Consider the following 112,131-nt stretch of genomic DNA (forward strand, 5'->3'; position numbering starts at 1 on the left):
GTTGGGGTAGGCATCGGCGTTGGCCTCGATCTCGGTGATGCGGCGGTTCATCTCGTAGACGGCCCACTCCAGCATCTCGGTGGCCTCGGCGACGTGTTCGTCGGTGGGTCCGGCGATGTAGGTGCTGACCAGGGGCTTGAGCATGTTGTAGTCGCCGACGCCCTTGAGGTCGGCCAGGTGCACCTCGACCGAGGCATCCAGCAGTAGCCACAGCAGCAGCGACCGCAGGGAGGCGGTCTTGCCCTGGTTGGACAGGCCGGTGATCAGCAGGTGGCACTGCCAGAGCTTGAGCAGGAACGCGTCCCCGCGCAGGGTCACACCCCACGGGGCCTTGCCCGAGAAGATGTCGGCCTTGTCGAAACCGTCGTTGACCAGCGGAGATTCACCGATCGGCTCGTCGAGGGCGCCGGAGTCGGCGATCCAGAACCGCACCGTGCGGGCGGCTTCGGCCTTGGTGATGAACACCTCGTGCTCGTGACGCCCGAGGCCTTCGGCCAGCGCGCGGCGCTTGGCGCGGATCTGCTCGGTGGTCACCGTGGTGTCCCCGCTGGAAGGCAGGGTCACGTCGACCTCGACACCGCACCCCGCGAGCCGGATCGGGGAGAGCATTGCGGCACGCTGGTGCTCGTCCATGTGCTCGATCGCCCGCCGCAGCGCCGGAATCCCCGCCCTGCGCAGCGCCGACACCACGACGCTCGGGGTGACCTCGACCTCGCCGACGCCGCTGCCCGGGGCGGCCAGGAACGCCGGCACGGCCTGGCGGTGGCGGCGCTTGTTGTAACCCGAGCCCAGCACCCCGAGCAGCACGGCGAGTCCGGCCCACGGCGACCACTCCGCAGCCCAGGCAACGAACTCGAAACCGCTGTTCAGAGCCGAGAAGAACCCCGACCAGACGTCGGTGAAGCCCATCCCGCCCGGTGAGCAGGCGGCGATCAGGGAGGCCACCAGCACGATCCCGAACACCGCGCCCACGAGCCCGGCCAGGCCGATGGGCAGGTGCTTGAGGAACTGGCCCCAGACCTTCAGGCGCTCCAGGAACAGCTTCTTGCTGTCAGCGCGCTGACGCAGCAGGTCAGCGGCCACAGCGTGTTCACCAGCGGCCTGCGCCGCGGCGATCTGGGCGTCGATGTCGCGACCGGTCCAGCGCCCGTAGGTGGTCGAGAAGGTGTCCCACGCCCCGGCCACCAGGAAGTACGAGTGGCGAAGGGCGGTCAGGCCAGCGGTTTTCACCACCGGAGCCGCCTCGCGAGCCTTACCGGCCAGGGCCGGGGGCACCACGGGCTTGCGCGGGACAACCTCGGTCGACGGAGCGACAACCTCGGCGTCCACGACCTCATCGGCGCTGTTCACGTCGTCGGCGAGGCGTTCGGCGGTGGCGTGCACCGTGGCCGGTTCGGTGTCGGCCTGGTGGCGGTGCGGGAAGTTCAGGACCTCGCCCATGGGGGTCTCGATCTCCTCATGTGGTTGCATCGTCAATCACCTTTCGGCCGTAGCCGGGTCAGGAAGGAAGCTCTGGGGTGTGTGCAGGGGGTCAGGCGGTGGTGTGCTTGCGCCAGTCGTCGACGAACTCGCGGGCGTTCTCCCAGCGGGTGTTCAGGCGCTTGGCGATCGCGTTGACCTTCTCGGTGGCGGGGTCCAGTGCGCCGGTGTTGACCATCTGCCAGAACTGCTCCCGTGCCCGGGTCTTGGAGCCGTAGCGGGAAGGGTTCTCCGGCTTCACCGGAGAGGTCTCGCCGTCCTTCTCCCGATGCAGCTCAGGCACGGTGGAGAACCCGGTTTCCCCGGGTGTCTCGTCCCGGGTGGTGAGGCGGTTCTCGGCGGCGGCGACCTCTCCGGCGAACGCTGCCGTGAGGCGAGTGGAGACCGCCGGAACCAGGGCCATGGAGATCAGCAGCCCAAGCGGGACGAACAGCCACACCAGCGGGCCGATGTCGCCGGCCGGGTCGGGGCCGATGTAGTGGATGCCGATCTGGAGCACGAGGGTGGCCACGAACAGCAGCAGCTCCATCAGGAAGAACCCGTTGCCCGCGGCGGCCCGAAGTTTCGCGCCGAGGCCGTGGACCTGGCCGGCCTGCTTGAGCGAGTGCAGCGCGGAGGGCACCGCGCCGAACCACTGGGCCATCAGGATCACCAGCACGCCGACGCTGAACATCGGCTCGATCAGCCAGTTCACCAACCGGGTGTCCGGCGAGATCACGTTCAGGCGGCTGCCGGCGTTGACCGTGCCCAGCACGACCGAGGCCAGGCCGGGCAGCAGCGCGGCCAGCGGCAGCCAGGTCCGCAGCCGGTTGAGCAGCACCAGCCGGTAGGACGGGTCGGTCGCGCGGTGCTGGCGCTCCCGCGCTTCGGCGATGCGTTCCTGGGCCTGGCGGTGGCGCTGGCGCATGGCCTGTTCGTGCTTTGCAGCTTCCTGCTCTTCGGCGAGGTCGGCAGTGAGCATGTCGTGCTCGTGGCCGCGGCGGGCTTCCCGCCGCCGGCGGCCCAGGGCGCGGGCTTCGGCGAGCTCGTCCTCGGTCATGGCCTCGATGAGCACGTCGTCGTCCTGCATCGACACCACCCGGTCGGCCACCCGCCGGATCGCCGCCAGGCGGTCGGGGTCCGGGATCGCCGACCGCGTGCCGCGCCGGCCGGTGCCGGTGGCCCAGATGTCGCTGTCGGCGGCGGTGTCGTAGTCACCGGGGCTGACCTCGGCCACCGGGTCGATGCCGGCCGGGTCGGTCTCCAGCTGGTTCTCGGTGGTCCAGTGATACCCCTGCATTCCGCTGCCCTCGCTCGTGTCGTTGCTGGTCAGGTAGGCGTCGATCACGTCGCCGCCGCTGGGTCGCGTGCTCATGCCGCCACCGCCTTTCGCGCACGTCGTGCCGCCACGTCACGCAGGTGCTGCAGGACGTGGATCAGCAGGTACAGGCCGGAGATCAGCCGGGGCTCGGCCGCCGCGAGCACGCGAAGGAGTGCGCGGCCCAGGGTTTGCAGGCTGAACAGCACGGCAGGCAGAACGGCCCGCCTGGTCACCATCACGGACGCGAGCAGCAGCAGACCGGCCAGACCGACCAGCATCAGGACGCCGCGCGCACCGTGGTTGAGGAAGCTCTCTAGCATCGGAGTTCTCCATCCGGTTCTCGGATCGGTTCGGGAGACCCGGCCCAGCAGGTGTTCTTGGCGGAGTGACTGCTGGGCCGGGGCGGAGCTACTTGCCCTGCTTCTTCAGTGCCTCGCAGGCGTCGCAGTTTGGGCCGGTGCGGGGCAGGTACCAGGTGTCGGTCTCGCCGCGCCCGCTCGGGATCTTCTGCCCGCAGAGGGTGATCATCGAGCCGTCCCACCAGGACTTCTTGACGATCGTGTGCCAGGGGTTGCTCTTGCTCATCGCTGCTTCTCCTTCAGTCCTGGCCCAGCAGGCCGCAGGTGGTGCAGCCGCAGCACGCGCAGCCGCCCTGGTCGTCGCACTCCGGGCACGGGTCCTCGTCGATGACTTCGCCTTCGATGACCGGGCCCACCAACTCGCTGCTCATCGGCGCAACCAGGAGACGTTCTTGGCGGCCTCGGCCACGGCGTCGTTGGCGGCGAGGTAGTCGTCGGTCTCGGTGCGGTCCCGGCGGGAGACTCGCTCCAGCTCGGCCTTGGCTTTGTTGTAGGTGTCGTTGGCCTGCTGCCGGTCTCGCTTGCTCATCGCTGACCTCCGTTGTTCTCGTCGGTGACGTCGTCGGATCCGATCTCGACGGGGGTGTTCTCGGGCAGGACGGTGCGGGTCACGACCTGGCCCTTGTCGTTGACGTTCTCGATGACGAGGTGGCCGTTGCCGTCGTTGTAAGTGCGCGTCTGCATCGCGGTCGTCTCCCGGTTCAGCTGTGCAGCGAGGCCGCGTAGCCCTCGGTCAGGTCGGTGGCGTGCTGCACCATCTGCAGGGCCTGCTGCACCTGCTCGACGACCTGCTGGTAGGTGTTGGCGATCTCGGTTGCCGTCTGCGACTCCTGCGAGACCTGGCTCAGCAGAACGACGTTGGCTTCCGCGTCCAGCACCGCCTGGGCCAGCGCGCCCCGGATGTGGGTGGCCTTCTCGTCGGCCTGGCCCAAGCTCTCGCGCGCCTGGTCGATCAGCGACATTCCTGTTCCTCCTGTGTTCGGTGTGGTGGACGTGCCCGCCCCGGCCAGTGCCGGAGCTGCCTGTGGCGTGCCGGTGGTGGTGTCGTCACTGGTCTGGGGTTTGTTCGTGTTGCTGGGTGCCGGCGGGGTGCGTCGGTGTGCCAGATCCATTGCCGCGGTGATGGCCTCGGCACCGAGGTGCTGGTGGCGGATCAGCTCGTCTTGCACGGCGCTGATTTCCCGCTCGTGCTCCCGAACCAGCTCGTCGGCCTCCCGCTTCGCATCGAGGTAGACGTCCATGGGCGCGTTCTGCCCGAACAGCAAGTCCATGTCGATGCCGGAACTGGCGGCGGCAGCGAGCTCGGCGGCCCGATTGCCCTGAAGACCCTGGGCTTTCAACCACACGCGGTCAGCGGCCCAACCTGCGAAGGCCATCGCAGCGACGTCCGCCAACAGGTGCCCGGCGAACGGTTCGAAATCAACCCCGCCGCCTCGGGCCATTGACCTCCCGCCGAAGATCTCGACTACGTCGTCACCGACCCACGCCGAGTTGACAACGAGGCCTCGGTGCTTGCCGACGACCGCGTGCGCGGCCTCATGCCCTGCCTTCTGCTCAACCCCCAGCGCCTGCGGCACACCAACCCAGGGGAGGACCTTGATGTGACCGTCCGGGGAAGGGATGCGCCTCACCTTGGCGAGGCAGTCCTCGCAGTCCGGCTTGCTGTGAATCCACCGCTCATACAGCGGGGCCCAGCCCAGTTCCAGCACGTCGTCGCCGTGCCGCTGGCAGAGGATTTGATCCAGGTTGGCTACCGGACTGGCTTCCATCACGCACCCCCGACCACAGCCGTCAGCAGGGCCGCGACGAACAGCCACGCCCAGTGCCAGGACTGATCGAGCACGTAGGCCCCGGTGCCCAGGGAGGGGTTGTCGTCGTGGCCGGTGCGGGGTGCGCCGAGGCGGTAGAAGCCACCGTTACCGGTGATCTCGGCGAGTCGAGCGAGGGTGTGGCGACGGTCGGCCCAGTAGTGCGTGACCGCGCTGACCACTTGGCCGGCGGTGAACGCGGCGGGGTGGATGGGCAGGTCGAGCACGGCCCACACCAGGCCGACCGCGATGGCTGTGGTGGCGGTGTAGGTGGCCACGTGCTTGACGCACGCCCAACGCCCGGACCAGTCCGGCAGGCCCTTGGTGGCCGCCTGGTGGGAGGTCTGCACCCAGTGGTCGGCCACGTGGTGGGCCACCAGCAGCGTCGGGAGCACGACCGCGAACACCAGCGCGGCAACGAGAGTCGAAGGCATGTCCCCTCCTGTTCAGCTGTGCAGCGAGGCCGCGTAGGCCTCGGTGGACTCGGTGGCCTGCGAGACCAGACCCATGACCTGCTCGATCTGCTCCATCGCCTGCCGGTAGACCGCCCCGATCTCGAGTGGCGTCATCGCGTCGGCGCTGACCCCGGAGACCTCCGTCGCGTTGGCCTCGAGGTCGAGCTGGGCCTGGCGCAGCGCGCCCAAGATGTAGTTGGCTCGCTCGTTGGTGCCGGCCAGCGTGGTTCGCGCCTGATCGATCAGCGACATTCCTGTTCCTCCTGTGCTCGGTGTGCTGGTTGCACCCGCCGCGGCGGCGGGCATGTTCGTGGTGGTGCCGGCGCCCCCGGTGGGCGGCTCGGCGTCAGGGCGGGACTGCTGGGTCCGGCGTGGACGGTGAGCGAGGTCCATCGCGGCGTGGATCGCCTCGGGCCCGAGGTGGCGGTGGCGGAGCAATTCCTCGTGGACCGCACGAATCTCTGCCTCGTGCTCACCCACAAGCTCGTCGGTCGCGGCGATGGCCTGGGTGTGCAGTTGCGGGACGTCCCAGCCGTGCGGGGCTGCCATGTCGGTCAAGCCCTTCATGTCGCCGGCCGAGGCGCAGGCCGCATCGATCTGCAACGCGGGGTCCTCCGCGCGGCCGATCGCCCGCAGCCACATGCGGTCGGCGGCCCATCCGGCGTGGGACATGTTGGCCACCGCCTCCAGCGACGCGCTGTCGACGTGGAAATTGACCCGACCACCGCTAATGCCTTCGGACACGCCATAGGACAGCGATTCCGTGCCGATGTAGGCCTCGGTGACCCGAATCCCCTCGGCTCGAACCGCCGCCACCGCGTGCGCGGCCTCGTGCATCGCGATATCGGCGTCGGTGCGTTCCACCGGGCTGTAGTGCCATCCGCGGAGCTCCAGGCCCCCGGTCTCGCTCACCTGCCGGTTGATCAGTTCCGCGCAGTCCCAGCAGTCGATCTCGCTGCCGTTCTCGTCGCTCCCGCGAAACCGCACGTTGTACCGCGGGTGCCACCCATGCGCGATCACATCCCGAGCACAGGACTCGCAGAACACATCAACCCAGCCCCGCACCGCACTCATGCCGCGATCTCTCCAGGAACGTCCTGCGTGTTCAGCCAGTCGATCTCGGGCTGCACCAGGCGCATCACGGCGGCGGCCTGCTGGTCGGCTCCGTCGCCCCGCTGACGTGCCTGGTACAGCGCCTGCCTGACCTGCTTGCGCAGCAGCGGCAGCCGCTCGCCCCGCACCTGCTCCAGGTCGTCGAGCACCCGGCCAGCGCCGGCGGAAACCTCGCGGGCCGTCAGCGGCTCGACCTGTCGGCGACGCTTGCCGGACAGGCCACGCTCGCGGCGGATCTCGGCTCGCTCGGCGGTCGTGGTTGCGCCCCAGATGCCCTCGCTGCCGCGGTTGATCGCGTTCTCCCGGCAGGTCGCCATCAGCGGGCACTGCTCGCAGATCGCCTTCGCCCGCTCGACCTGCTCGCGGATCAGCGGCACGGACACGTCTTCCGAGACCGGGAAGTGCAGGTCCGGGTCCTCGTCCGCGCACAGCGGGTGCGCCCCGAAGTCCTCCCCCGGCACGTGCGTCATCAGCGTGTACAAGTCATCGCCCCGCGCGATGCGCTCCTGCGTGGTCATGCGATCGCCTCCTCGCTCGGAATCTGGGTGTTCAGCAGCCGGTTAGCGTCGGCGCGTCGAGCCCGCCGCGCTGCGCGCTTCAGCTGAACCTCGTCCAGGCCGGGACCGCCCAACACGCCGTTGGCGTGCGCATCCATCGCTTCCTGAAGCGCCTGGGCCAGCAGCTGCTTGTTCGACAGCTCGGACTCGTTGACCTGCTCCGACGTGGTTCGCATCGTTCAAAGTTCCCTTCTGAGTTACGTCAGTTCGTTCTGACTTAAGTCAGATTAAGGACACGTGTTCCCTCATGTCAAGCACTGGCTTAAGTCAGATGTAGGCTTGCTATACGACCGAAAGGGGTTTCATGGCTCTGGACCGGACCGAAATCGCAGATCAGCTACGGGAAGCCATCACGTCTGGCGACTACTCCCCCGGCGACAAACTCCGCCCACAACGGGAACTCGCCAAGCAACTGGGAGCCGCGCCGAACACCGTCGGAGCGGCGCTCAAGATCCTGGCCGGCGAAGGGCTCGTCACGTTGCGGGAAAAGGCTGCCGCCGTCGTGAGAGATCCAGCAGAGGCATCGGCGGCAGCCCCCATCGAAGCGGAGCTGGCCGAAGTCCGTACCGAGTTGCAGGATCTCCGAGGGCGACTTTCCGAGGTAGACCAGCGCGTCGCCGACCTCATCAACCGCGTCGCCACTGATCAGCCTCCGACCTGATTCGCGAAGGTCGTCAAGCTCTCCGCGCCCCCGCTGAACGCGGCCCCGACCACCTTCACCAGTTGGGCCGCCTCGGCGGGGGCCTTGAGGACCAGCGCCACGAACCCCACCAGGAGCAGTAACCCAACGAACTTCGCCGGGCCGCCCCCGGATTTCGGCAGAACCGGAAGTGACTGCTTCTTCGCCATCGCTTTCTCCCTCGCTCGCTGTCGTTTTCTGCGATGGCACTAGTTCACCTCCGCACCCCCCGGGGAGCGGCAGTGAGCGAAGGGGGAGCGCAAAGGCGTGCGGGGGGAGCGCGCGGAATGCGAAGATGCGCTCAGGAGGAGATCACGTGGACGAGTCGCACAAGAACCCGCAGCTCAAGGCCGTTATGGACGCGGCCAACATGAGCAGCAAGGGGCTCGCTTCACGGATCAAGGCACTCAGCGAACAACGTGGTGACGACCCTCCTGCACGCCCGGACCACAACCGAGTCCGTCGCTGGTTTCGCGACGGTGAGGTCCCCAAGCTCCAGACCCAGCGGTACATCGCAGAGGCTTTGCGTTCGAAGCTGGGCCGCGCGGTCACGCTGGCCGAGATCGGTTTCCCGTCGGACCCCACCGACGCCGAGGGCGAGGCCGTCGACATCGCCGAAGACGGGGCTCGCTACCCCGAAAGCACCGAAACCTCAATCCAGATTCTCACCAGGCTTGTCGAGGCCGATCAGCAGAACTCGCAGATCGGCCCCGATTGGAACTCCGACACGACGGCGACGACGATCACCGGCTACCTGTTCGCGCAGCCTCTGGTGGTCGCAGAACCCCTGGACAGCTACGGGAATGGCATCGCTGCGCCGATCCGCGCGACGACCGCCAGCTTCATGCAGCTCGACTTCCAGTACGGCGGCGGACATCTCCGGGACATGCTGCTCGCGTTCTTCCAGAGCAACGTGCTGCCGACGCTCAAGCAGTCACACCCGGACGCAACGAGAAAGGAGCTGTTCTCCGCTGCAGCGGAGGTGGCGCAGCTCCTCGGGTGGACCTCGTACGACGTCGGCAGGCACGCTGCAGCCAGCAGGTACTTCAAGCAAGGTCTGCGACTCGCTCGGGAAGCCGGCGACCACATGCTCGGCGGACGCCTCTTCGCGAACCTGAGCCACCAGGCGAACTACCTCGGGAAGTTCAAGGAAGCGACGGAGTACGCCCGGGCAGCGCAGCATGCCACGCGAGGCATCGCGACGCCCACCGTCGAAACGCTCTATCTCGCACACGAAGCCCGCGCTCTGGCGAGCGTCGGAGAGAGCTCCCTGTGCGCTTCAGTTATGGGCCGCGCCGAGAGCTTGCTCGACAAGGGCAATCCCGGTGCTGAACCCGCATGGGCTTCGTACGTCGATGCACCGGAAATCGCAGGTGAATGGGCACATGTCTTCCGTGACCTCGGGCAGCCCGATCGAGCCCTGTCATTCGTCGAGACTGCGGTGCAGGCAACCCCGACCCGTACGCAGGCCTTCTTGCGGATGGTCAGCGCCGCCTCGACGCTTCAGGCTGGCGACTCCGATGCGGCTGTGTCGATCGCGCACCAAGCGGTTGACCTCGCGGGACCCCTCAACTCAGCCCGATATCACCGCTACCTGACGGACTTCCGGGCCGATCTTGTGGAACGCCACGGGGAGGGGGACGCCCGCGTCAGGTCGTTCACCACGACCCTTCGCGAGCGTTACCCCCAGTTCGATGTGCCGAATCCACGCTCAGCGCGGTGACCAGGTCGAGGAGAGACCATCACGGATCGTCCGCATTCGGGCGTCGTACTCGTCCGCGATGTCCTGGCTTTCTTGCACGTTCTGCATGATCCAGGTGGTCATCTTGAGCTGATGGACGGCTTGAACGGTCTGGAACCCAGACCACTGGGTGACGTCGAACCCGTACGCATCAACGAACGTCTGGTACTGAGCGTCTGACCACCAGCCCGCGGTCCTGGTCTCGGTGGCGGTCATGCCGAGATCCCACTCCGGCTGCCCATACGCGAACCGTTCGAAGTCGATGAGCACCGGCGCACCGTCGTCCGCAATCATGACGTTCCCGATGTGAGCATCCCCGTGCACCGCACAAGCAGGCAAAACGTACTCAAGGGCCGCCACCTCATCGGACAGCTCATCAAGTCGACGAAGCAGGAACCGACGGTCAGACTCCGCAATCGGAGCCTTCTCGATCCGCGGCTGGACACGGTCGAGGATGTCTTCGTTGGGCAGCTGCAGCGCCGCTGGCGGCTCAAGGGCATGCAGCCGGCGAAGCAGGGACCCGAGGTCGCCGATGCGGGAGTACGGGGCGGGGTCGCCCGAGATGAAGTGCCAGAAGGTCACCGGGTGTCCATCGACTGCAAGCGGCTGCCGAACGGAATCTACTACTTGAGCTGCAGAAATACCGGCTTGGTGCAGCCACTTCGACACGGCGACTTCGCGAACGACATCGGCCCAGTAGTCCATCGTGCGGGCGATTCGCACAACGACGCTGCAAGACGGGATGTGAAAGAGGGCGTTCTCTCCAAGCCTCATCAGGCGCGCGTCGTCGGATGGAATCCCGGCTTCGGCGCACGCCGCCTCGGTGACGGCGCGCGTCGTATCGGCACTGAACGAAGCAGTCGTCATCAACAACCCTTCCGACGGAGTCGACTCCACAGGCTACGGGGTTGTGCATCGAAGACCAGCGGCTTTGAGATGCCGCGCGGCCTCGCGTGACCAGTCGGCCACCTGATGTTCAGCCACCCTCGCCGCTGGCCGCTAAGACCGTTTCATAGCGCCCTGACGTCGCCATACAGGGGCTAATGCTCTGACCTTGGGGCGCCGGACCCAGCCGATCCTTCTTCGCTCTGCAAGGTGAGCGCCTCCAGCGCGTACGCGAGCTCCCGCAAGCTGCAAACGAGCTGAGTTCGCTCTTCTTCGGTGATCTCACCACGAGGAAGCCCGAACGCGACGTGGTCCAGTTCCCACTGCGTCTGACGAAGCACGACGGCCAACCCAACCCGTCCCGTCATCGCACGCCCCTCTCGATAGACATGCAGGTCAGCATAGGACGCGGTAGGACGCGGTGGACAGCGGTAGGGCGCGCTCTCATCCGGCAGGGTGCGCCCGGCCGCTCTAGCGTCCGCTTCATGAGCGAGGGCTTCACACCCGACCCGGCCTCCGGCTACATCTACATGCAGCTGGCCGACTACCTCGAAGGTCAGGTCAAGAACGGCGCGCTCGAACCGGGAACGCGACTCCCCGCCGAGCGCGACCTCGCCGCGGAGTACGGCGTGTCGCTGGGCACGGCCCGACGGGCGACCGAAGTGCTGCGCGAACGTGGCATCGTCGTCACCTTCGCCAGCACAGGCACGTTTATCGCGCGCGAGCAAAAGAAGTAAGCGGGCCGCAGCGATAGCCTGCAGCGCCTAGAAGCCCCCAGAACGAAAGGCGTGGTCGCAGCTTGTCCATCCACGAGATCCACATCGGGATCCCCAGCCTTGACGACGTGAAGTACGAACCACCGGAACGCGTCGTCAACGTCGCAATCGCGGGGGAATACGCGTTCCTACAGGTTCAGCCCTGCGACGAAAAGGGCAGCCTCGGCGAGATCGAATCCGAGATCCGCGTTCCCGCCAAGTCGCTCGTACGCGCTCTCCAGACCCTCATCGAGGACCAAGAGGCCGAGGGCTGACAGCCCCAAGCTGCACGAGGGGCCGTCGGCACTCTATTCACCACCGGATGGCTCGGAGCGAGATTTCTGGGTCACAGCGTGCGCCGGCACCCACCACACATGCCTCATCCCTCCCGCACCTGGGTTAGCACCACGGTGCACGCGGAGGCGGACCTCACCCCACCAGCGACCAGCAGTGTCCCGCCGCCAAGCGAGCAATTCAGCGTCGGTGGTGGCAGTCATGTCCCACCCATCGGGGAGCTCCACACGCGGCGACGTCGGCTGGACCGCGAACACGGCGGAGAGGTCCACGCGCACCGGAACAGCCGGGCGCCGCTCCCGGTCGTCACCCGGCTGTGCAGGCGGATGCGCTTGAACGTTATCGAACACGTGGTCTAGTATTGCTGATGCGTGCCTCGACAGCACGCCCGTTCACCGAGGTAGGGGAAGTGCCGACGGTGGACACGACAGCGCCCCGCGCCGCCTGAGCAAGGCGGTGCGGGGCGCTTCGTCGTCCGAATCGACCATGCTGCTGTCATCCGGTTCCACGTTGCCCAGCGGTGCGAGCCTGGCGGGCTTGGTCGAGGCTGACTCGCAGCGCCTCTTCGAGGTCCGCGGTCTCCTGGGTGCGGGGCTCCGGAACGGCGATCTGGCGGTGGGTGAGCTTGGCATCGATCAGCGCCTGCAGGGCCTCGCGTGAGTGGTCGCGGTAGCCGGTGGGGTCGAAGGTCGTGCTCGACAGCGACAGCACCAGCTGTTCGGCCATCCGCTGTTCCTGCTCGCGGGGCTGCGGGGCCTGGTCGGTGAGCCATCCGAAGTCCGGTTCCCGCACCTCATCCGGCCACAACAGCGTGACCAGGCTGATCCCCGGCCCATAGGGCCGTAGCAACGCCAATCTCTCCCGGGTCCGGATCGCCACCCGCCCCAGCCCGACGCGGCCGGTGTCGGTCATGGCGTCGCGCAGCAGGCTGTAGGCACCAAGTGCGACCTGGTGCGGCTGCAGGAAGTACGAGCGGTCGAACAGGATCGGATCCACCGCGCCGGCCGGGACGAACTCGGCCACCTCGATGCTGTGCGCACTGGGCAGCGGCAACTCCGCCAACTCGTCCTCGGTCATCACGACCATCCGGCCGTCGGGCAGCTCGTAGCCCTTGACGATCTCCTCCCACGGCACCCGGCGGTCCTCTGCGGTGCAGACCCGCTCGTGCCGGACCCGGGCCCCATCAGACCGGTGAACCTGCCGAAAGCTGATCGACCTCGACTCCGTTGCCGCCACCAACCCGACCGGGATCGCCACCAGCCCGAAACTGATCACACCGTTCCACAGCGTCCTCACAGCGCCAGCCTGCGCCCAGCTGGCAGGCCCACCCAAGGCCCTTCGACCCTTCACCCCCGACGACATCCGCCGACCCTGGATCCCACCTGCCTGGGCGGGCGGAAGGACGACCAGGCCGCTGGCCGCCCGCCAGTCCACTGACATCGACGATGACCCGCCCCAGGCAGGCCCACAATGCGTCGGGCATCCGTTAGGAAGACACACGTGACGACCAGCGGAAACTCCACGCGCTGGCGACTTGTGGACCCAATTAATTGGCTTCATCGCGAACACAAGAAGATCATTCCCGTATATCGAAAGCGCATTCATCTTCAGGCTTGTCTGCTTCTTGTTCCATAACAGCCTCTTCATTCAGAGCATCAGCACACAACTTTCCAAAAGTTGTGGTTTTTAGCCCCGATTTATAGACGACCCCGTGCCAGCTTCGCGCACTGTCTGGGTCACTGATTAGACCCAATGTCTGCAAGCGTGCAACTACGGAATCAATCAGCGAATCCAGTCCTGGCTCGGCTTCAAGAAGTACACCAGTCCCCACACTGGGGCCACTCTGACTGGGGCGCTTTATCCAGCCATTCTTGTCGTCGTGCGCCATCATTACGAGGACTCGTGCGTCCACCGGCTCGAGGGCAGCAAGTGTCGACACAATTCGTCGTTGCTCATCGACACGGGCATCGTCCATCCCGCGTGCGATTGCACGGCCAAGTGTTTTAATCTTGCGAGCATCCTCTGCCATAGACGCAGCATGCAGAGCCTGAGTAAGGAGCTCCAGCTTACGATCGTCCCCAATGGCCTGCTCAATGAGGTCCTCGAATGGACACCCTGCAGCTCGGCTGGCAGCGTCACCAGCCTCTTGCACCTTCTCAAATCTCCGTCGAGCTATGCGCGCGAGCTCCTCCAGCCAAGGTGCCGTGCCTCCAGAAATAGCCGCCGCAGCGTCCGGCCCCAGGTAAGCTGCTGCCAAAAAACCAACGGCAGTGCCGCCGATATTCGCAAGCGTTTTGTCGAACGCGGCACCCACCCGCCGGTTATCGTTATCCATTCCTGCCCCCACTCAATCTGGAACCAGCGTTCTCACAGAGCAAGCCTGCGCCCGGCTGGCGGGCACGCCCAAGGTCCTTCGACCCTTCACGCACCCACGCCCAGTCCACTGACATCGACGATGACCCGCCCCAGGCCGGCCCATGCAGCGGGAACAGCCACGCGACCCGTATCGCGCCGTCGACGAGTCGTCCTCTCGCAGCAGCTTGGTAGCTCGTTCGGTAGAACGGCCCCTGCCGGAGGATGGCTGCATGAACGAGGTCGAACGGGGCCGCCTGCGAGCAGCAGCAGCGTCCGATGGATTGAGCGCACACCAGCGATCCGACGCAACAGACGAGTCGGAGACGGAGGCCGCCCGCCACAACCTGGCCGATGCTCTCGCTAGCTACCGCCGAGCCCTCAACGCCCGGCCGAAACCGCCACGGGACGCCACAGCCCCTGAGAGGACGTGATGGGCTTACCCTTCTCTCCGCATGGCCATTCAGAATGGGGTTGTTCATTTTGAACAACATGGGTCATAATGACCACATGAGCAACCGCATCAATGCCATCGCCCGGATCGCACACCCCCACCCGCGCCAAGGCGAAGTCACTCCCGACGAGTCCTACGACGACGCCGCCATCCAGGCGCAGGAGAACCGCGAGGACTACGCCGAGAACCTGCAGGTGCTGGTGGATGGCACCGACGAGGACGCGCTGCTGCTGGCACTGAGCACGGCGGCCGACCAACGCGACCAGGCCGAGCGGCTCATCCGCGAACTGCTCGCCTACGGCCGGCACTTCACCGGTGGGACCCAGCCCGGCTACAGCTGGCAGACCCTGGCCAACGCCGCCCGCTTGCCCTACGCCACCGCCCGGCGCCAGGTGAGCGACGGGGACATCGCCGCAGTGCGCGACGCGCTCGGGTCGACGAACCACGAACCGGCACGCGCATCCGGCGCGGATGAGGACCCCCAATAACGAGCACGGAGGTCGGCGTGGTGCCTTAAGCAGTGCCCGAGACGCCGCGAAACGGGCTGTGACAGCTGAGACGAATCGGGGCGCGACGTCACCGAACAACCAGGTCAGCGCGACGCAGTGAGAGCCCAGAGACGTACCCGGCTCCGTTCACACCGAAGAGGTCACTGGTTCGATCCCAGTATCGCCCACAGAACGAAGACCCTGGTCAGAACTCCAACCGGAGAAATGACCAGGGTCTTTTTCATTCACTCGTTAGGCCGGAAGTCAGCAGAAAGTCAGCATCGGATCAGCGGGCAATCAACGAGCCGATTCCGCCTTCTTCGTCGCCGTCATCTCGGAGGGCGTCCAGCATTCGATCTCCCCCATCGGTTCGCCGGGTGTAGAGATCCAGCGTGGTCGACGACCGCTCGTGCCCGAGCACGCGCTGAACCATGTTCACCGGAACCCCGTCGTCGACGAGCCAGGTGGCGTAGGAGTGACGGAGGTCGTGGAACTTCAGCCCACCGGAGGCCAGCCGCGCCACGGCCGTGACCGCCTGCGTCTCGGTCGCGAACTTCTGCCGCTGCCGCTCCCCCGTCAGGTCCTGCCAGCTGGCCCAGATCGAGCCATCAGACTCCTTGGTGATCCCACCGAGCAGGCCCGCGCGGACTAGCGCAGGCCGCCACACCCGCGCTCGGAAAAGCGTCCGGCGATGTGGGTTACCCGCCATGTTCGCGAAGACGGGCGACTGGTCGTCGAGCGTCGGCCACTCATCGAGGTGCTTCCTGATGATTCGGAGAACCCAGGGCGGCAACGGCACCGCACGCCGACCGGCAGCGCTCTTGAGGAACGCCTTGAACGAGGTATTTCCACTGACTTCTACCACTGTCCGGACGACCTTCGAAACGCTAGGCAACACTGTGCCGCACCTGCACACTCGCCTGTTGCCGCGCTTCGTCGAGGATCCAGCACCAGGACGGCCGTTCCCCCTCTTGCCACAGGACGGTTCCGAAACCCAGATCACCCAGGCCCAGCTAGCCGAGGATGCGGCTGCCCTTCGGAACCTCCTGAGCTGACCCAGCACGACGCCACGGCAAGAGGCCCGACTCGCTTTTGAGCCGCTGCGCGTGTGTTCAGAGTTTCTTTTCTTCATCAAGGGCGGCCCCTGCGGGGCCGCCTGCCCGCTGTTTCCCTGGCCGGGGCAGCGGGACCCCGGGCATGCGTCCTGGCGGCCGGTCCCGGCGCCCGCGCCCCGGCCACACGGGAAGGCAGGCGGCCCCGCACCGCCAGAAGGAGCCCACGCTCAGGCGCAAAGAGATGTCCTCGCCGGACGGGCAGGCCAACAGGATGAGGGGGAAAGCCACATCGGCTGCGGTTCGGTCGTGGCTGCTCTGTCCTCACCCCATCGACCTCCACAGGGGCTATCAGCCCGCGTCAAGGGGGCAAGCTTGAGTGCCGGCATGTCCCGCTGACATCGCCGGTTGCCCCCCTTGACACGAGCTGATGAGGGCTACGCCAGGTCGACGGGTGAGGACAGAGGCCCTCCCTTGCAGGAGACAGCGCCAGGCGTCTCGACGTTTCGGCCGTGGCCTCGCGCACAGGGCGTGGGTGACGCAGTTGCTAGCGATCAGGAAAATCGTTCACGATGCTCGCCATGTCCGGAACGGCGGTGTCTGATAAAAGCAGGGTGCGATGACTGGACTTTCCCCCGAGTGGGTTATCGTGGCGGGGATGCTCGGCGGAGCTGCATTTGTCGCATTTAGCAAGCCCCTTGCCAAGATCAGCGCTCGAAATGCGAAGAGCTACTACAAAAACATGTCGTACCAGCAGGCCGACCGCTGGATGCGCACACACCAGTACGGCTTCATCGTAGGGGGATCCCTATTTGTTGCCCTTGGAGTCCTGTACTTCTCCGGGCTCTTGCCCGAACCCGGGTAGGACTCAGGCAGTGGCGGTCCCAGGAAGCAGCAAAAAGTAAGCATCACGACCACCAGCGGCCGACATCCAGCGACACAGAACAGCAGGTAAGCCGCACCAGGCGACACGGGCTAACACAAGAAAACCCCAGGTCAGCGGCCGATCACGCCGTTCACACCGAAGAGGTCACTGGTTCGATCCCAGTATCGCCCACAGAACGAAGACCCTGGTCAGAACTCCAACCGGAGAAATGACCAGGGTCTTTTTCATTCACCGTCCCGGATCAGCGAATCCATTTCGCCTTCTCGGATGGGGGTTCGCGGAATCCGATCTCACCGCAGGAATTGCGAGGTCTAGCGCGTGGTGGTGGACGTTCTCACCGCGCGCAGCATCAGTCGGACCGCGGCGACGTGGCCGCCCGAGGCGAGCAGTGCGGCGCGGTAGGCGCGCCCGGTCAGTCCGTGGAAGTTCGCGTACGAGCGTGCGACGAGCACCGTTGATCCGTCCTGCTCCGGTGGGGCGGTGAGCTCGAAGCGGAGCAGATAGGTCGCGAACCGGTGCCGCCCCGCGAGATCCAGTCGCTGGTGCGGCTCTTCGGCCGTCACGGCGAAGCCGTTCGGCGGGTTCGCACCGAGGACCCACGCGATGGGCTTCCCCCGGCGGAGGATCTTCTCCGACTGGTCCAGCACGGCCTGCCACACCCGGTCCCGGGACGCAGGGATCAGGACGTGGTGGTCGTCGAGGTGCGCGGGCTCCTGCGTCATGCACCGAGTATCGCGCGAAGCCTCCCGCGGCCGTGGGCAGTCGTGGGTCTGAACCGACCGGGCACAACGAACATCGATCCTGAACGGTTCGGACCACAACCGTCCCGTGGGGCTCAACCGAGAATCGTGAACTTCTCGCGGGTTTCGCGTTCTGATGCCGCACGAAGCAGAACGCTTCCGTGTCGCACGCCGTAACACGGACTTGTGAACATGGAACTCTGCCCGCGCCGCCGCTGAGATCAGTGCGGATCATCGCGGGCATGGTCCAGGCGAGCGCTGAGCGGCAAGCAGGAACGACGACCCGCACCTGGTCGAAGCACGCGCGGTTGACCGCGGTCGTGCTCATGTCCGCGTTGGCCGGGGGGCTGCTGTTCCTGATCGCACGTCGCGGGCTCGGTGACGACGCGTACATCACCGTCGATTACGCCCGCAATCTCGCCTTCTTCGGGCACTGGGGGGTCATCCCGACCCAGACGGCGAACACCGCCACGTCACCGCTGCAGGTCTGGTCGCTCGCGCTGCTCACGGCCGTCTCCGGTGCGCCGGTCACGGCGGTGGGGTTGCTGCTGGTGATCACGACGGCCGCCTCGGGCTTCTGGCTCCACCGGATCGCGGAGCTGACCGGGCTGCCGCGACGGGTCCTGCCCCTGCTCGGCGTGGCGCTGCTGGTGTCGAACCCGCTGCTGGCCTCGACGGTCGGCATGGAGACCTATCTCGGGATCGCCCTGCTGATCGGGTTGGTGCGGCACGCCCTGGCGGGGAACTGGGTCGCCACGGGTGTCGTCGCCGGTGCGATGGTCTTGACCCGCCCCGATTTCGCGATCATCGACCTGGCCGTCGTGCTGACCATCCCCGCGTCTCGTCGTCGCGTCCTGCGCAGTGCACTGGTGGCTTCAGCGATCGCCCTGCCGTGGCACGTGGTGAGCTGGTTCGCCCTGGGGTCGGCGCTTCCGGACACGCTGCTGACCCGGATGGGCGAGTCCTGGGGAGCGACCTACGCCACCGGTCTCGCCTGGTACTTCCAGCACTGGAAAGCGGCGATCGGTGTGACCGTCCTGCTCCTGCTGTGCGGGCTCGCGGCTGCCTGCTGGGCGTGGTCGGCGAGGACGAACCCGCGCAGCACCGGTCCTGCCCAGGCGACGTTGGGCTTCGCCGCCGGCGGTGCCGCCCACGCGATGGCGTTCGCGCTGCTCGCACCGCCGCCTGCCCACTGGTACTACGGTCCGGTGATCGCCGGGTTCGGCCTCGCTTCAGCGGTCGCGGTGTCGGCTCTCGTGCGCCGACGCGGAAGCCTCGTGCTCGCCGCCGCGACGCTGCCCGTGCTGTTCGCGCTCAGCGTCGACATCGGGCACGGGCTCCCGTGGAGCACGGCGCCCATCAACGGCAACTGGGCCACCGCGACCCAGTACCAGCGCATGGCCGAATCCATTTCCGCTGAGAAACCCGGGGCGACGGTCGTGAGCCCCGCCGAGGTGGGAACGCTCGCCTACTTCTGCGAATGCCAGATCGTCGATGACCTGTCCGACCCCGGCCGCACCGCGAAGTACATCTCCGAGCAGCTCGACCGGGCCGGGCCGTTGACCCGGACCCTGCTGTCGCTCAACTACCTGCATCGAGCCCCGGCTGAACCGATTCCCGCCGAGTACCACATGGAGTGGGAGAACCAGCGCGCCGACGGGCCTGATCAGTGGCCGGCGCGGTTGCCCACCGACCCGGACGCGCAAGTGCGAATCCGGCTCGTGCCCTTCCACGTTCAGTGAGCGTCGGTCTTCGATCATTGGAGCACCACTGTCCTCAGGGGACGATGACTGCACCAGAAAACGTGAATGTGTCGGAGTTTTCGCGTTCTGCGGGTGAAGGCGATCACCTTTCGCGTGGTTGTTGATCGAAATGCCGCGGGCATACGAATGCCCGAGCGGTCGGTCGCCACCTGCGCTGCAACTCTGCGCTCATGATTGCCACGGATCTTTCAGTCGTACCGACCCAGCGGCGACCGGAACCGGCGCAGCGAGATCGTCTGGAGTGGTGGGCCGCCGGCTTCGGGGCCGCGGCCGGTGCGGTTCTGATCCTGCTCGCGCATCGGGCGCTGGCCGACGACGCCTGGATCACCCTCACCTACGTCCGCAACCTCGCCGAGCACGGGCACTGGGGTCTCCTGCTCGACCAGACCTCCAACACGCAGACCTCGCCGCTGAACGCCTGGCTGCTGACCGCGATCTTCTGGGCGGTCAGGAGTCCCGCGGTCGCGGTCGGGGTGCTGCTGGCGGTCACGCTCGCGATCACCGGCTGGTGGTCGGCGCGGCTGGCGCGGCGGATCGGGGCTTCCGCTGCCATGCCGTTCGCGGCGGTGGCGCTGCTCGTGACCACGCCGCTGGTGGTGTCCACGATCGGGCTGGAGACCTACCTCGGGATCGCGGTGCTGGTCGGGGTGGGGCACCACGCCCTCGCGGGCCGGTCGTGGGCGACCGGAGCGCTGTGGGGTCTGGCGGTGCTGTGCCGGCCCGATCTCGTGGTACCCGCGGGTGTGCTCGTCGCGGTGCTGCTCCGGCGGAATCGGTTTCGAGCGGCCGCGATCGGGGCGCTGCTCGCCCTGCTGTGGCACGTGTGGTCGTGGTTTCGCCTCGGCGGTTTCATCCCGGACACCACGTTCATCAAGGTGTCCGAACCCGGTTCGCCCACGATGCTCACCGCTCCCCTCGAACTCTTCGCGCGCTACTACCCGGTGAGCACCGCGCTCACCGCCGTCGCGGTCGGAGCCGGGCTCTGCGGCGGGATCTGGGCTTGGCACCACCGCCGATCGACCTGGGCGCGGGTGGCGCTGGCGTTCCTGCTCGCGGGGTGGGCGCACTGGGCGGCGCTGCTGAGCATCGGCGCGTATCCGCAAGCCTGGTACTTCGCACCGCTGGTGGCCTGTTCCGCGATGACCGCGTCGATCGTCATCGCCGAGGTCGGTGGCGTGCTCTGCTGCGCGGGAACCGCGCTGCTCGCGGCGTTCTCCCTCGTCTCCGCCGGTCCGGCGCCGTGGGCGGCGATGCCGCTGGTGTTCAACATGGCGCGCAGCGACCAGTACCTGGCGATCGGCGCTGAGATTCCCGCGCTCACGGGCGGGAACCGGGTTCGCGGGCCCGGCGAGATCGGGGCGCTCGCCTACGGTTCGGGCGGTCTCGTCGTCGACCACTTCGGAGACCGGGGACTGATCGAGATCCTGCTCGACCGGCGCCAAGAGCGGTCCGGCGCCGTGGGCGAGGGCCTGCTGCGGCTGAACTCGCTGCACCAGCAGGACGCGAGCCCGCCGCGCCTCGACTACGAACTCCACTTCGCGTCGATCCTCCCGGACCCGCCCGGCCGGCTCATCAAGACCTGGCCGATCGACCTGCCCGCCCGAGGCCAGGACCAGCTCGTACTGGTCGAGCGCTAGAGCGGTCCCTCTCGGAGAACTCGTCTCGCGGCGCCGTTCTCGAGGATCGTCCTCATTCCGCGGGAGCGATCTCTCTAGGATGCGGCGAGGAAAACGCCGCAGGCGGAGGAGATCCCCGGTGAGTGACGACGAGAACCAGACCAACCCCTGGCATTGGTACGAGTACGAAGTCGGACTGGCCGGTGAGATCGCGCGCGCGTGCGTTCGCGCCCTGACCTCGTTCCTGATCGGCCTGGGATGCGCCTTCGCGCTGATCATGGGCGTGGGCTTGCTCGCCGAGGAGGACCTGCTCGATGATCCCGGCCTCGAGGAGGCCATCGACCACCTCAGCCGCATGAGCATGGGAGTGCTGCTGGCGTTCGTGCTGGTCGCGTGCGCAGTCGGCGCGGTGGCGAGCTTCCTGCGGGAGTCGACCACGTCGAAGGCCATCGTCAACGCGGCCGCGCGAGGCGCGTCCCGCTACGCCGTTCCTTCGCCCGACCAGGTTCGGTCCATCACCGGAAAACCCGCCGAGGCGCTCGCCCTCTTCGGCTGGGCGAACGCAGTCCTGGCCGGCGGGCTGGGGGTGATCGGGCTGATCGTGGTGCTCGTGGACGGGGACGACGCCGAGAGCGCGCTGATCTTCTCGCTCATCACCGGCTACGCCTTGCTCATGGCCTTCGTCGGGTATGCCGGCACCCATCTGCTCACCCCGGCGCACGAACGCCGCCATGCCCTGATCGCCGCGCATTGGAGCTCGAACGACGAAGGGCACGCCTGGAAGCAGGTGGAGCACGCGCGTCGCGACGGTGCGAGCAAGAAGACTCCGCCCAGGCCGTCGATCGCGAAGCGGTGCCTCTACGGTGCCGGGGGTCTCTGGCTCGGGGGTGTCCTCGCGCTGCAGCTGTCGCTGTTGACGCGGTGCGCGGGCACTTCGGGGGGCGGGAAGTACGAGTGCGAGGGGGCCACCTACTCCTCGCCGGTGGAGACCCTGATCGCCGGGGGCATCTGGATCTTCGCGCTGCTGATCACCTCGGGCATGCTGCTCGCGGCCATCGGCGTGCTGTTCGACTGGAAGCAGCGCGGGTCCGAACGCGCCGAGCTGCGCACGAGGTTGGCCGACCCGAGCTCCGACCGCCCGGCCGAGGACCTGCTGGCCCACCACTCGCAGCGGCAGACGCATCCGCTGGCGCGCGTCGGCGCGACGATGTCCGGTGCGGGCCTGGTGTTCAGCACGTCCTCCTACCTGATCGGCAAGGGGCTGGGACTGGGCTCGGAGGACGTCTTCGCCGCCTACCGCACCGAATCGCTCGTCGCGATGGTCGTTTCGGCGGTCATGTTCGTCGCGGCCCTGCTCGGCACCGGCATCGTCAACGTGCGCGGTCGCGAACTCCGCAACGCCCTCATGGAGCGCTGGCCCTCTCCCACGGCCTGGGAGGCCGGTGGCGACGGGAAGGTGCAGCGCGCCAAGCGCGGTCCCGCGCTGCACGGCTCGCGGGAGGTCGGCACGAACAAGACCTCGGGCCCGCGGTGAGTCCTCTCCCCGGACGGCGCTGACTCAGCGCCCGCTGAGCAGGCAGAACTCGTTGCCCTCCGGGTCGGCGAGGACCACCCAGGTGACGTCGGGCGACTGGCCGACGTCCACGCGGCGGGCGCCGAGGGATTCCAGGCGCCGCAGTTCGTCGGCGGTGGAGCGGTCCTCGGCGCGGAGGTCGAGGTGCAGGCGGTTCTTGGTGGTCTTGGGCTCGGGCACCTCGAAGACGTCGATGCGCGGCCACGCACCGTCGGCGGGGCCGATCGTGACGCCGTCCTCCTCCCGGTCGACGACGTGCCAACCGAGCACGTCGCACCAGAAAGCGGCCACCTTCTCGGCGTCGTGGGCATCGATGGCGACAGCGGCCAGCCGACTGGACATGCGCCGAGTATGACCATCGGACCCCGGAACCGCACTCGAATTCCGTTGCGGCCGAAGCCCCCAGGGCCGAATGATGTCGGGCATGGACGAGATCGCGATCCGGCCCGCCGGGCCCGGTGATGTGGTGTTCCTCGAGGACATGCTGGTGGAGGCGGCGAACACGCCCAGCCATCCGGGCCGGAGCCGCGCTGAGGCGCTCGCCGAACCCGCCGTCGCGCACTACGTCGAAGGGTGGCCGCGCGCAACCGATCTGGGAGTCGTGGCGGAGCGCTCCGCCCGCCCGATCGGGGCCGCGTGGCTGCGGTACTTCGACGAGACCGCGCCCGCCTACGGATTCGTCGCCCCGGACGTCCCGGAGCTGGCGATCGGTGTCGATGCCGCGAGCCGCGGCATCGGAGTCGGCCGAAGGCTGCTGCGAGCGCTCGTCGACGCCGCGAGAGCGCAGGGCATCGCCCGGATCAGCCTCAGCGTCGAGCGCGCGAACCCGGCCGCGCGGCTCTACGCGACCGAGGGTTTCACCGTCGTGGACCGCCGCGAGCACGCAGACACCATGCTGCTGACCCTCTGATCGGACAGCAGAAGAGACGACGCGTGCGTCCTCTGGATCTGATCAACCGGTCGACCTGACGAGCTCAAGTGCGGAATGGCCTGCGCCTCCGGCGTTCGGTCAGGTCGCGTAGTGGTCCGTGGCGTTGATCAGGGCGTCGAGGATTCCCGGTTCGTCGTAGGCGTGGCCCGCGTCGGGGATGATCCGCAGGTCGGCCTCCGGCCAGGCTTCGGCGAGTTCGAAGGCCGTGAACGGCGGGGTGATGACGTCGTAGCGGCCTTGGGCGATGGTGCCCGGGATGCCGTGCAGGCGGTGGGCGTTGGCGAGGATCTGGCCTTCGGCGAGCCAGGCGCCGTGCACGAAGTAGTGGGTTTCGATGCGGGCGAAGGCCGCGGCGAACGCGGGGTCGCCGAAGTTCTCGACGAGTTCCGGGCGCGGCAGCAGGCCGATCAGGTGCGCCTCCCAGCGGCTCCAGGCGATGGCGGCGCGTTCGCGGACCTCGTCGTCGGGGTCGTGCAGCATCCGGTGGTAGGCGCGCAGCACGTCGTCCCGCTCGGATTCGGGCACCACCGCGAGCAGGTCCTCCCAGCGGTCGGGGAACAGGTTGGCGGCGCCGCCCGCGTAGAGCCAGTCGAGCTCGGACCGGCGGCAGGTGAACACGCCGCGGAGCACCAGTTCGGTGACGCGCTCGGGGTGGGTCTCGGCGTAGGTCAGCGCCAGGGTGCTGCCCCACGAACCGCCCAGGACCAGCCACGACTCGATGCCGAGGTGCTCGCGGAGGCGCTCGATGTCGGCGACCAGGTGCCAGGTGGTGTTGCTGCTCAAGTCGGCGCCGAGGGCTCCCGCGTCGGGGGTGCTGCGACCGCATCCGCGCTGGTCGAACAGCACGATCCGGTAGGCGTCGGGGTCGAAGAGGCCGCGGTGGGCCGGCGAGCAGCCGCCGCCCGGGCCGCCGTGCAGGAACACCGCGGGCTTCCCGTTCGGGTTGCCGCTCTCCTCCCAGTGGATGAGGTTGCCGTTGCCGACGTCGAGGTGGCCTGAGGCGTGAGGTTCCCGCTGCGGGTGGAGATCGCGCATGAACGCCATCGTGCCCCAGCGGTCGGCGGCGCGGGGATGATTTTCGCGGCTGCGGGGGCGGGCCGGCTGGAACTTCCTGGAGAACGGCCGATGATGCCGATGCCCTCACGCCGTGCCGCATCGCGCCCGCATCATCAGCACCGTTTCGTCGACTACGCGGCTCACCGGGGGTCGATCAGCAGCATCGCCGGCGGTGGACTGCTGCTGGGGCCGGCGTGGCGACCGGGCGCCGCTGCGGCGTGAGGGAGCGGGCCGGTCCTCGCGCCCGGAGTCCGTCAGAGGCGACGGACTCCTTCCAGGACCGCTTCCAGGAGTTGGCGATTGGGGCGCTGGGCTTGACGGGACGCCTTGTCCGTGACGAGGTCACCGCGGTCGATCAGGTCCGACACCAGGACCTTGGCGACCACGATGGGCGTGTCCAGATGCGCGGCGACCTCGGCGATGGACATCGGGCGCACGCACAGGCGCAGGATCTCCTCGTGCTCGACGGAAATTCCGCTGCGATCGGCACCGCTCCACGACGTCAGCAGCTGCGTGGCTACGTCGAGTTCCGGTCGTGCCGGGCGGGTGCGACCGTGCACCATGGCATACGGTCGCACCAGCGGCCCGGACTCCTCGTCCAGCCAGAGCTGGCCGTCTTCAGACATGGCCGCGCCTTCACTGCTGGCGCAGCTGCGACACGGCATCCACCCTCGGGGCCGAGCTCAGGTACTCGCCGACACGGATCACCATCAGGTTCATCTCGTAGGCGATCATGCCCACGTCCGCGTTCTCGTCGCCGAGCAGCGCCATGCACGCACCGGCACCCGCCGCGGTGACGAACAGGAACGCGGTGTCCAGTTCCACCACGGTCTGCCGGACGCCACCGCCGCCGAAGTGCCTGCCGGTCTCCTTGGCCAGGCTCTGCAACGCGGAGGCCATGGCCGCCAGGTGGTCGGCGTCTTGCGGGGTCAGTCCCTCGGACCTCGCCAGCAGCAGCCCGTCACCGGAGAGCACCACCCCGTCGCGGGCGCCCACGACCCGGTTGACCAGGTCGTCCAACAACCAGTTCAGGTCATCGTCAGAACCGATCTGTTCGCTCATTCCTGCGCTGCTCCTCGAATCGTCGGGTCAAGATCGGTCGCGGCCGCCGGCCCGGCGCGCATCCAGGGTTCCGCGTTGGAACGCCGACATGGTGCCACGGGTCCGCTCCGGCTGGAGCGCCGCAGTGTCCTGCGCAACTCCGCCGTCGGGTTCGTCGCGCAACTGCGGGGCCAGGTTCTGCTGGCGGTCGCGGCGCGGCAACTTCGGCCGTTCGGCGTCGGGATCGTCCGACGGGAAGCGCGGTTCGACATCGGCCACGGGCTCCTCGATCGCGGCCACCGGAGCGGTCCGCGCCTCGCGGACCACCGACTGCCCGGTGGCGCGCTCTCGGGCCTTCTCGGCCAGCTGCGACATGCTCTGCTTGTCGCCCTGCGCCGCCTCTTCGGCGACGATGTGCGGGGGCAGCAGCACGAACGCCACCGTGCCCTGCTCCTCGGCCTCGCGGAGGTCGACCTCGATGCCCCGGCGGGCCGCCAGGCGAGCGACCACGAACAACCCGAGCCGGGAGTCCCCGCGACGCGTGATGTCCTCGAAGCGCGGCGTGGTGGCCATCAGGACGTTGGCCTCGTCGCGGTCGGCGGGCCGCATGCCCAGCCCCTCGTCCTCGATCTGGATCAGCACGCCGCGCGGCGTGTCGCTGCTGTAGACCTGGACCTGCGAACGCGGCGGCGAGTAGGACGTGGCGTTGTCCATCAGCTCGGCGAGCAGGTGGATCACGTCGCCGACCGCGGCGCCGACCAGCGAGATCTCGGGCGCGGCGTGCACCCGGATCCGGTAGTAGTGCTCGGTTTCGGCGACCGCGGAGCGGATCACGTCGATCAGGCGCACCGGCTTGCGCCACTGCCTGCCCGGCTTCTCGCCCGCCAGGATGATCAGGTTCTCGGCGTTGCGCCGGGACCGGGTCGCGAGGTGGTCGAGCTGGAAGAGGCCTTCCAGCCGTTCCGGGTGCTCCTCGCTGCGCTCCATCTTGTCCAGGGTCTTGAGCTGGCGGTGCACCAAGCCCTGGTTGCGGTGCGCGATGCCGAGGAAGACCTTGTTGGCGCCTTCCTTGGCCTGGTTCTCCTTCACCGCGGCGACGACAGCGGTGTGGTGGGCGGTGTTGAACGCGTCGGCGACCTGGCCGATCTCGTCGGCGCCGTAGTTCAGCGGGGTCAGCTCGGCTTCGATGTCGAGCTCCTCGCCGTGCTCGAGCCGCTCCATCACGTTGGGCAGCCGCTCGGTGGCCAGCAGCAGGGTGTCGTCGCGCAGCCTCTCCAGGCGCCGGACGAGCACCCGGTTGACCAGCACTCGCGCGTTGCGAGCGGCCAGCAGGATGCCCAGCAGCATCGCGGCGAGCGCGACGAGGCTGCCGACGATCACGCCGATGAGGTGCCCGCTGGCGTTGCTGACGGCCATCAGCGCGCCGGAGCGGACCTGCTCGACGGCGACGGCCGCGAGGTCGCCGGCGACCTGAGCGGTGCTCTGCCGCCAGGCGGCCTCGTCGACGGCGAAGCGGCCGGGACGCTGCGGCGGGTGCTCGATGAGCTGGTCCTCCAGCTCGGCGACGCGCGCCCAGGCAGGACCTGACCGAAGCCGCTCGGCGATGTCTCCCGCGCGCGGCTCGGCGGCGGGGACCTCGGCTTCGAGGGTGTTGCGGTAGGAGCCGACGAGCTGGGCGAACTCGAGGTGGGCGGCGGTGCTGAACTCGCCGTCGGCGAGCGCGGTGGTGCCGAGCGAGGCCGCGCGGGACATCTGGTCGGCGGCGCGGAACAGCTCGGTGCCCACGTGCCCGGCGTGGCCGCTCTCGGTGTCGGCGACGGTCTCGGTGTAGGACTCGAACACGTCGAGCCCGGCGTCGAGGACCTCGTTGTAGTAGTTCAGGGCCTCGGTGCGGCCGGCCTGACCGGATTCGGCGCGCTGCCGCTGCTTGGGCAGCTGGGCGAGCAGTCCGTCCAACGACCTGATCTTGCCCGCGATCTCCGGGGAGGCGGATTCGGCGGCGACCCGCAGCGTGCGGCGCATCTCGGCGACGGTGCGGTCGGTCTTGGGCCGCTGGGCCGCCAGGGCGGTCGGATCGGCTCCTCGGCCGCTGAGCCGGTCGACGACCAGCCGCCGCTCCTCCTGCAGGGCCGCGAACGCGTCGGCCGTCGGGAGCGCCGCGTCGCGGATCTCGGTGGCGACCACGCGGGAGTGGAAGCCCTGGTAGATCGGCACCGCCGAGAACGCCAGCCAGATGGCCAGCAGGATGATGCTGGGCGCCAGCCCGACGCGGGTCAGGCGGGCCCGGATCGTCTTGTGCTCACTACCCGAACTGCTCCGCGTCACAGCGCCTCGTAACCGTCGAACCGGTCGCGGTTCGGCGCACGTTCGCCGGAATCGCGACTCAACTCAGCAGGGCTCCGCGACCGGGGATGCGGCGCGGAATTCGGCATCAGCATGAGGCATGCGAGTCTGAAACTCACTGCTCGTGACCAAGCCGATACCACTGTCAGCGTCGAACTTCGTTCGCCCGACAGGATGAATGAACCCTAGCACAGGGTGATCTTGAGTCCGATGAACGTCACCTCCCGTTCAATCCCGAGAAACGGGCGAGAAAGGACCATGTGGACATTTCGAAACATCGATCCTGGAATCCGCGCATCCGAGCGCGCAGGATGGCGGTATGACCAACGACGTGGCGATCATCGGCGGCGGGATCGTGGGTCTGGCCACGGCGCACGCGCTCATCGAGCAGCAGCCCGCCCGCCGGATCACGGTGCTGGACAAGGAACGTCACTGGGGCGCGCACCAGACCGGGCACAACTCCGGTGTCATCCACAGTGGACTCTACTACCCGCCGGGCAGCGAGAAGGCGCGGTTCGCGCGGGCCGGCGGTGAAGCGATGTACCGCTTCTGCACCGATCACGGAATCCCCGTGCGGCGCACCGGAAAAGTGGTGGTCGCCACCTCGATCGATCAACTGCCCCGACTCGCCGAACTGCAACGGCGCGGCACCGCCAACGGCGTGCAGGTCAGCGAGCTCGACCAGATCGGACTGCGCGAACGCGAACCCCACGTGCGCGGGGTGCGGGCGCTGCACGTCCCGGACGCGGGCATCACCGACTTCGCGGCGGTCAGCGAGAAGCTGGCCGAGCTCCTCGCCGAGCGCGGCGTCGACCTGCGACCCGCCACCGAGCTGCTCGGAGTCCGCCGCGACGGCTCCGACCTGGTCCTGCTCACCGACCGGGGCGAGATCCGCACCCGCCGGGCGGTCAACTGCGCGGGACTGCACAGCGACGCCGTCGCCGAGCTCGCCGGGACCACGCCGCCCGCCCGCGTCCTGCCGTTCCGCGGCGAGTACTACGAGACCACGTCCTTCAGCCGCGACCTGGTCAACTCGCTGGTCTACCCGGTTCCGGACCCCGCGTTCCCGTTCCTGGGCGTGCACCTGACCCGCATGATCGACGGCAGCCTGCACGTGGGCCCGAACGCGGTTCCGGCGCTCTCCCGCGAGGGCTACCGCTGGGGCGCGATCTCGCCGTCGCACCTGCAGCGCCTGGCCACCGACCCGGGACTGCGGGTGCTGGCCAAGAAGTACTGGCGCACCGGAGCGGCCGAGATCGCCCGCTCCGCCCTGAAACCCCTGTTCCTGCGGGCCGCCCGCACCCTGCTGCCCGACCTGCGCGGTCACCACCTGCTGCGCGCCGAGGCCGGCGTGCGCGCACAGGCCGTCACCCCCGACGGCACCCTCGTCGACGACTTCCTGGTGGTGGAGGACGAGAACTGGGTCCACGTCCTCAACGCCCCCTCCCCCGCCGCGACGGCCTCCCTGCTGATCGGCAAGGACATCGCCGCCCGGCTGCGATCCCGGGAGTGAGCGCGCTCAGTCCCGGGTCTGGGTGAGGTCTTCGAGGTATTCCTGCAGGGTCTTGCCGAGGAGGTAGGCGTCGGCGGGGGCGACCATGGTGAAGGTGTCGTCCGGCGATTCCGGGATGACCGCCGAGCGGCCGGTGGTCGAGTGCCGGATCTCGATGCCGTGGCGCCAGCGCTGGAACTCGCCGCCCCCGTCCCGGTAGGCGACCGACAGCCGGGCGTCGGTGTCGTCGGCGCGGGCCAGCAGGTCGGCCACGGCCCGGGCGTCGTCGGTGGGGACCTCGCGCTGCTTGAGCTCGTAGGCGAGCCAGTCCGCGGCCTGGTCCCGCTCCGCGGCCTCCGCCCTCGCTTCGGCGAGTTCGCGCGTGGGGACCGTGACCTCGCAGCCCTCTGCGGGTTCGCGCTTGGGCAGGCACGCGACGAGCGCGGGCCAGGGAGCGTCCGGGCGGACGACCTCGGCGGTCACGCCCTCGCCGCACACCCGGACCCGCACTCCCCCGCCGTCGCCGACCGCGACGACCGCGCGCAGCTCGGGTTCGTCGGGGACGCGCACCTCGGCCAGGCCGAAGACCGACGCGCGCGCCAGCGTGCTCGCCACCTCCCGCCACTGCTCGGACACGTCACCGGGTTCCGGTGCGACGCCCAGGAATTCGGCCACCTCGTCGGTCACGTCGCTCAGCAGCGCGGCTAACTCGCGCAGTCCGCACTGCACCGCCTCAGTCCTCCTCCGGCTGCGCGACGCGGCGGACGATGCCGGCCAGCGCGCTGCTGACGAGGGACACGATCAGCGCGCCCCAGAAGGCCGCCCAGAAGCCGTCGACGTGGAACGGCAGGTCGAGCTCGCCCGCGAGGTAGCTGGTCAGCCAGAACAGCAGGCCGTTGACGACCAGCCCGAACAGCCCCAGCGTCAGGACGTAGAGCAGGCAGCCGAGCGTTTTGGCGATCGGCTTGAGCACCAGGTTGACCAGGCCGAAGATCACCGAGACGGCCAGCAGCGTCAGGACCTTCGTGGTGGTGTCCTCGCCGGAGAGGTCGATCCCCGGCAGCGCGGTGGTGATCCAGACCGCGACCATCGTGATCAAGATGTGCAACAGCAGCCCCACGGCGCCTCCCTAGTCGATCTACCGGAAACGCTACCGCCGAACGCGCGCTCGGGTCAGTCGAACAGCGTCCCCACGAGGTCGAGGGCGTCGGCGCGGGTGCGGGTGCGCGCTTCGAGGAACCGGTAGACCAGGCCCTGCCGCAGGCCCCACGGGCAGATCTCCAGTTCCGGGAGCTCCAGCGATTCCATGATCACCTCGGCGACGATCGCGCCGGCCAGGATGCGCCTGCCCCTGCTGCGGGAGACCCCGGGCAGCTTCGCGCGCTGCTCGTGGTCGAGCTCGGCGAGCCGGGGGATCCACCGCGACAGGCGCTTGAGGCGCAGCCGGTGCGGTCGGCGGGCCAGCTCGTCCGGCGAGCTCTCGGTGAGCACCGCGAGCTGCCGCAGCACCTTCGACAGCGCCAGCGGGTGACCGCCCTCCACCCGGCGCAGGGCTTTCGGGATCGTGGCGTGCAGCTCGTGGCGCAGGTCGGCGAGCTGCGCGGGCGTCGGCGGGTCGTCGGGCAGGAACTGCCTGGTCAACCGAGCGGCGCCGTGCTGGAGCGAGACGACCAGGTCGGGGTCGGTGCCCGTTCCCGTCGCGACGTCGAGCGTGCCGCCGCCGATGTCCACCGTGGTCATCGCCCGCCCGCTGCGGCCGTGCCAGCGGCGGGCCGCGTGGTAGGCGACGGCGGCCTCGTCGCGCGGGGTGAGCACGCCGATGCGCACGCCTGCCGCCTCGCCGAGGCGCTTGCGCAGCCGAGCGCCGTTGCTCGCGTCGCGCACCGCCGAGGTCCCGTAGGCGATCAGCGCCTCGGTCGGCTTGTCGGACGCGGCGCTCACGCAGTGCCGCACCGCGCGTTCGGCGTCGGCGATGCCCTCCTCGGTGACCCGGCCGTCGAGCAGGGTGTGCTCGGCGAGCCGGGTGCGGGACTTGACGCTCCAGGTGGCGCGGGGCATCCGCGGGCTGGCGAGGTCGACGATGTCCAGACGGGCCGCGGCGGAACCGATGTCGAGCATGGCGAGTCTCATGACGAAGTCACAGCCTTGATGAACGACATGCCAACAGCATGGGCATGGCAGACGTCGCGCGACAAAATCGCCGCGTCTCTTTGCGAGGTGCATCACATGACGCGACGGTGCGGGCGGACTCCCCGCCGGGACGTACTCGGCGGTAACCTCGCCTGCAGACCTCGGCGGTGTCGCCGCGACCCGCCGCCGCCGGACCCGGAAGGAACGGCCGATGCGCATCGGGATGCCGCTGAACTACAGCGGAGGCTTCAAGGAAACCGTCGACGACCTGGCGACCTACGAGAAGGCCGGGCTGGACATCGTCTACGTCCCGGAGGCGTACTCCTTCGACGCGGTCAGCCAGATGGGCTTCATCGCCGCCAAGACCGAGCGGCTGGAGATCGCCTCCGGGATCCTCCAGATCTACACCCGCACGCCCACCCTGACGGCGATGACCGCGGCCGGCATGGACTTCGTCTCCGACGGGCGGTTCACCCTCGGCATCGGGGCCTCGGGACCGCAGGTCATCGAGGGCTTCCACGGCGTGCCGTACCACGCACCGCTGGGCCGGACCCGGGAGATCGTCGACATCTGCCGGCAGGTGTGGCGCCGGGAGAAGGTGGAGCACAGCGGCAAGCACTACAACATCCCGCTGCCCGCCGAGCAGGGCACGGGCCTGGGCAAGCCGCTGAAGCTGATCAACCACCCGGTGCGCGAGCGGATCCCGATCCTCATCGCCGCGATCGGCCCGAAGAACGTCGAGATGGTCGCCGAGATCGCCGAGGGCTGGGAGCCGATCTTCTTCCTGCCCGAGCGCGCCGGTGACGTCTGGGGCGAGCCGCTGGCCGCCGGCAAGGCCAAGCGCGACGCCTCGCTCCCGCCGCTGGACGTCGTCGCGCAGGCGCCGCTGGCCATCGGCGAAGGCCTGGAGGACCTGGTCGACTTCGTGCGCCCGATGGTCGCCCTCTACGTCGGCGGCATGGGGGCCAAGGGCAAGAACTTCTACAACAACCTCGCCCGCCGCTACGGCTACGAGGCCGAAGCCGAGGAGATCCAGAACCTCTACCTCGACGGCAAGAAGGACGAGGCCGCCGCGGCCGTGCCGCGCGACCTGCTGGAGAAGATCTCGCTCATCGGCACCGAGTCGCACGTCAAGGAGCGGCTGGCGGCGATGAAGGAAGCCGGCGTCACCACCCTCAACGTGACGCCCTTCGCCGGCGACGCCCCGGGCCGCGCCAAGCTCATCGAGCAGGTCAAGACCCTCGCCGAGGACATCTGACCCACGACGCGAACGGGGCCCGAGGTGACCAACGCGCCACCCCGGGCCCCGTCCCGTCTCACCCCCGACTTCCACTGAAAACCGGTCCCCGACTTCCACTGAAGTCCGGTTCCCGGTTTCAGCGGAAGTCCAGTCCTCGATCTTCGTGGGCGTCCGGTGCCTGATTTCCACTGAAATCGGGGTTCTGAGTTCCACTGAAATCGGGAACCCTTGCGGGGGTCAGGCTTCGGCCGGGGTGTGGGCCGGAGACGGTTGCTTGGTGTGGGTTTCGCGCAGGTAGAACGCTGCGGCGAAGGTGCACAGCGACATCGCCAGCAGGAACACCGAGACCGCCGCCGAGGTGCCGGTGGCGGCCAGCAGCGCGGTCATGATGAACGGCGTCCCGCCGCTGACCAGGATCGCCGCCAGCTGGTAGGCCAGCGACGCGCCGGAGTAGCGGACCCTGGGGTGGAACAGCTCGCTGAGGTAGGCGGCGAGCGGGCCGTAGGTCATGCTCTGCCCGACGCTGCCGATGCACCCGGCCAGCGCGATGAGCCAGATCGACGCGGTGTCGATCAGCCAGAAGAACGGGAACGACCACAGCGCGAGCATCCCGGCCCCGATCAGGATCATCGGGCGGCGGCCCAGCCGGTCGGACCACGAACCGGAGAAGAAGATCACGAAGATGCCGACCAGCGAGGTCAGCAGCGTGACGCCGAGCAGCTGCTGACGGGGCAGGCCGAGCTCACGGGTGCCGTAGTCGAGCAGGCCGGAGATCCCGATGTAGAAGAACGTGTTCGTGGCGAACAGGAGTCCGGCACCCAGGAGCACGCTGCGCTTGTGGTCGCGCAGGACCTCCATCAGCGGCGCCTTGATGACCTTCTTCTCCTGGCGCTCCTGCAGCTCCTGGAACACCGGGGTGTCCTCGATCTTGAGCTGGATGTAGAGCACGACCGGCGCGAGCACCGCGCTGAACAGGAACGGCAGCCGCCATCCCCACGACAGGAACGCCTCCTGGCTCATCATCGCGCCGACGCCGAGGAAGGCGAGGTTGCCGAAGATGACGCCGAACGGCACGCCCATCTGACCGAACGTGCCCGCCATGCCTCGCTTGCCGCTCGCGCTGTTCTCGGTGAGCAGCAGCACGATGCCGCCCCACTGCCCGCCGACCGCGATGCCCTGCAGGAATCGCAGCGTCACCAGCAGGATCGGGGCCGCGACTCCGATGGTGCCCGCGCCGGGCAGCACGCCGATGAGGAACGTCGCCGTGCCCATCATGATCAGGCAGGTCACGACCGCGGGTTTGCGGCCGATCTTGTCGCCGAGGTGACCGAAGACCAGGCCACCGATGGGGCGGGCGACGAACCCGGCCCAGAACGTCGCGAAGGACAGCAGCACGCCGATCAGTGGCGTGGCGTTCGGGAAGAACTGCGTGCCGAACACCAGCGCGGCCGCGGTGGCGTAGATGAAGAAGTCGTACCACTCGATGGAACTGGCGATCAGCGCCGCGCCGAGCAGCTTCTTCGGCGTTCTGGGTGGTTCTTGAGCAGTCATCGAAAGACTCCCTTGCCTTAGGACCAGACCGACCGGTTGGTATGACTGTGATGTCCGTCTCGTCCAGAGTCAAGGGGCAATCTTCGGCCGGTCAGCCCTCGTTGAGCACCCGGATCGGGGAACCCGCCGCGAAGGCCTTCACGTCCTCGACGGTCTCGACGAAGAACGCCTGGTAGGTGTCGTCGGTGACGTAGCCGATGTGCGGGGTCAGGACCGTGCGCGGCGTGTCGCGCCACGGGTCGTCGACGGGCAGCGGCTCGGTGCCGTAGACGTCGATTCCGGCGCCGGCGATCCGGCCCTCGCGCAGCGCGGTGCGCAGCGCGTCCTCGTCGACGATCGGGCCGCGCGAGGTGTTGATCAGGTACGCGGTGGGCTTCATCAGCGCCAGCTCGTCGGCTCCCACCAGACCCCGGGACCGCTTGCTCAGCACCAGGTGGACGCTGAGCACGTCGGACCGCTCGAACAGCTCGTCCTTGCCGACCAGCCGCGCACCGACCTCGGCCGCGCGCTGCTCGGTGAGGTTGCTGCTCCAGGCGATCACGTCCATGCCGAACGCACGACCGACGGTGGCCATGTGCGAGCCGAGCCGCCCGAGCCCGAGCACGCCGAGGGTCTTGCCGCCGAGCTCCACGCCCACGCCGGTCTGCCAGCCCCCGGTGCGGATCCGCCGGTCCTGCCCGGGGATGTCGCGCAGCAGCGCGAAGATCAGCCCCCACGCCAGTTCGGAGGTCGCCGCCCAACCGCGCCCGCTGCCGGTCCCGGACACCACCACGCCGTGCTCGCGCGCCGCGTCCAGGTCGATCGAGGCGTTGCGCATGCCGGTGGTGACCAGCAGCTTCAGGTTCGGCAGCCGGCTGATCACCTCGCGCGGGAAGCGGGTGCGCTCGCGCATCGCGGCGATCACGTCGAACGGCTCCAGCCGCGCCACGAGCTCGTCGACGTCGGCGATGTGCTCGGTGAACACCTCGACGTCGAGCCCGTCCCAGTCGGCGTAGCTGCGGGCGACGTCCTGGTAGTCGTCGAGCACTGCGATCCGCATGTCAACCCTCCGCTTTCGGCTCCGGCATCACGGGACGGCGAAAATCCTACGCAGGTGATCGCATTCGACGGGGGTGGCGCGAGACACTGGGCCACGTGACCGGATCGACCGTGCTGCACCTGCTGCCGTTGAGCACCTTCCACAACGACCGCGACCAGCCCATCACAGCCGCGAGCCTGACCTCGCAGGGCTTCGTGCACTGCTCCCCCGACGTGCCCACCACGCTGGCCGTGGCCAACAACCTCTACAGCGACGTCGAGGAACCGATGGTCGCCGTCGAGCTGGACCCGGAGCGGCTGTCCGCGCCGGTGCGCTGGGAGGCCGCCGACCCGGCGCCACCGCCCGGGGTGTCCGACGAGGCGCTGTTCCCGCACGTCTACGGCCCGCTGGACCGCGAGTCGGTGATCGGCATCCGCTACGCGCGCCGCGACGTCAAGGGCCGCTTCCTGTCGCTGGAGTCGCGCAGCCGCACCGCGGAGGAGTTCGACCTGCTGCCGCACCCCGAGGGAGGCTGGTACCGGCGGACGTGGGCCAGTCAGGTCGAGGTCGAGCGGCCCAACGGCACCCGGCCGACCGCGACCACGATCTACTTCCTGCTCCCGCCCGGCCAGCACTCGGCGTGGCACGTGGTGGCCTCCGACGAGGTGTGGCTGTGGCATCGCGGCGGCCCGCTGACGCTGCACCTGGGCGGCACGGGGGCGAGGCCCTCCGATCACCCCGAGCAGCTGGTGCTGGGCGCCGGTGCGGGTCAGACCCCGCAGGCGGTGATCCCGGCCGGGACCTGGCAGTGCGCTTCCGCCGCCGCCACGGTCGAATCGCTGGTCACGTGCGTGGTGTCGCCGGGGTTCGACTTCGCCGATTTCGAGGTGGTGTAGGCGGGTCGAAGGAGGAGTGCTGCGCCCCCGGCCGGCGCATCGCTCCCGGGCCTCCCGCGACGACGACCTCACCGCGCGGGCCGCGGACCGTGGCGACGACCGCGGCCGCCGCCGGGAGGAACGCTCCCCGGGCCAGCAGCGCCGCGCGATGCCTGCGGTAGGCGGCGACGAGACCGCGCTGGTGGTCGCGATGCCTGCCTCGGCGTGTCGTGCCGGAGCCGAGCATGCCTCGCTCCACCCACGACATCACGATCGAGAAGCCCAGAACCATCCCGATGCCGATGCCCGCCGCTCCGGCGAACCCGGTCAATGAATTCAGCACCGGCAACACCCCCGAAACCTAAGCCGGTTCGCGCCCATCGGTTGCCCGCGCGACGCCACCCGGTACCCCGGTCGGGTCGGCGGCCTCGCGTTCGAGTCGTCCGATGCACGCGCAGATCCACTGTGGCCTGTTGATTTCACGGTAGGTGCGGGGCGTCTTGAACGCTGCTCGCGTCCCGCCCCGATCGCCCCAACGGGTGAAAACGATTTCGCTGCGGATCGATCCGGTGCTCCGAACGATCGTTGATCGAGCAATCTGATGGTCACCGGGGATACCATCGGAGCCGTCGCCGCGTTCCGAGCCGGTCGGCGGGCAACCCACCATCCCCGGCGCGCGTGTTGACCCGAGAGGCCCGATTCCCACGCCTGGGGAGGTGTCGGCCGTGCGGGGTTATCCCGTTCATCTGCTCTTCCACCTGCTGGCGATCGTCGCCGGTATCGCCGTCGGCGTCGGCGGTGCGCTGTGGTGGCTGGGCGACGACCGCAACGCCCTGTACCTGGCCGCGACCGCGCTGATCGTCGGGATCATCGTGCTGCTGCTGCAGGGCTTCTACATCAGCGCCAGCCAGCCGCCGCGGCCCGCTCCGCGCAGGCCCATGCCGCCGGCTCCGCCGTCGCACCCGCGGTTCCAGCCGGTCGCCGAGCGGCGCGATCCGACGCGCCCGGACCTGGAGCCGGTCGCCCCGCCGGAGGCCGAGTCCGGCTCGGTCGACCAGGAGACCAAGACGTCGGCGATCGACGCCCTCAACGAGCACACCAAGGGCTGAGTCGTCGCAGTTCAGCGGCCCATTTGCCGCCGAATCCTTGCGATCTGTGATGCGAGTCACCATTCTGGGCTGAGTTTCGGGTTCACCCGGGAGGCCGTCATGTCGATCATGCGGGTCAAATCGGTCGAGCAGTCGATTCAGGACGCCGAGGCACCGGAATTCCGGTTGCGCCGCGTGCTCAGAGCGGTTGACCTGCTCGGCATCGGGATCGGCGCGATCATCGGCACCGGGATCTTCGTGCTCACGGGTGTCGCCGCGGCCACCGACGCCGGGCCGGGCATCTCGATCTCCTTCGTCATCTCCGGCATCGCCTGCGGACTCGCGGCCCTCTGCTACGCCGAGTTCGCCTCCGTCGTGCCCGTCGCCGGATCCGCCTACACGTTCTCCTACGCCTCGCTCGGGGAGTTCCTGGCCTGGATCATCGGCTGGGACCTGATGCTGGAGTTCGTCATCGGTGCTTCCACCGTCTCGGTGGGCTGGTCGCAGTACTTCGTCGAGGCGCTCAGCGCGATCGGACTCGGGCTGCCCGAATCGCTGACCGCCGCACCCGGCGCGGGCGGGGCGATGAACCTGCCCGCCGCGATCATCGCGCTGCTGCTGACCGTCGTGCTGGTGGTCGGCATCCGGCTCAGCGCTTCGGTGACCAACGTGGTCGTGGCGATCAAGCTGGCCGTGGTGCTGTTCTTCATCATCTTCGGCGCGTTCTTCGTCAAGACCGCCAACTGGGACCCGTTCATCCCGCCGCACCAGCCCCCGGACCCGTCCGAGACCGGCTCCGCTCTCAACGACCCGCTGATCAACGCGATCTTCGGCAGCACCGGCTCGTTCGGCGTCAGCGGCCTGGTGGCCGGAGCCGCACTGGTGTTCTTCGCCTACATCGGCTTCGACATCGTCGCCAGCGGCGCGGAGGAGACCCGCAGGCCGCAGCGCGACATGCCGATCGGCATCCTCGGCTCGCTGGCGGTCTGCTCGATCCTCTACGTGCTGGTCTCGCTGGTGATGACCGGCATCGTCAAGTACGACAAGCTCGACACCGCCGCTCCGATGGCCACCGCGTTCCAGGCGATCGGAGCGCCGTGGGCGGTCGGCCTGGTGTCGCTGGGCGCGATCGCCGGTCTGACCACGGTGATCCTGATCCTGATGCTCGGGCAGGCCCGCGTCGGCTTCGCGATGGCCCGCGACGGGCTGCTGCCGGTGTACTTCGCGAAGGTGCACTCCAAGTACCGCACGCCCTACCGGATCACGGTGACCACCGGAGTCGTGGTCGCGATCATCGCCTCGCTGACGCCGATCGACGTGCTCGCCGAGATGACCAACATCGGCACCCTGTTCGCGTTCGTGCTGGTCTCCATCGGCGTGCTGGTGATGCGCCGGACGCGCCCGGACCTGCCGCGCGCGTTCCGCGTCCCGCTGGTCCCGGTGGTCCCGATCCTCGCCGCGCTGGCCTGCCTCTACCTGATGCTCAACCTCGAAGGCTGGACCTGGCTGCGATTCGGCATCTGGATGGCCCTCGGCCTGCTGATCTACTTCGTCTACAGCAAGCACCGCAGCCGCCTCGCCCGAGGCGAGACCATCGAGGACGCCGCCGAGGAAGCGGACTGAGACCTCAGGCGCCCAGCTGCTCGTCGACGAAGCACCACATCCAGTTCTCGCCCGGCTCGAAGGAGCGGATCACCGGGTGACGGGTCTGCTCGTGGTGGACCGTGGCGTGCCGGTTGGGGCTGGAATCGCAGCAGCCCACGTGGCCGCAGTCCGTGCAGATCCGCAGGTGCGCCCAGACTCGCTCACCGGCGGCCAGGCAGTCCTCGCAGCCGTTTACGCTGCTGGGGTTCGGCCGCTGAGTGGCGGCGCCGGTCAGGTGTGCGCAACGATCCGACATCGTCTGGTCCCTTCTCTCCTGCCGCTCAGCATGTCCCGACGGGAGTGAGCATGCACGACCTGCCCGCCTTGATGGCTCTGCTCGCCGGAGCGCTGGCCGTCACCGCACTGTCCCGCCGCCTCGGCGTGTCGGCACCGCTGGTGCTGGTCGTCGTCGGGCTGGCGGTCTCGGCGATCCCGGGCGTGCCGGACTACGCGATCAACCCCGACGTGATCCTGCTGCTGATCCTGCCACCGCTGCTGTACTCGGCCGCGCTGCACAGCTCGACGGTCGGGATCAAGGCGAACCTGCGGCCGATCGGGCTGCTGGCGATCGGCCTCGTGCTGTTCAGCACCGCCGTCGCCGGGCTCGTGGCGTGGTGGCTGGTGCCCGGTTTGCCGCTGAGCGCGGCGCTGGTGCTCGGCGCGGTCATCGCCCCGCCGGACGCGGTGGCGGCGACATCGATCGGCCGCCGGGTCGGGTTGCCGCGCAGGCTGATGACGGTGCTCAGCGGCGAGAGCCTGGTCAACGACGCGACCGCGCTGACCGCCTACCGGGTCGCGGTGGCCGCGGCGATCGGCACCGGCACCTCGCTGCTGTCGGGCCTGGGCATGTTCCTTCTGGCCGCGGTCGGCGGAACGCTGATCGGCCTGGTGATCGCCTGGGCGGTCAACCGGGTCAAGCCGCTGCTGCGCGACGACATGCTCGACAGCGCGGTCGGGCTGATCGTGCCGTTCTTCGCCTACTTCGTCGCCGAGGAGGCGCACACCTCCGGAGTGCTGGCGGTGGTGGTCGCCGGGCTGTACCTGGGTCACCAGGCGCCCGCGCGCAGCGCGGCGACGCGGGTGCAGGACAAGGCCGTGTGGGGAGCGGTGGACACGCTGCTGGAGGCGGTGGTGTTCGCGCTGATCGGCCTGCAGCTCAGCAGCGTCGTGGCCGGCGTGAGCACCGGGTTCGGGCCGCTGCTGCTGGCGGGCTGCGCGCTGACCGTCGCGGTGGTGCTGGCGCGCGTGGTGTGGGTGTTCGGCGTGATGTACCTGCCGGAGTGGCTGCGCGGCAAGCGCCCCGACTGGCGGCACAAGCTGGTCGTGTCGTGGGCCGGCATGCGCGGGGTGGTGTCGTTGGCGGCGGCCTCGGCGATCCCGACGGTGACGCTGTCCGGGCACCCGTTCCCGCACCGCGACGAGGTGCTGTTCCTGACCCTGTTCGTCACGCTCACGACGCTGCTGCTGCACGGCACCACGCTGCGCCGGTTGATCGAGCGGCTCGGCGTGACCGGCGGCGAGGACTACACCGACGCGCTCGCGGAGGCCGAGGCCAGGCACAACGCCGCGCGCGCCTCGCAGGAGCGCCTCGACGACCTGACCGCGGAGACCGAGCCGCCGGGGGACGTGGCCGATCAGCTCCGGCGGGCCGCGCAGCAGCGCGCCAACCGGGCGTGGGAACGGCTGGGCCGCTCCGACGAGGAGCTGGGCGAGAGCCCCACGGCCGCCTACCGGAGGTTGCGCAGCGAGATGCTGGCCGCCGAGCGAGCGGTGTTCGTGCAGTTCCGCGACGCCCGCCGGATAGACGACGAGGTGCTGCGCCGCGTCATGCACCAGCTCGACCTGGAGGAGCTGTCACTCACCCGGGACTGACGGGAGGAAGCCCAGCTGCGCCGACAGGTCCGCGGACGCGTCGCGCATGAACCCGACGGCCTCGCCCACCCGCTCGCGGGTGAAGCGGTAGGTGGGGCCGGACGCGCTCAGCGCCGCCACCACGTTGCCCTCGTGGTCGTAGACGGCGACGGCGGCGGCGTTGAGCCCGATCTCGAACTCCTCGTAGCTGGTCGCGTAGCCGTCGTGGACGATGAGCTCGAAGTCCTTGCGCTGCTGGCGGGCGGCGGTGACGGTCTGCTCGGTGTACTGCTCCAGCTTGCGCGCCAGGATGCGGTCCTGGTCGTCGCGGGGGGCGTGAGCGAGCAGCACCTTGCCGCTGGAGGTGGCGTGCAGCGGCGTGCGCTGGCCGACCCAGTTGTGCGCGGTGACCGAGGCGGTGCCCCGGGCCTGGCTGATGTTGATGGCCACGTCGAAGTCGCGGATGGCGATGTTGACGGTCTCGCCGAGCTCGGTGGCCAGCGAATCGCAGTAGGCCTGGCCGATGCGCGAGAGGTCCAGCCGCTCGGTGGCCGCGCCTGCCAGCCGCACGATCCCGAAGCCGATGGCGTACTTGCCGCGCTCACCGAGCTGCTCGACCAGACCGCGCGATTCCAGCACGCTGACCAGACGGGACGCGGTGGACTTGTGCACGCCGAGCTCGCCGGCGATCTCGGTGATGCCCACCTCGCCGTTGCGGGCCAGCAGTTCCAGCACGGTCACCGCCCGGTCCACAGATTGCACGAGGGCACCCGAGCTACTTCCGCGTGATTGAGACGCACTAGCCACGGGCCAGACCCTATCGGCTCGCCGGACCTATTCCGCGATCATCCGGGGTGGGCAGGAAATTCTGTTCCTCATTGTGCAACACCCGAGGTCACTTGGCGAGAGTCGAGCAACGCCGTGGCGAGGTGGCCCGCGTAGGAGTTGCGGACCAGGACCCGGTAGCCGGCGTCGAGGCGCCAGAGGATCACCGGGACCCGGGCGAGGAGGGTCTGCGCGCAGTGCCCCGGGACGAACACCCCGGGGTGCAGGTCGAGGGAGCACAGGGCTTCCAGGACCTCGCGGTCGTGCAGGCGCAGGGTCGTGCGGGCCGCCGACACGTCGACCAGGCTCCGATGGCCCGGCTCCGTTCCGGTGACCCCGATCAGCAGGTGCTCGTCCGGGCCCAGACCGAGGGCGGCGCGGTGCTCGTCCCCGGTGACCCGGTTGACCTCCGGCAGCCGCAGCCCCAGCGCGAACTCGGCGTCCGTGCGCACGTCGAGCTGGGGCAGGAACGGCTCCTCGACCAGCACGTCCGCGAGCTCGGCGGCGCGGTGCCCGAGCGGGCTGCGGCGCAGATCAACGTCGACCGTCACGGCGGGCTCCCTCCGGGTCGTAGAACACCGGCTCGTGCACCCGCACCGGCACCTCGCGGTGGTCGAGCGAGACCCCGACGCGCTCGCCGATGCGGTCGCGGCCGGACCGGACCAGAGCCAGCGCGATGGTGCGGCCGAGGATCGGGCTGCGGTAGCTGGAGGTCACGTGGCCGATCCCGCCCGCCAGGCGGGCTCCTTCCGGCAGGAGCTCGGCGGGGTCCTCGGTCAGCAGGCCGACGAGCTGCTCGCGGTCGGCGCGGGCGGTGTCGGCGCGGCTCAGCGACCGCTTGCCGATGAAGTCCTTGCGCTGCGAGACGGGCATGCCCAGGTCGAGCGGGGTGACGGTGCCGTCGGTGTCCTGGCCGACGATGACGTAGCCCTTCTCGGCGCGCAGCACGTGCATCGTCTCGGTGCCGTAGGGCGTGACGCCGACGTCCTCCCACAGCGCCAGGCCGTACCAGGACGGGACGTTGATCTCGTAGGCCAGCTCGCCGGAGAACGAGATCCGCGCGATGCGGGCGGGAATCCCGTTGTGCAGCGCGGTGTCCCGGAATTCCAGGAACCCGAGCTCGCCCAGCTCCGGCGCCAGCCGCGCGACGACCTCGCCCGAGTCGGGGCCGGTGACGGCCACCGCCGCCCACTGCTCGGTGACCGAGGTGCAGCGCACGTCGAGGTCGGTCCACTCGGTCTGCAGCCACTGCTCCAGCCAGTCCAGCACCTTCTCGGCACCGCCGGTGGTGGTGCTCAGCAGGTAGTGGTCAGGGGCGAGCCGCAGCACGACCCCGTCGTCGAAGACCATCCCGTCGGCGGAGCACATGATCCCGTAGCGCCCCTTGCCGACCGGCAGCTTCGCGAATCCGCCGGTGTAGACGCGGTTGAGGAACTCCGGCGCGTCCGGGCCCACGACCTCGATGCGGCCGAGCGTGCTGACGTCCTGCATGGCGACCCCGGTGCGCGCGGCGAGGCATTCGCGGTGCACGGCCGCGGCCATGTCCTCGCCGGGCCGCGGGTAGTGGCGCGGGCGCCGCCACTGCCCCACGTCCTCGAACACCGCGCCGTGCGCCACGTGCCAGGAGTGCATCGGGGTGGTGCGGATCGGGTCGTGGAGGTCGCCGCGCTCGCGGGCGGCCATCAGCGCGAACGGGACCGGGACGTAGGGCGGGCGGAACGCGGGGGTGCCGACCTCGTCGGGTCCGACGCCGAGCTCTGCGGCGATGACGGCCATCGCGTTGACCCAGGAGGTCTTGCCCTGATCGCTGCCGACCCCGATGGTCGTGTAGCGCTTGATGTGCTCGACCGAGCGCAGCCCCGCGCCGATCGCGCGCCGGATGTCGGCGACCGTGGCGTCGCGCTGGAAGTCCACGAACTGCTCGGTGTCGTCGCCGGGCGTCAGCCAGACCGGGTGGGGCGGGCGGATCGGCTCGGGCGGCAGGTCCGGCGCCGGGGGTGCGGGCGTTCCGGCCGCGCGGGCGCCCGCCTGGAGCCCTTCGGCGATGCAGCCGGGCAGGTCGAAGGTGCCGTTCGCGGCCCCGGCGACCAGGCCGTCGATCGGCCGGAAGCCGGCGATGCCGTCGTCCCAGCGGCGGTCGCCGTCGTGCAGGTGCAGCACCGGGCTCCAGCCGCCGCTGACCGCCAGCAGGTCGCAGTCGATCTCCGTTCCGTCGGACAGCAGCACGGATTCCAGGCAGCGGCCGGTGGTGCCGACGACGGTGGTTCCGGCGATCACCGGGACGTCGGCGGGTGGCGGGTCGTTGCGGCTGTCGACGACGGCCCGCACCCGGCACCCGGCGGCGGCGAGCTCAGCGGCCGTGGCGTAGGCGCTGTCGCCGGTCGTGGCCACGACCGCCTCGCGACCGGGCAGCACGGCGAACCTGCGCAGGTAGGTCGACACGGCCGACGCCAGCATGATCCCGGGCCGATCGTTCCCGGCGAACACCAGAGGCCGCTCATGCGCCCCGGTGGCCAGCACGACCCGCCCCGCCCGGACGTGCCACATCACGTTCCCCTGAGCGATCAACAGGTAATCACCCTCGTACCGCCCGATGACCGTGGCCCCCAACAGGATTCGAACCCCCTCCCCACCGCCGCTCGGACCACCCCACCCCCGGTCCCCCCGATCACCGCCGTACTCAGAACCCGGAATACCGCCGTATTCAGGTCCCGGATTACGGCCGTATTCGGGGACCCGATTACCGCCGTAATCCGTCCCCGGGGGACTGCCGGGGTCCGTACGTGGGGGGATTCCGGGGGTCGTACCCGGAGAACCGCCGTGATCGGGGGTCTGGATACGGCCGTGATCGGTGAGGGTGGTGAGGGCTTGGGTGATCCAGTCGTGGGGGCGTTCGCCGCCGAGGGCGGGGCCGTGTTCGACCAGCAGGACGCGGGCTCCGGATCGGGTCGCGGCCAGGGCCGCGGCTGCGCCGGCCGGGCCCCCGCCGATCACGGCGATGTCGGTGTGGACGTTCCTGCGGTGGCACTTCGGGGCGTCGCCGCTGGTCAGACGACCTACGCCGGGGATGCTCTCGGCCCGGAGACCGTCGCGCAGCGGGACCTCGGTGGCCTGCGCGAACGGGTTCCCGTCCACGCTCACCAAGGCGTTCGGCTCGGTGAGGTCGGCGGTCAGGACTCCGCGCGGCCGGCCCAGGTAGGTCGAGCGGGCCACCTCGACGCGCCCGGAGGCGAGCAGCGCCGAGGCGAGGGTGTCGCCGGGATGCCCGGAGAGCTCGGTCCCGTCGAAGGTGAATCGCAGGGTGCGGGTCCGGTCGATCCGCCCGCCGTCGTCGAGCCGCATCACGCCACCTCGTCGGTCTCGGTGTTGCGCCACAGCTCGAACCAGCGTCGGCAGCCGGCGAAGTGCACCCACCGCTCCCGCCACCACCCGCACGGGTTGTCCCGCACGAACAGGAAGTCCGCCCACTCCCGGTCGGTCAACGCCCCGGGGTCGGCCGGGTAGTCGACGGCCTGGCCGCCGTAGCGGAACTCGACCTCGTCGCGCTCCCCGCACCAGGGGCACCGGATCCGCAGCATCGCGACCTCCCGGGATCAGTGCGCGACCGCCGCCGCGCCGTGCTCGTCGATGAGGGCGCCCGTGACGAACCGGTCCAGCCCGTAGGGCTCGGCCAGCGGGTGCGGACGGCCGTGGGCGATCGTGTCGGCGTAGACCTGGCCGACCCCGGGCGTGGCCTTGAAACCTCCTGTCCCCCAACCGCAGTTGAGGAACAGCCCCTCCCACGGGGTGGGGCCGATGATCGGCGAGGCGTCGGGGGTGACGTCCACCGTGCCCGCCCAGGTGCGGATCACGTGCGCGCGGGCGAAGATCGGGAACAGCTCCAGCGCCGCGGCGAGCTGGCGCTCGATCACGTGCACCGATCCGCGCTGGGCGTACCCGTTGCGGGAGTCGATGCCCGCTCCCACCACGAGCTCGCCGCGATGCGCCTGGCTGCAGTAGACGTGCACGTGGTTGGACATCACCACGCGCGGGTGCACCGGTTCCAGCAGCTCGGACACCAGCGCCTGCAGCGGGTGGCTCTGCAGCGGCAACCGCAGGCCGAGGGTGTCGGTGAGGGTGCTGGTGCGTCCCGCCGCGGCCAGCGCGACCCGGTCGGCGCCGATGTCGCCGCGCGAGGTGCGCACCCCGCGCACCCGGTCGCCGTCGGTGAGGAACCCGGTGACCTCGCAGCCCTCGACGAGGTCCACGCCCATCTCGTCGGCGCGGCGGGCGAAGGCCCAGGCCACCAGGTCGTGCTTGGCGATGCCGCCGCGCGGTTGCCACGTCGCGCCGAGAACCGGGTAGCGGCAGTCGGTGTTGATGATCGGGCAGATCCGCGAGACCTCCTCGGGCCACACCCATTCGGCGTCGATCCCGTTGGCGCGGTTGGCGAAGACCCGGCGCCGGGAGTCGCGCACCTCCTGCTCGGTGTGCGCGAGGTTGAGCACGCCGCACTGGCTGAGCAGCAGTTCGCAGTCGAGCTCCTCGGGCAGCGATTCCCACAGCTTCAGGGCGTGCTCGTAGATCCCGGCGCTGGCGTCCCACAGGTAGTTGGAGCGGATGATCGCGGTGTTGCGGGCCATGTTCCCGCCTGCCAGCCAACCGCGTTCGAGGACGGCGACGTCGCGGATCCCGTGCTCGCGCGCGAGGTAGTAGGCGGTGGCCAGCCCGTGCCCGCCGGAACCGACGACGACCACGTCGTAGTGCCGGGCGGGCTCGGCGTTGCGCCACAGCCTCTCGGGCGGTTGCGGAAGCGGTGCTGCGACCACGGCCACCTCCCTGCGATTCGGAGGTGAACCCAGGCTAGGAGCGCCGCGACGAGCGGGTCAATTCACGAAAGGGGGACGGTGCTTCCCGTTGCCCCACAACAAGATCCACGACCGAAAATTCATCTCGGCGGACTCTTGACGCACCCCTTTTCCCGAGCGCACTGTTGCGGTGTGCGCAGGTAGTTGTCGTAGACGCAACAAGGCGGCAGCCATGGTTTCGAGCGTCCACATCTTGCTCGTGGGGGCGGGCATCGTCGGGTGCAGCACCGCCTACCACCTGGCGCGCCAGGGGATCACCGATGTTCTGGTGATCGACCAGGGGCCGCTCCCCGCGACCGGCGGTTCGAGCTCGCACGCGCCGGGCCTGGTCTTCCAGACCAACGCCTCGGAGACGCTGAGCCGGCTCGCCGCCGACACCGTTCACCTGTACTCCTCGCTGGAGGTCGACGGGTCGCCCTGCTTCCACCAGGTCGGCGGCATCGAGGCCGCCACCACCCCCGAACGCTGGGACGACCTGCACCGCAAGCTCGGACTGGCCACCGCGTGGGGCATCGGCGGTGAACTCCTCGACCCCGATCAGGTGCGCGAGCGCATCCCCGGCATCGACGCCGACCGGATCCACGGCGGACTGCACGTGGCCACCGACGGGATCGCCAAACCGGTGCGCGCCGCCGAGGCGATGATGCGCGAGGCGCGGCGGCTCGGCGTGCGCTTCGCAGGCTCGACCGAGGTCACCGGGTTCGACATCACCGGAGACCGGATCACCACCGTTCACACCACGTCCGGCGACGTGGTCGCGGGAACCGTGGTGTGCTGCGCGGGGATCTGGGGCCCGAAGATCGGCCGGATGGCCGGGGTGACGATCCCGGTGCAGCCGCTGGCGCACCAGTACGCGGTGACCACACCTGTGCTCGACGACGGCGAAACCGAAGTGGCGCAACCGATCCTGCGCCACCAGGACCGGTCGATGTACTTCCGCCAGGTCCACGACCGCTACGGCATCGGCTCCTACCGGCACCGGGTGATGCCGGTGCGCACCGACGAGCTCTCGCCGACCGTCACGCCCGGCACCGAAGCGCCCTCCGAGGGCGGCGGGTGGAAGGGCATGGCCTCGGTGCACCCGTTCACGCCGGAGGACTTCGCCGGCCCCTGGCAGGAGGCGCGGCGGCTGCTGCCCGCGCTGCGCGAGGCCGAGATCGGCGAGGGCATGAACGGGCTGTTCCTGTTCACCTCCGACGGGATGCCGGTGCTGGGCCGATCCGACGTGGAGAACTTCTGGGTCGCCGAGGCCGTGTGGATCACCCACGCCGGTGGTGTCGGCCGGGCGATGGCGCAGTGGCTGGCCGGGCGCACCCCCGACATCGACCTGCGGCAGGCCGACCTGCGGCGCTTCGACGACTTCGCCCGCAGCCCGGCCTACCTGGCGCAGCGCAGCGCGCAGAGCTTCCGCGAGGTCTACGACATCATCCACCCGCAGCAGCCGCCCGAGCAGCCGCGGCCGTTGCGCACCAGTCCGTTCCACGACCGGCAGCGCGACCTCGGCGCGGTCTTCCTGGAGGCTTCCGGCTGGGAGCGGCCGCACTGGTACGCGAGCAACGAGAATCTGGTGCGGGGCAAGGAGATCGCGCGCCCGGGCGAGTGGGCGGGCCGGTTCTGGTCACCGATCGTCGGCGCCGAGCACCTGGCGACCCGCGACGGCGTCGCGATGTTCGACATGACCTCGCTGCCGCGTGCCGAGGTCACCGGCCCCGGTGCGCTCGGGCTGCTGGACCGGCTCACCACCAGCAAGATCGACCGTCAACCCGGCTACGTCACCTACACGCTGATGCTCACCCCCGAGGGCGGCATCCGGTCGGACATCACCGTGGCGCGGCTGGAGCGGGATCACTTCCAGGTCGGGTGCAACGGTCCTCGCGACATCGCGTGGCTGCGCGACAACGCCGACGCCACCGCGCAGGTCCGCGACATCACCGGCGGCACCTGCTGCATCGGGCTGTGGGGACCGCGCGCCCGCGACGTGCTGGCCGGGCTCGCCGACGTCGACGTCTCGCACGAGGCGTTCGGGTTCTTCCGGGCTCGGCGGTTGCACGTCGGCGAGGTTCCGGTGGTGGCGCTGCGGCTGTCCTACGTGGGCGAGCTCGGTTGGGAGCTCTACACCTCCGCCGAGTTCGGCCGACGCCTGTGGGACCTGCTGGCCGGTGCCGGGCACGGCATCTTCCCCGCCGGCCGCGGTGCGTTCAACGGCATGCGGCTGGAGAAGGGCTACCGCGCCTGGGGCACCGACATGTGGACCGAGCACACCCCGGAGGAAGCCGGCGTCGCCTTCGCGGTGAAGCCCGGCAAGGGTCCGTTCACCGGCCGAGAAGCCCTGCTCCGCCAGGGGGAACCCGCTCGCCGCCTGTCCTGCCTGCGCATCGACGACGGCACGGTCCTGATGGGTTCCGAACCGGTCCTCGCCGGCGACGAACCGGTCGGGTTCACCACCAGCGCCGCCTACGGCCACACGGTCGGCGCGAGCCTCGCCTACGCCTGGCTCCCCGCCGACCTCGCGCACCCCGACACCCGACTGACGGTCACCTACTTCAACCAACCCCACTCCGCCACGGTCATCGCAGACCCCACCTACGACCCCGAAATGACCCGAATGCGCCGCTGACCCCACGCACCAGACCCGTCCCGAACCACCCGTCCCCCAAAGAAAAACCCTCCCGACCCCTTCAGACGACCACCCACCCGATCCCAGTGGAAATCAGAACCCCGATTTCCACTGAAACCCGCAACCCAACTTCCACTGAAATCGGGAACCGGGATTCCACTGAAACCCGGGACCGGACTTCCACTGAAATCGCGTGACCGAGATTTGGAGCGAGCATCATGAGCGTCAACTCGAACCCCGGGGTCCTGCTGTACCCGCGGATCCGGAAATCGCCGTTCTTCTACGCCTCGCGGCGTCACGGGGTGGCGATGTACAGCGTCTACAACCACACGTACCACCCGAGGCACTACGGGGACCCGGTCGCCGAGTACTGGGCGCTGCTGGAAGGCGTGACGCTGTGGGACGTCGGCGTGGAGCGGCAGGTCGAGATCACCGGACCGGACGCGTTCGAGTTCACCAACATGCTCGTGCCCCGCGACCTCACCAAGTGCAAGGTCGGGCAGTGCAAGTACGTGTTCGTCACCGGCACCGACGGCGGCATCCTCAACGACCCGGTGCTGCTGCGCCTGGGCGAGAACCACTTCTGGCTCTCGCTGGCCGACAGCGACGTGCTGATGTGGGCCAGGGCCCTGGCCCACGGGCTGGGCATGGACGTCGACATCCGCGAACCCGACGTCGGCCCGGTGCAGGTCCAGGGCCCGAAGTCCGGTGCGGTGATGGCGGAGCTGTTCGGCGAGTCCATTTTGGATATTCCCTATTACTACGCGGTGGAACGAGAGCTCGCAGGGATGCGAGTGGTGGTCTCCCGCACCGGCTACACCGCTGAGCTGGGCTACGAGATCTACCTGCACGACGCCTCCCGCGACGGCGTGCGGCTGTGGGACGCGATCTGGGAGGCCGGCGAGCCGCACGACCTCACCGTGATCGGCCCCTGCCACATCCGGCGGATCGAGGCCGGGATCCTGTCGTGGGGCTGCGACATCACCGCCGACACCAACCCCTTCGAGGTCGGCTACGGCTTCGAGAAGACCTGGATGGTCGACCTCGACCAGGAGGCCGACTTCATCGGCAAGGACGCGCTGCGCCGCATCAAGCAGGACGGCGTGAGCCGCAAGCTCGTCGGCGTGCGCATCGACGGTCCGAGCGTGGGCTCGTTCAACGACGGCGCGATGATCGACGTCTTCGAGGTGCACGACCCGCACGGGCTGCGGATCGGCGAGGTCACCTCCGCCGCCCACTCCCCGCGCATCGAGGGCAACATCGGCTACGCGATGGTCCCGATCGCCTACCAGGAGCCGGGCACCGAGCTCGTCGTGCACACCCAGCACGGCCCGCAGCAGGCGGTCGTGTCCGAGAAGCCGTTCCTGGACCCGACCAAGGACATCCCCAAGCGCCTGGCGCGGAGCGCGTGAAGGGGGCGAGATGGCATCTGAACTGCGGAGATCCCTCGACCGGATGCGCTACGAGGTGCTGCCGGTGGGCAACGCCCGGGTGGAGGCGCTCGATCCCGGCAGCACGGTGACCGTGACGGCCTCGCCGGCCAGGGGCATCGGACCGACCATCGACTGCACCGAGCGGCTGGCCGCGATGGGCCTGCGCGCGGTGCCGCACCTGGCCGCGCGCTCGATCCGCGATCACGCGCACCTGACGGGCGTGCTGGACCGGCTGGACGCCGCCGGGGCGAGCGAGGTGTTCGTGATCGCCGGGGACGCCGCGAAACCGCTGGGCGAGTTCGCCGATTCCCTCGCGCTGCTGCGCGCGATGGAGCGGATGGGGCGGCTGCCGGCGCGCATCGGCATCGCCGGATACCCCGAACGGCACGCGTTCATACCAGACGACTCCGCCGTTCGGGCCATGTCGGACAAATCTCACTACGCCGACTACGTGGTCTCGCAAATCACGTTCGACCCCCGGACGATCATCGATTGGGCCCGCGACCTGCGGAATCGTGGGGTGGAGGCACCCGTGTACGTGGGGGTCCCCGGGGTGGTGGACGCCCATCGGCTGTTGCGCATCGCGCTGAAGATCGGGTTGGGTGAGTCGACGCGGTTCCTGCGAAAGCAGTACGGCGCGGTCTCGAAGATGTTGGCACGCTACACGCCGGAGGAGCTGCTCGACGAGCTGTCCCCGCAGCTGGGCGACCCGGATTCGCCGATCGCGGGCTGGCACCTGTTCACCTTCAACGAGGTCACCAAGACGGTGCAGTGGCGCGACGATCTGGCGGCCCGGCTGTCCGGCTACGCGGACCGACCGGCGTAACCGACACCTCGCAGGAGGTCCTGGCATGACCATCCCGTCCGATTTGGACATCTCCCGTGCGACAGAACTGCGCCCGATGGACGACATCGCAGCGCAGCTCGGCATCGGGGAACACCTGTTGGAGCCCTACGGGCGCAACGTCGCGAAGATCTCGCTCGACGCCATCGACGAGCTCTCCGACCGGCCGCGCGCCCGCTACGTCGTGGTCTCGGCCATCACCCCCACACCGCTGGGCGAGGGCAAGACGACCACGACCGTCGGGCTCGGGCAGGCGCTCAACCACATCGGCAAGCGCTCCACGGTCGCCGTTCGGCAGCCCTCGATGGGCCCGACCTTCGGCATCAAGGGCGGCGCGGCGGGCGGCGGCTACAGCCAGGTCGTCCCGATGGAGGCGCTGAACCTGCACCTCACCGGCGACATGCACGCGGTCACCGCGGCCCACAACCTGCTGTCGGCGATGGTCGACAACCACCTGCACAAGGGCAACGCGCTGGGCATCGACCCGCACCGGATCACCTGGCGCCGGGTGCTCGACGTCAACGACCGCGACCTGCGCAACATCGTCTCCGGTCTCGGCGGCAGGCAGGACGGCGGACCGCGCCAGACCGGTTTCGACATCACCGCGGCCAGCGAGGTGATGGCCGTGCTGGCGCTGTCGACCTCGCTGGCCGACCTGCGGCAGCGCCTCGGCCGCATCGTGGTCGGCTACAAGCCCGACGGCGAGCCGGTCACCGCCGAGCAGCTCAAGGCCGCGGGCGCGATGGCCGTGATCATGCGCGACGCGCTCAAGCCCAACCTCATGCAGACCACCGAGAACACGCCGGTGCTGGTGCACGCCGGGCCGTTCGGCAACATCGCGCACGGCAACTCCTCGATCGTCGCCGACCTGGTGGGCAGCCGCTGCACCGACTACCTCATCACCGAGGCGGGCTTCGGCGCGGACATGGGCGCCGAGCGGTTCTTCAACATCAAGTGCCGCACCTCCGGGCTGCAGCCGGACGCCGCCGTGCTCGTGGCGACGGTCCGCGCGCTCAAGGCGCACTCCGGGCGCTACAAGGTGGTGGCGGGCAAGCCGTTGCCGCCGGAGATGCTGGAGGAGAACCCCGACGACGTGCTCGCCGGTGCCGACAACCTGCGCAAGCAGATCGACAACATCCGGTTGCACGGTGTCTCCCCGGTGGTGGCGATCAACGCCTTCCCGAGCGACTTCACCAGCGAGCACGAGGCGATCCGGCAGGTCGCGGAGGCCGAGGGCGCGCACGTGGCGGTCAGCAACCACTTCACCGAGGGCGGCAAGGGCGGCGCCGAGCTCGCCGAAGCCGTCGTTGCGGCCTGCGAGGAACCGGCCGGTTTCCAGGTCCTCTACCCCGACGAGGCCGACCTGCGCACCAAGATCGAGACCATCGCGACGAAGGTCTACGGCGCCGACGGCGTCAGCTACGCACCGGCTGCGGCCAAGTCGATCGACAGCTACGAGGCCAACGGCTACGGCGACCTGCCGGTCTGCATCGCCAAGACGCACCTCTCGCTGAGCTCCGACCCGTCGTTGCTGGGCGCGCCCACGGGCTGGACCCTGCCGGTCCGCGAGGTCCGCGCGTCGGTCGGCGCGGGGTTCGTCTACCCGATCTGCGGGGACATGCGCACCATGCCGGGCCTCGGCTCCCATCCGCAGGCGGAGTCGATCGACCTCGACGCCGACGGCAACATCACCGGACTGATGTGAAGGTCGAGATCAGTACCGACAGCGCGGACGGTGCGGTGGCCGCGGACCGCCTCGGGGCCGACCGGATCGAGCTGTGCTCGGCCGGGGCGCTGGGCGGGCTGACGCCCGGGCCGGGGCTGCTGTCGGCGGTGCTCGACCGGTGCCACCGCAGCGCGGTGCACGTGTTGATCCGGCCTCGGGAGGGCGGGTTCGCGTACTCGCCCACCGAGGTCGCCGCGATGCGCGCCGACGTCCGGCACGCCGCGTCCGCGGGAGCGGCCGGTGTCGTCGTCGGGGCGCTCGGGCAGGACGGGCGGATCGACGCCGCCGTGCTCGGCGAGCTCATCGCCGAAGCCGGCGGCGTCCCGGTCGCCCTGCACCGGGCCGTCGACGTCTGCCCGGACCCGGTCGAGGCCGCCCACACCGCGGCTGAGCTGGGAATCCGGCGCATCCTCACCTCGGGCGGCGCGGCCCGCGCCGAGGACGGCGTCCCGGTGCTGCGGCGCATGGCGCGAGCGGGCGTCACCTTGACCGCGTGCGGCGGCATCCGCTCGCACAACGCCCGCGGCATCGCCGAAGCCACCGGCGTCGACGAGATCCACGCGGCACCCCGCCGGCAGGTCCCTTCCCCCGGCGGCCAGGTCGACTTCGGCCCCCACCACGTCCTCGACGAGACCGAAACACACGATCTGATCGCCGCGGCCCGCCCGATCGGCCAGGACCGGCTGTCGCGGTAGCCGCCCAGCGGCGTGATCGATCATGAGTTGTCAGACTTGGGATTCCTTGCAGATTGCGGCGGTAGCCGCTGTTTCAGGTGTGGGACTGCGCTGGCACCGCCGCGGGTTCTCACACGCCGTCTGGCGAGTACGCCGCGACGCCGTGTACTGGTCATACATGAGTCGTGGCGCACGGAGTCCAGACGGCGTGTGAGGTTCCGCTACCCGCACCGCTGAGCAAGGCGATTCTGAAATGACCCCTTAGGGTGACCGGGTGCCGAACTTCTCCCTCGAACGGCAAACGCTGCGGCCCTGCAAGCGAGTGCTGGTCCTCGCCGACAACGTCGTCGCCCTGACCCGGCTGCTGGACGTGGTGGAGATCTTCGAGGGAGACTTCCGGGTCGCGGTCGAATTCGCCTGGAACAGCGCTGACCCGACACCTGACGGGCTCTTCGAGCTGTTCGCGACCCAGGGCATCTTCCCGGTGCCGCAGGCCGAAATCCCGCGCCGCGAGTTCGATCTGGTGATCACCGCAGGCCACAGCGGACTCGAGTCAGCGCGTGGACCGGTTCTCTCCCTGGCACACGGAATTCGCTACACTAAACACTTTCCGGAACCCGGAACCCGGAACCCGGAACCCGGAACCCGGAACCCGGAACCCGAAACCCGGAACCCGAAACCCTTTCCGCGCCGCAGAAGCCTTCGGACTGGGCCCGGATCTCCTCCTGCGCGACGGTTCCCCGCTCCCCTCCCGGATCGCCCTGTCGCATCCCGAGCAGCTGACCCGGTTGCGCGAGGCGACACCGGCGGCGGCCGAGATCGCGTCGATCATCGGCGACCCCTGCTACGACCGGCTGCGCGCGAGCCTGCCGTGGCGACCGCGCTACCGGCACGCGCTGGACGCCGCCGGGAAGACGGTCATCGCGGTCAGCTCCACGTGGCGGGAGGACTCGCTGTTCGGTGACATCACCGAGCTCTACGAGCGGCTGCTGGCCGAGTTGCCCGCCGACGAGTTCACGATCGTCGCGATCCTGCACCCGCACATCGCCTACGAGCACGGCCCGCACGCCGTGCACCGCTGGCTGGCGCCGCACCGCCGCGCCGGACTGGTGGTGGTTCCGCCGGAGCGGGGTTGGCGGCCGGCGCTGGTGGCCTCCGACCTGCTCATCGGTGACCACGGATCGGTGACGACCTACGGTGCGGCGCTGGGCGTCCCGACGGTCCTGGCCGCGTTCCCGGAGTCCTCGGTGGCCCCCGGCTCAGCGGTCGCCCTGCTCGGCGAGCTCGCACCCCGGCTGGAGGTGGACCAGCCGGTGCTCCCGCAGCTGCGCAAGGCGCTGGCCGAACCGCTCCCCTCGGCAGAACTCCACGACGTCGTCACCTCCTGCCCGGATGAGGGCGCGCAGCGACTGCGCGCGCTGTGCTACTCGATGCTGGAGCTCGACGAACCCCGCACCGAGCCGGGGGTCCCGCCGGATCCGGTCACCGGATTGTCCGCGCCCCGGCGCCCGACGGCGGTGCACGCCACCGCATCGGTGCACGACGGCGGCGTGCGGGTGTGGCGTCATCCCGCGGAAATGCTGCGTCCGCGCGAGATCCCGGACCGCGGTCACCTCGTGGTCACCGCCGATCACCCGGGTCCACGACTGCGCGGAGTCGCCGACGTCCTCGTGCTCACCGAGGCGGCCGAGTGGGGGCCGGATGCCGAAACCTGGCTCGACCAGGCCTTTCTCACCCACCCGGGTCTGCAGCTCGCCGCCGCGGTGAGCGGCGCCGAGTGCGCGGTGGCCACCCGCGGCGGTGAACGGATCCGGTTGTCCGGACCGCACGATCCGGCCCTCTACGCCTCGGTCGTCTTCGAATGGATCGCCTCCGGCCGGGAACTCGCCGCGCTCCCCTCAACCGTGATGGTCAACGGGAGCGCGATCAGCGTCGGCTGACCGACCGGTCCCCGAGAACCGCACGGATTTCGGTGGCCTCCCTGCGGTGCGCGGCGGCCGCGTCCGCGTCGCCGCGACGCGCGCTGACCTCCGCCAGCAGCTCGAACGCCTCGGCCACGTCGCGGGGCATGTTCGCCGATCGGAACACCTCCAGAGCGAGGCCGCCCCACTCGCCGGCTTCCGCCAGGTCATCGGGCAGACTCGCCCAGCCGAGCCCCACCGCTGTCTTGCCCCGGTTGGCGGTCTCGCCGAGCGAGGTGAACAGCTCGTGCGCGGCGCGCAGTCGCGGCAGCGCCTCGTCGAAGCGGCCCAGCAGGATCAGCACTCGCCCGGAGTGCATCCGGTACAGCGCGGTCGGCCGGTCTCGCCGGTCCTCGGGGAAGCGGGACTCGACCACCGCGACCGACCGGTCGAAGCACTCCAGCGCCGCGTCGAACTCGCCGCGCCGCTCGTGGACGAGGCCCTGCCATTCGATCGCGCTCTGCTCACCCCAGGCGTCGTCGCCGCGCCCCGCGGTGTCCTGCGCCCGCTCGAACCGCTCCTGCGCCGCGTCGAGCTTTCCCAGCGCGAGGAGCGTGCTGCCGTGCTGCGAGAGCATCCGCACGAGCGCTCGCAGATCACCGAGCTCTTCGGCCGCGCGGAGCCCGACCTCGTGGATCTCCAGCAGATCGGCGAGGTGGCCTCGGTCCTTGTAGAACGGGAACAACGTCTCGCACAGCTGCCAGGCGCGATCGGGCAGTCCGGTCTCGGCGGCGATCATGACGTTGGCGGTCAGCGCCTCCCGCCCGGCGGTCAGATCGGCCAGCGCGCGCTCGGCCGCATCGTCGCCGGTGTAGGCGGGGACGACCGCGGCGTAGCGGTCGCTGAGCCGACGGCGCTGGGAGATCACGGCGTCCCGGGACATCGCGAAGTCGTGGTAGTGCTCGACCATCCGGCGACGCGCGGCACCGATGTCGTCCTCCGCGGTCAGCTTCTCGACGGCGTGCTGGCGCAGCAGCGCGTGGCAGCGGTACCGCCCGTCGGGGAGCCGGACCACGAGGTTCGCGCGGGACAGCCCGAGCAGCACTTCCTCGGTGTCGTCGATCTCCCAGCCCAGCAGCGCGGCAGCGGTCTCCAGGGCGAGTTCCGAGTCCGGGTGCAGACCGAGCAGCCGGTAGGCGCGCTTGCCTGCGGTGGACAGCGCGTCGTAACCGAGCTCGAAGGCGGTGAGCAACGCGTTCTCGCCGTCGATTTCCAGCCGGGGCAGCAGATCCGCGGTCAGCTTCTCGACGGCCTTGTCGATCGAGGCGCGTTCCCGGAGCTGCGCGGCCGCCACCCACAGCGCCATCGGATGCCGCCCGCACGCCTCGCTGAGCCTGCGCAGGGTGGCGTCGTCGGCCCGATCGCCCAGCGATCGGGAGAGCAGCGCGAGCGCGGAGTCGGGTTCGAACGGTTCCAGCCTCATCGGATGCACCCCACCGGAGAGGAAGGTCAGCGTCCGGCGACTGGTCACCAGCACGGCGCTGGTCGGCGAGGAGGGCAGCAGCGCCTGCACCTGCGCGGCGGTGGCCGCGTCGTCGAGGACGACCAGGATCCGCCGGTCGCGGGTGATCTCGCGGAACGCGGCAGCCCGCTCGTCCTCGGTCGCGGGCATCGCGCTGCCCGTGATCCCGAGACGCCCCAGGAATCCGGCCAGCACCTCACCCGGGGTCCGCGGCCCGTTCGGGTCGGAACCGCGCAGGTCGCCGACGAACACGCCGTCGTCGAAGTCCGCGCGCAGCCGGTGAGCCCAGCGCAGTGCGGTCAGCGTCTTGCCGATGCCGGGGATCCCGGAGAGCACGGCCACCACGGGAAGACCGGCCTGCTTGGCCTGCTCCCACAGCCGGTCGAGCTCACCGAGCTCGGCCGAGCGGTTGGTGAAGCCCTCGTGCGCCGGATCCCTGGGCAGCATGTCCGGGCGCGGCGGCTCCGCAGCGCCGGTCATCTGCATCACCAGCTGCTCCACGTTGCTCGCCTGAACGAGGTTCCGGACCGACCCGCTGTTCCAGTTGTCCGCATCCACGTCCGCGACCCTACCGGCCGGACACCACCCGCTGTGCCCGTTCGGGCACGGTCAGCAAGAACGAAGCCCGGACCGCGACGCTCTTCCCCACCCCGAAGGTCGCGCGGCTCCTCGTTCGAATTTCGCGCGAAATTCGAGTCGGATGTTTCGCCCTCGAATTTCGCGCGAAATTCGAATCCCTCGCGTGAACGGGGTGAGGCGGCGTGCCCTAGCGTGACCGGTATGGGAATCGTGCGGTCCGTGGTGTTGTTCGTGCTGGCCGCTGTCGCCGAGATCGGCGGGGCGTGGCTGGTCTGGCAGGGCGTGCGGGAGCACAAGGGCCTGCTGTGGATGGGTGCGGGCGTGGTCGCCCTCGGGATCTACGGGTTCGTCGCCACGCTGCAACCGGACGCGAACTTCGGGCGCATCCTGGCCGCCTACGGCGGTGTCTTCGTCGCCGGCTCACTGCTGTGGGGCGTTCTGCTCGACGGTTTCCGCCCGGACCGCTGGGACATCATCGGTGCGCTGATCTGCCTCGTCGGCGTCGCCGTGATCATGTACGCCCCGCGCCCGGCGTGAGCCTGTCGCTCACTCCGCCAAGGTGAGGTCTGCGAACCTGACCGGGAAGCCCGCGCCGTCCGGGGAGGCGCACATGGGGCCGGCCTGGGCCGGGACGTCCGGCGGGAAGTAGGCCATGCGGAGGATGTTCACGGGTTCGCCGTCCTCGGCGGCGCAGCGGACGTGGACGGCGTCCTCGAAGCGCTCGATCTCGACGGTCACCGACTCGACCTCGCCGTGGACCGCCGACAGCGGCAGCAGGCTCCAGTCGGAGTGCTCGCGGGTGACCACCGCCGACAGGTACTGCTCGCCGTCGACGTACTCGATGCCCGCCTTGATCCAGTTCCGCTCGTCGATGCGCAGCATCAGCCCGGCCTGGTCGTGCTGCTCGCGGTAGTCGCCGAAGAACCTGGTGCGCATCCGGAACTGGGCGCCGACCGGTTGCAGCAGGGCGTGCCCGGTGTCGCGGTTGAAGCCGTAGTGCGTGGTCTGCCAGAAGTCCGTGTTCGTGTCGCTGGTGACCGTCAGCCCGGCGTAGCTCAACCAGTTCGCCGGTTCGTTGAGCCACTGCCACCCGTTGAGCTCGAACAGCGTGAGATCTTCGGCTTGCTGCATTGCCCACCGCTCCGTTCGGTCCAGGCAACCGCCGTGGCGGTCCGCAATCCCCCCGACGCACCGTCAGGCAACGGAGGATACCGGGCGCGCGGAGCCGGAAGTGAGCACGCCTCGTGATCAGATGACCACCCGGAGTCGGGTCAGCGGACCACGGTGACCGGGCAGACCGCGTGGTGCACGATCTTCATCGCGACCGAGCCGACGAGCATCCCGGTGAACGCGCCGTGCCCCTTGTTGCCGACCACCATCAGGTCGGCCTGGCGGGACAGCTTGACGAACTCGTCGATGACCTGGCCCCGGATCAGCTTCGCCTGGATGTCGAGGCTCGGGAAGTCCGGCTTGACCTGGGCCATGGCCGAATCCAGGGCCTGCTTGCCCTGCTTCTCCAGTTCCGCGTCGGTCGACGGGAAGCGGTAGCCGAACTGGACGGGCTGGTGCCAGACCGTGACCGCGTGCACGATGCCGCCCACCTGCCGCACGTGGTCGGCGGCCCAGCGCAGCGCGCGCACCGATTCCTGAGATCCGTCCACTCCCACGACGACGGTCTGCGGCATGACGAAACCCCTTCACGAGTTGCCGTGATCTCGCCCGGATCGTAGGGCGGTTCCGGCGGACCCGCAGCGCGTCAGAGCTCGCCGACGTCGGTGATGCGGACGACCGCGCTCCCGGCTTCGTCGGAGGCCGCGAGGTCGACTTCGGCGCTGATGCCCCAGTCGTGGTCCTCGGCCGGGTCGGCGAAGATCTGCCGCACCAGCCAGCGCTCGGACTCCTCGGTGATCATGATCATCCGCGGGCCGCGCGCGTCCGGACCGATGCCGATCTCGTCGTGCTCGTCGAAGTAGTCCTCCAGCGCGCCCGCCCAGGCGTCGGCGTCCCAGCCCTCGTCCGCGTCGAGCTCGCCGAGCGCCTCGTAGCGTCGCAGCGCGGCGAGTTCGACGCGGCGGAACAGCGCGTTGCGGACCTGCACGCGGAAGGCGCGCAGGTTGCGGGTGACGCGCTCGGGCTCGACCGGTGCGGCCTTGGCGGGATCCTCGCCGGGGTGGCGCAGCTTCTCCCACTCGTCGAGGAGGCTGGAGTCGACCTGGCGGACCAGCTCGCCGAGCCACTCGATGATGTCGGTGAGCTCCTCGGTCTTGGCGTCGTCGGGCACCGTGTGCCGCAGCGCCTTGTAGACGTCGGCGAGGTAGCGCAGCACGAGCCCTTCGGAGCGGGCGAGCCCGTAGTGGTTGACGAACTCGACGAAGTTCATCGCCCGCTCGTACATGTCGCGCGCGACGGACTTCGGCGACAGCTCGTGCTCACCGACCCACGGGTGACCCTTGCTGTAGGTCTCGTACGCGGCTTCGAGGAGCTCTTCGAGCGGCTTGGGGTGGGTGATCTCCTCCAGCAGCTCCATGCGCTCGTCGTACTCGATGCCGTCGGCCTTCATCTGCGCGACGGCTTCACCGCGGGCCTTGAACTGCTGCTGCGACAACACCTGTCGCGGATCGTCCAACGTGGACTCGATGACGCTGAGCACGTCCAGCGCGTAGGTCGGCGACTCGGTGCCGAGCAGTTCGATGGCGGCCAGCGCGAACGGCGACAGCGGCTGGTTGAGCGCGAAGTCGAACTGCAGGTCCACCGTCACCCGGACCCTCCGGCCCTGGTCGTCGGGGGTGTCGAGCTGCTCGACGACGTCGGCGGCCAGCAGCGCCCGGTAGATCGCGATGGCCCGCAGGATGTGCCTGCGCTGGGTGGGCCGGTCCTCGTGGTTGTCCTCCAGCAGGTGGCGCATCGCCGAGAAGGCGTCCCCCGGCCGGTTGATCACGTTGAGCAGCATCGAGTGGCTGACGTTGAAGCTGGAGCGCAGCGGCTCCGGCTCGGCCTCCACCAGCTTCTCGAAGGTCTTCTCGCTCCACGACACGAAGCCCTCGGGAGCCTTCTTGCGCACCAGCTTGCGCTTCTTCTTCGGGTCGTCCCCGGCCTTGGCCAGCGCCCGCTCGTTCTCGATCTCGTGCTCCGGCGCCTGCACCACGACGAAACCGGCGGTGTCGTATCCCGCGCGACCGGCGCGACCGGCGATCTGGTGGAACTCGCGCGCCTTGAGGTGCCGGGTGCGGATCCCGTCGTACTTGGTCAGCCCGGTGATGAGCACGGTGCGGATCGGCACGTTGATGCCCACGCCGAGCGTGTCGGTGCCGCAGATGACCTTGAGCAGCCCGGCCTGCGCGAGCTGCTCCACCAGCCGCCGGTACTTGGGCAGCATCCCGGCGTGGTGCACGCCGATGCCGTGCCTGACCAGTCGCGACAGCGTCTTGCCGAAGCCCGCGGTGAACCGGAAGTCGCCGATCGCCTCGGCGATGGCGTCGCGCTGCTCGCGGGAGGCGACCTTGACGCTCATCAGCGCCTGCGCCTGCTCCAGCGCGGAGGCCTGGTTGAAGTAGACGACGTAGACCGGGGCCTGCTGGCCCGCGAGGAGTTCCTCGATGGTCTCGTGCAGCGGGGTCTTGGCGTAGCGGAAGTTCAGCGGGATGGGCCGCTCGGCGGAGGTGACCACCGCCGTGGTGCGGCCGGTGCGGCGGGTCAGGTCCTCCTCGAAGGAACTGACGTCGCCGAGCGTGGCCGACATGAGCACGAACTGGACGCGCGGCAGCTCCAGCAGCGGTACCTGCCAGGCCCAGCCGCGATCGGGTTCGGCGTAGAAGTGGAACTCGTCCATCACGACCTGGTCGACGTCGGCGTCCGCGCCGTCGCGCAACGCGATGTTGGCCAGGATCTCCGCGGTGCAGCAGATGATGGGCGCGTCGGCGTTGACGCTGGAGTCACCGGTCATCATGCCGACGTTCTCCGCGCCGAAGACGTCGACGAGGCTGAAGAACTTCTCCGAGACCAGCGCCTTGATCGGCGCGGTGTAGAAGCTGCGCTTGCCGGTGGCCAGGGCCGCGAAGTGCGCGCCGGTGGCCACCATGCTCTTACCCGATCCGGTGGGGGTCGACAGGATCACGTTCGCGCCGGTCACGACCTCCATCAGCGCTTCTTCCTGCGCCGGGTAGAGCTCGATCCCCAGTGAGATCGTCCATTCGACGAACGCCTCGAACTGGGCATCGGGATCGGGATCGCCGGCGGTGAGCGCTGGGAGCTGGTCGGTGAGCTTCATCGTCCCCCCATCGTCCCTGGCCACCCCCGGCGCTGGTCACCCGGGGTGGCCAGGCACGACCCTTCCTCCGGCCCGGTGTCGTTGCTGGTGGAAGACCCCGGTGATCAGCGACCATGGGAGATGGCCTCGATGTCGGGCGAGAGGAGGGGCGCCATGTCGACCCGCAACGTGCGCTTCGTCGGCGGGCCGCTGGACGGCAGAGTCCAGGACCTGCGCGACCACGAAGCAGTCGCAGGCCGCCTGCTCAAGCACATCCACCTGCACGACGGCCCGAAGATCGAAACCCAGTACGAACTCCACTACACCCCGGAGCACGGCTGGGTGTACCACCTCTGCGGCACCCAGCCGTAGCTGTGGAGAAACGCGCGACCGCCCCAGCGTCAGGCAAGCGACGCAGTCGCTTTTTCCGTGCCCCACCAGAGCAACCGGCACCGCCGCGGGTTCTCAGACGTCTTCTGGGGAGGACAGCCGACGTGTCGTGTTTGGCATACACAAGTCTCGGATCCCGGAGCCAGAAGGCGTCTGAGGTTCCGCTACCCGCACCGCCACGCACGACGACCACTGAGCAGTTGCCTGCGAAGCCACCACCAGCAAAAGTGAACGCCGTTTACCATTCAGAGACACGCGTCACAGATTTGATCGGTTTCACATCCGAATTGGCGGCTTACCATCCTCCGTATGGTGGCGCACTCGACGACGAGCGGCGGCCGGCCGGAGCTCCCGCTGGCTGCGGAGTTCCCGGAGCCGACCCGCGAGCAGTGGCAAGCCCAGGTCCACAAGGTGCTGGAACGATCCGGTCTGGTCGGTGATGAGCCGCCTGCCGGTCCGGTCGAGGACGTGCTGAACTCGACGACCCACGACGGCATCCGGGTGCGCCCGCTCTACACCTCCGCGCCCGCCGATCCGGGGCTTCCGGGCCTGGCGCCGTTCGTGCGCGGCAGCCGGCCGCAGGGCGGTGTCGCCGAGGGCTGGGACGTGCGCCAGCGCCACGAGCACCCCGACGCCGCCGAGACCAACCGCGAGGTCCTGGCCGACCTCTACAACGGCGTCTCCTCCCTCTGGCTGCGCCTGAGTGCGGCCGGGATCGCGATCGACGACCTCGCCGACGCCCTCAACGGCGTGCACCTGGACATGATCGGCGTGACGCTGGACGCGGGCGCGGATTTCGCCGCCGCCGCGAAGGCGTTCCTCGCCCTGGCCGCCGAGCAGGGCGTGCCCTCCGGTGAGCTGCGCGGCAACCTCGGCGCCGACCCGCTGGCCGTGCAGGCTCGCACCGGCCAGGCCGGTGACCGCGACGCCGCCGTCGAGCTCGCCCAGCGCTGCGCGGCCGAGTTCCCCCAGCTCACAGCACTGACGGTGGATGCACTGCCGTTCCACGACGCGGGTGGCTCCGACGCCGAGGAGCTGGGCTGCTCGCTGGCCGTCGGGGTGACCTACCTGCGGTGGCTGACCGAGGCCGGACTCGACGTCGACACCGCCGCCGGTCAGCTGGAGTTCCGCTACGCCGCCACCGCGGACCAGTTCCTGACCATCGCCAAGCTGCGCGCCGCCCGCCGCCTGTGGGAGCAGGTCACCCGCTCCTCCGGGGTGAGCGAGCAGGCCCGGGCGCAGACCCAGCACGCGGTGACCTCGCAGGCGATGCTGACCCGCCGCGACCCCTGGGTGAACATGCTGCGCGGCACCATCGCCACCTTCGCCGCCGGAGTCGGCGGGGCCCAGTCGGTCACGACGCTGCCGTTCGACGCCGCGATCGGCCTGCCGGACGACTTCGCCCGCCGCATCGCCCGCAACACCCAGGCGCTGCTGCTGGAGGAATCCCACCTCGCGCAGGTCATCGACCCCGCAGGCGGCTCCTGGTACGTCGAATCGCTGACCGACGAGCTCGCCCGCAAGGCGTGGTCGTGGTTCCAGCGCATCGAGGCCGTCGGCGGCATGCCGGAGGCCCTGCGGTCCGGGCTGGTGGCCGAGGAGATCGAGGACACCTGGCAGAACCGCCGCGAGGCGATCGCGCGCCGCAGCGACGCCATCACCGGGGTGACCGAGTTCCCGAACCTGCACGAGGCGCCGCTGGAGCGCACGCCCGCTCCGGAGCAGCCCGGCGGCGGCTTGCCGGTGCACCGCTACGCGGAGGACTTCGAGGCGCTGCGCGACGCCGCCGACGCGCGGCTGGCCGACACCGGTGAGCGCCCGGCGGTGTTCCTCGCGACGCTGGGGTCGCTGGCGGCGCACAACGCGCGGGCCTCGTTCGCCCGCAACCTGTTCGCCGCGGGCGGTCTGGAATCCACCGAAGCGGGTGCGACCGACTCGACCGACGCGGTGCTGGCCGCCTACGCGGGCGCCCCGGTGGTGTGCCTGTGCTCCAGCGACGAGATCTACGCCGAGCGCGCCGCCGAGACCGCGCAGGCGCTTCGGCAGGCCGGTGCGAAAACCGTTCTGCTGGCCGGGAAACCGAGCGACGTCGACGGCGTCGACGGCTACGTCCACGCCGGTTGCGACGCGCTGACCGTCCTCGACGCCGTGCACGCCGAGTTGGGAGTCCGACGATGACGCAGATCCCGAACTTCGCCGACGTCCCGCTGGACGCCCCGTCCGGCGCGGACGAGGACCGCTGGCGGTCGGAGGTCCTGGCGGCCACCGGCAAGGAGTCCGACGCGCTGGCGTGGGAGGCCCCGGAGGGCATCGACGTCAAGCCGCTCTACACCGCCTCCGATGTGGACGGTCTGGACTTCCTGTCGACCTACCCGGGTCTGGCGCCGTTCCTGCGCGGGCCGTACCCGACGATGTACGTCAACCAGCCCTGGACCGTGCGCCAGTACGCGGGTTTCTCCACCGCCGAGGCCTCCAACGCGTTCTACCGCCGCAACCTCGCCGCCGGGCAGAAGGGCCTGTCGGTCGCCTTCGACCTGGCGACCCACCGCGGCTACGACTCCGACCACCCGCGCGTCGGCGGTGACGTCGGCATGGCCGGTGTGGCGATCGACTCGATCCTGGACATGCGGCAGCTCTTCGACGGCATCCCGCTGGACAAGATGAGCGTGTCGATGACCATGAACGGCGCGGTGCTGCCCATCATGGCGCTGTTCATCGTCGCCGCCGAAGAGCAGGGTGTTGCACCGGAGCAGTTGGCCGGGACCATTCAGAACGACATCCTCAAGGAGTTCATGGTCCGCAACACCTACATCTACCCCCCGCAGCCCTCCATGCGGATCATCTCCGACATCTTCGCCTACACCAGCCAGAAGATGCCGAAGTTCAACTCCATCTCCATCTCCGGCTACCACATCCAGGAGGCCGGAGCCACCGCCGACCTCGAACTCGCCTACACCCTCGCCGACGGAGTCGAATACCTCCGCGCGGGCAAGCAGGCCGGGCTCGACATCGACGCGTTCGCGCCCCGGTTGTCGTTCTTCTGGGGCATCGGCATGAACTTCGCGATGGAGGTCGCGAAACTCCGCGCCGCGCGCCTGCTCTGGTCCAAGCTCGTCAAGCAGTTCGAGCCGACCAACCCGAAATCGCTGTCGCTGCGCACGCACTCGCAGACCTCCGGCTGGTCGCTGACCGCCCAGGACGTCTACAACAACGTCGCCCGCACCTGCGTCGAAGCCATGGCCGCCACCCAGGGACACACCCAGTCCCTGCACACCAACGCCCTCGACGAAGCGCTGGCCCTGCCCACGGACTTCTCCGCGCGCATCGCCCGCAACACCCAGCTGGTGCTGCAGCAGGAATCCGGCACCACCCGCGTCATCGACCCCTGGGGCGGCAGCTACTACCTGGAGAAGCTCACCCAGGACCTGGCCGAACGCGCCTGGGCCCACATCACCGAGGTCGAGGACGCGGGCGGCATGGCCCAGGCCATCGACGCCGGCATCCCCAAGCTGCGCATCGAGGAAGCCGCCGCCCGCACCCAGGCGCGCATCGACTCCGGACGTCAGCCGCTCATCGGCGTCAACAAGTACCGCTACGACGGCGACGAGCAGATCGAGGTCCTCAAGGTCGACAACGCCGACGTCCGCAACCAGCAGCTGGACAAGCTCCGCCGGTTGCGGGACGAGCGCGACACCGCGGCCTGCGAGGACGCGCTGCGCAAGCTGACCGCGGCCGCCGAGGCCTCGCTGTCCTACGAGCGGCCCAACGACCTCGCCCACAACCTCCTCGCGCTCGCCGTCGACGCCGCCCGCGCCAAGGCCACCGTCGGGGAGATCTCCGACGCGCTGGAGAAGGTCTTCGGCCGCCACTCCGGCCAGATCCGTACGATCTCCGGCGTGTACCGGGAGGAATCGGGCCCGTCCGAGCAGCTCGAATCGGCCCGCCAGCAGGTCGAGGACTTCGCCGAGGCCGAAGGCCGCCGACCGAGGATCCTCGTCGCCAAGATGGGCCAGGACGGCCACGACCGCGGCCAGAAGGTCATCGCCACCGCCTTCGCCGACCTCGGCTTCGACGTCGACGTGGGTCCGCTGTTCCAGACCCCCACCGAGGTCGCGCGCCAGGCCGCCGAAGCCGACGTGCACATCGTCGGGGTCTCCAGCCTCGCCGCCGGACACCTCACCCTGGTGCCCGCGCTGCGCGAGGAACTGGCCGCGATCGGCCGCGAGGACATCATGATCGTCGTCGGCGGCGTCATCCCGCCCGCCGACTTCGACGCGCTGCGCCGAGCCGGAGCCTCGGCCATCTTCCCGCCCGGCACCGTCATCGCCGACGCCGCCTCCGGCCTCCTCGACGAACTCCGAACCCGCCTCGAGCACTGATGCCGCGCAAGATCGACATCCACGACTACGCCCAGGGCGTCCTCGACGGCTCGCGCACCAAGCTCGCGCAGGCCATCACCCTGGTGGAGTCCACCCGCGCCGACCACCGCGCGCTGACCCAGGAGCTGCTCACCGAGCTGCTCCCGCACACCGGCGGTGCGCACCGGATCGGCATCACCGGGGTGCCCGGCGTGGGCAAGTCGACGTTCATCGAGGCGCTCGGCTCGATGCTCACCGAGCAGGGGCACCGGGTCGCGGTGCTGGCCGTCGACCCGTCGTCGACGCGCAGCGGCGGCAGCATCCTCGGCGACAAGACCCGCATGGGCCGGCTCGCCTCGGACCCCTCGGCGTTCGTGCGGCCCTCACCGTCGGCGGGCACGCTCGGCGGCGTCGCCCGCGCCACGCGCGAGACGATCCTGCTGATGGAAGCCGCCGGCTACGACGTGGTGCTGGTGGAGACCGTCGGCGTCGGGCAGTCCGAGGTGACGGTGGCCGGGATGGTCGACTGCTTCCTGCTGCTGTCGCTGGCCCGCACCGGTGACCAGCTGCAGGGCATCAAGAAGGGCGTGCTGGAGCTCGCCGACATCATCGCCGTCAACAAGGCCGACGGCGAGCACGAGACGGAGGCCAAGAAGGCCGCCCGCGAGCTCCGCAGCGCCCTGCGACTGCTCACCCCGGTCAGCGCCTCCTGGACTCCCCCGGTCCTGACCTGCAGCGGCCTGCGGTCGCTGGGCCTGGACACCCTCTGGGAGCAGATCCGCCGGCACCGCGAGACGCTGTCGGAATCCGGCGAACTGGCGGCCAAGCGCAGCAGGCAGCAGATCGAGTGGACCTGGTCGATGGTCCGGGACCAGCTCATCGCCGACCTCACCCACGACCCCGAGGTCCAGTCGGTCCTGCCCACCCTCGAATCCCAGGTCGCCGAAGGCACACTCCCCCCGGCCCAAGCAGCCCACACCCTGCTCAAGACCTTCCGCCGAACCTGACGCCCCTCCCCGTCCGCCACTCCCCTCCGAGCGTCACCCCCACCGCGCGGTCCCCGAATTCAGTGGAAGTGGGGGTCTCCGTCGGGATTGGGGGTGGGCCCCGGCCCCGGGGGGGTGGTGCGGGTGGGGTCGGGGCCGATACTGGGGTCGTCATGGCGTCGTGTCGTGCGAATCGAGATGGTGAACGTATGCGGATCGGCGTGGATCCGGACTCCGATGTCCCGCCCTTCGAGCAGGTGCGGTCCAGCATCGCCGAGCAGATCACCGCTGGAGAGCTGGCGGTCGGGACGAAACTGCCCACCGTGCGGGCCCTGGCGAGCGACCTGGGGATCGCGGCGAACACCGCGGCGAAGGCCTACCGGGAGCTCGAACAAGCCGGGTTGATCGAAACACGCGGCAGAGCAGGCACTTTCGTCAGCGATGCGGGCGACCAGGCCGCCGCGCGAGCCGCCGAAGCCGCCGCGACCTACGCGCAGATCACCCAGGCGCTGGGCATCCCCAAGACCGAAGCGCTCGCGATCGTGCAGGCCGCGCTCAAGGCCTAGGGCTCCGCGAAGACCGCGCCGAGCGACGCGCCTCCTAACCGACCTCGGCCTGCAGGCCTCGCATCGTCGCGATCTCGTCCTGCTGGGTGACCAGGACGTCCTGGGCCATCTCGTGGACCTGCTCGTCGCGGCCGGTGGACAGCAGCTGCGTCGCCATCGTCACCGCGCCCTCGTGGTGAGCGATCATCAGGTGCAGGAACATCCGGTCGTAGTCGGCGCCGCGCGACGCCGCCAGCTGGGCCAGCTGCTCCGGCGTGGCCATGCCCGGCATCGTCGCGTGGTCGTGCCCGTGATGCCCGGCGTGCTCGGCGCCGTGGGTGTTGAGCCAGCCCTGCATCATCCCGATCTCCGGGCCCTGCGCGCCGCTGATGCGGTCCGACAGGGCCCGCAGCTTCGGGTTCTGCGCGCGCTCGCCGGTCAGCGCGGTCATCTCCACCGCCTGCTGGTGGTGGGCGATCATGTTGCGCAGGTAGTCGACCTCGGTCTGGCTCGCGCCGCCGCGATCGGGGGCCGCGCTGGCCACGACCTGCGGCTGGTCGCCCGGAGCGCCGGGCAGCACGACCGGCGGGCCGGACGGCGCGGGCGGTTCCGCCGCGCACCCCGCCAGCACGCCCGCTGCCAGCAGAATTCCGCCTAGCGACATCCGCAACATCGTCGTCCCTTCTGGGAAAAACGTGGAAAAACTGCCGAAAAAGCCTATTCCGACTAGAATCTGGCAACACGATACTGGGCAGATGCGGTCGTCCGAAACCGCTGTCGACGGCTGCCCAGGTGTGGCGGCGGCGACTTCGTCGAACCAGGGGGTTGATCGGTCTTGATCCCTCAGTCCACCGGCCGGAGGCGCGCGCTGGGCGCGGCCATCGGAGCGCTGGTGCTGGGCTTATCGCTCGCACCTGCGACGGCCGCGACACCGCCGAGCGACGGTCCCGAGCAGTACTCCGCTCAGCAGGTCCCGGCACCGAAATCCGAGATCGACAAGAGCGAGAACATCGATCACGTGGCGAACCTGCCCAAGCAGGCGCCCTTCAACACCTTGGACGCCTACGGCACCGACATCGCGTTCAAGCAGAACATCGCCTACGTCGGCAACTACGACGGTTTCGTCGTCTACGACATCGCGAACCCGAAGAAGCCGCGCATCATCACGCAGGTGCAGTGCCCCGGCGGGCAGGGCGACATGTCCATCTCGGGCAACCTGCTGTTCGTCTCGACGGACTACCCGCGCAGCAACAACACCTGCACCAGCGAGGAGACCGACTCCGCCGACCCCAACGGCTGGGAGGGCATGAAGGTCTTCGACGTCAGCGACCCGGCCAAGCCGCGCTACGTCTCGGCGATCGCGACCGACTGCGGTTCGCACACCCACACGCTCGTGCCGGACAAGGCCGGCGAGGCGGTGTACCTCTACGTCTCGTCCTACGGCCCGAAGGCGGAGTTCCCGAACTGCCAGCCGCCGCACGACAAGATCTCCATCATCAAGGTGCCGCTGGCCAACCCGGCCGCTCCCGAGCTGATCAAGGCCCCGGTGCTGTTCCCGGACGGCGGCAACCCGGGTTCCCCGGACGGCATCAGCGCCACCACCGGCTGCCACGACATCACCGCGTTCCCGTCCAAGGACCTCGCGGCGGGCGCGTGCATGGGTGACGGCGTGCTGTTCGACATCTCCGACCGGGAGAACCCGCGCGTGATCAACCAGGTCCGCGACGACACGAACTTCGCGTTCTGGCACAGCGCCACGTTCAACAACGAGGGCACCAAGGTCATCTTCACCGACGAGCTCGGCGGTGGCGGTGCCGCGACCTGCAACGAGGCCACCGGCCCGACGCGCGGTGCCAACGGGATCTACGACATCACCGGCTCCGGCGCCGACTCGAAGCTGGCGTTCAAGAGCTACTACAAGATCCCGCGCCACCAGGCCGACACCGAGAACTGCGTGGCGCACAACGGATCGCTGATCCCGGTCGCGGGCGGCGACTTCATGGTCCAGGCGTGGTACCAGGGCGGGATCTCGGTGTTCGACTTCACCGATTCCACCAAGCCGCAGGAGATCGCCTACTTCGACCGCTCGGCGTTCAACCCGAACGAGCTGCAGCTGGCGGGTTCGTGGTCGGCGTACTACTACAACGGCCACATCTACTCCAGCGGCATCCAGGAGGGCCTGGACGTCCTCGACCTGCGGGACAAGAGGACCGACTCCGCCAAGAAGGTCCGCTACGAGGAGTTCAACCCCCAGACCCAGCCCGTCTACCAGAACTGATCCCCGATGCGTCGGCCCCCACCGCAGGAACCGCGGTGGGGGCCTTCGTCTTTCGCGTCCTGGCGTCAGGAGCGGGTGAGGCTGTCCGGGACGTCGAAGGACAGGAGGGGTTCTCCGAGGTGCGGGCCCGCGGCCACCGAGCAGCCGATCTCGCGCCAGAGGGCGAGCTGCTCCTGCGTCTCGACGGCGTCGACGCACAACCACACGCCGTTCATCAGCGGGATCAGGGAGCGGAGTGCCTGGATCTCGGGCACGTCCGGGATCTCGGCCTCGTGCACCAGGCGGACGAGGTCGCGGGACAGCCGCACCGAGTCCACCGGCATCTCGCGCAGCAGCCGGAGTTCGCCGGGCGAGCCGGTGAAGTCGTGCAGCGATGCCTTGACGCCGCGCGAGTTCAGGTGCCGCAGGTTGTCCCGCGCCTCCTCGTTCTCGCTGATCGCGGCGATCGGCATGCACAACCGCAGCCAGCACGGATCGAGTTCCGATGCGTCGAGCACCCGGTGCACCACGGCCGCCAGGTCGGGGTCGCGACCTTGGTCGGGGCTCAGCGACACCGACAACCGCACCTGATGACCGGTCTCGTGCCACTCCTCCAGGTGCTGCCAGGCGGTCTGCAGCATCCAGTCGCGCAGCGACAGCGTCACCCCGGAGCGCTCGGCCAGGCGCAGGCAGTCGGCGTGCTCGATGACGCCGAAATCACCTGTGTCCCAGCGGAACTCGGCTTCCAAGGTGCAGAGCTCACCGCCGGAGATCATCACCTGCGGGCGGTAGACGACGTCGAACTCGCCCATCTCCAGCCCGCCGGGCATGATCGCCGCGAGCTGGCTCTCCTCGCGCTCCTCCGGAGCGAGGTCGGGGTCGAACAGCGCCCACTGCCGCTTGCCCGCGGCTTCCGCGCGCCGCAGCGCGACGTCCGCCGCCCACAGCATGTTCGCCGCGTCGGCGTCCTCCACGACCCGCTGCACCACGCCGACGCTGGCGGAGGCCGCGATGCCGCGTCCGGCGACGTAGACGGGTTCGGCGAGCATCTCGTTGATGAGCTGGGTCATCACCGGGACGGTCGGCGTCTCGGCCTGCTCCCAGACCAGCAGCGCGAACTCGGTGCCGCCGAAGCGCGCGACGAGCGCCTCCTCGTCCTCGACGAGGTTCTCCAGCCTGCGCGCGACGGTCCTGATCAGCTGGTCGCCGACCGGGTAGCCGAGCCCGTCGTTGATCAGCTCGAAGCCGTCCAGCGCCAGCTGGTAGAGCGAGAGCCGGGCGTCGCGGGGCAGGTTGACCAGCGCCGCTTCCAGGCGGGTGTGGAAGAAGCCGCGGTTGGGCAGACCGGTCAGCGCGTCGTGCAGCGCCTGGTGCTGGAAGCGGTCCTGCAGCAGGTGCAGCTCGGTGATGTCCTCGACCATGGTGACCACACCGCTCGGCGCACCATCGGCCCCGCGCAGCACGGAGACGCCCAGGTAGCACCACGCGGCCTGGCCGTCGGCGCGCACTAGGCGCTTGCGGTCGCTGATCCGCTTGGAGTTCGCGCCGTCGATCAGCTCGCGGTAGGAGGCGCGGAGGTACTCGGCGTCCTCGGGGTGGAAGAGCCGGTCGATGGTCATCGGCACCAGGTCGTCGGCGTGATACCCGAGCACCTGCTCGAAAGCCGGGTTGACCTGCACGAACCGGCCTTCGAGGTCGCTGATGGCGACGCCGATCGGGGTGGAGGTGAACACCTCGCTGAAGCGCGCTTCGCTGGCCTTGAGCTCGCGGTCGGTCTTGAGCTTGGAGGTCAGCAGGGCCTTGTTCAGCGTCTCCTGCTGGGCGAAGGTGCTCTCGCGGTCGGCCGCGGCGTACCCGGCGGCGATCTCGGTGAGCACCGACAGCAGCGCGTCGACCTTCGTGGTGTCCGAGAGCAGCGCGTCCTGAAGAACCCTCAGGGTCACCGAGAGGCTTTCCTCTCCGGTGGCGCGGATTTCGACGAGCCGGGCACCCACGGCTCGACCGGTCTCGACGGCCTGGGAGCTGTCCCCCAGCGCGAGCACGACCATGTCGAGCAGTTCCGCGAGGGACGCCTCGACCTCTTCGGGGGAGAAGGGGAGGTAGGAGGTGGCGCGGAGTTCGGCCGTCCAGCGGCGCGCGACATCGGCCCGCCACTCGGACCCCGGCGGTGGTCCGACCGGATCTCCCTCGCTCATCTCACCCGTCCGTCAGCGTCAACCTGGCGAAGCGAAATCGATCTGCGCGCGCACCTGGTGGCGCGCACCCGGACAGGATACCGGGCGAGCACCACCAGGGCGTGGAGGCCGTCGGATCAAAATCGATCAACCCGCGGTTGATCAGTGCGCTTCTTCCAGCGTCTCGCCGTCGGCGACCAGCGCGTCGATCTGCGCCACGTCGGTCTCGTCGAGGGTCAGCGCCCCGGCGGCGGCGTTCTCCTCCAGGTGCTCGACCGACGAGGTGCCCGGGATCAGCAGGACGTTGCGGGAGCGGTTCAGCAGCCACGCCAGCGACACCTGCGCCTGGGTGACGCCGTGCTTGCCCGCGATGGACTTCAGGGTGTCGTCACCCCGCGCCCGGCTGTCGGCGAAACCGGAGCCCAGCGGGAAGAACGGCACGAACGCCACGTCCGCCTCGGCGGTGGCGCGCAGCAGGGCGGCGGAGGTCCGGTTGACCGCGTTGTAGAGGTTCTGCACCGAGGCGATCGGGGTGATCGCCCGCGCCTCCCCGAAGTGATCCAGCTCCACATTGGACAGACCGATGGTGCGGATCAGGCCCTGCTGCTTGAGCTCGTGCAGGGCACCGACCTGGTCGGCGAAGGCGATGCCGTCCTGCGGGCCCATGTCGCGCAGGTAGACCAGGTCGAGGGCGTCGACCCGCAGCCGGCGCAGGTTGTCGTGCACCTGGGAGCGCAGCGCGGCCGGGTGGTTCAGCGGGAGCCAGTTCGCCTTGTCGTCGCGGTAGGCGCCGATCTTGGTCGCCAGCACCAGGTTCGCGGCGTAGGGGTGCAGGGCTTCGGCGATCAGCTCGTTGACCACCCACGGCCCGTAGAAGTCGCTGGTGTCGATGTGGTCGATGCCGAGCTCGACGGCGCGCCGCAGGACCGCGATCGCCGCGTCCCGGTCCTTCGGCGGGCCGAACACGCCCGGACCCGCCAGCTGCATCGCGCCGAACCCGACGCGGTTGACCGCCAGGCCGCCGCCCAGCTCGAACTCGCCACCCAAAGCATTCGCAGTCGTCACGCCGCGATGCTGCTAGAAAACCGACCGCGCGGCAAGAAATGGTGCCGACGCACACCCAGGCGCTGTTCGACGGGTGCGGCGGAGCCGCATTCTCTTTCACCACCCTGGCCACCTGCACCGCCGCGGGTTCTGAGCGGTTTCGTGGCGAGTGCGCCGGGACGCCGTGTATTGGACATACATCAGGAGCGGCGCACGGAGTCCACGAAGCCGCTCAGGTTCCGCCACCCGCACCGCCACGCAACAGGACTTACACCTGCGGCATCAGCAGCAGCCAGAACCCTCCGACCAGCAGCGATGCCAGTCCGATGAGGAACCACAGGAACATCCAGGCGCCGCCGCCGATGCCGGTGAGCCGCGCCAGCTGGTCGGCGTCGGAGTCCCCGGCGCGTCCGCGCCGGCGCTTGCGCCCCAGTTCGCTGAGCGGTCGCAGGCCGCCGATGAGCAGGAACCAGCACAGCAGCGCCGCGCACAGCGCCTGCCACGGCGGGCTCGCCAGCCACGACACCGCTGCGAGCGCGCCACCGGTGACCACCACCGACAGCACGCCGTAGGCGTTGCGCACGGCCAGCAGCACGAGCACCAGCAGCGCGATGCAGCCCCACAGCATCCACCGCGCCCGGTCGGAGGTGACCAGCCACGCGCCGCCCAGCCCCAGCAGCGACACCGCCGGGTAGCCCGCGAGCAGCGTGAACACCATGCCCGGCCCGTGCGCGCGTCCCGTCGAGACGGTCAGCCCGGAGGTGTCGGAGTGCAGCCGGATGCCGTTGAGCTTGCGGCCGCTGAGCAGCGCGACCACCGCGTGCCCGCCCTCGTGGGCGATGGTCACCACGTTGCGCAGCGGCAGCCAGGTCCCGCGGTTGAGCACCAGGGCGAGTGCGATCACCCCGGCGATGAGCGCGGCGACGTTCCCGGAATCGAGGAGCCGCGCCGTCGCGTTCCGCACTAATTCGTCCACGGCGGAACCCTAACGGGTCAGCTGAAGTAGTTCGGCACGTCCAGCGGTCCACCGGCGGCGTCGAACTCGTCACGCACCGCGTCCCGCAGCGCACCGTCGGTGAGGTAGTCCACTGTGGTCAGCGCGAGCCCGATGGCGCCGTCGATCACCGCCGCGTCGCCGGCGGCGGAACCGGCTGCAGCGGCGAAGCCTTCGGTGTGCAGCGACAGGTTCGCATCCCCCAGACCGATCATCGGGTGGATGGCGGGCATCCGGAAGCTGAGGTTGCCCAGGTCGGTGGAACCGGTCAGGTAGTCCGGGACGATGCCGCGCGGCAGCGAGGTGCGACCGCGCCTGGCCTGGTGCCGCGCCCATCGGGCGGCGAGCGCGTCGTTGTGCCGGATCGGCAGGTAGGCGGGGTTGCGGTCCCAGTTCAGCTCGACGCCGCAGCCGGTCATCGCCGCGGCGCCGTGCGCGATCGACTCCACCCGCTGCGCCAGGTCCTGCAGCGAGCCCGGTTCGGCGGAGCGCACGTAGAACAGCGCCGCGGCCCGGTCGGGAACGACGTTGGGGCGCTTGCCGCCGTCGGTGATCACTCCGTGGATGCGATCGGTGGAGGGCATGTGCTGACGCATCGCCGCCACGCCCTGGTAGGTGGCCACCACCGCGTCCAGCGCGTTGCGGCCCATGAACGGCTGCGCGGAGGCGTGCGCCGCCACGCCGTGGAACACGACCTCGACCTGCCTGCGCCCGAGGAACGGGTGGGTGGCGATGTCGTGCGAGAACGGGTGCAGCATCACCACGGCGTCGACGTCGTCGAAGACACCGGCCCTGGCCAGGTGCTCCTTGCCGCCACCACCTTCTTCGGCGGGCGTGCCGAACAGGCTGACCCGGCCGCCGGTTCGCCCCACGGCGGTGGCCGCGGCGAGGAATCCGCCGACGCCGGCCGAGCAGATGATGTTGTGCCCGCATCCGTGACCGATGCCGGGTAGCGCGTCGTACTCGGCGAGCACCGCCACGTGCGGCCCGTCCGAACCGACGCCGGTGCGCAGCGCGGTGCCCAGCCCGCCCACGCCGACCTCGACGTCGTGGCCGAAGTTCCGCAGCAGCTCGGCGGCCCGCGCGACCGACCGGTGCTCGGCGTAGGCCTCCTCCGGATCGGCGTGCAGCTCGTGGCTCAGCCCGAGCAGGTCGCCGCCGTGCTCGGCGACCCACCGCTCGACCTCGGCGAGCAGCGCCTCATCGGCACCGGCGTGCGCGGACCGCAGCGGCTCGGCGGAGGCCACGGCCTTCTCGGTGGCCGCGGCGACCGCGCGCAGGTAGGACTCATCAGGCTGAACCGGCTGTGTCACAGCACCGACTCTAAGCCGCCGGATGCGCCCCGACACCACCTCACCGGCGTGGCGCCCGTTGAGCGGTCACTCCCACCACCGGCCGGGCGGGGGATCCCAGCAACGCAGAACTTGATCTTCAGGAACCCGGCAAGAAGATGATCGAGGTCGCCGGGGTCATCGCTGCGTGATGACACCCGGACGCGCGTCGAGAACGCGGTGGGCCAGGAGGGTGCCGCCGACCACGGCGGCCGGGATGACCAGCAGCTGCAGCACCGGCACCAGGCACAGCAGGTAGGCGGGCAGGCCGAAGCCGAGCGTCATCGCCTTGTGCTCGCGCAGGCTGCGGTGGCGCTCGCCGAAGGCGAAGCCGCGCCGCTGGAACACCAGGCCCACCATCTCCAGGCTGATCACCCACGCGCCGAACAGCGAGCCCAGCACCACGCCCGCGATCTGCCCGGCGACCGGGACGAACCCGATCACCAGCAGCACCACGGCCCCGATCAGCGCGACCACGACGAGCTTGAGCGAGTCCCGCACTCCCCTGCCGAGCTGGCGGGCGAATCCGGCGCCGTCGTCGGAGGTGTCCAGCCCGAGCTGCTTCTCGGCCTGCTCGGCGATGTGCTCGTAGAACGGTCCGCCGATGAGCAGGGTGAGCGCGATGAACGAGATCGATCCCAGCAGGGCCGCCGCGCCCACCAGCGCGGCGCCGAGCAGGACGCGCAGTCCCTTGCGGGCGAAATCGGCCCAGCCGTCGGCGAACGGAGTCATCCAGCTGGTCAGGTCACCGCTGAAGTAGATCAGCGTGCCCAGGCTCCCCAGCAGCAGCAACGCGCTGATCAGGGCGGGGATCGCGCCGAGCAGCAGCAGTTTCGGGCTGCGCAGGATGATGCCCGTTCCGGATCCCAGCGCGCGGACTCCGGCGGCGAACGAACTCATTCGACAACTCCCGTGATCGGTGATCTCGGACCACCGTACTGCGTGCCCGGTGAGCAGATTCACCGATCGACCACAGGCCGATCGACACCTGAGTTAGGTTAGCCTCTCTTCAACTGCTGCTTCGGGCGGTGAGCCCGGAAACGAACGAACAAGGACTCGGTGATGACTCCTCCCCCCAGCGTGATCGGCCGTCGGGGCTTCCTGATGGGCGCGACCGGACTCGTTGCGGCGGGCCTGGCCGCGTGCGGCAGCGGCGGCGGCGCGAACCCGAGCGGGAACGCGCCCTCCGGCCCCGGATTCCCGGTTCGCATCCCCAACCGCTACGGCGCGGCCGACATCCAGGCGGCACCGCAACGCGTGGTCACCCTGGGCATCACCGACCACGACGTGCTGCTGCCGCTGGGCGTGATCCCGGCCGGCCTGACCAAGTGGGGACCGTGGGAGAGCGGCGTCGGCCCGTGGGTGGAACCCATGCTGGGCGGCCGGCGCCCGAAGGTCTTCGGCAGCGAGGTCGACGTCGAAGGCGTCATCGCCCTGGCACCCGAGGTGACCATCGCGCTGCAGAGCGCGCTGACGCAGGAGCAGTACAACCGGCTGAGCAGCTTCGCCCCGGTCGTGGCGCAGCCGCCGAACTCCATCGACTACGGCATCGACTGGCGGGTGCAGGCCGAGGCCATCGGCCAGGCCCTGGGCAAGCAGGCCGAGGTCGCCGACCTCCTCGGCAAGACCCAGGCCCGCATCGATGAAACCCGCAAGGCCAACCCGGTTTTCGAGGGCAAGACCCACGTCGTGGTCCGCACCGATGCGGCAGGCACTTACGCCGCCTACACCAAGCAGGACGCCCGCACCGCGCTGCTGGAGCAGCTCGGACTGCGCCTGTCCCCGGCGATCGAGGGCATGGACAGCGGCGGCAAGTTCAACGTCAAGGTCAGCAAGGAGCAGGTCTCGCTGCTCGACGCCGACGTCGTCATCGTCACCACCGCCAAGGCCACCGACGTCGAAGCGGTCCGCAAGGACCCGCTGCTGAACAACCTCCCGGCCGCCAAGCGGGGTTCCCTGGTGCTGCTCGACGACTACAACCTCACCATGGCCCTGGGCTCGGCAACGGTCTCCAGCATCCCCTACGCCCTCGACCACCTCACCCCGAAACTCCTCGAAGCCCTCTCCTGACCGGCGGCCGCGATTCGAATTTCGCGCGAAATTCGAGCCCGAACTTTGGCGTTCGAATTTCGCGCGAAATTCGAACTCTCGGGCCTACGCCTTGAGGGAGTCGACCAGGTCCTTCCAGGGTTCCCACGGGGAGTCCGGTTCGGGTTGGTGGGCGGTGACCATGTCGCCGTCCCGGCCGATCGCGAACAGCGTGCAGGCGCCGTCCGGGCGGCTGATGGCGACCGGGTCGCCTTCGAGCTCGCCGCCCAGGTCCGTCCACGCCGACCAGCCGCCGTGGGCCGACTGCTGCTCGGCGGTGTGGATCGCGCCCGCGGTGTCGCGGACGAACACCTCCAAGCGGCCGTTGGGGTTGAGCCCGATCGCCGGGGTGCCGACGAAGTCGCCGCCCAGGTCGGACCAGTTCCCGCCCTCGCCGGGACGTTCCATGCTGTACAGCTGCTGGTCGTCGCCGACCGCGAGCAGCACGACCACGCCGTCGGCGAGGGTCACCACCACGGGGTCGCCGGCCATGCTGCCGCCGAGGCCCTTCCACTCCGACCAGCCCGCGCCCGCGGTGCCCTGCGTGGACATCACGACCTCGCGCTGCGAGTTGCGGGCGAACACCGACACGGCGCCGTTCGCGCCGAGCGCGATGGCCGGACGGCCGATGAGGTCGCCGCCGTGGTCGTCCCAGTCGGTCCAGTGCCCGCCCCGGCCGGCCTGCGCGGCGCTGTGCAGCTTGCCGTCCTTGCCGACCGCGAACAGCGCGAGCGCGCCGTCCGGTCGCAGCACCGCCACCGGATCGTCCTCGATCTGACCGCGCAGACCGATCCACGGACTCCACTTCGCACCCTGCTGCGGGCACGACGACGTGATCACCTCGCCGTGGCGGTCGCGCACGAAGACGACCATCCCGCCCGAAGGTTCGCGCACCACGACCGGACGCCCGTCGGGCTCACCACCGATGCCCAGCCAACCGACCCAGTCGCCACCGGGCGAGACCTGCCAGGCGGTGACGACCTCACCGGACGTCGACGTCGCGAACGCCGACAGCGCACCGTCCGGACCGGGCAGGATCCCGGACCCGAACACGGTCGGCACCACCGGCTGCGGCGGCGGAGGCGGCGCCGGAGCAGGAGCCGGAGCCGGAGGCTGCTGCGGCGGCCGACCCTGCGGCGGCTGGCCGGGCTGCGGCGGCTGGCCCTGGTTCGGCGGCTGCGGCGGCGGAGGCACCGGCGGCTGGCCGTGCGGCGGCTGCGGACCGGGAGGAGGCGGAGGCGGCGGGTTCGGCCCGGGCGGTGCCAGGTTCAACGCCCGCTCGGTGTCCTGGATCAACTGCCGCGCCTCGGCCTCGTGCTGGTCGTAGCGATCGCGGTACTGCTTCGCGGGCCGCTGCACGGCGGCAGCGATCTGCCCGGCCGTGCGATTCGGATCCTCTCGCTCTTCCCTGATCGCCACTTCCAGGAAGTTGTGCGCCGCGTAGTTGACGTTCAACACTTGTTCAGGTGCGCCCCAATCCTGCGACGGGCGCTGCTGGAACACACCCAGCGAGTCGTGGTCACGCGCACCATCGATGTTCGACATCCGGGATTCGACCAACCCGGTTTCGAAGGCTGCGAGCAGGAGCTTGTGGGAGACCTGCATCTCCTTGGCGACCAGGTAAACGGTCCGCATGACCTCGGGGTCGGGCGGTCCCGGCTTCCCCATTCGCGGGGGCGGACCGGGCGGTGCGGGAGGCAACGGGGCTGGACCAGGAGGAGGCGGCGGGACGGGCTGTCCCTGCGGAGGCTGCCCCTGCGGAGGCTGCGGCGGCGGAGACTGCGGCGCTCCACCGAGACTCGGCAAAGCCCAAGGGCGCCGGTCATCGCACACCGGCGAATTCATCACCGAGATGTGGAAGTGCTTCGTGTGCGCGTTGCTACCGCTGTACTTGGTCCACTGCCACGGACTTTGCCCAGGTCGGCTGTCCATGATCAGGCCGTTGGCGATCACGTACTTGATCCGCGGGTCACGACTGGCCGCGAGTTCGTCGGTGATCCGATTGATGTCGACACCGTTCTGCGGATCGTGCGTGATGTCCACCGCTGTCACGATTCCCGGTCCGACCCACGGGTTGTGGTCGCTGTCCCGAGATTGGTGCGAGGCATCACCGATGGTGCCGTCGCTGGCCCTGTTCCGCTGTGGGAACGCCGCGTCGAACTGGGCGAGCAGTGTTTCCAAACTGCCCGCAAGTCGCCAGTTGGCCATTTTTCTCCCCTTGTGTTTCTGAGCCTGCTCGTCTGCGGGAGTTCAGGAACTGATCAATCCGAGTAGAGGTGGGTTCGTTCGACGCGACGGTCGCCGCAGACCGTGCCGAAGTTCCAGTCCAGCGTGATCGGCTCGGTGTTGTCCGGCGGATAGATGCGCACCTTGGCCGGATCGTCGACGCAGTCACCTGTCTGATAGATCCAGTACAGATCCTGGGCCACGCCCTCACGGGTGCCGATGCTCATCCACTCCGCAGGCGGCGTTCCCGCCTTGTCCACGAAGGTCGCAGGCATGACGGTGCCGGCTCCGTCGACGAACTCGACCCTCGCGTCACCGTGAACCGTGCACGCCTTGGCCCCGACGTTCGCCAGCCGCAGCTTCGTGCGTGATCCTCCGGCGGGCTGCGTGGGATCGTCGTGCAACCCGACGAGCGTGTCCGGGTAGAACCGAGCTCGGAGCTGCGATGTCTGACAGGGCTTCTGGGTCGGAATTTCCTCCGGATGACTGACTTTCGTCTCCGAGGAACCGCCCTGCTCCGAGGTTTCCTCCGAGGAACCCTGCGATTCGGTGGTCTCCTGCGGCACCGGCTGGGTCACCGTCACCACTGCCGGTGGTTGCTGCGCCTGCGGTGCTTGCTGGCCGCAGGACACGGTCACCGCCGCGGTCGCGGCGATCAACGCGCCGAGGCGCTGCGTTCTGGTTCGGAACACTGTCGGTCATTCCCCCTGAACTTCACTGTTTTTCTTGCTTCGCAGGTCGGTTGGTCAGCCGCCCCACACGTTGCGGAACGCGGTGGCATCGACGAGCCCGCCACGGCAGACCGCGCCACGTCCCCAGACCGACTTGATCGCCTGGTCATCACCGGGCGGCGTGAACTGCAGCGTCTCCGGCTCGACGCACGGTGACCGGTAGATGTCCCAGGTCAGGTCCAGCCCGGCGCTCTGGCTCTGCTCGATGGTGATCGTCGGCGGGTTCGCCTGCAGGCGGTTCAGCTCGGTGTCCACGGGCTTGCCGTTGAAGTCCACGAACTGCAATCCGCCATAACCGCGGATCTGGCACGGCCGACCACCGATGTTGGTGACCTTCAGGGTCATGTGCGAGCCATCGGCCTGCGGGTAGTTCGGATCGAGCTGCAACTGCAGTTCCCCGGCAGCGCAGGCGAGGCCGTCTTCGGCTTCGGGTTCCTTCGACTTCGACGACGCCTCCGAGGAATCCGAAGTGGACTCCGAGTCAGAGCTGTTCGTCGAGCTCCCCTCCGGCGCGGGCTGGGTCACCGTCACCACCGCCGGTGGTTGCTGTGCCTGCGGCGCTTGCTGGCCGCAGGACACCGTGACCGCCGCGGTCGCGGCGATCAACGCCCCCAGGCGCTTCCCCCTGATTTCCAGCACTTCGCGGACCTGTCCTCCCCTGTTGCGCATCGGCCGAGCGTTCGGCCGGAACCCGGGGCGGGAGTCTTCCAAGCGGGTGATGTTCTCCAGGGCCATTTCCGTCAAAACGATAGGTAGATCACTGAATCAGCCGAGGCGGTGGCGATGAATGGCCAACAACGCAACCCGATCGGCGGTATCCCCATTTCGCGGACGATTGTTATTCGGGCGCGCGGAATGAGTATTTCTACTTGTGCGACATGCTATTTCGGAATGCGAAAACGGCCGTTGCCGACCCCCGAGGTCGGCAACGGCCGTTTCGATTGCGGAGAAAGGATCAGGCGATGATGCGGATCGGGTCCTCCAGCAGCGAGGTGAACTGCTGCAGGAACGCGGCACCGACCGCGCCGTCGACGGCGCGGTGGTCCGCCGAGAGCGTCACGCGCAGGATCTTGCGCGCCACGAACTCGCCGTCGCGGACCTGGACCTCGTCGCGGGCCGCGCCGACCGCCAGGATCGCCGCCTCCGGCGGGTTGATCACCGCGCTGAACTGCTCGATGCCGAACATGCCCAGGTTTGAGATGGAGAAGGTGCCACCGGACATCTCGTCGAGCTTCAGCTTGCCCTCGCGCGCCCGGCCTGCCAGCTCGCGGCTCTCGGTGGCGATCTCCGAGACGCTCTTGCGGTCGGCGTCCTTGACCACCGGCACCACCAGACCGCCCTCGATCGCCACCGCGACGCCGAGGTTGATGCGCTTGTGCTGCAGCATCTTGTCGCCCGCGAAGGAGACGTTGACCGCCGGGTTGGCGCGCAGCGAGGTCGCCACGGCCTTGACGATCAGGTCGTTGACGCTGATCTTCGGGCCACCGGCCGACTGCAGGCGCTCGTTGAGGCTCCCCCGGAACTCCAGCAGTTCGGTGACGTCGATGGCGCTCGTCAGGTAGAAGTGCGGCGCGTTCTGCTTGCTCTCCGTCAGGCGCTTGGCGGTCACCTTCCGGATGTTGGACAGCGGGATCTCCTCGACGTCGTCGTTGACGACGGCCGGAGCGCCGGCCTGCGCGGCCGGAGCCGGGGCGGGCTCGGCCGGAGCCGCCGAGGCCGCGGCCTCGATGTCGGCGCGGATGATCCGTCCACCGGGACCGGTGCCCTGCACGGTGCCCAGGTCGACGCCCTTCTCCTTGGCAACGGCCTTGGCCAGCGGCGAGGCCTTCGGCTTGCTCCCGGACTCGGCCGGAGCCGCGGTCTCGGCCGGAGCCGCGGTCTCGACCGGAGCCGCGGTCTCGACCGGAGCAGCGGCCGGGGCCGGAGCCGCGGGCGCTTCCTCGGCTGCGGGTTCGGCGGCGGCCGGAGCGGGGGTGGCGGGTGCCGGAGCCGCCTCGGCGGCGGAACCGGAACCGTCGCCGAGGACCGCGATCGGCTCGCCGATCGGAACGGTCGTGCCGGCCTCGACCAGGATCTTCTCCAGCACCCCGTCGTCGTAGGCCTCCAGCTCCATGAGGGCCTTGTCGGTCTCGATCTCGGCCACCACTTCGCCGCGCGCGACCTTGTCACCGACCTGCTTGTGCCAGTTCGCGATCACGCCCTCCTCCATGGTGTCGGAGAGCCTCGGCATCTGAATGTCAGTCATCGTCTTCCTCGGGTGAGCACGGGACTCAGCGGCGGCGGCCCACCGCGTCCAGGGTCTGGTGAACGGCGGTGGTCAGCGACTCCGCGGACGGCAGGGCGGCACGTTCCAGCGGCTTGGCGTAGGGCAGCGGCACCTCGGCCGCCGCGACTCGCCGCACCGGGGCGTCGAGGTAGTCGAAGGCACCGTCGGAGATCGAGGCCGCGATCTCCGCGCCGATGCCGTAGGTCAGCCAGTCGTCCTCGGCGACCACGGCGCAGCCGGTCTTGCGCACGGACTCCACCACGGTGTCGCGGTCCAGCGGGCGCAGGCTGCGCAGGTCGATGACCTCGGCGTTGATGCCCTGCTCGTCGTGCAGCTTCTCGGCGACCTGCTGGGCGACCATGGCCATCCGCGAGTAACCGATGATCGTGATGTCGGTGCCCTCGCGGGTCACCTTCGCCTTGCCGATCTCGGCGGGCTCCACGACGTCCGGGACCTCGCCCTTGGTGTTGTAGAGCGCGAGGTTCTCCAGGAACAGCACCGGGTCGTCGTCCCGGATCGAGGCCAGCAGCAGCGCCTTGGCGTCGGCGGGCGTGCTCGGCGCGACGACCTTCAGGCCCGGCACGAACGCGTAGTAGAGCTCGATGTTCTGCGAGTGGGTGGCGCCCAGCTGCTGACCGCCGCCGCCGGGGGTGCGCAGCACCATCGGGACGCTGGTCTGGCCGCCGAACATGCCGTAGATCTTGGCGGCGTGGTTGACGATCTGGTCGAGCGCGACCAGCGAGAAGTTGATCGTCATCAGCTCGACCACCGGGCGCAGGCCCAGCATCGCGGCACCGACGGCGGCACCGACGAAGCCCTCTTCGGCGATCGGGGTGTCGCGCACGCGCTTCTCGCCGAACTCCTTGAGCAGGCCGGCGGTGATCTTGTAGGAGCCTTCGAAGACTCCGATCTCTTCGCCGATGAGGAGCACGTCCTCGTCGCGCCGCATCTCCTCCTGGAGAGTGTCGTGCAGCGCTTGGCGATAGGTCATGAGGGCCAAGGGATTTCTCCTGGACAGCGGTCAAGAGCGGCCCGGGGGCCGGGGTTTCCCGTTTGGCGTCGGAAAACCCCGGTCACCGGGTTGCGATACGTGTGGCGGGGTGTCGCAAAAACCGCAAGGGGACTTGAGGATTCGACCCGTCAGTTGTGCACGAACAGCGGGTCGGCGGGCAGCCGTCGCGAGTCGTTGGCGACCGGCGTGGCGTAGGTGTAGTCGAACAGCGTCTCGACGTCGGGGTGCGGGCTGTCGTCGGCGAAGGCCACGGCGGCGTCCGCCTCGGCCTGCGCCTTGGTCTCGATCTCGACCGCGGCGTCCTCGTCGAGGACACCGGCGTTGATCAGCTCCGCGCGGAAGTTGGCGACGGGGTCGGCCTGCTTGGCCTTCTCCATCGACTCCTCGTCGCGGTACTTGCCCGGGTCGACCACGGAGTGGCCCTTGAGCCGCTCGCTGACCAGCTCCAGCAGCGCCGGACGGCCGGTCTCGCGGGCCTGCTCGACCAGCCGGGAAGCCGCGTCGCGGACCGCGAGGACGTCGTTGCCGTCCACCCGCTCGCCGTGCATCCGGTAGGCCGAGGCCCGCTTGTGCAGCTCCGACTCCGCCGAGGACTTCTCCACGGTGGTGCCCATGCCGAGCTGGTTGTTGATCACCACGAAGATGACCGGCAGGTTCCACAGCGCGGCGATGTTCAGCGCCTCGTGGAAGGCGCCGATGTTGGTGGTGCCGTCGCCCATCTGGCACATGACGACCTGGTCGCCGGAGCGGTAGTCGATGGCCAGCGCGGCGCCGGTGGCCAGCGGGATCTGGCCGCCGACGATGCCGTACCCGCCGAGCAGACCGGCTTCGACGTCGAACATGTGCATCGAGCCGCCCCAGCCCTTGGAGGTGCCGGTGGTGCGGCCGTAGAGCTCGGCCATCACGCGGCCGGGCTCGATGCCCTTGGCGATGGCGTAGCCGTGCTCGCGGTAGTTGGTGAACAGCAGGTCGGTCTTGCGCAGCGAGCGCATCAGGCCGACGACCGAGGCCTCCTCACCGAGGTTGAGGTGGCAGTAGCCGCCGATCTTGGCCTGCGTGTAGCCCTGCGCGGCGCGCTCCTCGAAGCGGCGGATCAGGGTCATCTCGTAGAAGTAGTCGCGCAGCAGCTCCGGCGACTCCCCCGTGAAGCGGCCACGCTCAGCGGCCCGCGCCGAGGTGGAGCGCCGCGCCTTGGTCGCGCCGGTGCGCGTGGACGGCTTGCTGCGGGTGGCGGTCTGTGCCATCGCGGATCCCCTTTTCTCTTGCCTCTAGCGCTTCTTGGGCGGTGCTACGTGGACCGGCAGGCCGAGGGCGTTCATCGCGGCCTCCATGCCGACCTCGCCGAGCGTCGGGTGCGCGTGGATGGTCTCGGCCAGCTCGTCGAGGGTGGCCTCCAGAGCCATGGCCAGCGCGCCTTCGGTGATCAGGTCGCTCGCGGCGTGGCCGATGATGTGCACGCCCAGGACCTCGCCGTACTTCTTGCCGGCGACGATCTTCATGAAGCCCTCGGTGTCGCCGTAGCTCTGCGCGCGGCCGAGCGCGGCGAAGGGGAACTTCGCGGCGATGACGTCGTGCCCGGCGTCCTTGGCCTGCGCCTCGGTCAGACCGACGGAGGCGACCTCGGGGTGGGTGAAGGTGGCGGCCGGGATGACGTTGTAGTCGATCGCGGCGTGGTGCCCGGCGATGGTCTCGGCGGCGACGACGCCCTGGTGCGAGGCGACGTGCGCGAGCAGCGCCTTGCCGGTCACGTCGCCGATGGCGTAGACGTGCTCGACGTTGGTGCGCAGCGTGTCGTCGACGGTGATGAAGCCGCGCTCGCTGGTGGCGATGCCGGTCTTGTCGAGGTCGAGGCTGGCCGTGTTGGGCTTGCGGCCCACGCCCACCAGGACGATGTCGGCGTCGATCTGCTGCGGCTTGGCGCCGTCCACGGTGACCTTCAGGCCGCCTTCGGCCTGGTCGACGCGGGAGACGGTGGCCTCGGTGAGGACCTTGATGCCGCGCTTGGTGAAGGAGCGACCCAGCGCCTTGCCGACCTCGGCGTCCTCGGCCGGGACGAGGGTCTTCTGCATCTCGATGATGCTGACCTCGCTGCCCAGGGTGGAGAACAGCGTCGCCCACTCGGCACCGACCGCGCTGCCGCCGATGACGGCGATGCGCTTGGGGACCTCGGTGAGGCCGAAGGCGCCGTCGGAGGTGATCACGCCGGGCAGGTCCGCGCCGGGCAGCGGCAGCTGCACGGGGACCGAGCCGGTCGCGATGATGACGTCGGTGGCCTTGACCTGGTCGATCGGCTTCGCGCCGGTCGGCTCGGCGGCGTAGCGGGGGCCGTCGGCGCCCAGCGGGGACTCACCGGTGGCGTAGACGTCCACGGTGGTCGGGCCGGTGAAGCGGGCGTGGCCGTTGATGACGGTGACGCCGTTGCCCTTGAGCAGGCCCGCGACGCCGTCGGTCAGACCCTTGACGACGCTGGCCTTGCGGCGGGTGATCGCGTCGTAGTCGACGCTGACGCCCTCGACGTTGACGCCGAAATCGGCGGCGTGCAGCACGGTTTCGTAGACCTCGGCGGACCGCAGCATGGCCTTGGTCGGGATGCAGCCCCAGTTCAGGCACACACCCCCGGGCCGCTCCTTCTCCACCACGGCCACCGAGAGGCCGCGCTGCGCGGCCCGGATCGCGGCGACGTAGCCACCGGGGCCGCCGCCCACCACCAGAAGGTCGAACTCCTGCACTTCGCTGTGCTCCTTTGAACGCACGCGCCGGTTACCGACGACCCGTCTTCGTGAGCGGGCCATCCTCACCCAGAGTGTCGTGAGCACGACCACTTGCGCGCTATGCCCAGCCGCCCAGACTTTAGGACGACCAACTGTGCACACCGCACATTCCATGCCGTGACGGGCACAACACGTGGCGCCGCGGTTACAGAAGGCAGCCGCGATCCCCGTCACAAACGGAACGCCGTCAGGCACAAAACCCCAGCACCTGCGGTTACGCCCGCCACCTGCGAAAAGAACCCAAAATTTTCCAACTATGCCCACTGCACAATCGGCCCCTCCGAACCTTGGGCGCCGACCGGGCGAAGCGCGATCTCCAGCGATTCAACCTTCGAAGACCAAATCGGGCACGTCCCCGCGGCGGCCAACGACGGCCACCTGACCCGCACGTCGACCCTGGACGAAGATCGGCCCCCGACGGACCGCAATGGTCACCTCAAGGCTCACCGAACCCCGGGGCGACGAAGCACCGCCGTGCTCCGGTCGCCCCGAGACCGAGCCGCGCCGTCGGATCAGCCTCCGTGGTTGTTCCTCAGGTTCAAGGTGGACAGGGCGAGGGAGAGGGAGACGTAGGCGGTGCGGCCGTGGAGGGGTTGGCCGATGAGGGTGGTGATGCGGTGGAGTCGGTTGAGGACCGTGTTGCGGTGGCAGTGCAGGCGGACGGCCGCGTTGGCGGTGGAGCAGTTCTCCTCCAGCCAGGCGGTGAGGGTGTCCAGGAGCATGTCGCGCTCCTTGGGCGGCAGTTCCAGGACCGGGCCGAGCTGGGTCTCCAGCAGGCGGTGCGCCAGGTCCGGTGACTGCACCAGCAGGGCTTCGGGGAAGCGCTCCTCCAGGGTGACCAGTTCGGCGGTGCCGTGCGCCGAGGTGCCCAGCGTGGTCAGGGCCAGCTGGTGGGCGAGGCCGATCTCGGCGAGGCCCTGCACCTTCGGCGAGACCGCGACCCGGGCGCGGGCCAGCGGCCGGAGCGCGTCGATCGCCAGCGCCGCGGGGTGCTGCTCCAGGGCGACCAGCCCGACGAGGGAGTCCGCGCGGACCTGCCAGACCGAGCGGAAGTGCAGCGCGGCCAGGGCCTCGGAATGCCCGCGCAGCGCGAAACCGCCGTCGTCGGTCATCTCGGCGACCACCACCAGGTACGCGCCGCCGGTGGGCAGGTCGAGCTCCTTGGCGGTGCGCTGGGCGAAGGCGACGTCGCGGGCGCGGCCGGCCAGCAGGTCCTCCACCAGGGCGTGCCTGCGCTGGTCGTCGCGGCGCAGCCGTTCCAGCTCGGTGTTGCGGTAGAAGGTCGACAGCGTCGAGGACAGGCCGTCGATGACCCGCCAGATCGACGTGGCCACGCCCAGCACCGAGTCCGGGTCGGCGCCGTCGCGGTGCGCCTGGTCGACCAGCGCCTCCCACACCACGCGCCCGCCCAGCCGGAAGGTCCGCAGCATGACCTCCAGCGGGACGCCCTGCTCGGCGCGGCGGCGGCCGATGGCGGCGGCGACGTCGTCGTCCCGATCGGAGATGTCGACCTCGCCGCTGAGGATCTGCAGGATCCGCTCCAGGTACTGCCGACAGCCCTCCCACAGGTCTTCCTTGGGCACCGGCCGGTAGTCGGTCCACTCGGGGTTGTCGGTGAAGATCGCGGACATCAGCCGCTCGGTCAGCACCGGGACGTCGTCCAGTCCGGCTTTGGCCAGCGCGCGGGTCACTTTCGGGAGATCGGCAGGATCGGCTACCACGCCCTGCGACGATACCGGTCACGGCGACGTGGCGAGGCCGAGAGCGCCGATCCCACCCCCGACGGCACGACGCCGCAGGGTCACTGATCCATCACCTAGAGCGAGCGGAATTCGACTCCGGTGAACCCGAAATCCGGTCGCCGCCAGAATGTTCCGCATCACACCAGAAAGTTGTGACGAAGGCGTTAACGTTCCCGCCTCTCGTGCCGACACCTGGTGTGGGACGACTTCTCCGGCACTCGCCGGGAGCCCCACCTCCACCACTCCGCACGACATTTTCTCCGGGAGAGCAGCGCGATGCAGATCAACAGCCGCACGATCGTGTCGGTTGTAGCGACGGTTTCGATGGTCGTCATGACCGTTCTGCTCGCGGTGTTCAGTCCTCCGGCCGATACGGGCCAGGAGATCGAGCCGGCCGCCAACCAGGCGCCGATCGTCTCCGAGCGCTGACGCGCGTCATTCGCGGCGCACGTCGCCGGCCGGTTTGTCGTTGCGCAGACCCGAAAACCTGGGGTGCCGGAGCTTCCCGTCGCCGGTCCACTCGCTGAAGCCGACCTCGGCGACCAGCTCCGGCTCCACCCAGTGCGTCCCGGGTTCCCGGATCGTGTCGCGGAACGGTGAGTCCGCGCGGACGAGCTCGTCCAGCTTCGCGGACAGCTCGCGCAGCGTCCGCTCGTCGTACCCGGTGCCGACCTTGCCCGCGTAGCGCAGGCCGTCGGAGTCGTAGTAGCCGACCAGCAGCGCGCCGAAACCGGACCGGGAGCCCTTGGGATCGGTGTAGCCGCCGATCACGAACTCCTGGCCGGAGACGCACTTGAACTTCAGCCAGTCCCGGCCGCGCCCGGACCGGTAGGGCTGATCGGCCCGCTTGGCGATCAGTCCTTCCCATCCGCGCGCGCACGCCTGCGCGAAGAACTCCTCGCCGTCGCCGCTGCGGTGCTGGCTCAACCGCAGCGGGTCGGTGAACTCGAAGCACTCGCGCAGCAGCCGCTTGCGGGTTCGCAGCGGCAGCCGGGTCAGGTCCACGCCGCCGAAGGCGATCAGGTCGAAGACGTAGTAGTGGACCGCGACGCCGGTGCGCCGGGCGGTCGCGGCGTCGGTGAGGTGCATCCGCCTCTGCAACCGGGCGAAGCTCGTCCGGTCGCCTTCGAAGGCCACGACTTCCCCGTCCACGACGAAGTTCGGCGCGTTCTGGGCCGCGAGCGCCTCGGCGATCTCCGGGTAGGAGGGGTCGACCCGCTTGCGGTTGCGCGACCACAGCTGCGGCTCGCCGCCGTCGGCCCCGGCGATCAGCCTGACCCCGTCGAGCTTGCGCTCGTAGATCCAGTTCTCGTCGGAGAACTCGTGCCGGGTGAGGGTGGCCAGCGCGGGCGGGTACCACGTCCCGCCTGGCCAGGCCCGCAGCGCGGCGCGCGATTCCTCGTCGAGCAGGCCCGCCAGATCGGTCATGCGCGTCAGCATCACCCCTGGTCGGATCACCGACAAGCTGAGAGCTCGCTGTGAAGGTGCTGTGAGAGCACCCCCGCAGAATTTCCCGACCGGGTGAATGCGCGAGACTGTTTTGGTCGGTTCCCCTCACAACCGCCGAAGGTGAATGCGCACGATGCCGAAGAACCAGAACCCGGTGACCCAGAAGAGCGGGGTCTCCACGAACGTCATCCTCACCATCGCGGTGGTGGTCGTCGCAGTGCTGGTGATCGGTGGTGTGCTGCTGTTCAACCGATCCGGCGACAGCGGCGCCGGCGGCGGCAGCGGCCAGCCCCCGGTCGCGGCGGAGGTGCTGCGCAAGCCCGACAGCAACGTGCTCACCGAGGCCCCCGACGGCAAGGTCACCGTCACCGAGTTCCTCGACTACCAGTGCTCGACCTGCTACGCGTACTACTCGCAGATGACGAAGAAGATCGAGAACGACTACGCGGGCCGGATCACGTTCGTCACGCGCAACTACCCGCTGGAGATGCACCCGCTGGGGCAGCACGCCGCGCGCGCCGCCGAGGCCGCCGCTCTGCAGGGCAAGTACAAGGAGATGTACCACGCCCTGTTCGACAACTGGACCGGCTGGGCGACCGCGAACGCGGAGGAGCTCAACAGCGACGAGGCCAAGGCCAACGCGGAGTTCGAGAAGTACGCGCAGCAGATCGGTTTGGACGTCAACCGCTTCAAGCAGGACATGGTCTCGCCCAACGTCCAGTCCAAGATCGACCGCGACGTGGCCGACGGCAATACCGCCGGCGTCTCGGGCACCCCGACGCTGTTCATCAACGGCCGGCAGTTCGATCAGGGCAGCGCGCAGAACCTGCCCGAGATCGACCAGGCGTTCCGCAAGCAGCTGGACCAGGAGCTGGCGAAGTGACCACCGCCCACGCCGTCGAACAGGCCGCACCCGGCGCGCAGCGGCCCGCCGCCGGGCCGCGCGGCCTGGCCTGGCTCTACGTCGTGGGCGGCGCGATCGGGCTCGTCGCCTCGTTCGCGCTGATCGTCGAGAAGCTGGCCAAGCTGTCCAACCCGGGCTACGTGCCCTCGTGCAGCCTCAACCCGATCGTGTCCTGCGGTTCGGTGATGGACAGCTCGCAGGCCTCGCTCCTGGGATTCCCGAACCCGCTGATCGGCGTCGCGGCGTTCCCGGTCGTGGTGACCGCGGGCGTCGCGGTGCTGGCCGGGTTCCGCGCGCCGCGCTGGTTCTGGGTGGGCATGCAGGCCGGGACCACGCTGGCCGTGGTGTTCATCCACTGGCTGATCGTGCAGAGCCTGTACTCCATCGGCGCGCTGTGCCCGTACTGCATGGTCGTCTGGGTCGTCACGATCCCGCTGTTCTGGTACACGACCCTGCACAACCTGCGCGAGGGGCACTTGGGCGGCGGCCGGTCCCTCGGCGTGGCGATGAGCCGGTTTCACAGCCTCGTGGTCGTAGTGTGGTACGTCGTGATCGTGGCTCTGATCCTGCAGGCCTTCTGGGATTACTGGACGGGTCGCTGATCGGGCGTGGAGTTTGCACGACCGGGGTCACGGGTACCAGGAAGCCGCAAGGGCAGGTCACCGTGAGTGAACGCCGCTCCGAGACGAGGTGGTCGTCGAAATGAGCGTGGAACGCGAGGTCGCGCAGGTGGAGCCTGCGACTTCCGCTCCGAACCAGGTCGAGGTGCGGGTCCGGGCCGAGCCCGACCAGCTGTCGGTGATGCGGGCTGTCGTGGGCGACCTGGCGATGCGCGCCGACCACGACGTCGACTCGATCGCGGACCTGCGGTTGGCCGTCGACGAGGCGTGCTCGTCGCTGGTCCGGCTGGCCGCGCCGGAAGCCACCCTGGTCTGCCGGTTCCGGCTGTCCGGTGAGCAGTTGTCGATCACCGCAGAAGTGCTCAGCAAGAACGATTTCGGGCCCCGCAAGGACACTTTCAGCTGGCGCGTGCTCAGCGCGTTGGCCGACGCTGTGTCAACCTCGGTCGAGTCGGATCCCGCTGCCAACGGCAGCCACCTGGTGCGGATCGAGTTGACCAAGGGACGGACGGCTCAGGTGTGAAACGAGCGGATTCCACTCAGTCACGCAACGAGCGCTACGACAGGCTGGCGCCGCTGTTCGGCGAGCTCGCGAAGCTGGACGAGAAGGATCCACGACGCTCCGAACTCCGCGATCAGCTGGTGACCGAGCACCTGCCGGTCGCCGAGCACATCGCCCGGCGCTTCAGCCACCGCGGCGAGTCCCAGGAGGACCTGACGCAGGTCGCGGTGCTGGGCCTGATCAACGCGGTCGACCGCTTCGACCCCGAGCGCGGGGTCGACTTCTTGTCCTACGCGGTCCCGACGATCATGGGCGAGGTCCGCAGGCACTTCCGCGACACCGGCTGGGCGGTGCGGATGCCGCGTCGCCTGCAGGAGCTCCACCTGTCGGTGTCGGCCGCGATCGCGCGGCTCTCGCAGGAGCTGGGGCGCGCCCCCACCCCCAGCGAGCTGGCGAAGGACCTCGGCATCAGCACCAACGACGTCTACCACGGGCTGGAGGCGGGCAACGCCTACCGCAGCGCCTCGCTGGACGAGCTGCTCACCGACACCGACGAGATCCCGCTGGGCGACGCGATCGGGTCGGACGACGCCGAGCTGGCCGAGGTGGAGAACCGCGAGATGGTCCGGCCGCTGCTGGAGGAGCTGCCCGAGCGGGAGCGCCGCATCCTGGTGATGCGCTTCTTCCGCGGCATGACGCAGACGCAGATCGCCGACCAGGTCGGCATCTCGCAGATGCACGTCTCGCGCCTGCTGTCGCGAACCCTGGTGTGGCTGCGCCAGCGCCTGGAGGACGACGCGCCCACCCCGCAGCCCACCGAGTGAGGAATTGAGTAGAAGAGCGGAGTTCCCGCCCCGTCCGGTCGGCTAGCGTTGTTCTTGATCGAGGCAGAGCAGCCGAGGGAGGACACATGGGTGTGCGGATCGACCTGGCAAGGCTCGCGGGAACCACGAACCACCCGGACCGATCGACCGACGAACCGGAGACCCGGCGCCGCCTGCTGCCCCTACCGCGCCTCCTGCGCCGCAGGCCCGAATCCACGACCAGGACGACGACGTCCTGAACTTGGTGAACCGCCCGGGGTCTGTCGGGGGAATGCGGACCCCGGGCGGCCGTTCTCGGTGCGCCTACAGGCGCTGTTCTGAAGCGGCGATAGCCGCTGCTCCAGGTGTGGGACTCAGCCCGCACCGCCGCGGGTTCTCAGCGGTTCTCTGGTGAGGACAGCCGAAGCGCCGTGTATCGGCATACATCAGCTTCGGCTCCCGGAGCCAGAGGGCCGCTGAGGTTCCGCCACCCGCACCGCTGAGCAAAACAACCACCGACACCTCAAGCGACGTCGATGCCTCGTTCTCGGAGCCAGGGCAGCGGATTGATCTTCGTCCCGTCTTCGTGGACCTCGAAGTGCAGGTGAGGACCGGTCGACTGGCCGCGGTTGCCCATGGTCGCGATCTGCTCGCCTGCGCCGACGCGCTGACCCTCGTCGGCCACGATCGTGTTGACGTGGCCGTAGACGGTGACCGTGCCGTCGTCGTGCTGCACCCGGACCCACATGCCGAAGCCGCTGGCAGGGCCCGCGTCGATGACCTCACCGGGCGCCACCGAGTAGATCGGCGTGCCGATGCTGTTGGCGATGTCGATGCCCATGTGGCTGCTGCCCCAGCGGGAGCCGAAGCCGGAGGTGTACCGGCCTTCGGCGGGGCTGTGGAAGCCGGCGGCCTTGCGCGCCTTCTCCTCGGCGGCCCGCTTCGCCTCGGCCTCGGCCTGCGCGGCCTGGGCTGCCGCCTGGCGGGCGGCCTCCTCGCGGACGATGCGCTCGGCTTCGATGGCCTTGGCCTTGGCGAGCTCCTGCGCTTCGGGCTGCTGTTCGGGTACTTGGGCCTTGAGCAGCCGAACGGCTGCGGGGCTGTTCTGAGTGCCGGTGATCGCGGTGCTCAGGTTCTTGGTCCCGGCCAGGGGCCGGACGTCGCGCTGCTGGTCGGAGTTCGCGTTCGCGGCCAGGGGCTGACCCACTGCCGCGAACGCGCCTCCGGCCACCACCGCAGCCACAACTTTGTTGCGGAGCGGAAGGCCGGCTGTCGGGGGGAGCCGGTCTTCCTTGCGATGCTTGCCCATCACTGCCTTCCGTCGGGGGTCGGTCCGGCCACTCCCGCGTTTCGGGGGTGCGGGCAAGAGCTCCTCGGGGAAAGAGATCTTGTCGTGATCGAACCGTGACGTGCAGATCAGAACGTAGCTGACAGTCACGGCAGGCCGCAACCGATGGCTCACCCAGCAGATGGTTCACCCGACTGAGCCATACAAACCGTGACTTTCAGTGACTGACTGAGATCGCCGTTCGATAACATCAACAGCCGGACCAACCTGCGGAGGAACCGTTTTCGGCAACCGGTCCACATCACCGCCGGGGCCTTGATTCGAACAGTTCGCGCAGGTCACGCGGATGATCAAAGGTAGATCGCCAAGGCGCGCAACGGCTGTCAGATCAACTACCCGCAGGTCGATCGTCCACAATGGACACCGAGGGGCCGGGGCCGGGTCAAGATCAATTCGGCCAGATGGTGGCCTTCGACACAAGCCACCCTCGATCGGCCTAGAGATCCCTCCCGCACTCTGGGAGACGCTGCCACTCGAACGCGGGATCTGTTTGACTGTCCCCCATGACGCCCGGTGATCAGTGGCGGCTGCTGTCGCAGCGCCTCCACGTCGACCTGCGCCGCGTCACCTCCGCACGGTGTCGGCGCTCGCGCTAGTCCCTAGTCGCGCCCACCTGTCCGCAGCACCATCCCCGCCACGAGCGCTCGCGCCGCGAACTCGTCGCGTCTCGGATCTTCCCGTACGGAGACATCGTGCAAGCATTCCTGATCTTCGCGATCGGCGGTTTCATCGCGCAGCTGGTCGACGGCTCGCTCGGCATGGCCTACGGCGTCACCTCGACGACCATCCTGCTGACCGCCGGGCTCACGCCCGCGCTGGCCTCCGCCTCGGTGCACCTCGCCGAGATCGGAACCTCGGTCGCCTCCGGCCTCTCGCACTGGAGGTTCGGCAACGTCGACTGGAAGATCGTGCTCACCCTGGGCGTGCCGGGCGCGATCGGCGCCTTCCTCGGCGCGACCGCGCTGAGCAACGTCTCCACCGAGGCCGCCGAGCCCTGGATGTCGACCATCCTGCTCGCGCTGGGCGTCTACGTGCTGCTGCGCTTCGCCATCCGGCCGCTGCGCCGCCGCCAGCTCACCGGCGTCAGCTCCAAGCTGCTGGCTCCGCTGGGCCTGGTCGCCGGGTTCGTGGACGCCACCGGCGGTGGCGGCTGGGGCCCGGTCGCCACGCCCACGCTGCTGAGCACCGGCAAGGTCGAGCCGCGCAAGGTCGTCGGCTCGGTCGACACCAGCGAGTTCCTGATCGCGGTGGCGGCGAGCCTCGGCTTCCTGTTCTCGCTGGCCGACCAGAAGCTGTCCTGGATGACCGTGGGCGCGCTGCTGCTGGGCGGTGTGCTCGCCGCGCCGCTGGCGGCCTACCTGGTTCGGGTCGTGCCGATGCGGCTGATCGGCGTCGGAGCCGGCGGCCTGATCGTGCTGACCAACGCGCGCACGCTGATCAAGGCGTTCGATCTGCCCGCCCCGACCCCCGCGGTGGTCTACGGAGCGATCGTCGTGACCTGGGTGGCCGCGCTGGCTTACACCATTCGGGTGATCGTCAACGAGCGCCGCGAGATCGACGACTTCGAGGAGGAGGCCCCGGCCACGGCCCAGGGCTGAGCAGGCACGGGACGGTTCCCACCCCGGATCCGACTCCCGCGCGGGACGCGACGGACCGCCTGGTTTGGGAGGAAAACCGTCCGTTTGACCGGATCCGGACGCCGGGTGATGCTCGTTAACCACCGTTCACGGCGGGTTCGAGATTTACCCACGTGCCGTATCGCCGTGATCATCCGCGAGGGCTAATGTTCGAAGCTGCCGCGTGGAAGCCCCCCGACACGCGGTAAGGAGCCCCGGGCCGAACAGCCCGGGGCACCCTTCTGAATTCGCCGCTTCCGGCTACTTCTCGTCCCGCATCGGGTTGCTGGCCTTGCGCCAGTTCACCGTGGGCCGCATCGCGGCGAGGTCGACCCGGTGCTTGTGCTTGTCCGCCACCTCGAACAGCGACTCGATGAGCGTGTTCGACAGCAGGTGCGGCTCCAGGCCCAGCTCCACCAGACCGGTGTGCTTGACGTTGTAGTAGTGCTCGCCCTGCTCGACCCGCGGGTTGTCGACGTGCTCGATCTCGACCTGGCCGTCGAAGTTGTTGGCGATGGTCTTGGCGATCTCACCGACCGAGTAGCTCTCGGTGATCTGGTTGAACACCCGGAACTCGCCGCGGTCGGCCGGGTTCTCGGCGGCCAGCCGGATGCACTCCACGGTGTCCCGGATGTCGATCATGCCCCGGGTCTGCCCGCCCGGCGTGTAGACCGTCAGCGGGTGCCCCAGCACCGCCTGGATGACGAACCGGTTGAGGACCGTGCCGAAGATCGCGTCGTAGTCGAACCGGGTCGCCAGCCTCGGGTCGCGCACCGTCTGCGGCGTCTCCTGCCCGTAGACCACGCCCTGGTTGAGGTCGGTGGCCCGCAAGCCCCAGATGCGGCAGGCGAACTCGATGTTGTGGCTGTCGTGCACCTTGCTCAGGTGGTAGAAGGAGCCCGGCTTCTTCGGGTAGAGCATCCGGTCGGTCCGCCCGTTGTGGGTGACCTCCAGCCAGCCCTCCTCGATGTCGATGTTGGGCGTCCCGTACTCGCCCATCGTGCCCAGCTTGACCAGGTGGATCTCCGGGTCGACCTCCTGGATCGCGAACAGCACGTTGAGGTTGCCGACCACGTTGTTCTGCTGGGTGTAGACCGCGTGCTTGCGGTCGATCATCGAGTACGGCGCCGCGCGCTGCTCGGCGAAGTGCACGATGGTGTCCGGCCGGAAGTCGGCGATCATCTCGGTCGTGAAGTCACCGTCGACCAGGTCGCCGTAGTAGTGCTTGATGGTCTTGCCGGAGACCTCGCGCCAGGCGTCCAGGCGGACCTGCATCGGCTCGATCGGCACGAGGCTCTCGACGCCCATCTCGTGGTCGTAGCCCCGACGGGCGTAGTTGTCCGCCACGGCGACTTCGTGACCGCGGTCGGACAAGTGCAGAGCGGTCGGCCAACCGAGATAGCCGTCCCCTCCGAGGACGAGGATTCGCACGCCTGTCTCCCTCTTTCCAGCCGGTAGTGCAGCATGAACATCACGCATGCTCTCATCTCTTCAACAGTCCAAGAAGACCACGCACAGCGATCGGTATCGTTCCGCGCAGCACACTTGCGCATGAACTTCTCAGGAGGACACGTGGCGCAGCCGATGATCACCGGCCGTGCTCGCTACTGGCGGTTGATCAGTCGGTTCGCGGCGGCCTCGGTCGTGGCCACCGGCATCAGCCAGCTCGTGTTCCTGCTGTCCTACTCGCTCGGAGCCACACCGGTCGTCTCGACCGTGCTGGCCTGGCTGGCCGGCGCGATCCCGAACTTCACCCTCAACCGTCGCACCTGGGGCGGCGGTGGGCGCGGTGCGCTGCGCGGCGAGCTCCTGCGCTACGGCGCGATCTCGGTCGGAACGGCGCTGCTCGCCGCGGGCGCCACCCACCTCGCCGAGATCGCGGCGACCTCGGCGTTCCCCGACACCCGGCCCGCTCAGGTGGCCGTGGTGTGGGGCGCCTTCATCGGGACCTACGCGGTGATGTTCGTGGTCAAGTTCGTCCTGATCGACAAGCTCGTGTTCACTCGCCGACCGCAGCAGGACGCTCGCTGACCCGCTCCACCGCCGGGGCGTCCGCGCGACCGGTGCCGCGGCGCTCGCGCCACCACGTGCCGAGCACGACCTTGGCGTAGCGGTAGCCGTAGCTGAAGCTGGAGCCCTTCTTGCTCTCCCCCGCCGTGCGCTGCAGCATCCGCATCGGCTGCTCCACCGCGCGGTAGCCGTGGCTGAGCAGGCCCACCAGCAGCTCGGAGGACTGGTACTGCGGCTGCCGCAGGGTCACCGAGTTCGGCACCTCCACCCGCATGCCGCGGAAGCCGAACGAGGTGTCGGTGATCCGCTGCCGGGTCAGGGCGCTGACCACCCACGCGAACACGTAGGTGCCGATGCGGCGGATCAGCGCCGGGCGCTCGTTGCTGCCCAGCCGCCGCGAGCCGCTGACGAAGTCCGCGCGGCCCTCGATCAGCGGTTCCAGCAGCTTCGGCAGCTCGGAGATGTCGTACTGGCCGTCGGCGTCGGTGGTGATCACGTAGCGCGCGCCGCGCTGCGCGGCCAGCCGGTAGCCCAGCCGCAGCGCCGCGCCCTGGCCCCGGTTGTTCGGCGCCACGCAGGTGTGGGCACCGTGCTCCAGCGACACCTCGGCGGTGCGGTCCTTGGCACCGTCGACGACCACCAGGGTGTCGACGTCCAGGTCGCAGCTGCGGGACGGGACGGCGTCGAGCACCTCGCCGATCGACTCCTCCTCGTTGTAGGCGGCGATCAGCACGACCACCGGCGCGAACCGGTGCTCGCCGTAGCGCGACGCGTACTCCTCCAGCGCGTCCCGGTCCACCTCGTCGGGGAAGGTCGTCAACATCTGGCACTCCTCGGAGGGCGTCGATCGGGGTGTGGAACGGATGGCCTCGCGGCCGAAGATCGCGGTGGCGCCCAGCGCGCCGGCGAGCGGGATGAGCACGAGTCCGGGCAACTGGTAGCGCCAGGAGAATTCCATGACCGATGCGGTCAGCAGCGAGGTGGTCACCAGACCGGCCGGCAGCAGCGTCACCGCGCGCAGCCCGCTGCGCCTGGCCCGTCCCGCGCCCAGCACCGCCGCGCTCGCGAGCAGCAGCGCACCGCCGAGAAGCAGGCCCGGGGTGTAGCCGCCGCCGAGCTGGTAGCCGCGCAGGAACGAGGTGAGCTCCGGATCCGCGTGCAGCCCGACGCCGTCGTAGAGCTCGGCCCACTCCTGCGCGTACCACTCCGGCGCGTACATCGGGTGGTCGAGCTGGAACTGCCAGCGGTCCAGCGGCACGTCGCCGACCGCCTGGGTGCGGGTGGGGGCGAAGCCCTTGAGGAAGTCGCCGGCGATGCCGCCTGCGATGTCCAGCGGCTGGTTGAGCACGACCTTCCGGGTCAGCGACCGCTGCGCCGCGTTGACGTCCATGCCCTCGGGCAGCAGCTTGTCGACGTTGGCCTGGACGTCCCAGAGGTGCAGGTAGAAGTCGATGCCGATCTTCTCGCGGTGCTCGCGCGGCTCGTCGGGGCACAGCAGCTGCTCTTCGCGCGTCAGGTCCAGCTCGTCGCAGTTCGCCACGACCGCCGCGCGCCCGAACAGCACTCCCCCGCCGCCGGAACCGCCGACGCCGAACTTCCCCGCGACCAGCGCGCCGTAGAGCGCGTAGACCAGCACGAGCCCGCCGAACCCGGCGACGAGCGCACCGGTGGCGATCAGCCGGGGCCGCCAGCCCCCGCGCGGGCGCAGACCGGCGGCCAGCAGCACGAACACGGCCGCGGGCAGCACCAGCGTCAAGCCCACCGAGCGCACCATCACCGACAGCGCCAGGACGCCACCGGCCACGGCGGCGACCTTCGGCGTCGGCGGGCCCCACCAGCACAGCAGGTACACGGCGACCAGCAGCAGCACCTGGAACAGCAGGTCGGACATGATCAGCTGCTCGATCTGCAGCTGATAGGCGTCCAGCAGCACCGGCGCGGCGGCCAGCGCGGCCAGCCACTCGCGGACCCCGAAGCGGCGCAGCAGCACGTACACGCCGACGCCCAGGCCGATGCCGAGCAGGTGCTGCACGACCGCGACCCCGGCCAGCCCGCCCAGGCTCAGCAGCGGCCACAGGAACCACTCGTACCCGACCGGGTTGATGCCGCCGGGGTGGAACACGCCGACGTCGTCGAGGTAGCGGAACGAGTCGATGTAGAGCAGTGCGGGCCGGTAGGCGAGCTGCGTGATGATCCGCAGCACCAGTCCGGCCAGCACCAGCAGCGCCAGCAGCCAGTGCCGGCGCAGTGCGCGCGTGAGCGCGGCCGTCACCGCGCTCCGCTGGTGAAGTCCGCCCAGACGGTGCGCAGACCGTCGGTCAGCTCCACCCCCGGCTGGTAGCCGAGCTCGCGCTGCGCCTTGGAGACGTCGACGATCACCGCGGGCATCTCGCCGTTCTTGGCGGGCACGTGGGTGACCGGGACGTCGATCTCGGTGGCGGCGCGGACGGCGTCGATGAGCTGCAGGACCGTGATCGACTCGCCGGAGCCGATCACCGCGGTGCCGGTGTACTGCTTGTCCCACGCGGCCAGCACGCCCTGCACCACGTCGTCGAGGTGCACGAAGTCGCGCTGCTGCGCGCCGTCGCCGTAGACCTCGACGCCCTCACCGGCCAGCGCCGCGCGCATCAGGCGCGGCACGAAGCTGTCCTTGTGGCCCATGCCGGGGCCGTAGATGTTGGTGAACCGCAGCGCGCAGGTCGACATCCCGTAGGCGCCCGCGTACCCGGACAGCAACATCTCGCAGGCGGCCTTGGTGGCCCCGTAGGGCGTGAGCGGGCGGACCGGCAGGGCCTCGGAGATGGTGCCGTGCCCGATGTCGCCGACGACGGCGTTGGTGGAGGCGAGGATGAACTGCCCGACCTCGCGCTCGCGGGCCAGCTCCAGCAGGTGCTGGGTGACCTCCACGTTGTTGGCGTAGGTGGCGGCGGGCTGCTCGACCGACTTGAGCACCGAGGTGATCGCTGCCAGGTGGATGATGCCGGCGCTGCCGGGCGCGACGGCGCGGTCGCGCACGTCGGCGTCGCGCAGGTCGCCCTCCACGAAGCTCACCAGCGGGTCCCGGAGGGATTCGGGCGGAGCCTGGAGATCGACGATGGTGACCGGGGTGCCGCGCTCGATGAACGCTCGGACGACGGCCCGGCCGACGAAGCCGGAGCCTCCGGTCACCACGACCCGGTCGGAGTGGGCGATGTCTGCGGGGGTAGGGCTTGGCACGGGCCCGACTCTAACCGGGGCGTCGGATCACGATCCCCGAGCCCTTCGGTTTCGCCATCGCCCCAGGACGGGAAGTTTCAACCTCCCAGGAGGTGACGTTTCAGCGGCACTTCCGCGCCGGTGGTGGCGGTTCCGGCGGACAACCGCCACCACGCGGAGCTCAACCCGCGACGTGCGCCGCGAGGCCCTTCAAGCCGGTGGCGTAGACGCCCTGGGCGAAGGTCGTGTCCATCTCGGCTTCGACGTCGGCGTCGGAGTCGAAGTCGGCGAACCACTCGACGAAGCTGTGCCCGGACGCCGTGACCGGCAGGACGTGGATCGTGGAGCGGTAGCTGCGGACCGGGAACGGGCTGGTCACGAACTCGTAGGTGTAGCTGCGGGCGACGTCGTCGAGGGCCACCAGGCGCTCCCGCACCTCTCCCCCGTCGCCGAGCTTCAAGCGCCGCACGCAGCCGACGCTCGCGGCGTCGCGGCCGTCCTCGATCTCGCTGGAGGCGATAGCCGGGTGCCACACCGGCAGCGCGTCGAAGTCGCGCACCGCCTCCCACACCTTCTCGACGGGGGCTTCGATGACCGCACTCGCGAAACTGCGCATGCTTCCTCCTGCGTTCGGTGTCGAAGTGGCGGAGCCACTTTCTCCTTCGGTGAGTTCCCCCGCAGCTGGCACCGCCGGGGGTTCTCCAGCGGCTTCGTGGCGAGCACGCCGCGACGCCGTGTAGTGGACATACATCAGGAGCGGCGCGCGGAGTCCACGGAGCTGCTGGAGGTTCCCCCACCCGCACCGCCGAGCAAGATGAGCACAACACACCTTCTAGAACTTGATGTTGGTGAACGCCTTCGTCTGCTCGGTCAGGGCTTCTTCGGTGGGGAGTCGTTCCATGCTGCTGGCGCCGTAGAAGCCGTGGCAGCGCTGGGTTTTCGACAGCACGTAGGAGGCGTCGGAGGGCGTCGCGATCGGCCCGCCGTGGCACAGCACCAGCACGTCCTCGCGGATCTCGGCCGCGGCCTGCGACCACTCGTCGATGAGCCGCACGCAGTCGTCGAGGCTCTTGGCGGTCTCCGCGCCGATCGCGCCGCCGGTGGTCAGCCCCATGTGGCAGACGATGATGTCGGCGCCCGCCTCGGTCATCACCCGGGCGTCGTCGGCGGAGAACACGTAGGGCGTGGTGAGCAGGTCGGCCTCGCGGGCCGCGGCGACGAGCTCGACCTCCAGGCCGTAGCCCATCCCGGTCTCCTCCAGGTTGGCCCGGAAGGTGCCGTCGATGAGCCCCACGGTCGGGAAGTTCTGGATGCCCGCGAAACCGAGATCGCGCAGCTCGCGCAGGAAGTGCTCGCGCAGCATGAACGGGTCGGTTCCGTTGACCCCGGCCAGCACGGGCGTGCGCTGCACGACCGGCAGGACCTCGCGGGCCATCTCGACCACGATCTCGTTGGCGTTGCCGTAGGCCAGCAGTCCGGCCAGCGAGCCGCGCCCGGCCATCCGGTAGCGACCGGAGTTGTAGATGACGATCAGATCGATGCCACCGGCTTCCTCGCACTTGGCGGACAGCCCGGTGCCGGCGCCGCCGCCGACGATCGGTTCACCGCGCTGGGCCTTGGAGTGGAACTCGCGGAGCAGTTCCGCGCGGTCGAATCCGTTCATCGCCCCTCCAGTGTCAGTGCCGGGACGCCTCTCGGGTCCCGGGGTTCGCCTGCTCCTCCAGGATTTCACGGAACGAGGCCAGCAGCGCCGCGACGAATTCCTCGTCGTTGATGTTGTGGCCGACCCGCAGCACTCGGCGGTCCTCGGTCTGATCGACCTCGCGCTCGATGGTGTCGAACAGCGCGGCGTCGGCTTCGGGGTCGTGGAACGGCTGGCCAGGCGCGTCCAACATGGACACTCCGGCGGTCGGCAGCAGGAAGCGGACGGGGCCGCGGCAGGCGTTGAGCTTGCGCGCGATGAACGAGCCGATCTCCCGGCACTCCTGGGCGGTGGTGCGCATCAGGGTGACCTGCGGGTTGTGCACGTAGAGGTTGCGGTCCCGGTAGTGCTGCGGAACCGATTCCAGCGCACCGAAGTTCACCATGTCCAGCGCACCGCACGAACCGACGTAGGGGACCCCGGTGCGGGCGATGGCGTCGAGCCGCTGCTCGCCCGCGCTCATCACGCCACCGGCGATGAGGTCGCAGACCTCGGTGGTGGTGATGTCCAGGACCGCGCGCACCAGGCCGTCGTCGACGAGCTTCTCCATGGCCCGGCCGCCCGTGCCGGTCGCGTGGAAGACCAGCGGGTCGAACTCGGCGGCCAGCGCGTCGGCGGTGGCGGTCGCGCAGGGCGTGGTGACGCCGAACATCGACAGCGCCACCGCGGGCTTGTCCTCGACCTGCGGCATCGGGTGGCTGATCGCGCCGAGCAGCGCGTGCGCGGCGTTGGCGAGGATGCGGCGGGAGATCCGGTTCAGCCCCGCGACGTCGGTGACCGAGGGGAACATCGCGATGTCGGTGGCGTCGACGTAGCCGGACACGTCACCGGAGGCCACAGTGGACACCATCACCTTCGGCACGCCCACCGGCAGCTCCCGCATCGCGGGGGTGATCAGCGCCGTCCCGCCGGAACCGCCGAGCCCGATGACGCCGTCGACGTCGCGCTCCCGCAGGAAGTGCGCGAACGCGCGTGCCATCGCGGTCACGGCCGTGCCCCGGTCACCGGTGAACACCGCGTCCGCGCCGTCCGGGTGGTGCGCGGCCACCTCTGCGGGCTGGACGACAGCGCCGGACGAGCCCTCGCCGGTGGTCGACAGGTCGACGGTGACGACGGGATGCCCGTGGGCGATGAGTTCGGCGACGTAATCCAGTTCCGCGCCCTTGGTGTCGAACGTTCCAGCGACGTACGCGCTGCCCATCGAGACCTCCGTGCTGCTCGCCGTGGAGAACGACCCGGGACCGGACTCTACTGTCGATCGCCCGGCGGGCAACAACAAAAGCGGCCCCCGGCTTCACGCCGGGGACCGCTCTTCGGGTCTTCCGCTCAGTGGTGTCCGCCCTGGGAACCACCCTGGGAGCCGGATCCACCCTTGCCCGTGAACTTGTTCTTGACCTGGTCGATCTTTTCCTTGTTCTTCGGGTCGGAGGCGTACTTCTTGGCCTGGTCCATCACCTTCTTGCCCTGCGGGCTCTTGGCGAAGTCGGTGACCTTCTTGAACAGCGACATCATCACTCCCGATGCATCGAGGCCGTTGTCCCCCAGGGTACCGACAAATCACCCGCGACTCACGACTCACCACGTCGAACGGAGTGGCGACATTCCGGTGACGTTCCGGTTCCGCCAAGCATGCGGCGGAGCCGCATCCTCTTTCGCCACCTGAGCAACAGGCACCGCCGCGGGTTCTGAGCGGCTTCGTGGCGAGCACGCCGCGACGCCGTGTATTGGACATACATCAGGAGTGGCGCGCGGAGACCACGGAGCCGCTCAGGTTCCGCTACCCGCACCGCCCAGCAGAACAGCCACGGACGACTATCAGCCCAGGACGCCGCTGACGCTGGCGTGGCCCTTGAGCACGTTGCGGGCGATGGTGCGGCGCTGGATCTCGTCGGTGCCCTCGAAGATCCGGAGGAGTCGCAGGTCGCGGTACCAGCGCTCGACCGGGAGCTCCTTGGTGTAGCCCATGCCGCCGTGGATCTGCAGGACCCGGTCGACGATCTGGTTGGCGTGCGTGGCGCCGAACAGCTTGGCGATGGACTGGGCGTGCCGGGAGTCCATGCCCTGGTCGACCTGCCACGCGGCCTGCAGGATCAGCCAGCGCAGCGCCTCGATCTCCACCGCCGAGTCGGCGATCATCCACTGGATGGCCTGCCGGTCGGCGATCGGAGCGCCGAAGGTCTCGCGCTGCTGGGCGTACTCCGAGCCCATCTCCACCAGCCGCTCGCAGGCGCCCAGCGCCGCCGCGGGCAGCAGGTAGCGGCCACGGCCGATCCACTGCATGGCCAGCCCGAACCCGTTGCCGACCTCGCCGAGCACGTTCTCGGCGGGCACCCGGACGTTGTCGAACACCAGCGCGGCCGGCTGGCGCTCGTCGGGGCCCATGATGTCGATCGGCTCGGACTTCCAGCCCATGTCGCGGTCGACGAGGAAGCACGTGACACCGCCGTTGGCGCCCTTCTCCCGGTCGGTGACGGCGAAGACCATGACGAAGTCGGCGTCGATGCCGCCGGTGATGAAGGTCTTCTCGCCGTTGATGACCCAGTCGTCGCCGTCGCGCACGGCGGTGGTGCGCAGGTTCTTGGCGTCCGATCCCGCGCCGGGCTCGGTGATGGCGAAGCAGGACTTGCGGGTGCCCTCGATGGTCGGCAGCAGGTAGCGCTGCTTCTGCTCCTCGTTGGCGTAGTAGAGGATGTTGTCGGCGTAGCCGCCGAAGCGGAACGGCACGTAGGTGCGGCCGAGCTCGACCTCGATCAGCGCCGTCATGACCGCCGAGAGGTTCATGCCGCCGTACTCCTCGGGCGTCTGCACGCCCCAGAATCCGGCCTCCTTGGCCTTGTCCTGCAGTTCCTTGAGCTCGTCCTTGGTGAGACCGCGCTGACCCGCCCGCTCTCTGCGCAGGACCTCCGGCTCCAGCGGCATGAGCTCCCGCTGGACGAAGTTGCGCACCCAGTCGCGGATGTCGCGCTCGGTCTCGGAGAGCGAGAAGTCGACCATCGCGTCGTTCCTTTCCGTGCAGCCCGGTAACTAACACCGTTAGTTTTATGGCAGCCTAGAACCGTCCTGGCGCACGCCGCAAGGGATTCCGGTGAGGAGACAGACGTTGCCCAGACCCAGCACACCCCGGCTCTCCCCGGAACGCATCCGAAGGTCCGGGCTGGAGATCATCGACACCGAGGGCCTGGACGCGCTCTCGATGCGCAGGCTGGCCCAACGCCTCGACGTGCGCGCCGCGTCGCTGTACAACCACGTGGCCACCAAGGAAGACCTGCTGCACGAGATCGCCGACGAAGTGATGAGCGCGGTCGACGTCTCCGACTTCGACCGGGACTGGGTCACCGGCCTGCGCACCTGGGCCCGCTCCTACCGCGCCGCCCTGGTCGACCACCCGAACCTGGTCCCGTTCATCGCCTACGGCCCGGCCCGGCGCGATTCGGCCCTGCGCGCCGCCGACGCCGTCCACGGCGGCCTCACCCGGGCGGGCTGGCCGCAGCGCTACGCCACGATGATCGGCGCCTCGACGAAGTACCTGGTCATCGGCTCGGCGATGGGCTCGTTCAGCCACGGTTTCCCCGCCGACGCCACGGTCTACGCCAACCGCTTCCCGCACCTCAGCAGGGCCCACCTGCTCCACCAGAAGGCGGCGGAGATAGACGCCGCCAGCTTCGAACTCGCCCTCACAGCCCTCATCGACGGCCTCAAAGCCCAACTCGACGACCTCGCCCGCGAAAGCTGAACCAAGAGGGACACCATCGAGCGAACCACTTTTGGTTCTCGATCCGGTTCACGCCGCGTACCATTGAGGCATGTCCACCAGCTTCACCGTCCGTCTCGACGACGACGCAGAACGGAAACTGGCTGCCCTCATGAGCGATGGCAGCTCACGCAACAGCGCCATCCGCTACGCGCTGGACGTGTCGTATCGACACCTCGTCAACGAACAGATGCGAGAGGAATCCGCCATACTGCTTCAAGATCCAGAAGACCTCGCCGAGGTCAACGCAGCCCGCGAAGCGATGGGCGCGGGCGATGCGTGGTGACGTTTACCGATTGAAGGACAACCCGAACGCACGAGGTCACGAGCAGCGCGGTCCGCGCTTCGCCGTGATCTTGCAGTCGGACGCGCTCCTGACCTCGACGGTGATCGCCGCGCCGACGTCAAACAGCGCACGTCCTGCCGCGCACCGCCCCGAGATTCGCATCGGAGATCAACGAACGCGTGTCCTGGTGGAACAGGTCCAGGCTGTCGACCCCCTGCAGCGGTTCGGGCAACAAGCAGGCACTTTGACGAGAGACGAGGTCGAAGAGGTCGACGAGGCTTTGCGGCGCGTACTGGGGCTTTTCGCTCCTTGGTGAGAACGCGCCGCTCAGCGCGGGAGCCCGGTGCGCAAGGGTTGAGATCACTCGGTCTTCCTGTTGACTGGGGGTGGGGCGGTTCGTAGCGTCTGTGAGCGGTACAACCGAATACCGCGCCGATGACGTCTCGCGGGAGAGACCTCGTCCTCGCCGGACGAGGCGCCGAAGGAGCAATACTCCCCAGTAAACTCTCAGGCACCGTTACCGCAGGACACCAGGCGAATCACGGAGAAAAGCAGGAGCATCGCGCTTCTCGCCCACGGTGCAAACCACCCTGCCGGGTGGTGAAACTCTCAGGCCAATGACTCCGGGGAGACCCCGCCCGACCAGCGCAGACCGCGCCGGTCGGGGGTCGAGGCGCCCCGGATAAGGTTGGGCGCGTGAGCTGACCGGCCCTCGACTGCCGACCGGCACGCCCACCCAGGAGGAGTTTCACCATGTCGTCGCCCCGACAGACACCGCTGCACGCGGTGCACGAATCCCTCGGCGCCACCTTCACGGAGTTCGCCGGCTGGCAGATGCCGGTTCGCTACAGCAGCGACACCGCCGAGCACAACGCGGTCCGCACGGGCGCCGGTCTGTTCGACCTCACGCACATGGGCGAGATCCTGATCAGCGGCCCGCAGGCCGCCGAGGCGCTGGACTACGCGCTGGTCGCCAACACCTCGGCCATCACCCCGGGTCGCGCTCGCTACACCATGATCTGCAACGACGCCGGTGGCGTGCTCGACGACCTGATCGTCTACCGGCTCGCCGACCAGGAGTTCCTGGTCGTGGCCAACGCCGCGAACGCCGCCGTGGTCTCCGCCGAGCTGGCCGAGCGGGTCTCCGGTTTCGACGCGACGCACACCGACGCCTCCGACGACTACGCGCTGATCGCGGTGCAGGGCCCGAACGCGGTGGCGATCCTGGCGCCGCTGACCGACACCGACCTGAGCACCGTCAAGTACTTCGCGGGCTACCGCGCCACGGTCGCGGGCAAGGACGTGCTGCTGGCGCGCACCGGCTACACCGGCGAGGACGGCTTCGAGCTGTTCACCGCCCCCGGCGACGCCGAGGCCGTGTGGCAGGCGCTGACCTCCTCCGGTGCCGAGCACGACCTGCAGCCGGCCGGGCTGTCCTGCCGCGACACGCTGCGCCTGGAAGCCGGCATGCCGCTGTACGGCAACGAGCTGTCCGCGGAGCTGACGCCCTTCCACGCGAACCTCGGCCGAGTGGTCAAGCTGGACAAGGACGCCGACTTCGTCGGCAAGTCCGCGCTGGCCGCGGTTGCCGAGAAGCCCACCGAGCGCACCCTGGTGGGACTGACCACCGAGCAGCGGCGGGCGCCGCGCCACGGTTACCGCGTCCTCGACGCCGACGGCGCCGAGATCGGCGAGGTCACCAGCGGAGCACCGTCCCCGACCCTCGGGCATCCGATCGGGATGGCCTACGTCGACCGGGAGCACAGCGAGCCCGGCACGGCGCTGCAGGTCGACATCCGAGGCCGCAACGTCGCGGTGCAGGTCGTCGAGCTGCCGTTCTACCGCCGCAACGCCTGACTGAAAGAAAGAAACAGGAGGCACACACTGATGTCGAACCCGGATCTGTTCAACGATGCCCTGGCAGCGGTTGACCCGGAGGTGGCAGCGGCGGTCGGCGCCGAGCTGGGTCGCCAGCAGAACACCCTCGAGATGATCGCCTCGGAGAACTTCGCGCCGCAGGCCGTGCTGCAGGCGCAGGGCTCGGTGCTGACCAACAAGTACGCCGAGGGCTACCCGGGCAAGCGCTACTACGGCGGCTGCGAGCACGTCGACGTCGTCGAGCAGCTGGCCATCGACCGCATCAAGGACCTCTTCGGCGCCAGCTACGCCAACGTGCAGCCGCACTCGGGCGCGCAGGCCAACGCGGCGGCGATGTTCGCGCTGCTCAAGCCGGGCGACACCATCATGGGCCTGGACCTGGCCCACGGTGGTCACCTCACCCACGGCATGCGGATCAACTTCTCCGGCAAGCTCTACAACGTCGTGCCGTACCACGTCGCCGAGTCCGACCACCGGGTCGACATGGACGAGGTCGCGCGCCTGGCGCGGGAGAACAAGCCGCAGCTGATCGTCGCGGGCTGGTCGGCCTACCCGCGTCAGCTGGACTTCAAGCGGTTCCGGGAGATCGCCGACGAGGTCGGCGCCTACCTGATGGTCGACATGGCGCACTTCGCCGGCCTGGTGGCCGCGGGTCTGCACCCGTCGCCGGTGCCGCACGCGCACGTGGTCACCACGACCACGCACAAGACGCTGGGCGGCCCGCGCGGTGGTGTGATCCTGTCCAACGACGAGGAGTTCACCAAGAAGTTCAACTCCGCGGTCTTCCCCGGTCAGCAGGGCGGCCCGCTGGAGCACGTGATCGCGGGCAAGGCGGTGGCCTTCAAGATCGCCGCCGGCGAGGAGTTCAAGGACCGCCAGCGCCGCACGGTCGAGGGCGCCCGGATCCTGGCCGAGCGCCTGCTGGCCTCCGACACCACCGAGGCCGGTGTCTCGCTGGTCTCCGGCGGCACCGACGTGCACCTGGTGCTGGTGGACCTGCGCAACTCCGAGCTGGACGGCAAGCAGGCCGAGGACCGTCTCCACGAGATCGGCATCACGGTCAACCGCAACGCCGTCCCGAACGACCCCCGCCCGCCGATGGTCACCTCGGGTCTGCGGATCGGCACCCCGGCGCTGGCCACCCGCGGCTTCGGCAAGGAGGAGTTCACCGAGGTCGCCGAGGTGATCGCGCAGGCCCTCAAGCCGAACTTCGACGAGTCGATCAGCGCCGAGCTGCGCGCCCGCGTGGAGGCCCTGGCCGCCAAGCACCCGCTCTACCCGAACCTCTGATCACCTGAGAGAACGCCGCATTCCGGGACTTTCGTCCGGAATGCGGCGTTTTTTCATCGCGCTCCGATGTGGACCGAACGCGAACGGTGAAGCGGCTCTTTCAGAATCGTCCGCCCTCTTGCCGCAGCTCGATCACGGGTGGATCATCTCCGCGACACCACCGCCGAATTCGCCGAGGAAAGCGGCCTTCGTCCACAGAGGAGCACGACGTCCATGAGCCAGCCAGTGGCCGAGTACAAGAGAGATCTCAGTACCCGGCACATCAACATGATCGCCATCGGTGGCGCGATCGGTGTCGGGTTGTTCCTCGGCTCCGGCAAAGCGCTCCACCAGGTGGGCCCCGGCCTGATCCTGATCTACGCGGTCGCCGGCGTGATGATCTTCTTCGTGATGCGGGCGCTCGGCGAACTGCTGATGTACCGCCCGGTCAGCGGTTCGTTCGCGGAGTACGCGGGCGAGTTCGTGGGCCCGTGGGCCCGGTTCGCGACCGGCTGGGGCTACTGGCTGGTGTGGATCGTGACCGGCATGGCCGAGATCACCGCCGTCGGCGAGTACTTCCAGTTCTGGTTCCCCGAAGTACCGCAGTGGATCCCCGCGCTCGGCGCGCTGATCGTGCTCAGCGGGGTCAACCTGATCGCGGTGAAGCTCTTCGGCGAGTTCGAGTTCTGGTTCGCGCTGATCAAGGTGCTGGCGATCGTCGGCCTGATCGTGCTGGCCGCGCTGATCCTGGTGTTCGGCTTCTCCAACGTCGGTGACACCGCCTCGCTGAGCAACATCTGGTCGCAGGGCGGGTGGTTCCCCAACGGCACCGCGTCCTCGCTGCTGGCCTTCCAGATCGTCATGTTCGCCTTCGTGGGCGTGGAGATGGTCGGCCAGACCGCCAGCGAGAGCGCCGACCCGCAGAAGGTGCTGCCGCGCGCGATCAACTCGGTGATGCTGCGGATCCTGATCTTCTACGTGGGCGCCCTGGTGGCGCTGACCGCGCTGGTGCCGTGGCACCAGTTCCCGGCCAGCGGCAGCCCGTTCGTGCACGCGTTCACGCTGATCGGCATCCCCGCCGCTGCCGGGGTCATCAACTTCGTGGTCACCACGGCCGCGCTGTCGTCGTGCAACAGCGGCATCTACTCCACCGGCCGCATGCTGCGCACGCTGTCCGAGGACGGGCAGGCGCCGCGCAGGCTCGGACAGCTGTCCGGCAGGGCCGTTCCGGCGCGGGCGATCGGCGTGACGTTCTGCGCGATGCTGATCGGCGTGGCGCTGAACTACCTGGCGCCGGAGGAGGCGTTCACCTACATCACCAGCGCTAGCACGGCCGGGGCCATCTTCACCTGGGGGATGATCCTCATCGCGCACCTGGGCTACCGCCGCAAGGTCTCGCGAGGTGAGCTGCCCGAGGGCCGGTTCCGGATGCCGCTGGCGCCGTACTCGAACTACGTGGTGCTGGCGTTCCTGGCGTTCGTCGTGGTGCTGCTGGCCTTCGACGCCGAGACCCGCATCGCCCTCTACATCACGCCGGTGCTGGCGATCGCGATCGTCGTCGGCTACCTCGTGAGCCGCACGAAGCAACCCGCCCGAGTCTGAACGTCGAAGCGAGAGCGGGCCCCGGTCCTCATCGGCCGGGGCCCGTTCTCATGCGCCTTCGGCGGTGTCGGCGAGGTCCTGGAGGGCCCGGGCGAGCTGGCGGGCTTCGGAGCGGCTGAGCTCGCTGGGCTCGTAGCCGGCTTCGCAGGCGGTGCGGCCGAGCCAGGTGACCAGGTAGGTCTCCGCCCCCGCGGCCTCGATCGCGAGGTTGAGCCGCTGACCGGTGCGCGACATGTCGAAGGCGACCTGCCCGGCCTCGGCGTCGAGCAGGCCGAGCACCGCTCTGGCCAGCTCGCGGGCCTCGTCCGGGGACAGCTCGCAGGGCTCGCAACCGCCGTCGCGGGCGCTGTCGACGAACGCGATCAGGTAGGTCTCCCCGACCGAGGTCTCGACGGCCACGTGCAGTCGCTCGCCCGTGCGAGGAGCCGGGATGGCGGCCGCTGTGGCCGGAGCGCTCA

General features: G+C 69.4%; 108 protein-coding genes and 2 riboswitches (2 of these 110 only partly in view). Of the genes, 44 read left to right on the plus strand and 64 right to left on the minus strand.

Annotated elements, in window-relative coordinates:
* From KBO27_RS11680 to KBO27_RS11730, 12 genes are all read right to left on the minus strand, one after another.
* Nucleotides 1-1,470, minus strand: partial view of an FtsK/SpoIIIE domain-containing protein gene (locus KBO27_RS11680; protein ID WP_210970008.1) — the 5' portion only. Its footprint begins 780 nt before the window's first position; 1,470 of the gene's 2,250 nt are visible here — the first part of the coding sequence; the start codon lies at nucleotides 1,468-1,470; the stop codon falls past the left edge of the window.
* Between the two features lie 61 nt (nucleotides 1,471-1,531).
* Complete coding sequence (locus KBO27_RS11685) at nucleotides 1,532-2,833, minus strand: hypothetical protein (protein WP_210970009.1); 1,302 nt, start codon at nucleotides 2,831-2,833, stop codon at nucleotides 1,532-1,534.
* Complete coding sequence (locus tag KBO27_RS11690) at nucleotides 2,830-3,099, minus strand: hypothetical protein (protein WP_210970010.1); 270 nt, start codon at nucleotides 3,097-3,099, stop codon at nucleotides 2,830-2,832. The genes KBO27_RS11685 and KBO27_RS11690 overlap by 4 nt, the downstream gene beginning before the upstream one ends.
* A gap of 88 nt (nucleotides 3,100-3,187) precedes the next feature.
* Complete coding sequence (locus KBO27_RS11695; protein WP_210970011.1) at nucleotides 3,188-3,364, minus strand: hypothetical protein; 177 nt, start codon at nucleotides 3,362-3,364, stop codon at nucleotides 3,188-3,190.
* Between the two features lie 13 nt (nucleotides 3,365-3,377).
* Complete coding sequence (locus KBO27_RS34220; RefSeq protein WP_281420726.1) at nucleotides 3,378-3,509, minus strand: hypothetical protein; 132 nt, start codon at nucleotides 3,507-3,509, stop codon at nucleotides 3,378-3,380.
* A complete protein-coding gene (locus tag KBO27_RS11700; protein WP_210970012.1) occupies nucleotides 3,506-3,667 on the minus strand; it encodes a hypothetical protein in 162 nt (53 codons plus the stop codon). The genes KBO27_RS34220 and KBO27_RS11700 overlap by 4 nt, the downstream gene beginning before the upstream one ends.
* Nucleotides 3,664-3,822: a hypothetical protein gene (locus KBO27_RS11705; protein ID WP_210970013.1), complete on the minus strand. Its 159-nt coding sequence runs from the start codon at nucleotides 3,820-3,822 to the stop codon at nucleotides 3,664-3,666. Before KBO27_RS11705 ends, KBO27_RS11700 begins: the two co-directional genes overlap by 4 nt.
* Before the next feature lie 17 nt (nucleotides 3,823-3,839).
* Nucleotides 3,840-4,907 carry a hypothetical protein gene (locus KBO27_RS11710; RefSeq protein ID WP_210970014.1) on the minus strand — a complete coding sequence of 356 codons (1,068 nt, stop codon included), beginning with the start codon at nucleotides 4,905-4,907 and terminating at the stop codon, nucleotides 3,840-3,842.
* Nucleotides 4,907-5,380, minus strand: coding sequence for a DUF3307 domain-containing protein (locus KBO27_RS11715; protein WP_210970015.1), 474 nt, complete (start codon nucleotides 5,378-5,380; stop codon nucleotides 4,907-4,909). Before KBO27_RS11715 ends, KBO27_RS11710 begins: the two co-directional genes overlap by 1 nt.
* A 12-nt stretch (nucleotides 5,381-5,392) precedes the next feature.
* Nucleotides 5,393-6,388, minus strand: a complete 996-nt coding sequence (locus KBO27_RS11720; protein WP_210970016.1) for a hypothetical protein — start codon at nucleotides 6,386-6,388, stop codon at nucleotides 5,393-5,395.
* Nucleotides 6,389-6,471: 83 nt separating this feature from the next.
* A complete protein-coding gene (locus KBO27_RS11725; protein ID WP_246536894.1) occupies nucleotides 6,472-7,032 on the minus strand; it encodes a WhiB family transcriptional regulator in 561 nt (186 codons plus the stop codon).
* Nucleotides 7,029-7,247, minus strand: a complete 219-nt coding sequence (locus KBO27_RS11730; RefSeq protein ID WP_210970017.1) for a hypothetical protein — start codon at nucleotides 7,245-7,247, stop codon at nucleotides 7,029-7,031. The genes KBO27_RS11725 and KBO27_RS11730 overlap by 4 nt, the downstream gene beginning before the upstream one ends.
* A 128-nt stretch (nucleotides 7,248-7,375) precedes the next feature.
* Between KBO27_RS11730 and KBO27_RS11735 the strand changes: the two genes are divergently transcribed.
* A complete protein-coding gene (locus KBO27_RS11735; RefSeq protein ID WP_210970018.1) occupies nucleotides 7,376-7,732 on the plus strand; it encodes a winged helix-turn-helix domain-containing protein in 357 nt (118 codons plus the stop codon).
* Here KBO27_RS11735 and KBO27_RS11740 read toward each other — a convergent pair.
* Entirely contained in the window at nucleotides 7,717-7,920 is a 204-nt protein-coding gene (locus KBO27_RS11740) for a hypothetical protein (protein WP_210970019.1), read from the minus strand. The two genes, KBO27_RS11735 and KBO27_RS11740, sit on opposite strands and share 16 nt — an antisense overlap.
* Nucleotides 7,921-8,066: 146 nt before the next feature.
* On the opposite strand from KBO27_RS11740, the gene KBO27_RS11745 reads away from it, so the two are divergent.
* Nucleotides 8,067-9,473, plus strand: a complete 1,407-nt coding sequence (locus KBO27_RS11745; RefSeq protein WP_210970020.1) for an NsdA family TPR-like regulatory protein — start codon at nucleotides 8,067-8,069, stop codon at nucleotides 9,471-9,473.
* Here the strand turns inward: KBO27_RS11745 and KBO27_RS11750 are convergent.
* Nucleotides 9,462-10,358 carry a phosphotransferase family protein gene (locus tag KBO27_RS11750; RefSeq protein WP_210970021.1) on the minus strand — a complete coding sequence of 299 codons (897 nt, stop codon included), beginning with the start codon at nucleotides 10,356-10,358 and terminating at the stop codon, nucleotides 9,462-9,464. The two genes, KBO27_RS11745 and KBO27_RS11750, sit on opposite strands and share 12 nt — an antisense overlap.
* Nucleotides 10,359-10,861: 503 nt before the next feature.
* Here KBO27_RS11750 and KBO27_RS11755 point away from each other — a divergent pair.
* The gene (locus tag KBO27_RS11755) at nucleotides 10,862-11,113 is read left to right on the plus strand and encodes a GntR family transcriptional regulator (protein ID WP_210970022.1); all 252 of its coding nucleotides are present in this window, start codon (nucleotides 10,862-10,864) and stop codon (nucleotides 11,111-11,113) included.
* Nucleotides 11,114-11,175: 62 nt separating this feature from the next.
* Nucleotides 11,176-11,406, plus strand: coding sequence for a hypothetical protein (locus KBO27_RS11760; RefSeq protein WP_132678597.1), 231 nt, complete (start codon nucleotides 11,176-11,178; stop codon nucleotides 11,404-11,406).
* 514 nt (nucleotides 11,407-11,920) lie between these two features.
* On the opposite strand, the gene ku is transcribed toward KBO27_RS11760, so the two are convergent.
* Nucleotides 11,921-13,072: a non-homologous end joining protein Ku gene (gene ku / locus KBO27_RS11765; RefSeq protein ID WP_307870362.1), complete on the minus strand. Its 1,152-nt coding sequence runs from the start codon at nucleotides 13,070-13,072 to the stop codon at nucleotides 11,921-11,923.
* The gene (locus KBO27_RS11770; RefSeq protein WP_210970024.1) at nucleotides 13,002-13,760 is read right to left on the minus strand and encodes a hypothetical protein; all 759 of its coding nucleotides are present in this window, start codon (nucleotides 13,758-13,760) and stop codon (nucleotides 13,002-13,004) included. Before KBO27_RS11770 ends, ku begins: the two co-directional genes overlap by 71 nt.
* A gap of 527 nt (nucleotides 13,761-14,287) precedes the next feature.
* On the opposite strand from KBO27_RS11770, the gene KBO27_RS11775 reads away from it, so the two are divergent.
* Nucleotides 14,288-14,719 carry a hypothetical protein gene (locus KBO27_RS11775; protein ID WP_210970025.1) on the plus strand — a complete coding sequence of 144 codons (432 nt, stop codon included), beginning with the start codon at nucleotides 14,288-14,290 and terminating at the stop codon, nucleotides 14,717-14,719.
* A gap of 286 nt (nucleotides 14,720-15,005) precedes the next feature.
* Here KBO27_RS11775 and KBO27_RS11780 read toward each other — a convergent pair whose 3' ends face one another.
* Nucleotides 15,006-15,386 carry a tyrosine-type recombinase/integrase gene (locus KBO27_RS11780; RefSeq protein WP_210970026.1) on the minus strand — a complete coding sequence of 127 codons (381 nt, stop codon included), beginning with the start codon at nucleotides 15,384-15,386 and terminating at the stop codon, nucleotides 15,006-15,008.
* Nucleotides 15,387-16,390: 1,004 nt separating this feature from the next.
* Here KBO27_RS11780 and KBO27_RS11785 point away from each other — a divergent pair.
* Nucleotides 16,391-16,636, plus strand: coding sequence for a hypothetical protein (locus KBO27_RS11785; RefSeq protein WP_210970027.1), 246 nt, complete (start codon nucleotides 16,391-16,393; stop codon nucleotides 16,634-16,636).
* A gap of 332 nt (nucleotides 16,637-16,968) precedes the next feature.
* Here the strand turns inward: KBO27_RS11785 and KBO27_RS11790 are convergent, their stop codons facing one another.
* Nucleotides 16,969-17,379, minus strand: a complete 411-nt coding sequence (locus KBO27_RS11790; RefSeq protein ID WP_210970028.1) for a hypothetical protein — start codon at nucleotides 17,377-17,379, stop codon at nucleotides 16,969-16,971.
* A 260-nt stretch (nucleotides 17,380-17,639) separates the two neighbouring features.
* Here KBO27_RS11790 and KBO27_RS11795 point away from each other — a divergent pair, with 260 nt between their 5' ends.
* The 3 genes from KBO27_RS11795 (at nucleotide 17,640) to KBO27_RS11805 (ending at nucleotide 22,310) form a co-directional block, all read left to right on the plus strand.
* Nucleotides 17,640-19,139 carry a glycosyltransferase family protein gene (locus KBO27_RS11795; protein ID WP_210970029.1) on the plus strand — a complete coding sequence of 500 codons (1,500 nt, stop codon included), beginning with the start codon at nucleotides 17,640-17,642 and terminating at the stop codon, nucleotides 19,137-19,139.
* 191 nt (nucleotides 19,140-19,330) lie between these two features.
* Nucleotides 19,331-20,797 carry a hypothetical protein gene (locus tag KBO27_RS11800; protein ID WP_210970030.1) on the plus strand — a complete coding sequence of 489 codons (1,467 nt, stop codon included), beginning with the start codon at nucleotides 19,331-19,333 and terminating at the stop codon, nucleotides 20,795-20,797.
* 118 nt (nucleotides 20,798-20,915) lie between these two features.
* On the plus strand, nucleotides 20,916-22,310 hold the full coding sequence (locus KBO27_RS11805) for a hypothetical protein (RefSeq protein WP_210970031.1): 1,395 nt from the start codon (nucleotides 20,916-20,918) through the stop codon (nucleotides 22,308-22,310).
* Between the two features lie 24 nt (nucleotides 22,311-22,334).
* On the opposite strand, the gene KBO27_RS11810 is transcribed toward KBO27_RS11805, so the two are convergent.
* Entirely contained in the window at nucleotides 22,335-22,691 is a 357-nt protein-coding gene (locus KBO27_RS11810) for a VOC family protein (protein ID WP_210970032.1), read from the minus strand.
* Between the two features lie 82 nt (nucleotides 22,692-22,773).
* Here KBO27_RS11810 and KBO27_RS11815 point away from each other — a divergent pair, with 82 nt between their 5' ends.
* Nucleotides 22,774-23,259 carry a GNAT family N-acetyltransferase gene (locus KBO27_RS11815; protein ID WP_210970033.1) on the plus strand — a complete coding sequence of 162 codons (486 nt, stop codon included), beginning with the start codon at nucleotides 22,774-22,776 and terminating at the stop codon, nucleotides 23,257-23,259.
* A gap of 99 nt (nucleotides 23,260-23,358) precedes the next feature.
* Here KBO27_RS11815 and pip read toward each other — a convergent pair whose 3' ends face one another.
* The 4 genes from pip to KBO27_RS11835 all read right to left on the minus strand — a co-directional run bounded on the left by pip (nucleotide 23,359) and on the right by KBO27_RS11835 (nucleotide 27,702).
* Nucleotides 23,359-24,315, minus strand: coding sequence for a prolyl aminopeptidase (pip, locus tag KBO27_RS11820; protein WP_246536896.1), 957 nt, complete (start codon nucleotides 24,313-24,315; stop codon nucleotides 23,359-23,361).
* 275 nt (nucleotides 24,316-24,590) lie between these two features.
* Complete coding sequence (locus tag KBO27_RS11825; protein ID WP_132679533.1) at nucleotides 24,591-24,962, minus strand: DUF742 domain-containing protein; 372 nt, start codon at nucleotides 24,960-24,962, stop codon at nucleotides 24,591-24,593.
* A 10-nt stretch (nucleotides 24,963-24,972) separates the two neighbouring features.
* On the minus strand, nucleotides 24,973-25,398 hold the full coding sequence (locus KBO27_RS11830; RefSeq protein WP_132623067.1) for a roadblock/LC7 domain-containing protein: 426 nt from the start codon (nucleotides 25,396-25,398) through the stop codon (nucleotides 24,973-24,975).
* Nucleotides 25,399-25,425: 27 nt separating this feature from the next.
* The gene (locus KBO27_RS11835; protein WP_307870363.1) at nucleotides 25,426-27,702 is read right to left on the minus strand and encodes a sensor histidine kinase; all 2,277 of its coding nucleotides are present in this window, start codon (nucleotides 27,700-27,702) and stop codon (nucleotides 25,426-25,428) included.
* Between the two features lie 337 nt (nucleotides 27,703-28,039).
* Between KBO27_RS11835 and lhgD the strand changes: the two genes are divergently transcribed.
* Nucleotides 28,040-29,233: an L-2-hydroxyglutarate dehydrogenase gene (gene lhgD / locus KBO27_RS11840; protein ID WP_210970035.1), complete on the plus strand. Its 1,194-nt coding sequence runs from the start codon at nucleotides 28,040-28,042 to the stop codon at nucleotides 29,231-29,233.
* A gap of 6 nt (nucleotides 29,234-29,239) precedes the next feature.
* Here lhgD and KBO27_RS11845 read toward each other — a convergent pair whose 3' ends face one another.
* Genes KBO27_RS11845 through KBO27_RS11855 form a run of 3 tightly spaced genes read right to left on the minus strand, consistent with a single transcriptional unit; the run spans nucleotide 29,240 to nucleotide 31,342 of the window.
* Complete coding sequence (locus KBO27_RS11845) at nucleotides 29,240-29,941, minus strand: ESX secretion-associated protein EspG (protein ID WP_210970036.1); 702 nt, start codon at nucleotides 29,939-29,941, stop codon at nucleotides 29,240-29,242.
* Nucleotides 29,942-29,945: 4 nt separating this feature from the next.
* Nucleotides 29,946-30,332, minus strand: coding sequence for a phage holin family protein (locus KBO27_RS11850; protein WP_210970037.1), 387 nt, complete (start codon nucleotides 30,330-30,332; stop codon nucleotides 29,946-29,948).
* A gap of 53 nt (nucleotides 30,333-30,385) precedes the next feature.
* On the minus strand, nucleotides 30,386-31,342 hold the full coding sequence (locus KBO27_RS11855; RefSeq protein ID WP_210970038.1) for a Ppx/GppA phosphatase family protein: 957 nt from the start codon (nucleotides 31,340-31,342) through the stop codon (nucleotides 30,386-30,388).
* A gap of 211 nt (nucleotides 31,343-31,553) precedes the next feature.
* Between KBO27_RS11855 and KBO27_RS11860 the strand changes: the two genes are divergently transcribed.
* Nucleotides 31,554-32,600: an LLM class F420-dependent oxidoreductase gene (locus KBO27_RS11860; RefSeq protein ID WP_210970039.1), complete on the plus strand. Its 1,047-nt coding sequence runs from the start codon at nucleotides 31,554-31,556 to the stop codon at nucleotides 32,598-32,600.
* A 219-nt stretch (nucleotides 32,601-32,819) separates the two neighbouring features.
* On the opposite strand, the gene KBO27_RS11865 is transcribed toward KBO27_RS11860, so the two are convergent.
* Entirely contained in the window at nucleotides 32,820-34,133 is a 1,314-nt protein-coding gene (locus tag KBO27_RS11865) for an MFS transporter (RefSeq protein WP_210970040.1), read from the minus strand.
* A 91-nt stretch (nucleotides 34,134-34,224) separates the two neighbouring features.
* Nucleotides 34,225-35,172 carry a D-2-hydroxyacid dehydrogenase family protein gene (locus KBO27_RS11870; protein WP_210970041.1) on the minus strand — a complete coding sequence of 316 codons (948 nt, stop codon included), beginning with the start codon at nucleotides 35,170-35,172 and terminating at the stop codon, nucleotides 34,225-34,227.
* 95 nt (nucleotides 35,173-35,267) lie between these two features.
* On the opposite strand from KBO27_RS11870, the gene KBO27_RS11875 reads away from it, so the two are divergent.
* Nucleotides 35,268-36,047: a cupin domain-containing protein gene (locus KBO27_RS11875; protein WP_210970042.1), complete on the plus strand. Its 780-nt coding sequence runs from the start codon at nucleotides 35,268-35,270 to the stop codon at nucleotides 36,045-36,047.
* On the opposite strand, the gene KBO27_RS11880 is transcribed toward KBO27_RS11875, so the two are convergent.
* Nucleotides 35,995-36,369, minus strand: coding sequence for a hypothetical protein (locus tag KBO27_RS11880; protein WP_210970043.1), 375 nt, complete (start codon nucleotides 36,367-36,369; stop codon nucleotides 35,995-35,997). The two genes, KBO27_RS11875 and KBO27_RS11880, sit on opposite strands and share 53 nt — an antisense overlap.
* Before the next feature lie 382 nt (nucleotides 36,370-36,751).
* On the opposite strand from KBO27_RS11880, the gene KBO27_RS11885 reads away from it, so the two are divergent.
* A complete protein-coding gene (locus KBO27_RS11885; RefSeq protein WP_210970044.1) occupies nucleotides 36,752-37,135 on the plus strand; it encodes a hypothetical protein in 384 nt (127 codons plus the stop codon).
* A 99-nt stretch (nucleotides 37,136-37,234) separates the two neighbouring features.
* Nucleotides 37,235-38,737 (plus strand): amino acid permease, encoded by a 1,503-nt coding sequence (locus KBO27_RS11890; protein ID WP_210970045.1) that lies wholly within the window; start codon nucleotides 37,235-37,237, stop codon nucleotides 38,735-38,737.
* Nucleotides 38,738-38,741: 4 nt separating this feature from the next.
* Here the strand turns inward: KBO27_RS11890 and KBO27_RS11895 are convergent, their stop codons facing one another.
* Nucleotides 38,742-39,014 carry a UBP-type zinc finger domain-containing protein gene (locus KBO27_RS11895; RefSeq protein WP_132684245.1) on the minus strand — a complete coding sequence of 91 codons (273 nt, stop codon included), beginning with the start codon at nucleotides 39,012-39,014 and terminating at the stop codon, nucleotides 38,742-38,744.
* Between the two features lie 50 nt (nucleotides 39,015-39,064).
* Here KBO27_RS11895 and KBO27_RS11900 point away from each other — a divergent pair, with 50 nt between their 5' ends.
* Nucleotides 39,065-40,630 carry a Na+/H+ antiporter gene (locus KBO27_RS11900; RefSeq protein WP_210970046.1) on the plus strand — a complete coding sequence of 522 codons (1,566 nt, stop codon included), beginning with the start codon at nucleotides 39,065-39,067 and terminating at the stop codon, nucleotides 40,628-40,630.
* Here the strand turns inward: KBO27_RS11900 and KBO27_RS11905 are convergent.
* The 5 genes from KBO27_RS11905 to KBO27_RS11925 all read right to left on the minus strand — a co-directional run bounded on the left by KBO27_RS11905 (nucleotide 40,613) and on the right by KBO27_RS11925 (nucleotide 46,242).
* Nucleotides 40,613-41,371: an IclR family transcriptional regulator gene (locus tag KBO27_RS11905; RefSeq protein WP_210970047.1), complete on the minus strand. Its 759-nt coding sequence runs from the start codon at nucleotides 41,369-41,371 to the stop codon at nucleotides 40,613-40,615. The two genes, KBO27_RS11900 and KBO27_RS11905, sit on opposite strands and share 18 nt — an antisense overlap.
* A 113-nt stretch (nucleotides 41,372-41,484) precedes the next feature.
* Nucleotides 41,485-41,985: a sarcosine oxidase subunit gamma gene (locus tag KBO27_RS11910; protein WP_210970048.1), complete on the minus strand. Its 501-nt coding sequence runs from the start codon at nucleotides 41,983-41,985 to the stop codon at nucleotides 41,485-41,487.
* Nucleotides 41,969-44,776, minus strand: a complete 2,808-nt coding sequence (locus KBO27_RS11915) for a 2Fe-2S iron-sulfur cluster-binding protein (protein ID WP_210970049.1) — start codon at nucleotides 44,774-44,776, stop codon at nucleotides 41,969-41,971. The genes KBO27_RS11910 and KBO27_RS11915 overlap by 17 nt, the downstream gene beginning before the upstream one ends.
* Nucleotides 44,776-45,012 carry a sarcosine oxidase subunit delta gene (locus tag KBO27_RS11920; protein ID WP_210970050.1) on the minus strand — a complete coding sequence of 79 codons (237 nt, stop codon included), beginning with the start codon at nucleotides 45,010-45,012 and terminating at the stop codon, nucleotides 44,776-44,778. Before KBO27_RS11920 ends, KBO27_RS11915 begins: the two co-directional genes overlap by 1 nt.
* Before the next feature lie 15 nt (nucleotides 45,013-45,027).
* Nucleotides 45,028-46,242: a sarcosine oxidase subunit beta family protein gene (locus tag KBO27_RS11925; protein ID WP_210970051.1), complete on the minus strand. Its 1,215-nt coding sequence runs from the start codon at nucleotides 46,240-46,242 to the stop codon at nucleotides 45,028-45,030.
* Nucleotides 46,243-46,453: 211 nt separating this feature from the next.
* Here KBO27_RS11925 and KBO27_RS11930 point away from each other — a divergent pair, with 211 nt between their 5' ends.
* From KBO27_RS11930 to KBO27_RS11955, 6 genes are all read left to right on the plus strand, one after another.
* The gene (locus KBO27_RS11930) at nucleotides 46,454-48,898 is read left to right on the plus strand and encodes a GcvT family protein (RefSeq protein ID WP_210970052.1); all 2,445 of its coding nucleotides are present in this window, start codon (nucleotides 46,454-46,456) and stop codon (nucleotides 48,896-48,898) included.
* Between the two features lie 218 nt (nucleotides 48,899-49,116).
* Entirely contained in the window at nucleotides 49,117-50,310 is a 1,194-nt protein-coding gene (locus KBO27_RS11935; protein ID WP_210970053.1) for a glycine cleavage T C-terminal barrel domain-containing protein, read from the plus strand.
* A 10-nt stretch (nucleotides 50,311-50,320) separates the two neighbouring features.
* On the plus strand, nucleotides 50,321-51,157 hold the full coding sequence (locus tag KBO27_RS11940; protein ID WP_210970054.1) for a methylenetetrahydrofolate reductase: 837 nt from the start codon (nucleotides 50,321-50,323) through the stop codon (nucleotides 51,155-51,157).
* A gap of 25 nt (nucleotides 51,158-51,182) precedes the next feature.
* On the plus strand, nucleotides 51,183-52,880 hold the full coding sequence (locus KBO27_RS11945; protein ID WP_210970055.1) for a formate--tetrahydrofolate ligase: 1,698 nt from the start codon (nucleotides 51,183-51,185) through the stop codon (nucleotides 52,878-52,880).
* On the plus strand, nucleotides 52,877-53,596 hold the full coding sequence (locus tag KBO27_RS11950) for a copper homeostasis protein CutC (RefSeq protein WP_210970056.1): 720 nt from the start codon (nucleotides 52,877-52,879) through the stop codon (nucleotides 53,594-53,596). Before KBO27_RS11945 ends, KBO27_RS11950 begins: the two co-directional genes overlap by 4 nt.
* Before the next feature lie 767 nt (nucleotides 53,597-54,363).
* Entirely contained in the window at nucleotides 54,364-55,515 is a 1,152-nt protein-coding gene (locus tag KBO27_RS11955) for a hypothetical protein (RefSeq protein ID WP_210970057.1), read from the plus strand.
* Here KBO27_RS11955 and KBO27_RS11960 read toward each other — a convergent pair.
* Nucleotides 55,502-57,556 (minus strand): tetratricopeptide repeat protein, encoded by a 2,055-nt coding sequence (locus KBO27_RS11960; protein ID WP_210970058.1) that lies wholly within the window; start codon nucleotides 57,554-57,556, stop codon nucleotides 55,502-55,504. The two genes, KBO27_RS11955 and KBO27_RS11960, sit on opposite strands and share 14 nt — an antisense overlap.
* Nucleotides 57,557-57,778: 222 nt before the next feature.
* Here KBO27_RS11960 and KBO27_RS11965 point away from each other — a divergent pair, with 222 nt between their 5' ends.
* Nucleotides 57,779-58,114 carry a YnfA family protein gene (locus tag KBO27_RS11965; protein WP_210970059.1) on the plus strand — a complete coding sequence of 112 codons (336 nt, stop codon included), beginning with the start codon at nucleotides 57,779-57,781 and terminating at the stop codon, nucleotides 58,112-58,114.
* A 9-nt stretch (nucleotides 58,115-58,123) separates the two neighbouring features.
* Here KBO27_RS11965 and KBO27_RS11970 read toward each other — a convergent pair whose 3' ends face one another.
* From KBO27_RS11970 to KBO27_RS11980, 3 genes are all read right to left on the minus strand, one after another.
* Nucleotides 58,124-58,708, minus strand: coding sequence for a DUF1349 domain-containing protein (locus KBO27_RS11970; protein WP_210970060.1), 585 nt, complete (start codon nucleotides 58,706-58,708; stop codon nucleotides 58,124-58,126).
* Between the two features lie 140 nt (nucleotides 58,709-58,848).
* Complete coding sequence (locus KBO27_RS11975; protein ID WP_210970061.1) at nucleotides 58,849-59,262, minus strand: universal stress protein; 414 nt, start codon at nucleotides 59,260-59,262, stop codon at nucleotides 58,849-58,851.
* Nucleotides 59,263-59,333: 71 nt separating this feature from the next.
* Nucleotides 59,334-61,844 carry a DEAD/DEAH box helicase gene (locus KBO27_RS11980; protein WP_210970062.1) on the minus strand — a complete coding sequence of 837 codons (2,511 nt, stop codon included), beginning with the start codon at nucleotides 61,842-61,844 and terminating at the stop codon, nucleotides 59,334-59,336.
* A gap of 153 nt (nucleotides 61,845-61,997) precedes the next feature.
* Here KBO27_RS11980 and KBO27_RS11985 point away from each other — a divergent pair, with 153 nt between their 5' ends.
* From KBO27_RS11985 to KBO27_RS12005, 5 genes are all read left to right on the plus strand, one after another.
* Nucleotides 61,998-62,195, plus strand: coding sequence for a DUF8847 domain-containing protein (locus KBO27_RS11985; RefSeq protein WP_132679406.1), 198 nt, complete (start codon nucleotides 61,998-62,000; stop codon nucleotides 62,193-62,195).
* A gap of 327 nt (nucleotides 62,196-62,522) precedes the next feature.
* The gene (mutA, locus tag KBO27_RS11990) at nucleotides 62,523-64,391 is read left to right on the plus strand and encodes a methylmalonyl-CoA mutase small subunit (protein ID WP_210970063.1); all 1,869 of its coding nucleotides are present in this window, start codon (nucleotides 62,523-62,525) and stop codon (nucleotides 64,389-64,391) included.
* The gene (gene scpA, locus KBO27_RS11995) at nucleotides 64,388-66,592 is read left to right on the plus strand and encodes a methylmalonyl-CoA mutase (protein WP_210970064.1); all 2,205 of its coding nucleotides are present in this window, start codon (nucleotides 64,388-64,390) and stop codon (nucleotides 66,590-66,592) included. Before mutA ends, scpA begins: the two co-directional genes overlap by 4 nt.
* Entirely contained in the window at nucleotides 66,592-67,578 is a 987-nt protein-coding gene (gene meaB / locus KBO27_RS12000; protein ID WP_210970065.1) for a methylmalonyl Co-A mutase-associated GTPase MeaB, read from the plus strand. The genes scpA and meaB overlap by 1 nt, the downstream gene beginning before the upstream one ends.
* 188 nt (nucleotides 67,579-67,766) lie before the next feature.
* On the plus strand, nucleotides 67,767-68,123 hold the full coding sequence (locus tag KBO27_RS12005) for a GntR family transcriptional regulator (RefSeq protein WP_210970066.1): 357 nt from the start codon (nucleotides 67,767-67,769) through the stop codon (nucleotides 68,121-68,123).
* Nucleotides 68,124-68,157: 34 nt separating this feature from the next.
* On the opposite strand, the gene KBO27_RS12010 is transcribed toward KBO27_RS12005, so the two are convergent.
* Nucleotides 68,158-68,766: a DUF305 domain-containing protein gene (locus KBO27_RS12010; protein ID WP_246536897.1), complete on the minus strand. Its 609-nt coding sequence runs from the start codon at nucleotides 68,764-68,766 to the stop codon at nucleotides 68,158-68,160.
* A gap of 174 nt (nucleotides 68,767-68,940) precedes the next feature.
* On the opposite strand from KBO27_RS12010, the gene KBO27_RS12015 reads away from it, so the two are divergent.
* Nucleotides 68,941-70,380: an LVIVD repeat-containing protein gene (locus KBO27_RS12015; RefSeq protein ID WP_210970340.1), complete on the plus strand. Its 1,440-nt coding sequence runs from the start codon at nucleotides 68,941-68,943 to the stop codon at nucleotides 70,378-70,380.
* Between the two features lie 65 nt (nucleotides 70,381-70,445).
* Here KBO27_RS12015 and KBO27_RS12020 read toward each other — a convergent pair whose 3' ends face one another.
* The 5 genes from KBO27_RS12020 to KBO27_RS12040 form a co-directional block, all read right to left on the minus strand.
* A complete protein-coding gene (locus KBO27_RS12020) occupies nucleotides 70,446-72,554 on the minus strand; it encodes a putative bifunctional diguanylate cyclase/phosphodiesterase (RefSeq protein WP_210970068.1) in 2,109 nt (702 codons plus the stop codon).
* A 141-nt stretch (nucleotides 72,555-72,695) separates the two neighbouring features.
* Nucleotides 72,696-73,598 carry an oxidoreductase gene (locus KBO27_RS12025; protein ID WP_210970069.1) on the minus strand — a complete coding sequence of 301 codons (903 nt, stop codon included), beginning with the start codon at nucleotides 73,596-73,598 and terminating at the stop codon, nucleotides 72,696-72,698.
* 247 nt (nucleotides 73,599-73,845) lie between these two features.
* Entirely contained in the window at nucleotides 73,846-74,553 is a 708-nt protein-coding gene (locus KBO27_RS12030) for a M50 family metallopeptidase (RefSeq protein ID WP_210970070.1), read from the minus strand.
* Between the two features lie 17 nt (nucleotides 74,554-74,570).
* A complete protein-coding gene (locus KBO27_RS12035; RefSeq protein ID WP_210970071.1) occupies nucleotides 74,571-75,884 on the minus strand; it encodes a M20 family metallopeptidase in 1,314 nt (437 codons plus the stop codon).
* Nucleotides 75,885-76,040: 156 nt separating this feature from the next.
* Nucleotides 76,041-76,802, minus strand: coding sequence for an EI24 domain-containing protein (locus KBO27_RS12040; RefSeq protein ID WP_210970072.1), 762 nt, complete (start codon nucleotides 76,800-76,802; stop codon nucleotides 76,041-76,043).
* Nucleotides 76,803-76,964: 162 nt separating this feature from the next.
* Here KBO27_RS12040 and KBO27_RS12045 point away from each other — a divergent pair, with 162 nt between their 5' ends.
* Entirely contained in the window at nucleotides 76,965-77,972 is a 1,008-nt protein-coding gene (locus tag KBO27_RS12045) for an iron-siderophore ABC transporter substrate-binding protein (protein ID WP_210970073.1), read from the plus strand.
* A gap of 84 nt (nucleotides 77,973-78,056) precedes the next feature.
* Here the strand turns inward: KBO27_RS12045 and KBO27_RS12050 are convergent, their stop codons facing one another.
* The 8 genes from KBO27_RS12050 to KBO27_RS12085 form a co-directional block, all read right to left on the minus strand.
* On the minus strand, nucleotides 78,057-79,625 hold the full coding sequence (locus KBO27_RS12050) for a PLL family lectin (protein ID WP_210970074.1): 1,569 nt from the start codon (nucleotides 79,623-79,625) through the stop codon (nucleotides 78,057-78,059).
* 626 nt (nucleotides 79,626-80,251) lie between these two features.
* Entirely contained in the window at nucleotides 80,252-80,908 is a 657-nt protein-coding gene (locus KBO27_RS34225) for a DUF4232 domain-containing protein (protein WP_210970075.1), read from the minus strand.
* A gap of 54 nt (nucleotides 80,909-80,962) precedes the next feature.
* Nucleotides 80,963-81,616: a DUF4232 domain-containing protein gene (locus KBO27_RS12060; RefSeq protein ID WP_210970076.1), complete on the minus strand. Its 654-nt coding sequence runs from the start codon at nucleotides 81,614-81,616 to the stop codon at nucleotides 80,963-80,965.
* 286 nt (nucleotides 81,617-81,902) lie between these two features.
* Nucleotides 81,903-83,192, minus strand: a complete 1,290-nt coding sequence (locus KBO27_RS12065; RefSeq protein ID WP_246536901.1) for a pyruvate dehydrogenase complex dihydrolipoamide acetyltransferase — start codon at nucleotides 83,190-83,192, stop codon at nucleotides 81,903-81,905.
* Nucleotides 83,193-83,217: 25 nt separating this feature from the next.
* Nucleotides 83,218-84,204 (minus strand): alpha-ketoacid dehydrogenase subunit beta, encoded by a 987-nt coding sequence (locus tag KBO27_RS12070; protein ID WP_372448838.1) that lies wholly within the window; start codon nucleotides 84,202-84,204, stop codon nucleotides 83,218-83,220.
* A gap of 149 nt (nucleotides 84,205-84,353) precedes the next feature.
* Entirely contained in the window at nucleotides 84,354-85,469 is a 1,116-nt protein-coding gene (gene pdhA / locus KBO27_RS12075) for a pyruvate dehydrogenase (acetyl-transferring) E1 component subunit alpha (protein ID WP_246536903.1), read from the minus strand.
* Between the two features lie 24 nt (nucleotides 85,470-85,493).
* Nucleotides 85,494-86,954, minus strand: coding sequence for a dihydrolipoyl dehydrogenase (gene lpdA / locus KBO27_RS12080; protein WP_210970078.1), 1,461 nt, complete (start codon nucleotides 86,952-86,954; stop codon nucleotides 85,494-85,496).
* Nucleotides 86,955-87,508: 554 nt separating this feature from the next.
* Nucleotides 87,509-88,717, minus strand: a complete 1,209-nt coding sequence (locus KBO27_RS12085) for a PucR family transcriptional regulator (RefSeq protein WP_210970079.1) — start codon at nucleotides 88,715-88,717, stop codon at nucleotides 87,509-87,511.
* Between the two features lie 297 nt (nucleotides 88,718-89,014).
* Here KBO27_RS12085 and KBO27_RS12090 point away from each other — a divergent pair, with 297 nt between their 5' ends.
* Nucleotides 89,015-89,167, plus strand: a complete 153-nt coding sequence (locus KBO27_RS12090) for a hypothetical protein (RefSeq protein ID WP_210970080.1) — start codon at nucleotides 89,015-89,017, stop codon at nucleotides 89,165-89,167.
* A 6-nt stretch (nucleotides 89,168-89,173) separates the two neighbouring features.
* Here KBO27_RS12090 and ligD read toward each other — a convergent pair whose 3' ends face one another.
* A complete protein-coding gene (gene ligD, locus KBO27_RS12095; protein WP_210970081.1) occupies nucleotides 89,174-90,166 on the minus strand; it encodes a non-homologous end-joining DNA ligase in 993 nt (330 codons plus the stop codon).
* A gap of 154 nt (nucleotides 90,167-90,320) precedes the next feature.
* Between ligD and KBO27_RS12100 the strand changes: the two genes are divergently transcribed.
* The 5 genes from KBO27_RS12100 (at nucleotide 90,321) to KBO27_RS12120 (ending at nucleotide 93,276) form a co-directional block, all read left to right on the plus strand.
* Complete coding sequence (locus KBO27_RS12100) at nucleotides 90,321-91,070, plus strand: DsbA family protein (RefSeq protein ID WP_210970082.1); 750 nt, start codon at nucleotides 90,321-90,323, stop codon at nucleotides 91,068-91,070.
* Nucleotides 91,067-91,693 (plus strand): vitamin K epoxide reductase family protein, encoded by a 627-nt coding sequence (locus KBO27_RS12105; RefSeq protein WP_210970083.1) that lies wholly within the window; start codon nucleotides 91,067-91,069, stop codon nucleotides 91,691-91,693. Before KBO27_RS12100 ends, KBO27_RS12105 begins: the two co-directional genes overlap by 4 nt.
* Before the next feature lie 100 nt (nucleotides 91,694-91,793).
* Nucleotides 91,794-92,234 carry an ATP-binding protein gene (locus tag KBO27_RS12110; RefSeq protein WP_210970084.1) on the plus strand — a complete coding sequence of 147 codons (441 nt, stop codon included), beginning with the start codon at nucleotides 91,794-91,796 and terminating at the stop codon, nucleotides 92,232-92,234.
* Nucleotides 92,231-93,037: a SigB/SigF/SigG family RNA polymerase sigma factor gene (locus KBO27_RS12115; protein ID WP_132677353.1), complete on the plus strand. Its 807-nt coding sequence runs from the start codon at nucleotides 92,231-92,233 to the stop codon at nucleotides 93,035-93,037. The genes KBO27_RS12110 and KBO27_RS12115 overlap by 4 nt, the downstream gene beginning before the upstream one ends.
* Nucleotides 93,038-93,123: 86 nt before the next feature.
* A complete protein-coding gene (locus KBO27_RS12120; RefSeq protein ID WP_210970085.1) occupies nucleotides 93,124-93,276 on the plus strand; it encodes a hypothetical protein in 153 nt (50 codons plus the stop codon).
* Between the two features lie 263 nt (nucleotides 93,277-93,539).
* Here the strand turns inward: KBO27_RS12120 and KBO27_RS12125 are convergent, their stop codons facing one another.
* The gene (locus KBO27_RS12125) at nucleotides 93,540-94,325 is read right to left on the minus strand and encodes a M23 family metallopeptidase (RefSeq protein ID WP_210970086.1); all 786 of its coding nucleotides are present in this window, start codon (nucleotides 94,323-94,325) and stop codon (nucleotides 93,540-93,542) included.
* 731 nt (nucleotides 94,326-95,056) lie between these two features.
* Between KBO27_RS12125 and KBO27_RS12130 the strand changes: the two genes are divergently transcribed.
* Nucleotides 95,057-95,962, plus strand: coding sequence for a sulfite exporter TauE/SafE family protein (locus tag KBO27_RS12130; RefSeq protein WP_210970087.1), 906 nt, complete (start codon nucleotides 95,057-95,059; stop codon nucleotides 95,960-95,962).
* Between the two features lie 279 nt (nucleotides 95,963-96,241).
* On the opposite strand, the gene KBO27_RS12135 is transcribed toward KBO27_RS12130, so the two are convergent.
* Nucleotides 96,242-97,411: an NAD-dependent epimerase/dehydratase family protein gene (locus KBO27_RS12135; protein ID WP_132685037.1), complete on the minus strand. Its 1,170-nt coding sequence runs from the start codon at nucleotides 97,409-97,411 to the stop codon at nucleotides 96,242-96,244.
* Nucleotides 97,412-97,552: 141 nt separating this feature from the next.
* Between KBO27_RS12135 and KBO27_RS12140 the strand changes: the two genes are divergently transcribed.
* Nucleotides 97,553-98,011 carry a GtrA family protein gene (locus tag KBO27_RS12140; RefSeq protein ID WP_307870365.1) on the plus strand — a complete coding sequence of 153 codons (459 nt, stop codon included), beginning with the start codon at nucleotides 97,553-97,555 and terminating at the stop codon, nucleotides 98,009-98,011.
* Here KBO27_RS12140 and KBO27_RS12145 read toward each other — a convergent pair.
* From KBO27_RS12145 to KBO27_RS12175, 7 genes are all read right to left on the minus strand, one after another.
* Nucleotides 97,980-100,262, minus strand: coding sequence for a glycosyltransferase family 2 protein (locus tag KBO27_RS12145; RefSeq protein WP_210970088.1), 2,283 nt, complete (start codon nucleotides 100,260-100,262; stop codon nucleotides 97,980-97,982). The genes KBO27_RS12140 and KBO27_RS12145 overlap by 32 nt on opposite strands.
* Nucleotides 100,259-101,206 carry an NAD-dependent epimerase/dehydratase family protein gene (locus KBO27_RS12150; RefSeq protein ID WP_307870366.1) on the minus strand — a complete coding sequence of 316 codons (948 nt, stop codon included), beginning with the start codon at nucleotides 101,204-101,206 and terminating at the stop codon, nucleotides 100,259-100,261. The genes KBO27_RS12145 and KBO27_RS12150 overlap by 4 nt, the downstream gene beginning before the upstream one ends.
* 160 nt (nucleotides 101,207-101,366) lie before the next feature.
* Complete coding sequence (locus KBO27_RS12155; protein WP_210970089.1) at nucleotides 101,367-101,801, minus strand: SRPBCC family protein; 435 nt, start codon at nucleotides 101,799-101,801, stop codon at nucleotides 101,367-101,369.
* A 216-nt stretch (nucleotides 101,802-102,017) separates the two neighbouring features.
* A complete protein-coding gene (locus KBO27_RS12160) occupies nucleotides 102,018-102,848 on the minus strand; it encodes a phosphoenolpyruvate hydrolase family protein (RefSeq protein WP_210970090.1) in 831 nt (276 codons plus the stop codon).
* Between the two features lie 13 nt (nucleotides 102,849-102,861).
* On the minus strand, nucleotides 102,862-104,088 hold the full coding sequence (locus KBO27_RS12165) for a Tm-1-like ATP-binding domain-containing protein (protein WP_210970091.1): 1,227 nt from the start codon (nucleotides 104,086-104,088) through the stop codon (nucleotides 102,862-102,864).
* Between the two features lie 125 nt (nucleotides 104,089-104,213).
* Nucleotides 104,214-104,396, minus strand: coding sequence for a hypothetical protein (locus KBO27_RS12170; RefSeq protein ID WP_210970092.1), 183 nt, complete (start codon nucleotides 104,394-104,396; stop codon nucleotides 104,214-104,216).
* A gap of 306 nt (nucleotides 104,397-104,702) precedes the next feature.
* Nucleotides 104,703-105,881 carry an acyl-CoA dehydrogenase family protein gene (locus tag KBO27_RS12175; protein ID WP_210970093.1) on the minus strand — a complete coding sequence of 393 codons (1,179 nt, stop codon included), beginning with the start codon at nucleotides 105,879-105,881 and terminating at the stop codon, nucleotides 104,703-104,705.
* Nucleotides 105,882-105,987: 106 nt separating this feature from the next.
* Between KBO27_RS12175 and KBO27_RS12180 the strand changes: the two genes are divergently transcribed.
* The 6 genes from KBO27_RS12180 (at nucleotide 105,988) to KBO27_RS12205 (ending at nucleotide 111,673) form a co-directional block, all read left to right on the plus strand.
* Nucleotides 105,988-106,620: a TetR/AcrR family transcriptional regulator gene (locus tag KBO27_RS12180; protein WP_210970094.1), complete on the plus strand. Its 633-nt coding sequence runs from the start codon at nucleotides 105,988-105,990 to the stop codon at nucleotides 106,618-106,620.
* A 70-nt stretch (nucleotides 106,621-106,690) separates the two neighbouring features.
* A complete protein-coding gene (locus tag KBO27_RS12185) occupies nucleotides 106,691-106,924 on the plus strand; it encodes a hypothetical protein (protein ID WP_210970095.1) in 234 nt (77 codons plus the stop codon).
* Between the two features lie 10 nt (nucleotides 106,925-106,934).
* Nucleotides 106,935-107,240 (plus strand): type II toxin-antitoxin system PemK/MazF family toxin, encoded by a 306-nt coding sequence (locus tag KBO27_RS12190; RefSeq protein WP_246536906.1) that lies wholly within the window; start codon nucleotides 106,935-106,937, stop codon nucleotides 107,238-107,240.
* Between the two features lie 120 nt (nucleotides 107,241-107,360).
* A riboswitch (glycine riboswitch) is annotated at nucleotides 107,361-107,457 on the plus strand.
* 1 nt (nucleotide 107,458) lies between these two features.
* Nucleotides 107,459-107,558, plus strand: a riboswitch (glycine riboswitch).
* 119 nt (nucleotides 107,559-107,677) lie between these two features.
* The gene (gcvT, locus tag KBO27_RS12195) at nucleotides 107,678-108,781 is read left to right on the plus strand and encodes a glycine cleavage system aminomethyltransferase GcvT (protein ID WP_210970097.1); all 1,104 of its coding nucleotides are present in this window, start codon (nucleotides 107,678-107,680) and stop codon (nucleotides 108,779-108,781) included.
* Nucleotides 108,782-108,811: 30 nt separating this feature from the next.
* Nucleotides 108,812-110,092, plus strand: coding sequence for a serine hydroxymethyltransferase (gene glyA / locus KBO27_RS12200; RefSeq protein ID WP_210970098.1), 1,281 nt, complete (start codon nucleotides 108,812-108,814; stop codon nucleotides 110,090-110,092).
* Nucleotides 110,093-110,305: 213 nt separating this feature from the next.
* Nucleotides 110,306-111,673, plus strand: a complete 1,368-nt coding sequence (locus tag KBO27_RS12205; RefSeq protein ID WP_210970099.1) for an amino acid permease — start codon at nucleotides 110,306-110,308, stop codon at nucleotides 111,671-111,673.
* Between the two features lie 48 nt (nucleotides 111,674-111,721).
* Here the strand turns inward: KBO27_RS12205 and KBO27_RS12210 are convergent, their stop codons facing one another.
* On the minus strand, nucleotides 111,722-112,131 hold the 3' portion of the coding sequence (locus tag KBO27_RS12210; protein WP_210970100.1) for a hypothetical protein. Its footprint extends 19 nt past the window's final position; only the last 410 of its 429 coding nucleotides appear in the window; the start codon falls outside the window, past its right edge; the stop codon is at nucleotides 111,722-111,724.

It is taken from the genome of Saccharopolyspora endophytica, assembly GCF_018070075.1.
GTDB classification, from domain to species: domain Bacteria; phylum Actinomycetota; class Actinomycetes; order Mycobacteriales; family Pseudonocardiaceae; genus Saccharopolyspora; species Saccharopolyspora endophytica.

Excerpts from the sequence above, each read along its gene's own strand:
- ku (WP_307870362.1), bottom strand. The coding sequence starts at position 13,072 with ATGAAGAGGCTGTTATGGAACAAGAAGCAGACAAGCCTGAAGATGAAT.
- KBO27_RS11830 (WP_132623067.1), bottom strand. The coding sequence starts at position 25,398 with ATGAGCGAACAGATCGGTTCTGACGATGACCTGAACTGGTTGTTGGAC.
- KBO27_RS11750 (WP_210970021.1), bottom strand. The coding sequence starts at position 10,358 with ATGACGACTGCTTCGTTCAGTGCCGATACGACGCGCGCCGTCACCGAG.
- KBO27_RS11970 (WP_210970060.1), bottom strand. The coding sequence starts at position 58,708 with ATGCAGCAAGCCGAAGATCTCACGCTGTTCGAGCTCAACGGGTGGCAG.
- KBO27_RS11870 (WP_210970041.1), bottom strand. The coding sequence starts at position 35,172 with ATGCGGATCGCAGTGCTCGACGACTACCAGGACGTCGCCCGCAGCTAC.
- lhgD (WP_210970035.1), top strand. The coding sequence starts at position 28,040 with ATGACCAACGACGTGGCGATCATCGGCGGCGGGATCGTGGGTCTGGCC.
- gcvT (WP_210970097.1), top strand. The coding sequence starts at position 107,678 with ATGTCGTCGCCCCGACAGACACCGCTGCACGCGGTGCACGAATCCCTC.
- meaB (WP_210970065.1), top strand. The coding sequence starts at position 66,592 with ATGCCGCGCAAGATCGACATCCACGACTACGCCCAGGGCGTCCTCGAC.
- KBO27_RS11770 (WP_210970024.1), bottom strand. The coding sequence starts at position 13,760 with ATGGATAACGATAACCGGCGGGTGGGTGCCGCGTTCGACAAAACGCTT.
- mutA (WP_210970063.1), top strand. The coding sequence starts at position 62,523 with ATGGTGGCGCACTCGACGACGAGCGGCGGCCGGCCGGAGCTCCCGCTG.
- KBO27_RS12100 (WP_210970082.1), top strand. The coding sequence starts at position 90,321 with ATGCCGAAGAACCAGAACCCGGTGACCCAGAAGAGCGGGGTCTCCACG.
- KBO27_RS11930 (WP_210970052.1), top strand. The coding sequence starts at position 46,454 with ATGGTTTCGAGCGTCCACATCTTGCTCGTGGGGGCGGGCATCGTCGGG.
- KBO27_RS11690 (WP_210970010.1), bottom strand. The coding sequence starts at position 3,099 with ATGCTAGAGAGCTTCCTCAACCACGGTGCGCGCGGCGTCCTGATGCTG.
- KBO27_RS12060 (WP_210970076.1), bottom strand. The coding sequence starts at position 81,616 with ATGCGCAACAGGGGAGGACAGGTCCGCGAAGTGCTGGAAATCAGGGGG.
- KBO27_RS12170 (WP_210970092.1), bottom strand. The coding sequence starts at position 104,396 with ATGTCGCTGTTCAAGAAGGTCACCGACTTCGCCAAGAGCCCGCAGGGC.
- pip (WP_246536896.1), bottom strand. The coding sequence starts at position 24,315 with ATGCGCGATCTCCACCCGCAGCGGGAACCTCACGCCTCAGGCCACCTC.
- KBO27_RS12165 (WP_210970091.1), bottom strand. The coding sequence starts at position 104,088 with ATGGGCAGCGCGTACGTCGCTGGAACGTTCGACACCAAGGGCGCGGAA.
- KBO27_RS12020 (WP_210970068.1), bottom strand. The coding sequence starts at position 72,554 with ATGAGCGAGGGAGATCCGGTCGGACCACCGCCGGGGTCCGAGTGGCGG.
- KBO27_RS11935 (WP_210970053.1), top strand. The coding sequence starts at position 49,117 with ATGAGCGTCAACTCGAACCCCGGGGTCCTGCTGTACCCGCGGATCCGG.
- KBO27_RS12160 (WP_210970090.1), bottom strand. The coding sequence starts at position 102,848 with ATGAACGGATTCGACCGCGCGGAACTGCTCCGCGAGTTCCACTCCAAG.
- KBO27_RS11975 (WP_210970061.1), bottom strand. The coding sequence starts at position 59,262 with ATGCCGCAGACCGTCGTCGTGGGAGTGGACGGATCTCAGGAATCGGTG.
- KBO27_RS12155 (WP_210970089.1), bottom strand. The coding sequence starts at position 101,801 with ATGCGCAGTTTCGCGAGTGCGGTCATCGAAGCCCCCGTCGAGAAGGTG.
- KBO27_RS11855 (WP_210970038.1), bottom strand. The coding sequence starts at position 31,342 with ATGAGACTCGCCATGCTCGACATCGGTTCCGCCGCGGCCCGTCTGGAC.
- KBO27_RS11705 (WP_210970013.1), bottom strand. The coding sequence starts at position 3,822 with ATGCAGACGCGCACTTACAACGACGGCAACGGCCACCTCGTCATCGAG.
- KBO27_RS34220 (WP_281420726.1), bottom strand. The coding sequence starts at position 3,509 with ATGAGCAGCGAGTTGGTGGGCCCGGTCATCGAAGGCGAAGTCATCGAC.
- KBO27_RS11735 (WP_210970018.1), top strand. The coding sequence starts at position 7,376 with ATGGCTCTGGACCGGACCGAAATCGCAGATCAGCTACGGGAAGCCATC.
- KBO27_RS11985 (WP_132679406.1), top strand. The coding sequence starts at position 61,998 with ATGTCGACCCGCAACGTGCGCTTCGTCGGCGGGCCGCTGGACGGCAGA.
- scpA (WP_210970064.1), top strand. The coding sequence starts at position 64,388 with ATGACGCAGATCCCGAACTTCGCCGACGTCCCGCTGGACGCCCCGTCC.
- KBO27_RS12070 (WP_372448838.1), bottom strand. The coding sequence starts at position 84,204 with ATGACCTATCGCCAAGCGCTGCACGACACTCTCCAGGAGGAGATGCGG.
- KBO27_RS12125 (WP_210970086.1), bottom strand. The coding sequence starts at position 94,325 with ATGGGCAAGCATCGCAAGGAAGACCGGCTCCCCCCGACAGCCGGCCTT.
- KBO27_RS12065 (WP_246536901.1), bottom strand. The coding sequence starts at position 83,192 with ATGACTGACATTCAGATGCCGAGGCTCTCCGACACCATGGAGGAGGGC.
- KBO27_RS11795 (WP_210970029.1), top strand. The coding sequence starts at position 17,640 with ATGGTCCAGGCGAGCGCTGAGCGGCAAGCAGGAACGACGACCCGCACC.
- KBO27_RS11685 (WP_210970009.1), bottom strand. The coding sequence starts at position 2,833 with ATGAGCACGCGACCCAGCGGCGGCGACGTGATCGACGCCTACCTGACC.
- KBO27_RS11900 (WP_210970046.1), top strand. The coding sequence starts at position 39,065 with ATGCACGACCTGCCCGCCTTGATGGCTCTGCTCGCCGGAGCGCTGGCC.
- KBO27_RS11860 (WP_210970039.1), top strand. The coding sequence starts at position 31,554 with ATGCGCATCGGGATGCCGCTGAACTACAGCGGAGGCTTCAAGGAAACC.
- KBO27_RS11800 (WP_210970030.1), top strand. The coding sequence starts at position 19,331 with ATGATTGCCACGGATCTTTCAGTCGTACCGACCCAGCGGCGACCGGAA.
- ligD (WP_210970081.1), bottom strand. The coding sequence starts at position 90,166 with ATGACCGATCTGGCGGGCCTGCTCGACGAGGAATCGCGCGCCGCGCTG.
- KBO27_RS11730 (WP_210970017.1), bottom strand. The coding sequence starts at position 7,247 with ATGCGAACCACGTCGGAGCAGGTCAACGAGTCCGAGCTGTCGAACAAG.
- KBO27_RS11915 (WP_210970049.1), bottom strand. The coding sequence starts at position 44,776 with ATGCGGCTCGACGACGGCGGGCGGATCGACCGGACCCGCACCCTGCGA.
- KBO27_RS11740 (WP_210970019.1), bottom strand. The coding sequence starts at position 7,920 with ATGGCGAAGAAGCAGTCACTTCCGGTTCTGCCGAAATCCGGGGGCGGC.
- KBO27_RS11890 (WP_210970045.1), top strand. The coding sequence starts at position 37,235 with ATGTCGATCATGCGGGTCAAATCGGTCGAGCAGTCGATTCAGGACGCC.
- KBO27_RS11815 (WP_210970033.1), top strand. The coding sequence starts at position 22,774 with ATGGACGAGATCGCGATCCGGCCCGCCGGGCCCGGTGATGTGGTGTTC.
- KBO27_RS11940 (WP_210970054.1), top strand. The coding sequence starts at position 50,321 with ATGGCATCTGAACTGCGGAGATCCCTCGACCGGATGCGCTACGAGGTG.
- KBO27_RS11785 (WP_210970027.1), top strand. The coding sequence starts at position 16,391 with ATGACTGGACTTTCCCCCGAGTGGGTTATCGTGGCGGGGATGCTCGGC.
- KBO27_RS12090 (WP_210970080.1), top strand. The coding sequence starts at position 89,015 with ATGCAGATCAACAGCCGCACGATCGTGTCGGTTGTAGCGACGGTTTCG.
- KBO27_RS11965 (WP_210970059.1), top strand. The coding sequence starts at position 57,779 with ATGGGAATCGTGCGGTCCGTGGTGTTGTTCGTGCTGGCCGCTGTCGCC.
- KBO27_RS11695 (WP_210970011.1), bottom strand. The coding sequence starts at position 3,364 with ATGAGCAAGAGCAACCCCTGGCACACGATCGTCAAGAAGTCCTGGTGG.
- KBO27_RS12110 (WP_210970084.1), top strand. The coding sequence starts at position 91,794 with ATGAGCGTGGAACGCGAGGTCGCGCAGGTGGAGCCTGCGACTTCCGCT.
- KBO27_RS12010 (WP_246536897.1), bottom strand. The coding sequence starts at position 68,766 with ATGTCGCTAGGCGGAATTCTGCTGGCAGCGGGCGTGCTGGCGGGGTGC.
- KBO27_RS11810 (WP_210970032.1), bottom strand. The coding sequence starts at position 22,691 with ATGTCCAGTCGGCTGGCCGCTGTCGCCATCGATGCCCACGACGCCGAG.
- KBO27_RS11945 (WP_210970055.1), top strand. The coding sequence starts at position 51,183 with ATGACCATCCCGTCCGATTTGGACATCTCCCGTGCGACAGAACTGCGC.
- KBO27_RS12205 (WP_210970099.1), top strand. The coding sequence starts at position 110,306 with ATGAGCCAGCCAGTGGCCGAGTACAAGAGAGATCTCAGTACCCGGCAC.
- KBO27_RS11895 (WP_132684245.1), bottom strand. The coding sequence starts at position 39,014 with ATGTCGGATCGTTGCGCACACCTGACCGGCGCCGCCACTCAGCGGCCG.
- KBO27_RS11710 (WP_210970014.1), bottom strand. The coding sequence starts at position 4,907 with ATGGAAGCCAGTCCGGTAGCCAACCTGGATCAAATCCTCTGCCAGCGG.
- KBO27_RS11920 (WP_210970050.1), bottom strand. The coding sequence starts at position 45,012 with ATGCTGCGGATCCGGTGCCCCTGGTGCGGGGAGCGCGACGAGGTCGAG.
- KBO27_RS12005 (WP_210970066.1), top strand. The coding sequence starts at position 67,767 with ATGCGGATCGGCGTGGATCCGGACTCCGATGTCCCGCCCTTCGAGCAG.
- KBO27_RS11980 (WP_210970062.1), bottom strand. The coding sequence starts at position 61,844 with ATGAAGCTCACCGACCAGCTCCCAGCGCTCACCGCCGGCGATCCCGAT.
- KBO27_RS11700 (WP_210970012.1), bottom strand. The coding sequence starts at position 3,667 with ATGAGCAAGCGAGACCGGCAGCAGGCCAACGACACCTACAACAAAGCC.
- KBO27_RS11755 (WP_210970022.1), top strand. The coding sequence starts at position 10,862 with ATGAGCGAGGGCTTCACACCCGACCCGGCCTCCGGCTACATCTACATG.
- KBO27_RS11865 (WP_210970040.1), bottom strand. The coding sequence starts at position 34,133 with ATGACTGCTCAAGAACCACCCAGAACGCCGAAGAAGCTGCTCGGCGCG.
- KBO27_RS12185 (WP_210970095.1), top strand. The coding sequence starts at position 106,691 with ATGTCCACCAGCTTCACCGTCCGTCTCGACGACGACGCAGAACGGAAA.
- KBO27_RS12120 (WP_210970085.1), top strand. The coding sequence starts at position 93,124 with ATGGGTGTGCGGATCGACCTGGCAAGGCTCGCGGGAACCACGAACCAC.
- KBO27_RS12050 (WP_210970074.1), bottom strand. The coding sequence starts at position 79,625 with ATGCGGACCGTTTACCTGGTCGCCAAGGAGATGCAGGTCTCCCACAAG.
- KBO27_RS11715 (WP_210970015.1), bottom strand. The coding sequence starts at position 5,380 with ATGCCTTCGACTCTCGTTGCCGCGCTGGTGTTCGCGGTCGTGCTCCCG.
- KBO27_RS12175 (WP_210970093.1), bottom strand. The coding sequence starts at position 105,881 with ATGGTCGACTTCTCGCTCTCCGAGACCGAGCGCGACATCCGCGACTGG.
- pdhA (WP_246536903.1), bottom strand. The coding sequence starts at position 85,469 with ATGGCACAGACCGCCACCCGCAGCAAGCCGTCCACGCGCACCGGCGCG.
- KBO27_RS11775 (WP_210970025.1), top strand. The coding sequence starts at position 14,288 with ATGAGCAACCGCATCAATGCCATCGCCCGGATCGCACACCCCCACCCG.
- KBO27_RS11725 (WP_246536894.1), bottom strand. The coding sequence starts at position 7,032 with ATGACCACGCAGGAGCGCATCGCGCGGGGCGATGACTTGTACACGCTG.
- KBO27_RS11825 (WP_132679533.1), bottom strand. The coding sequence starts at position 24,962 with ATGTCTGAAGACGGCCAGCTCTGGCTGGACGAGGAGTCCGGGCCGCTG.
- KBO27_RS12045 (WP_210970073.1), top strand. The coding sequence starts at position 76,965 with ATGACTCCTCCCCCCAGCGTGATCGGCCGTCGGGGCTTCCTGATGGGC.
- glyA (WP_210970098.1), top strand. The coding sequence starts at position 108,812 with ATGTCGAACCCGGATCTGTTCAACGATGCCCTGGCAGCGGTTGACCCG.
- KBO27_RS11790 (WP_210970028.1), bottom strand. The coding sequence starts at position 17,379 with ATGACGCAGGAGCCCGCGCACCTCGACGACCACCACGTCCTGATCCCT.
- KBO27_RS12040 (WP_210970072.1), bottom strand. The coding sequence starts at position 76,802 with ATGAGTTCGTTCGCCGCCGGAGTCCGCGCGCTGGGATCCGGAACGGGC.